Source organism: Xanthomonas arboricola pv. populi (assembly GCF_002939945.1).
Lineage (GTDB): Bacteria > Pseudomonadota > Gammaproteobacteria > Xanthomonadales > Xanthomonadaceae > Xanthomonas > Xanthomonas arboricola_A.
In genome coordinates this window covers 57,672-170,848 of sequence record NZ_MDEB01000002.1, presented here as the reverse complement: position 1 = coordinate 170,848, position 113,177 = coordinate 57,672, and the positions used below count along the sequence as shown (strand labels likewise).

Annotated in this window: 104 protein-coding genes, 3 other RNA genes and 1 riboswitch (2 of these 108 cut by a window edge); of the genes, 70 read left to right on the top strand and 37 right to left on the bottom strand. The window is 64.7% G+C overall.

Annotated features, from left to right (window positions below; translation table 11 throughout):
* Positions 1–2,178, top strand: the 3' portion of a protein-coding gene (locus tag XaplCFBP3123_RS07135; RefSeq protein ID WP_104533434.1) for a methyl-accepting chemotaxis protein. It extends 84 nt beyond the left edge of the window; 2,178 of the gene's 2,262 nt are visible here — the last part of the coding sequence; its start codon lies beyond the left edge, outside the window; its stop codon occupies positions 2,176–2,178.
* A 480-nt stretch (positions 2,179–2,658) separates the two neighbouring features.
* On the opposite strand, the gene XaplCFBP3123_RS07125 is transcribed toward XaplCFBP3123_RS07135, so the two are convergent.
* Complete coding sequence (locus XaplCFBP3123_RS07125) at positions 2,659–3,687, bottom strand: Gfo/Idh/MocA family protein (protein ID WP_104533796.1); 1,029 nt, start codon at positions 3,685–3,687, stop codon at positions 2,659–2,661.
* Between the two features lie 264 nt (positions 3,688–3,951).
* Between XaplCFBP3123_RS07125 and XaplCFBP3123_RS07120 the strand changes: the two genes are divergently transcribed.
* The 6 genes from XaplCFBP3123_RS07120 (at position 3,952) to XaplCFBP3123_RS21585 (ending at position 7,389) form a co-directional block, all read left to right on the top strand.
* Entirely contained in the window at positions 3,952–4,947 is a 996-nt protein-coding gene (locus XaplCFBP3123_RS07120; protein WP_172453138.1) for an acyl-CoA dehydrogenase family protein, read from the top strand.
* Positions 4,935–5,696: a PIG-L deacetylase family protein gene (locus XaplCFBP3123_RS07115; protein WP_104533432.1), complete on the top strand. Its 762-nt coding sequence runs from the start codon at positions 4,935–4,937 to the stop codon at positions 5,694–5,696. Before XaplCFBP3123_RS07120 ends, XaplCFBP3123_RS07115 begins: the two co-directional genes overlap by 13 nt.
* Positions 5,693–6,289: a class I SAM-dependent DNA methyltransferase gene (locus XaplCFBP3123_RS07110; RefSeq protein WP_104533431.1), complete on the top strand. Its 597-nt coding sequence runs from the start codon at positions 5,693–5,695 to the stop codon at positions 6,287–6,289. Before XaplCFBP3123_RS07115 ends, XaplCFBP3123_RS07110 begins: the two co-directional genes overlap by 4 nt.
* Entirely contained in the window at positions 6,286–6,966 is a 681-nt protein-coding gene (locus tag XaplCFBP3123_RS07105) for a glycosyltransferase (protein WP_104533430.1), read from the top strand. The genes XaplCFBP3123_RS07110 and XaplCFBP3123_RS07105 overlap by 4 nt, the downstream gene beginning before the upstream one ends.
* Positions 6,967–7,032: 66 nt before the next feature.
* Positions 7,033–7,108: non-coding RNA, sX9 sRNA (locus XaplCFBP3123_RS07100), on the top strand.
* Between the two features lie 62 nt (positions 7,109–7,170).
* Positions 7,171–7,389 (top strand): hypothetical protein, encoded by a 219-nt coding sequence (locus XaplCFBP3123_RS21585; protein ID WP_253254155.1) that lies wholly within the window; start codon positions 7,171–7,173, stop codon positions 7,387–7,389.
* Between the two features lie 21 nt (positions 7,390–7,410).
* Here the strand turns inward: XaplCFBP3123_RS21585 and XaplCFBP3123_RS07090 are convergent, their stop codons facing one another.
* The gene (locus XaplCFBP3123_RS07090; protein WP_253254154.1) at positions 7,411–7,743 is read right to left on the bottom strand and encodes an ATP-binding protein; all 333 of its coding nucleotides are present in this window, start codon (positions 7,741–7,743) and stop codon (positions 7,411–7,413) included.
* Positions 7,744–8,054: 311 nt separating this feature from the next.
* On the opposite strand from XaplCFBP3123_RS07090, the gene XaplCFBP3123_RS07085 reads away from it, so the two are divergent.
* Positions 8,055–8,423: a response regulator gene (locus tag XaplCFBP3123_RS07085; RefSeq protein WP_104533428.1), complete on the top strand. Its 369-nt coding sequence runs from the start codon at positions 8,055–8,057 to the stop codon at positions 8,421–8,423.
* 158 nt (positions 8,424–8,581) lie between these two features.
* Here the strand turns inward: XaplCFBP3123_RS07085 and XaplCFBP3123_RS07080 are convergent, their stop codons facing one another.
* From XaplCFBP3123_RS07080 to XaplCFBP3123_RS07070, 3 genes are all read right to left on the bottom strand, one after another.
* The gene (locus XaplCFBP3123_RS07080; protein ID WP_104533793.1) at positions 8,582–9,268 is read right to left on the bottom strand and encodes a thermonuclease family protein; all 687 of its coding nucleotides are present in this window, start codon (positions 9,266–9,268) and stop codon (positions 8,582–8,584) included.
* A 414-nt stretch (positions 9,269–9,682) separates the two neighbouring features.
* Positions 9,683–11,008 (bottom strand): PQQ-dependent sugar dehydrogenase, encoded by a 1,326-nt coding sequence (locus tag XaplCFBP3123_RS07075; RefSeq protein WP_104533427.1) that lies wholly within the window; start codon positions 11,006–11,008, stop codon positions 9,683–9,685.
* On the bottom strand, positions 11,005–11,421 hold the full coding sequence (locus tag XaplCFBP3123_RS07070) for a hypothetical protein (RefSeq protein WP_104533426.1): 417 nt from the start codon (positions 11,419–11,421) through the stop codon (positions 11,005–11,007). Before XaplCFBP3123_RS07070 ends, XaplCFBP3123_RS07075 begins: the two co-directional genes overlap by 4 nt.
* Before the next feature lie 352 nt (positions 11,422–11,773).
* On the opposite strand from XaplCFBP3123_RS07070, the gene XaplCFBP3123_RS07065 reads away from it, so the two are divergent.
* On the top strand, positions 11,774–13,585 hold the full coding sequence (locus tag XaplCFBP3123_RS07065) for an EAL domain-containing protein (protein ID WP_104533792.1): 1,812 nt from the start codon (positions 11,774–11,776) through the stop codon (positions 13,583–13,585).
* 124 nt (positions 13,586–13,709) lie between these two features.
* Here the strand turns inward: XaplCFBP3123_RS07065 and XaplCFBP3123_RS07060 are convergent, their stop codons facing one another.
* The 4 genes from XaplCFBP3123_RS07060 to XaplCFBP3123_RS07045 all read right to left on the bottom strand — a co-directional run bounded on the left by XaplCFBP3123_RS07060 (position 13,710) and on the right by XaplCFBP3123_RS07045 (position 17,857).
* Positions 13,710–14,408 (bottom strand): DUF1349 domain-containing protein, encoded by a 699-nt coding sequence (locus XaplCFBP3123_RS07060; RefSeq protein WP_104533425.1) that lies wholly within the window; start codon positions 14,406–14,408, stop codon positions 13,710–13,712.
* Positions 14,409–14,542: 134 nt separating this feature from the next.
* Entirely contained in the window at positions 14,543–15,463 is a 921-nt protein-coding gene (locus XaplCFBP3123_RS07055; RefSeq protein ID WP_104533424.1) for a M14 family metallopeptidase, read from the bottom strand.
* A gap of 677 nt (positions 15,464–16,140) precedes the next feature.
* Positions 16,141–16,398 (bottom strand): KGG domain-containing protein, encoded by a 258-nt coding sequence (locus XaplCFBP3123_RS07050; RefSeq protein WP_024940389.1) that lies wholly within the window; start codon positions 16,396–16,398, stop codon positions 16,141–16,143.
* 328 nt (positions 16,399–16,726) lie between these two features.
* Positions 16,727–17,857: an NAD(P)/FAD-dependent oxidoreductase gene (locus XaplCFBP3123_RS07045; protein ID WP_104533423.1), complete on the bottom strand. Its 1,131-nt coding sequence runs from the start codon at positions 17,855–17,857 to the stop codon at positions 16,727–16,729.
* 236 nt (positions 17,858–18,093) lie between these two features.
* Between XaplCFBP3123_RS07045 and XaplCFBP3123_RS07040 the strand changes: the two genes are divergently transcribed.
* The 7 genes from XaplCFBP3123_RS07040 (at position 18,094) to XaplCFBP3123_RS07005 (ending at position 25,458) form a co-directional block, all read left to right on the top strand.
* Positions 18,094–19,278, top strand: coding sequence for a glycosyltransferase (locus XaplCFBP3123_RS07040; protein WP_104533422.1), 1,185 nt, complete (start codon positions 18,094–18,096; stop codon positions 19,276–19,278).
* Between the two features lie 52 nt (positions 19,279–19,330).
* Positions 19,331–20,104: a glucose-1-phosphate cytidylyltransferase gene (rfbF, locus tag XaplCFBP3123_RS07035; RefSeq protein ID WP_104533421.1), complete on the top strand. Its 774-nt coding sequence runs from the start codon at positions 19,331–19,333 to the stop codon at positions 20,102–20,104.
* A 4-nt stretch (positions 20,105–20,108) separates the two neighbouring features.
* A complete protein-coding gene (locus XaplCFBP3123_RS07030; RefSeq protein WP_104533420.1) occupies positions 20,109–21,158 on the top strand; it encodes an NAD-dependent epimerase/dehydratase family protein in 1,050 nt (349 codons plus the stop codon).
* Positions 21,155–21,736: a dTDP-4-dehydrorhamnose 3,5-epimerase gene (rfbC, locus tag XaplCFBP3123_RS07025; protein ID WP_104533419.1), complete on the top strand. Its 582-nt coding sequence runs from the start codon at positions 21,155–21,157 to the stop codon at positions 21,734–21,736. Before XaplCFBP3123_RS07030 ends, rfbC begins: the two co-directional genes overlap by 4 nt.
* Positions 21,733–23,034: an NAD(P)H-dependent oxidoreductase gene (locus XaplCFBP3123_RS07020; RefSeq protein ID WP_104533418.1), complete on the top strand. Its 1,302-nt coding sequence runs from the start codon at positions 21,733–21,735 to the stop codon at positions 23,032–23,034. Before rfbC ends, XaplCFBP3123_RS07020 begins: the two co-directional genes overlap by 4 nt.
* A 42-nt stretch (positions 23,035–23,076) precedes the next feature.
* A complete protein-coding gene (locus tag XaplCFBP3123_RS07015; protein WP_104533791.1) occupies positions 23,077–24,120 on the top strand; it encodes an acyltransferase family protein in 1,044 nt (347 codons plus the stop codon).
* A gap of 339 nt (positions 24,121–24,459) precedes the next feature.
* Positions 24,460–25,458: an NAD(P)-dependent oxidoreductase gene (locus XaplCFBP3123_RS07005; protein WP_104533417.1), complete on the top strand. Its 999-nt coding sequence runs from the start codon at positions 24,460–24,462 to the stop codon at positions 25,456–25,458.
* A gap of 28 nt (positions 25,459–25,486) precedes the next feature.
* On the opposite strand, the gene XaplCFBP3123_RS07000 is transcribed toward XaplCFBP3123_RS07005, so the two are convergent.
* The 5 genes from XaplCFBP3123_RS07000 to XaplCFBP3123_RS06980 all read right to left on the bottom strand — a co-directional run bounded on the left by XaplCFBP3123_RS07000 (position 25,487) and on the right by XaplCFBP3123_RS06980 (position 29,322).
* Positions 25,487–25,849, bottom strand: a complete 363-nt coding sequence (locus XaplCFBP3123_RS07000; protein WP_104533416.1) for a hypothetical protein — start codon at positions 25,847–25,849, stop codon at positions 25,487–25,489.
* Positions 25,833–26,402 carry a molybdenum cofactor guanylyltransferase gene (locus XaplCFBP3123_RS06995; protein ID WP_104533415.1) on the bottom strand — a complete coding sequence of 190 codons (570 nt, stop codon included), beginning with the start codon at positions 26,400–26,402 and terminating at the stop codon, positions 25,833–25,835. The genes XaplCFBP3123_RS07000 and XaplCFBP3123_RS06995 overlap by 17 nt, the downstream gene beginning before the upstream one ends.
* A gap of 46 nt (positions 26,403–26,448) precedes the next feature.
* Entirely contained in the window at positions 26,449–27,702 is a 1,254-nt protein-coding gene (locus tag XaplCFBP3123_RS06990) for a molybdopterin molybdotransferase MoeA (protein ID WP_104533414.1), read from the bottom strand.
* A gap of 119 nt (positions 27,703–27,821) precedes the next feature.
* Positions 27,822–28,814 carry an exodeoxyribonuclease III gene (xth, locus tag XaplCFBP3123_RS06985; RefSeq protein WP_104533413.1) on the bottom strand — a complete coding sequence of 331 codons (993 nt, stop codon included), beginning with the start codon at positions 28,812–28,814 and terminating at the stop codon, positions 27,822–27,824.
* A 292-nt stretch (positions 28,815–29,106) separates the two neighbouring features.
* Positions 29,107–29,322, bottom strand: a complete 216-nt coding sequence (locus tag XaplCFBP3123_RS06980) for a hypothetical protein (RefSeq protein WP_104533412.1) — start codon at positions 29,320–29,322, stop codon at positions 29,107–29,109.
* 104 nt (positions 29,323–29,426) lie between these two features.
* On the opposite strand from XaplCFBP3123_RS06980, the gene moeB reads away from it, so the two are divergent.
* Positions 29,427–30,569 (top strand): molybdopterin-synthase adenylyltransferase MoeB, encoded by a 1,143-nt coding sequence (gene moeB / locus XaplCFBP3123_RS06975; protein WP_104533790.1) that lies wholly within the window; start codon positions 29,427–29,429, stop codon positions 30,567–30,569.
* A gap of 95 nt (positions 30,570–30,664) precedes the next feature.
* On the opposite strand, the gene XaplCFBP3123_RS06970 is transcribed toward moeB, so the two are convergent.
* The 10 genes from XaplCFBP3123_RS06970 to ndk form a co-directional block, all read right to left on the bottom strand.
* Positions 30,665–30,741, bottom strand: a non-coding RNA gene (locus XaplCFBP3123_RS06970) — sX9 sRNA.
* A gap of 79 nt (positions 30,742–30,820) precedes the next feature.
* A non-coding RNA gene (locus XaplCFBP3123_RS06965) (sX9 sRNA) lies at positions 30,821–30,902 on the bottom strand.
* A gap of 75 nt (positions 30,903–30,977) precedes the next feature.
* On the bottom strand, positions 30,978–32,198 hold the full coding sequence (locus tag XaplCFBP3123_RS06960; RefSeq protein ID WP_104533411.1) for a molybdopterin molybdotransferase MoeA: 1,221 nt from the start codon (positions 32,196–32,198) through the stop codon (positions 30,978–30,980).
* A gap of 177 nt (positions 32,199–32,375) precedes the next feature.
* On the bottom strand, positions 32,376–33,773 hold the full coding sequence (der, locus tag XaplCFBP3123_RS06955) for a ribosome biogenesis GTPase Der (RefSeq protein WP_104533410.1): 1,398 nt from the start codon (positions 33,771–33,773) through the stop codon (positions 32,376–32,378).
* A gap of 10 nt (positions 33,774–33,783) precedes the next feature.
* Positions 33,784–35,001: an outer membrane protein assembly factor BamB gene (bamB, locus tag XaplCFBP3123_RS06950; RefSeq protein ID WP_104533409.1), complete on the bottom strand. Its 1,218-nt coding sequence runs from the start codon at positions 34,999–35,001 to the stop codon at positions 33,784–33,786.
* Positions 35,001–35,639: a YfgM family protein gene (locus tag XaplCFBP3123_RS06945; protein ID WP_104533408.1), complete on the bottom strand. Its 639-nt coding sequence runs from the start codon at positions 35,637–35,639 to the stop codon at positions 35,001–35,003. Before XaplCFBP3123_RS06945 ends, bamB begins: the two co-directional genes overlap by 1 nt.
* A 70-nt stretch (positions 35,640–35,709) precedes the next feature.
* Positions 35,710–36,570, bottom strand: a complete 861-nt coding sequence (locus XaplCFBP3123_RS06940; RefSeq protein WP_104533407.1) for a helix-turn-helix domain-containing protein — start codon at positions 36,568–36,570, stop codon at positions 35,710–35,712.
* The gene (gene pilW / locus XaplCFBP3123_RS06935; RefSeq protein WP_104533789.1) at positions 36,567–37,355 is read right to left on the bottom strand and encodes a type IV pilus biogenesis/stability protein PilW; all 789 of its coding nucleotides are present in this window, start codon (positions 37,353–37,355) and stop codon (positions 36,567–36,569) included. The genes XaplCFBP3123_RS06940 and pilW overlap by 4 nt, the downstream gene beginning before the upstream one ends.
* A gap of 10 nt (positions 37,356–37,365) precedes the next feature.
* Complete coding sequence (gene rlmN / locus XaplCFBP3123_RS06930; RefSeq protein WP_104533406.1) at positions 37,366–38,571, bottom strand: 23S rRNA (adenine(2503)-C(2))-methyltransferase RlmN; 1,206 nt, start codon at positions 38,569–38,571, stop codon at positions 37,366–37,368.
* 18 nt (positions 38,572–38,589) lie between these two features.
* Complete coding sequence (gene ndk / locus XaplCFBP3123_RS06925) at positions 38,590–39,015, bottom strand: nucleoside-diphosphate kinase (protein ID WP_024940120.1); 426 nt, start codon at positions 39,013–39,015, stop codon at positions 38,590–38,592.
* A 217-nt stretch (positions 39,016–39,232) separates the two neighbouring features.
* Here ndk and XaplCFBP3123_RS06920 point away from each other — a divergent pair, with 217 nt between their 5' ends.
* The 3 genes from XaplCFBP3123_RS06920 to XaplCFBP3123_RS06910 all read left to right on the top strand — a co-directional run bounded on the left by XaplCFBP3123_RS06920 (position 39,233) and on the right by XaplCFBP3123_RS06910 (position 43,626).
* Positions 39,233–39,865 (top strand): TetR/AcrR family transcriptional regulator, encoded by a 633-nt coding sequence (locus XaplCFBP3123_RS06920; protein ID WP_102252105.1) that lies wholly within the window; start codon positions 39,233–39,235, stop codon positions 39,863–39,865.
* A gap of 25 nt (positions 39,866–39,890) precedes the next feature.
* Positions 39,891–42,263: a 3-hydroxyacyl-CoA dehydrogenase/enoyl-CoA hydratase family protein gene (locus XaplCFBP3123_RS06915; RefSeq protein WP_104533405.1), complete on the top strand. Its 2,373-nt coding sequence runs from the start codon at positions 39,891–39,893 to the stop codon at positions 42,261–42,263.
* Positions 42,264–42,420: 157 nt separating this feature from the next.
* Positions 42,421–43,626 (top strand): acetyl-CoA C-acyltransferase, encoded by a 1,206-nt coding sequence (locus XaplCFBP3123_RS06910; RefSeq protein WP_104533404.1) that lies wholly within the window; start codon positions 42,421–42,423, stop codon positions 43,624–43,626.
* A gap of 339 nt (positions 43,627–43,965) precedes the next feature.
* On the opposite strand, the gene crcB is transcribed toward XaplCFBP3123_RS06910, so the two are convergent.
* The 5 genes from crcB to XaplCFBP3123_RS06885 all read right to left on the bottom strand — a co-directional run bounded on the left by crcB (position 43,966) and on the right by XaplCFBP3123_RS06885 (position 51,163).
* On the bottom strand, positions 43,966–44,367 hold the full coding sequence (gene crcB, locus XaplCFBP3123_RS06905; RefSeq protein WP_104533403.1) for a fluoride efflux transporter CrcB: 402 nt from the start codon (positions 44,365–44,367) through the stop codon (positions 43,966–43,968).
* 114 nt (positions 44,368–44,481) lie between these two features.
* A riboswitch (Fluoride riboswitch) is annotated at positions 44,482–44,550 on the bottom strand.
* Between the two features lie 2 nt (positions 44,551–44,552).
* Complete coding sequence (locus XaplCFBP3123_RS06900) at positions 44,553–45,842, bottom strand: replication-associated recombination protein A (protein ID WP_253254174.1); 1,290 nt, start codon at positions 45,840–45,842, stop codon at positions 44,553–44,555.
* A gap of 159 nt (positions 45,843–46,001) precedes the next feature.
* Positions 46,002–46,631: an outer membrane lipoprotein chaperone LolA gene (lolA, locus tag XaplCFBP3123_RS06895; protein ID WP_104533401.1), complete on the bottom strand. Its 630-nt coding sequence runs from the start codon at positions 46,629–46,631 to the stop codon at positions 46,002–46,004.
* Between the two features lie 108 nt (positions 46,632–46,739).
* On the bottom strand, positions 46,740–48,671 hold the full coding sequence (locus XaplCFBP3123_RS06890; RefSeq protein WP_104533400.1) for a DUF3857 domain-containing transglutaminase family protein: 1,932 nt from the start codon (positions 48,669–48,671) through the stop codon (positions 46,740–46,742).
* Between the two features lie 134 nt (positions 48,672–48,805).
* Positions 48,806–51,163 (bottom strand): DNA translocase FtsK, encoded by a 2,358-nt coding sequence (locus XaplCFBP3123_RS06885; protein ID WP_104533399.1) that lies wholly within the window; start codon positions 51,161–51,163, stop codon positions 48,806–48,808.
* A gap of 283 nt (positions 51,164–51,446) precedes the next feature.
* Between XaplCFBP3123_RS06885 and trxB the strand changes: the two genes are divergently transcribed.
* The 4 genes from trxB to infA all read left to right on the top strand — a co-directional run bounded on the left by trxB (position 51,447) and on the right by infA (position 54,892).
* The gene (gene trxB, locus XaplCFBP3123_RS06880) at positions 51,447–52,415 is read left to right on the top strand and encodes a thioredoxin-disulfide reductase (RefSeq protein ID WP_104533398.1); all 969 of its coding nucleotides are present in this window, start codon (positions 51,447–51,449) and stop codon (positions 52,413–52,415) included.
* Positions 52,416–52,475: 60 nt separating this feature from the next.
* Positions 52,476–53,594, top strand: coding sequence for a GNAT family N-acetyltransferase (locus XaplCFBP3123_RS06875; RefSeq protein ID WP_104533397.1), 1,119 nt, complete (start codon positions 52,476–52,478; stop codon positions 53,592–53,594).
* 249 nt (positions 53,595–53,843) lie between these two features.
* Positions 53,844–54,593 (top strand): leucyl/phenylalanyl-tRNA--protein transferase, encoded by a 750-nt coding sequence (gene aat / locus XaplCFBP3123_RS06870; protein ID WP_104533788.1) that lies wholly within the window; start codon positions 53,844–53,846, stop codon positions 54,591–54,593.
* 80 nt (positions 54,594–54,673) lie between these two features.
* Positions 54,674–54,892, top strand: coding sequence for a translation initiation factor IF-1 (gene infA, locus XaplCFBP3123_RS06865; protein WP_002813418.1), 219 nt, complete (start codon positions 54,674–54,676; stop codon positions 54,890–54,892).
* 311 nt (positions 54,893–55,203) lie between these two features.
* On the opposite strand, the gene clpA is transcribed toward infA, so the two are convergent.
* Together clpA and clpS are read right to left on the bottom strand one after the other, a co-directional pair.
* A complete protein-coding gene (gene clpA, locus XaplCFBP3123_RS06860) occupies positions 55,204–57,486 on the bottom strand; it encodes an ATP-dependent Clp protease ATP-binding subunit ClpA (RefSeq protein ID WP_104533396.1) in 2,283 nt (760 codons plus the stop codon).
* Between the two features lie 143 nt (positions 57,487–57,629).
* The gene (gene clpS, locus XaplCFBP3123_RS06855) at positions 57,630–57,950 is read right to left on the bottom strand and encodes an ATP-dependent Clp protease adapter ClpS (protein WP_016901748.1); all 321 of its coding nucleotides are present in this window, start codon (positions 57,948–57,950) and stop codon (positions 57,630–57,632) included.
* A gap of 89 nt (positions 57,951–58,039) precedes the next feature.
* Here clpS and XaplCFBP3123_RS21490 point away from each other — a divergent pair, with 89 nt between their 5' ends.
* From XaplCFBP3123_RS21490 to XaplCFBP3123_RS06830, 6 genes are all read left to right on the top strand, one after another.
* Positions 58,040–58,204, top strand: a complete 165-nt coding sequence (locus XaplCFBP3123_RS21490) for a hypothetical protein (protein ID WP_172453137.1) — start codon at positions 58,040–58,042, stop codon at positions 58,202–58,204.
* Positions 58,201–58,659 carry an NUDIX hydrolase gene (locus XaplCFBP3123_RS06850; protein WP_104533395.1) on the top strand — a complete coding sequence of 153 codons (459 nt, stop codon included), beginning with the start codon at positions 58,201–58,203 and terminating at the stop codon, positions 58,657–58,659. Before XaplCFBP3123_RS21490 ends, XaplCFBP3123_RS06850 begins: the two co-directional genes overlap by 4 nt.
* Entirely contained in the window at positions 58,656–59,792 is a 1,137-nt protein-coding gene (gene mnmA / locus XaplCFBP3123_RS06845; RefSeq protein WP_104533394.1) for a tRNA 2-thiouridine(34) synthase MnmA, read from the top strand. The genes XaplCFBP3123_RS06850 and mnmA overlap by 4 nt, the downstream gene beginning before the upstream one ends.
* A complete protein-coding gene (gene hflD / locus XaplCFBP3123_RS06840; RefSeq protein WP_104533393.1) occupies positions 59,792–60,406 on the top strand; it encodes a high frequency lysogenization protein HflD in 615 nt (204 codons plus the stop codon). Before mnmA ends, hflD begins: the two co-directional genes overlap by 1 nt.
* A gap of 60 nt (positions 60,407–60,466) precedes the next feature.
* Complete coding sequence (locus XaplCFBP3123_RS06835; RefSeq protein WP_026064154.1) at positions 60,467–61,744, top strand: methyl-accepting chemotaxis protein; 1,278 nt, start codon at positions 60,467–60,469, stop codon at positions 61,742–61,744.
* Positions 61,745–61,828: 84 nt separating this feature from the next.
* Positions 61,829–62,113 (top strand): hypothetical protein, encoded by a 285-nt coding sequence (locus tag XaplCFBP3123_RS06830; protein ID WP_104533392.1) that lies wholly within the window; start codon positions 61,829–61,831, stop codon positions 62,111–62,113.
* A 694-nt stretch (positions 62,114–62,807) separates the two neighbouring features.
* Here XaplCFBP3123_RS06830 and XaplCFBP3123_RS06820 read toward each other — a convergent pair.
* Positions 62,808–65,594 (bottom strand): bifunctional diguanylate cyclase/phosphodiesterase, encoded by a 2,787-nt coding sequence (locus XaplCFBP3123_RS06820; protein WP_172453136.1) that lies wholly within the window; start codon positions 65,592–65,594, stop codon positions 62,808–62,810.
* 120 nt (positions 65,595–65,714) lie between these two features.
* On the opposite strand from XaplCFBP3123_RS06820, the gene XaplCFBP3123_RS06815 reads away from it, so the two are divergent.
* Positions 65,715–67,847 (top strand): PAS domain S-box protein, encoded by a 2,133-nt coding sequence (locus tag XaplCFBP3123_RS06815; RefSeq protein WP_172453135.1) that lies wholly within the window; start codon positions 65,715–65,717, stop codon positions 67,845–67,847.
* Positions 67,848–67,850: 3 nt separating this feature from the next.
* The gene (locus XaplCFBP3123_RS06810; protein WP_104533390.1) at positions 67,851–69,572 is read left to right on the top strand and encodes an EAL domain-containing protein; all 1,722 of its coding nucleotides are present in this window, start codon (positions 67,851–67,853) and stop codon (positions 69,570–69,572) included.
* A 129-nt stretch (positions 69,573–69,701) separates the two neighbouring features.
* On the opposite strand, the gene XaplCFBP3123_RS06805 is transcribed toward XaplCFBP3123_RS06810, so the two are convergent.
* The 4 genes from XaplCFBP3123_RS06805 to flgA all read right to left on the bottom strand — a co-directional run bounded on the left by XaplCFBP3123_RS06805 (position 69,702) and on the right by flgA (position 72,451).
* A complete protein-coding gene (locus tag XaplCFBP3123_RS06805; protein ID WP_104533389.1) occupies positions 69,702–70,928 on the bottom strand; it encodes an ATP-binding protein in 1,227 nt (408 codons plus the stop codon).
* Positions 70,929–71,080: 152 nt separating this feature from the next.
* Complete coding sequence (locus XaplCFBP3123_RS06800; protein WP_104533388.1) at positions 71,081–71,407, bottom strand: flagellar protein FlgN; 327 nt, start codon at positions 71,405–71,407, stop codon at positions 71,081–71,083.
* A 21-nt stretch (positions 71,408–71,428) separates the two neighbouring features.
* Positions 71,429–71,740, bottom strand: coding sequence for a flagellar biosynthesis anti-sigma factor FlgM (gene flgM, locus XaplCFBP3123_RS06795; protein WP_104533387.1), 312 nt, complete (start codon positions 71,738–71,740; stop codon positions 71,429–71,431).
* Positions 71,741–71,806: 66 nt separating this feature from the next.
* Positions 71,807–72,451, bottom strand: coding sequence for a flagellar basal body P-ring formation chaperone FlgA (flgA, locus tag XaplCFBP3123_RS06790; RefSeq protein WP_104533386.1), 645 nt, complete (start codon positions 72,449–72,451; stop codon positions 71,807–71,809).
* Between the two features lie 297 nt (positions 72,452–72,748).
* On the opposite strand from flgA, the gene XaplCFBP3123_RS06785 reads away from it, so the two are divergent.
* The 30 genes from XaplCFBP3123_RS06785 to XaplCFBP3123_RS06635 all read left to right on the top strand — a co-directional run bounded on the left by XaplCFBP3123_RS06785 (position 72,749) and on the right by XaplCFBP3123_RS06635 (position 102,348).
* Positions 72,749–73,693, top strand: coding sequence for a chemotaxis protein (locus tag XaplCFBP3123_RS06785; RefSeq protein ID WP_104533385.1), 945 nt, complete (start codon positions 72,749–72,751; stop codon positions 73,691–73,693).
* 362 nt (positions 73,694–74,055) lie between these two features.
* The gene (gene flgB / locus XaplCFBP3123_RS06780; RefSeq protein WP_104533384.1) at positions 74,056–74,457 is read left to right on the top strand and encodes a flagellar basal body rod protein FlgB; all 402 of its coding nucleotides are present in this window, start codon (positions 74,056–74,058) and stop codon (positions 74,455–74,457) included.
* A 3-nt stretch (positions 74,458–74,460) separates the two neighbouring features.
* Entirely contained in the window at positions 74,461–74,868 is a 408-nt protein-coding gene (gene flgC / locus XaplCFBP3123_RS06775; protein WP_005914451.1) for a flagellar basal body rod protein FlgC, read from the top strand.
* A 37-nt stretch (positions 74,869–74,905) separates the two neighbouring features.
* Complete coding sequence (locus XaplCFBP3123_RS06770; RefSeq protein WP_104533383.1) at positions 74,906–75,577, top strand: flagellar hook capping FlgD N-terminal domain-containing protein; 672 nt, start codon at positions 74,906–74,908, stop codon at positions 75,575–75,577.
* Between the two features lie 31 nt (positions 75,578–75,608).
* Entirely contained in the window at positions 75,609–76,832 is a 1,224-nt protein-coding gene (flgE, locus tag XaplCFBP3123_RS06765; protein WP_104533382.1) for a flagellar hook protein FlgE, read from the top strand.
* Between the two features lie 144 nt (positions 76,833–76,976).
* On the top strand, positions 76,977–77,732 hold the full coding sequence (gene flgF / locus XaplCFBP3123_RS06760) for a flagellar basal-body rod protein FlgF (protein ID WP_005921307.1): 756 nt from the start codon (positions 76,977–76,979) through the stop codon (positions 77,730–77,732).
* Positions 77,733–78,674: 942 nt separating this feature from the next.
* Positions 78,675–79,460, top strand: a complete 786-nt coding sequence (flgG, locus tag XaplCFBP3123_RS06750; protein WP_016901723.1) for a flagellar basal-body rod protein FlgG — start codon at positions 78,675–78,677, stop codon at positions 79,458–79,460.
* A gap of 38 nt (positions 79,461–79,498) precedes the next feature.
* The gene (flgH, locus tag XaplCFBP3123_RS06745) at positions 79,499–80,191 is read left to right on the top strand and encodes a flagellar basal body L-ring protein FlgH (RefSeq protein ID WP_104533381.1); all 693 of its coding nucleotides are present in this window, start codon (positions 79,499–79,501) and stop codon (positions 80,189–80,191) included.
* 10 nt (positions 80,192–80,201) lie between these two features.
* Entirely contained in the window at positions 80,202–81,320 is a 1,119-nt protein-coding gene (locus XaplCFBP3123_RS06740; protein ID WP_104533380.1) for a flagellar basal body P-ring protein FlgI, read from the top strand.
* A gap of 1 nt (position 81,321) precedes the next feature.
* A complete protein-coding gene (gene flgJ, locus XaplCFBP3123_RS06735; RefSeq protein WP_104533379.1) occupies positions 81,322–82,506 on the top strand; it encodes a flagellar assembly peptidoglycan hydrolase FlgJ in 1,185 nt (394 codons plus the stop codon).
* An 11-nt stretch (positions 82,507–82,517) separates the two neighbouring features.
* Entirely contained in the window at positions 82,518–84,392 is a 1,875-nt protein-coding gene (flgK, locus tag XaplCFBP3123_RS06730; protein ID WP_104533378.1) for a flagellar hook-associated protein FlgK, read from the top strand.
* Positions 84,392–85,597 (top strand): flagellar hook-associated protein FlgL, encoded by a 1,206-nt coding sequence (gene flgL / locus XaplCFBP3123_RS06725; protein ID WP_104533377.1) that lies wholly within the window; start codon positions 84,392–84,394, stop codon positions 85,595–85,597. The genes flgK and flgL overlap by 1 nt, the downstream gene beginning before the upstream one ends.
* Positions 85,598–85,915: 318 nt before the next feature.
* Positions 85,916–87,115: a flagellin gene (locus tag XaplCFBP3123_RS06720; RefSeq protein WP_104533376.1), complete on the top strand. Its 1,200-nt coding sequence runs from the start codon at positions 85,916–85,918 to the stop codon at positions 87,113–87,115.
* Positions 87,116–87,385: 270 nt separating this feature from the next.
* Positions 87,386–88,711, top strand: coding sequence for a flagellar filament capping protein FliD (gene fliD / locus XaplCFBP3123_RS06715; RefSeq protein WP_104533375.1), 1,326 nt, complete (start codon positions 87,386–87,388; stop codon positions 88,709–88,711).
* 150 nt (positions 88,712–88,861) lie between these two features.
* A complete protein-coding gene (fliS, locus tag XaplCFBP3123_RS06710) occupies positions 88,862–89,275 on the top strand; it encodes a flagellar export chaperone FliS (protein WP_104533374.1) in 414 nt (137 codons plus the stop codon).
* An 8-nt stretch (positions 89,276–89,283) separates the two neighbouring features.
* Positions 89,284–89,577 carry a hypothetical protein gene (locus tag XaplCFBP3123_RS06705; protein ID WP_104533373.1) on the top strand — a complete coding sequence of 98 codons (294 nt, stop codon included), beginning with the start codon at positions 89,284–89,286 and terminating at the stop codon, positions 89,575–89,577.
* Positions 89,577–90,143 carry a PilZ domain-containing protein gene (locus tag XaplCFBP3123_RS06700; RefSeq protein ID WP_104533372.1) on the top strand — a complete coding sequence of 189 codons (567 nt, stop codon included), beginning with the start codon at positions 89,577–89,579 and terminating at the stop codon, positions 90,141–90,143. The genes XaplCFBP3123_RS06705 and XaplCFBP3123_RS06700 overlap by 1 nt, the downstream gene beginning before the upstream one ends.
* A gap of 70 nt (positions 90,144–90,213) precedes the next feature.
* Positions 90,214–90,846 carry a response regulator transcription factor gene (locus XaplCFBP3123_RS06695; protein ID WP_003482986.1) on the top strand — a complete coding sequence of 211 codons (633 nt, stop codon included), beginning with the start codon at positions 90,214–90,216 and terminating at the stop codon, positions 90,844–90,846.
* Between the two features lie 222 nt (positions 90,847–91,068).
* Complete coding sequence (gene rpoN / locus XaplCFBP3123_RS06690) at positions 91,069–92,469, top strand: RNA polymerase factor sigma-54 (RefSeq protein ID WP_104533371.1); 1,401 nt, start codon at positions 91,069–91,071, stop codon at positions 92,467–92,469.
* Positions 92,470–92,477: 8 nt separating this feature from the next.
* Positions 92,478–92,861 carry a response regulator gene (locus tag XaplCFBP3123_RS06685; protein WP_016904817.1) on the top strand — a complete coding sequence of 128 codons (384 nt, stop codon included), beginning with the start codon at positions 92,478–92,480 and terminating at the stop codon, positions 92,859–92,861.
* Positions 92,854–94,338, top strand: coding sequence for a sigma-54 dependent transcriptional regulator (locus XaplCFBP3123_RS06680; RefSeq protein ID WP_104533370.1), 1,485 nt, complete (start codon positions 92,854–92,856; stop codon positions 94,336–94,338). The genes XaplCFBP3123_RS06685 and XaplCFBP3123_RS06680 overlap by 8 nt, the downstream gene beginning before the upstream one ends.
* Before the next feature lie 118 nt (positions 94,339–94,456).
* Positions 94,457–95,566 (top strand): DegT/DnrJ/EryC1/StrS family aminotransferase, encoded by a 1,110-nt coding sequence (locus tag XaplCFBP3123_RS06675; RefSeq protein WP_104533369.1) that lies wholly within the window; start codon positions 94,457–94,459, stop codon positions 95,564–95,566.
* A 64-nt stretch (positions 95,567–95,630) separates the two neighbouring features.
* Positions 95,631–95,855 carry an acyl carrier protein gene (locus tag XaplCFBP3123_RS06670; protein ID WP_104533368.1) on the top strand — a complete coding sequence of 75 codons (225 nt, stop codon included), beginning with the start codon at positions 95,631–95,633 and terminating at the stop codon, positions 95,853–95,855.
* Position 95,856: 1 nt separating this feature from the next.
* Complete coding sequence (locus tag XaplCFBP3123_RS06665) at positions 95,857–96,897, top strand: ketoacyl-ACP synthase III (RefSeq protein WP_104533367.1); 1,041 nt, start codon at positions 95,857–95,859, stop codon at positions 96,895–96,897.
* Entirely contained in the window at positions 96,894–97,667 is a 774-nt protein-coding gene (locus tag XaplCFBP3123_RS06660; protein WP_104533366.1) for an SDR family NAD(P)-dependent oxidoreductase, read from the top strand. Before XaplCFBP3123_RS06665 ends, XaplCFBP3123_RS06660 begins: the two co-directional genes overlap by 4 nt.
* A complete protein-coding gene (locus XaplCFBP3123_RS06655) occupies positions 97,664–98,416 on the top strand; it encodes an SDR family NAD(P)-dependent oxidoreductase (protein ID WP_104533365.1) in 753 nt (250 codons plus the stop codon). The genes XaplCFBP3123_RS06660 and XaplCFBP3123_RS06655 overlap by 4 nt, the downstream gene beginning before the upstream one ends.
* The gene (locus XaplCFBP3123_RS06650) at positions 98,416–99,066 is read left to right on the top strand and encodes an acetyltransferase (protein ID WP_104533364.1); all 651 of its coding nucleotides are present in this window, start codon (positions 98,416–98,418) and stop codon (positions 99,064–99,066) included. Before XaplCFBP3123_RS06655 ends, XaplCFBP3123_RS06650 begins: the two co-directional genes overlap by 1 nt.
* Positions 99,067–99,069: 3 nt before the next feature.
* Entirely contained in the window at positions 99,070–100,215 is a 1,146-nt protein-coding gene (locus XaplCFBP3123_RS06645; RefSeq protein ID WP_104533363.1) for an aromatic ring-hydroxylating oxygenase subunit alpha, read from the top strand.
* Complete coding sequence (locus tag XaplCFBP3123_RS06640; RefSeq protein ID WP_104533362.1) at positions 100,205–100,828, top strand: UDP-3-O-(3-hydroxymyristoyl)glucosamine N-acyltransferase; 624 nt, start codon at positions 100,205–100,207, stop codon at positions 100,826–100,828. The genes XaplCFBP3123_RS06645 and XaplCFBP3123_RS06640 overlap by 11 nt, the downstream gene beginning before the upstream one ends.
* The gene (locus tag XaplCFBP3123_RS06635) at positions 100,825–102,348 is read left to right on the top strand and encodes an FkbM family methyltransferase (RefSeq protein ID WP_104533361.1); all 1,524 of its coding nucleotides are present in this window, start codon (positions 100,825–100,827) and stop codon (positions 102,346–102,348) included. The genes XaplCFBP3123_RS06640 and XaplCFBP3123_RS06635 overlap by 4 nt, the downstream gene beginning before the upstream one ends.
* Before the next feature lie 121 nt (positions 102,349–102,469).
* On the opposite strand, the gene XaplCFBP3123_RS21880 is transcribed toward XaplCFBP3123_RS06635, so the two are convergent.
* A complete protein-coding gene (locus tag XaplCFBP3123_RS21880; RefSeq protein ID WP_172453134.1) occupies positions 102,470–102,622 on the bottom strand; it encodes a hypothetical protein in 153 nt (50 codons plus the stop codon).
* A 60-nt stretch (positions 102,623–102,682) separates the two neighbouring features.
* Between XaplCFBP3123_RS21880 and XaplCFBP3123_RS06630 the strand changes: the two genes are divergently transcribed.
* The 8 genes from XaplCFBP3123_RS06630 to XaplCFBP3123_RS06595 all read left to right on the top strand — a co-directional run.
* Positions 102,683–106,192, top strand: a complete 3,510-nt coding sequence (locus XaplCFBP3123_RS06630; protein ID WP_104533786.1) for a glycosyltransferase — start codon at positions 102,683–102,685, stop codon at positions 106,190–106,192.
* 356 nt (positions 106,193–106,548) lie between these two features.
* Positions 106,549–106,920, top strand: coding sequence for a flagellar hook-basal body complex protein FliE (gene fliE / locus XaplCFBP3123_RS06625; protein WP_172453133.1), 372 nt, complete (start codon positions 106,549–106,551; stop codon positions 106,918–106,920).
* A gap of 13 nt (positions 106,921–106,933) precedes the next feature.
* Complete coding sequence (gene fliF, locus XaplCFBP3123_RS06620) at positions 106,934–108,664, top strand: flagellar basal-body MS-ring/collar protein FliF (protein ID WP_104533360.1); 1,731 nt, start codon at positions 106,934–106,936, stop codon at positions 108,662–108,664.
* A gap of 10 nt (positions 108,665–108,674) precedes the next feature.
* Complete coding sequence (gene fliG, locus XaplCFBP3123_RS06615; protein ID WP_104533359.1) at positions 108,675–109,664, top strand: flagellar motor switch protein FliG; 990 nt, start codon at positions 108,675–108,677, stop codon at positions 109,662–109,664.
* Complete coding sequence (locus XaplCFBP3123_RS06610; RefSeq protein ID WP_104533358.1) at positions 109,661–110,281, top strand: FliH/SctL family protein; 621 nt, start codon at positions 109,661–109,663, stop codon at positions 110,279–110,281. Before fliG ends, XaplCFBP3123_RS06610 begins: the two co-directional genes overlap by 4 nt.
* The gene (gene fliI, locus XaplCFBP3123_RS06605; protein ID WP_104533357.1) at positions 110,278–111,660 is read left to right on the top strand and encodes a flagellar protein export ATPase FliI; all 1,383 of its coding nucleotides are present in this window, start codon (positions 110,278–110,280) and stop codon (positions 111,658–111,660) included. Before XaplCFBP3123_RS06610 ends, fliI begins: the two co-directional genes overlap by 4 nt.
* A gap of 3 nt (positions 111,661–111,663) precedes the next feature.
* Positions 111,664–112,119: a flagellar export protein FliJ gene (fliJ, locus tag XaplCFBP3123_RS06600; RefSeq protein ID WP_016904675.1), complete on the top strand. Its 456-nt coding sequence runs from the start codon at positions 111,664–111,666 to the stop codon at positions 112,117–112,119.
* Positions 112,116–113,177, top strand: the 5' portion of a protein-coding gene (locus tag XaplCFBP3123_RS06595; protein WP_104533356.1) for a flagellar hook-length control protein FliK. The gene runs 231 nt beyond the window's last position; only the first 1,062 of its 1,293 coding nucleotides appear in the window; its start codon is at positions 112,116–112,118; its stop codon lies beyond the right edge, outside the window. Before fliJ ends, XaplCFBP3123_RS06595 begins: the two co-directional genes overlap by 4 nt.

Sequence of the window (113,177 nt, the reverse complement as noted above, 5' to 3'; positions counted from 1 at the left end):
GTGGCGACCGGCCTGGTCACCATGGCCAATGCAAGAAAGCAATTCGATTTCATCGTGCTCGATCGTATGGCCAAGATCCAGATCGGCAATGGCATGCTGGATGCCAACTCATCGATCCTGATCGCGCTGGGCACCTATACCATGGCCACCAGCGCTGAACTCAACAACGAAGCGCTCACCACCATCAATACGCAGCGCCAGCGCTATAACCAGTTGCGGGCCAAGCTCGATACGCTGCCCGGCTCCGAGGAAAGCCGCAAGATTCGCGCCGAGATGGACGAGCGACGCGCAATCTCAGGCAAGATCAACGATCAGGTCATGGCGCTCGCCGCGCAAAACGACAATGCACCGGCGCAGGTCTTGCTCAGCGAACAGGCGCGCCCGGCGACGATGGCATGGCAGGACAAGATTCGCGCGCTGGTGACGCGTCAGGAAGGTCAAAGCCAGCAAGCCTATGCTGACGCAGTGGCCTCGATGAATCGCGGCAAGCTGCTGATCATCTCCGGCGGCATTGCCGTGGTTGTGATCAGCAGCCTGCTTGCCTGGCTCATCACCCGCAGCCTGACCCAGCCGCTCGCACGCGCAACCCTAGCCGCAGAGGCGATTGCCGACGGCCAGCTGGACAACGACGTGGAAAGCGACGCCAAGGATGAAACCGGCCGTCTGCTGCGCGCCATGCGTCGCATGCAGACGCAGCTGCAATCCTTGCTAGACGCGCAGAGCGACATGGCCAGGCGCCACGATGACGGCCAGACCAGCTTCCGCATCGACGCCGCGGCGTTTCCTGGCGACTATGGCCGCATGGCGAAGGACACAAATACCCTGGTGGCGTCGCATTTGGCGGTGCAGACGAACCTGGCACGCATCATGGGGCGCTATGCCATCGGCGATCTCAGCGAAAGCATGGAGCGCCTGCCCGGCGAAAAGGCCGTGCTCTCGCAGACCATGGACGAGGTAAGGGCCAACCTGTCTGCAATGAACCGCCAGATCAAGCAGCTGGCGCAATCCGCGGCTAACGGCGACTTCAGCGCACGCGGCGATGCCGAGCGTTTCCAGTACGATTTCCATGTGATGGTCGATAGCCTCAACCAACTCATGGCCACTGCCGACGGCAACCTGCAATCGCTGTCGTCGCTGCTGCAATCCATCGCTGCAGGCGATCTCACCGCACGGATGACCGGCGAGTTCAAGGGCGTGTTCGCGCAGATGCGTGACGATGCCAATGCCACCGCCGCGCAACTGGCAGAGATTGTCGGCCGCATCCAGCATTCGGCGATATCGATCAATTCTGCCGCCAGCGAAATCGCTGCAGGCAATCAGGACCTGTCGCAGCGCACCGAGCAGCAGGCCGCCAACCTGGAAGAAACCGCCGCCTCGATGGAAGAGCTGACCTCCACCGTGCGCCAGAATGCCGAACACGCCCGTCAGGCCAATCAGTTGGCGATCGGTGCGGCGGGCGTGGCATCGCAGGGCGGCGAGATCGTGAGCAAGGTCGTGGGCACCATGGCTGGTATCGAGGTCTCATCCAAGAAGATTGCCGACATCATTTCCGTCATCGACGGTATCTCGTTCCAGACCAATATCCTGGCCTTGAACGCGGCGGTGGAAGCGGCACGTGCGGGCGAACAGGGCCGCGGCTTTGCGGTGGTGGCATCGGAAGTCCGCACCCTCGCCCAGCGCTCCACCGCTGCCGCGAAGGAGATCAAGACCCTGATTGACGATTCGGTCGAGCGGGTCGCCGAAGGTTCGACGCTGGTGCATGCGGCAGGCTCCACAATGGCCGAGATCGTTGCCAGCGTGCAGCGCGTGACCGACATCATGGGCGAAATTTCTGCGGCGTCGCAGGAACAATCGGCCGGCATCGAACAGGTCAACACCACCGTGACGCAGATGGACGAAACCACGCAGCAAAACGCAGCGCTGGTGGAAGAAGCCACCGCCGCCGCGCGCTCGATGGAAGAACAGGCCGTGCAGCTGACGCAGGCAGTATCGGTATTCAAGATCAGCGAGGGCAGCACGCGCACCACGCGGCCGGCAACACCGGTTGCGACAAAGCGCAGCGAGGTTGCCGGCCGACCCGTTGCCGCTGTCAAAAACCCGCTACGCCAGGCACCTGCAGCGAAACGGGCGGTGGCCGCAGGCTCTTCGCACGATGCAAGCGACTGGCAGGAGTTCTGATCCCTCGCGTCGAAAACGCGCCAGGGTAGTGTGGGCCGTTTGCTTTTGAGAGCTGATCGAATCTGCATACGAGTGGTACCTGCCGATTCCGAGCACCAGCCGCGCTGCCCTGGCGGTGGCGCAGTCGTTTTGTTAGCCGCTCTAAGCCTGGCAGTGCCAAAGCGCATCCATCGCGCACCGAGCACACAGATCACGGCAAGGCCCCGCACACGCGGGGTTTTGCTTTGCTGCGGCACGCCCTGCGGGCCGGCCCGCAGTTAAGGATCGTCGACCTCATCCTGTTCGTGAAGAACCTCGTTCCGGCGCGCTACGCACTGATTATCGCCCGCCTGCACTTGTCGGCAGGCGGGGGGGCCTTGCGTCAGCCGCGATACGTGCTGCGCTGGCGCTGCGTTTTGAACGGGCCGCCTGCATCTGACTGACCATCGTGCGCTGCGCTGTCTGCCAACGCCTTCCGGTTGATAGCAGACACCCTGCCCGCTATCCCAGCTGCATCCGCGCCCTATCCAGGGTGCTCATGATCTGGATCACTTCGTCCAGCCGATGGAGCGGAGATTCCTTGCGTCCCTCCCCGATGTAACGCGCGGCGGCTGTCGCTTGCCACGACAGGCCGGCGTAGCCACCGATTCCGGTCGGATCCATCCACACTGCGGGCGTGCCGGCCTGGTCGTTGCCGACCAGACTCAGCGCGGTCGGGTTGTGGAAATCGCCAGCAAGATCGATGCGGCCCCGGGTACCGGTGACATAGGCGGTGGAGCTGCTGCGCGCCACGATGGAACTGATCAGCGTGGATTGCGCGGTGCCGCCATGCGACAGCACCATGGTTGAAAAGGCATCCACACCGGTATCGGTCAGCACGCCGGTCGTCGCGATCGCAGTCGGTGCGCCCAGGATCATCGAAGAGAACTGCACCGCATACACGCCCAGGTCCAGCAGCGCGCCGCCGCCGAGCGCAGGATTGCGCTGGCGATGCGCGGCATCGTCAGGGCCGCGTTGGCTCAGATCGGCAAACACATGGCGAAGCTCGCCCAACGCGCCATCGGCCAGCAGTTGTCGCAGCACCGAGGTATGCGGCAGGTAGCGACTCCACATGGCCTCCATCAGGAACAGACCGCGCTGCCGCGCCTCCTGAACCAGCGTGCGCGCGTCGTCGGCGCGGGTGGTCATGGGTTTTTCGATCAACACATGTTTGCCCGCGCGCAGCGCCAGCAAGCCCTGCTGCAGATGTTCGCTGTGCGGGGTGGCGATATAGACGATGTCGACATCGCGGTCCTCGACCAGCGCCTCGTAGCTGTCATAGGCACGCTGCATCGCCCAGGTGCTCGCAAAGGCCTCGGCACGCGTACGCGTACGCGAGGCCACTGCGAATGGCTGTTGCCTGGTATGGCTGCGCAGAGCGCTCACGAACGCAGAGGCGATCGATCCAGGCCCCAGTACACCCCATCGCAACGATGGCTCGCCGCGATCCGGTAGAAACAGCTCGGGCTCGGGAAACACTGTTGGCACCATGCGCTTGGCCTCCTGGGTAGCATGTGCGCGCATCCTAGCAAAGCGGGAGCAGCGCTCCTGGTGGCGCCGGCTCGCACATCGGCATCGAAGATTTCGCCCTGAACGCGTAGGCTCAGCGTGCGGCGCCTTCTATCGCCGGGGCGAAGACGCATCGATTCGCGCAGCAAGTTGCGAAGATATTCCTGCACTTCTGTCCGCTTTGCGCGTCGAGAACCCTCATCACGCGTCACGCGCCTTGCACTGTGCGCTGCTTAGCTTGTTCCGATGAGCGCACGTATTTCATCGAACACCCTCGCCTTTGCAGCGAACACGGATTCAGCCCTCACCGACGGCCTCAAGCATTCGATTGCGGACAAGTGGCTCAGCACACATCCGACGCTGCCGCTCCCCGGGCGAGGTCACACCGTAGAGCGCTGGCAGACGCTTGCCGATATCGCCGCAGACGACCTGTGCGTGGCCAAGTTGCTGGAAGCGCATTACGACGCGCAAGCCATCTGCGCCGATCTGGGCGCAGACATCATGCTGCCGACTCAGCGTTGGGCGGTGTGGGCGGCTGAGCCGACCGGCTCGGACATGCGTTTTTCCGGACAGGCGCTCAACGGCACCAAGGCGTGGTGTTCCGGTGCCGCGCAAGTGACGCATGCGCTGGTGACAACGCGCCATGCAGGCGCCAGCTGCCTGTTTGCCGTGGCCCTGGATCAGCCCGGCATACGGATCGACAGCAGTGCATGGCAGGCAGTCGGGATGCAGCGCATCGAGACGGCCAATGTCCGCTTCTGCGATACGCCAGCGAGGCAGATTGGCGAAAGCGATGCGTACCTGACCCGGCCTGGATTCTGGCATGGAGGCGCCGGCATCGCCGCGTGCTGGTTCGGCGCCACCGTGGCGGTTGCCGATGTGCTGCGCGCCTCTACGCGTTTGAGCAGCGATCCGCATGCTGCCGCGCATCTGGGCGCTATCGATGCAAGCCTGGCATCTGCCGCTGCGTTGTTGCGTCAGCTGGCCTCGCGCATCGATGCGCAGCCGGAGCAGGCACATCTACGTGGCGTACTGCAGGTGCGCAGCGTGGTCGAAGCGGTCGCACGCGACACGCTGGATCGTGTCGCCCGGGCGTTGGGGCCAGGGCCGCTGTGCGGCAACCGCGCACATGCGCAGCGCTGTGCCGACTTGTCGGTGTTCATTCGGCAGCATCATGCAGAACGCGATCTGCAAGCCTTGGGCGAGTTGTGCCAACAGGAGGCATCGCCTTGGAAGATCTAGCCGGGCAGCCTATCGAGGGCGCAGGGACACCGGAAGCCGCATGGCGCGCTGCGCCATGTCTGATCGAACTGCCACGCGTCACGCTGTCGCAACTGCTGCAAGGCAGTCAGCGCCTGGTGGTGGTGGCGCCGCACCCGGACGATGAAGTGCTTGGATGTGGCGGAACGATTGCTGCCGCGCGTGACGCAGGCGTACCGGTGTTGATCATTGCGCTGACCGATGGGGAGCAGGCCTACCCGGACGAACCCGGCTGGCGTCCACAGGTGCTGGGCCCGGCGCGGCGCCTGGAACTGGAAGCAGCAGCGCAGCAGTTGGGCGTGTTGCCTGGTGCATTGACCCATCTGGCGTTGGGCGATGGCGCGTTGGGGGCGTGCGAAGCGCGCATGGCAGAGGCCATCGGCGATCTGATCACTGCGCAGGACACGGTGCTGGTGACCTGGGAACGCGATGGCCATCCGGATCATGAGGCGGCTTCGCGTGCGACCCAAGCCGCGTGCAAGGCGCAGTCTGCGCGGCGTCTGCAATACCCGGTATGGGCGTGGCATTGGTCGCGTCCGGAAGATGGGGTGTTTGCCGATGGCGCTACCGTGCGCCTGGATCTATCGCCTGCGGTGCTGCGTGCCAAGCAGCGCGCCGTTGCGTGCTTTGCCACCCAGTTGGGCCATTGCACGCCGGCTGTTGCAGAACCGATTCTGCCGCCGTCGGTGCTGGAGCGCTTCGCCCGGCCGTTTGAGGTATTCATCCGATGACGGCGCTGAGCGTTGAGCATTTCGAGCAGATGTATGCCGATGAAGACCCGTTCGGGTATCGCTCGCGCTGGTACGAGCAGCGCAAGCGCGACATCCTGCTCGGCGTCCTGCCCTATCCGAGGTTCGCGCGCGGCTGGGAATTTGGATGTTCCAACGGCGAGCTGACCGCGCACTTGGCACCGCGCTGCGACACGTTGCTGGCCACGGATCTGTCGCAGCAGGCGGTCGCGCTGGCGAGCGTGCGCGTGCAGGCGCTGCCTGCGGTAACGCTGCAACAGGCTGAGCATCCGTCGGACTGGCCGGAAGGTCTGTTCGATCTGATCGTCTTCAGTGAAGTGGGCTATTACCTCGACGATCCGGATTTCGAAAGAACCCTAGCGCTGTTCGCCCGCTCGCTCGCCGCCCGGGGCTGTCTGGTGGCGTGTCACTGGCGGCATGCCTTCGACGGCGCGTTGCGCAGTGCCGAGCAGGTCCACAGCGCGCTGAACCAGGCATTGGCAATGGACACGCTGTGCTCCTATCAGGATGCGGACTTCGTGCTGCAGGCCTGGATGTCAGGGCCGTCGATTGCGCAACAGGAGCAGCTGCGATGATCGCGGTCACCATCCCGGCGCATAACGAAGCGGACCTGATCGGCAAGTGCCTGCAATCCATTCTGGTGGCAGCCGCGCACCCGCACTTGTTTGGAGAGCGTGTGGAAATCCATGTCGCACTTGATCGCTGTACCGACGGCACCGGCCCCATCGCACGCGCGCACGGCGCAAGAACCGTCAACACCTCCGGCGGTGTCGGCATTGCGCGTGCAGCCGCGGCATCGGCCGCAATCGCGCGTGGGGCGCGCTGGCTTGCGTTTACCGATGCGGACACCTGCGTGCCGCCGGATTGGCTCTCGGCGCAGCTCGATTGCGCCGCGGATGTGTTCTGTGGCGTGGTGGAGGTGACCGATTGGCACGATTTCCGTCCCGAAACACGGCAGGCCTTCCTGGCCAAGGAAATTCGTCGCGATGGTCACCCACACGTGCATGGCGCCAATCTCGGCATGAGTGTGGCGGCGTACGTGGCAGCCGGTGGTTTCTCTGCGCTGAAGTGCTGCGAAGACGTGGCGCTGGTTTCGGCACTGGAGCGCGCGGGCATGCGGATTGCCCGCCTGGTCAAGCCGGTCGTCAATACCAGCGCCCGCCGCATCGCCCGTGCGACCGGCGGATTCAGCGATCACCTCGCCCGCCTGGAGATGGCCGTGCTGGCAGGCGAGCCGGTACTGGGTAATTAGGTTTAGAGGGCCTATCAAACCTAGCGCGCAGCCACCGGCCGTGCATGGCCGGTGCTTGGAGTCGGCATGTACCACTCGTACACCACGGTTCCTCTGCGCCGTCCGCTCTCACCTGACAACCGTTCGCTACATTTTTTCAGCCCTCTTAATGCAACCTGTTCAAGCCGGCCACTGCCGCTACCGAGGTTTATGATGGATCCCACGATGTTTCGGCAGATTGGTCGTTACCGATTGACTGCACACACGGTTCCGGTGGACGGCGTCTTCTCCCCGGAGATTCTTGTGTCGTTCGATGATGGAATTACCTTGTACGGGCACAGGCGCGAGATGCGATTCGACACACAACTTGCCGCGCACCATTACGCCAGACAATGGATGGGAAGATGCACCGTGACGCCGCTGGGTATTCTCGAAAGCGTATGAGCGCCGCCGGCACGTCTGATTTCAGGCGCCAGGCGGCTCCGCTGCCGGTAAGCCCAAAGTGCCGCAGGCGCCCTGCCCAGGCACCGATTGCACCCCGATGTATCCGTCGGCCTGCCTGACCGCTCCATCACACTTGCGCCAACCCCAGCCCGTGCCCTCGCCTGCCGGTTTGGTGATGAAGTAGGCGTCGAACAACTGGTCGTGGATCTCCGGTGCCATATCGCTGCCATTGTCCTTGACGGAGAGGGTGACATCGTCGCCGCCACGACGATCGGCAACACCCACATTGGCAAGCGTACGCGTTTCCAACGTGATGCAGGCCTTGCCACGCTCACCGCAGATATCGCGCGCCACGCGCCGCGCTCGGCGGCAGTGAGCGCTTGCTGCACGCGTGGCCTGCACCGCTTCGGCCATAACGAAACCCAGGGCAGCCTTACCGCAGACTTGGTATCAACAAACGCCACCCGCACCGGACCAGACGCATTGACGAACACGACGCGTCCGTCCAAGGCAATTTCCTTTGACGGAATCCACCGATAGCTCGACGGCTTTTCGATAGCGATGACTTGGGAAATCCTGCGTGTTGTTCATGGTTCTTAAATCGATCACGTGTTTTTCGCGCGGGAGCCGTAGTGTGATGCGGGCATCCTCAGAAAACCTGCTTTATGGGCTCTACAAACGAAAAACTGATTCTTGTCGTCGAGGACGATGCTGACACTCTCGAGATCGCCAGGCTGCTACTGACCGAAACGGGTTATGCGGTCGTGACCGCAACCGACGCGCAGGGCGCGCTGGAACATATCGACAATTTTCCTGCGATCGCGCTCGTTTTCACCGACCTGCAGATGCCGGGTTTACTGGATGGATACGGCCTGATTTCGTATCTGCGTGCGGATGGTAATAATCTGCCGGCGATCCTGACATCGGGTCTGGGGCATTCACCCAATGGATTACCCACCCGGACCACGTTCTTAAGCAAGCCCTACACCCGCCGCAGCCTGGTTCAGAATATCGAGGCGTTTGTCGGTCATTAGCGTGGCGACTGGAGTGCAACTGTCACCTGTCGGTGCATGTGCATGTTTCAGGTCGTGGCATTGCGCTGCGCGCGGTTGAGTGATCAGCACAACCCGGAAGGACTCGACCGGTGTCACAGTAGCGTCGCGCTACGGCAGATCCCGATTGCTACCAGGCATCAGCGTGCCGCACGCCGCCAGCCTGCATTGATCGCTTCCTGGCTGGTGCAGAAAAATCGCTCGCCCTTGGCAGGTGAGATGCTGGTCCGCGTGTAGTCGCGCTGCCCGGGCATATGGAAGATCTTGCTGCCCTTGCTCGAAATATTGCCCTTGATGGCGCAGTGCGCAGGCACGTGCGTCTGCGCTGTCACCTGCGCACGTCGTGCCGATTGCTTGCGCTTGCCGCGTCGGTAATCGGCAGGCATCTGAAAGGTACCGGCCCAGAGGTTGCGCCGTTGTTGCTGCGCACTGCGTTCGTCGGCGACGAACGCAGTGGCGTACTCGCGGTAGGCCACCGCCCACCCGGATTGCACCATCCAGCGGTTGACCGACTGCCCCTGCACATAGCACTCGGCAACGGTCCGTCCGTAGCGATCGGTGTCCTTGGGTTGGCAGCGAACTGTCTTGTCGAGCAGATAGCCATCCAGTGCTGCGGCGGAACGTCGGCCGCAAGGCCACGCGCCGCCAGCGTTGCTGGTGCATTGCTGCGCGCTTTCGGGCGCATCGATGCCCCACAGGCGGATGCATTGCTGCGAGACAGTGAGGGTATCGCCATCGGTGACGGTTGCCCGGCCAACCAACTCCGCTGCGATAAGGGGTGAGGCGAACAACGCAATGACAACAACCACCAAACATCTGAACAACATCAACAACAAGCCTCGGGTGATCGGCAGAGCGTGGTCCGTCTGTTCTTGCCTTGGGATAGCGTCTAGCCGATTGGCTCACCAGAGGTCCATCGCACTGGTGCCTGCATCGGCCAGGCCGACGCGGGGCCGGCACTGTATGCCAATGGGACGGCGATGCCTATCCCTTACGCTGGCCCGCGAAGAGTCTGTTGCGTGCGGTGTTCATCGACGCACATTCATCACGACAGCATTGGAGACCGATCAATCGCGGTGTCGATACACGGTCAACAGAGTCCCGTGCGTCGGAATCTGCGCCGCTGAAGAGCTGAATTGATCTTGATGACGAAAAACCAGGCCGCCCTGCCCTATTGCGCCCTTGGCGCAATCAATGCGCCGCATGCCCGGTTCTTTCCAGAACCGGGCATGCAGGCGAAGTCATTGCGCAGCGGGTTGCGGCGAGACGGCCGCCGCATCCGGCGTCACTCGCCAGATCGTATTGGCCAGATCGTCCGCGACGATCAATGCACCACGTGGATCGAGCGTGACGCCGACCGGACGGCCGCGGGTCAGCCCATCGTCGCCATGGAAGCCGGAGACGAAGTCGATCGGGTCGCCCGCCGGGCGGCCATTGCGGAACGGTACGAACACGACCCTGTAGCCCACCGGCGGGTCGCGATTCCAGCTGCCGTGCTCGCCGACGAACAAGCCATCGGCGAACTGCGTCCCCATGGTGGTCGACGAAAACGCGACACCGAGCGCGGCGACATGCGAGCCTAACGCGTAATCGGGCACGATGGCCGAAGCGACCTTCTGCGGATCCTGCGGCATGACCCGCGTGTCCACATTCTTGCCCCAATAACTGTAGGGCCAGCCGTAGAAGCCGCCTTCGCGTACCGAGGTGAGGTAATCGGGCACCAGATTCGGGCCAATCTCGTCGCGCTCGTTGACCACCGCCCACAAGGCGCCACTACCGGGCTGGATCGCCAATGCAGTGGGATTGCGCAAGCCGGTGGCGTAGCTCTTGTGAGCACCGGTTGCCGGATCCACCTGCCAGACCTGCGCGCGATCGACCTCGGCAATCATGCCGCGCTCGGTGATATTGCTGTTGGAGCCGATCGCAACATATAGATAGCGTCCATCGGCACTGGCGGTGAGGGCCTTGGTCCAGTGATGGTTGATGGCCGACGGCAAGTCGGTGACCTTGCTGGGCGCGGCACTGGCCTTGGTCTGCCCTTGCTGATAGTCGAAGCGCACCAGCGCGTCCTGATTTGCCACGTAGAGCGCATTGCCGATCAGCGCCAGGCCATACGGTGCATTGAGCTTGTCGGCAAAGACGGTCTTCAGCTCGTACGTGCCGTCGCCATCGGCATCGCGCAGCAGCGTGAGACGGTTGCCGCTCTTGACCGAGGTGTTGCCCTTGGCCTTGATCGCACCGGCAATCACGTCCTTGGGCTTGAGGTTGGGTGCGCTGCCGCCGCGACCTTCGGCAACCAGGATGTCACCGTTTGGCAACACCAGCGTCTGGCGTGGAATACCCAGATCGGTGGCGATCGCAGCGATGCGGTACCCCGCAGGCACGGTGGGCTTGCGCTCGCCCCAGGCTGCCGGCTCGGCGATGGTCATGTCGGGCAGCAGGCCACGATCCGGCGCTGGCAACTCGGGACTGGCGCCGTGCTGTTTGAGCTCGGGTGCCTTGCCGCAGGATGCGAGCGCCGCAGCGAGAATGGAAACCGACACGACAGTAAGGGTATGACGCTTCATCGGGCACCTCCCACACGCAGGCTGGACAATCCAGACCAGGTCGCAACGAGCGCGAATGCGGTCGCAATCGCCGAAAATACCAATGCTGCCGGCATGATGGCCCAGGCATCGCGTGCATGGTGCAAGGCGTCGAAGAAGCCGACGATCCACGCGGCACCGAGCGCGATCACATAGATCACGTTGCGGCTTCCGCGAACGAAGCCGACGATCGCACACAGCAACGCGATGGTCGTCAACACCATCGCGCCGATTAGCAGCCACGCAGCAAAATTCGCCCATTGAATCTGATGACTGCTCCAGTAAGCGTAGTCGCTCAGCAAGGCGCCGAGAAACAGCGGCCACACACCGCCGAGCACGGCTGCGTGGAACGGGTGGATGGCCCAGGATCGGGCGGGCATGGCATTTGAATTCATGGCGGACTCATTAGGCGCGTTGGTGAAACGTGCGCTGATGCTGCCAGCTGCCACGTGATGAGCGCGGTGATGCTGGGTCTTTTCCGCGCGATGGTTGCCCCGACCCGCCCTCATGGATATAGCACGGCCGGCTTAATGAGTCCGCTTTGACCGTCAAGACCACCGCCAACTGTCGACGCTGTTCACTGATTACGGTATTTGTGTGCGGCCGCTCCGCCGGTCCAGTTTATTGTCGCGCTCGATGGCGTGCGGTGGAGTTTATTGGAATGGGCTGACTTATTCGGAAAAGTTTTACCGCCCATGATCGTCACCTTTTGGTGACCTCGGTTTGTTTCTAGTAGCCATGCAGTGTGTGATCTTCAACACGGAACCTGACGACATGATGTTCGCTTCGGATACCAAACGCCAGGAACAACACTTTGACTGGTCGGGCGTGCCGATCGACCTGGGTGGCATGGAGCCGCTCGATCAGATCGCGCGTTTGCTGTGTCATGCACTGGTTGCGCCTGCGGCCGCACTGACCATCATCGAAGGTGGACGCATGCGCGTGCTGGCGGCGCGCGGCATCAGTGCCGCCCACGTCGAGCAAGCCATCGAATTGTGCGGGCATGCGTTCGCTGCGGCCAATGGCGTGACGGAGCTGATCGAACCTGCCGCCCTTGCCCCGATCCAGCTGGGCGACGCCGCCTTCCCGGGCTTGCCGGCGCGCTTTATCGCATGCGTTCCGGTGGGTGCACCGCAGACCGGTGTGTCCGGCACCCTGTGCGTGATCGATACGCGCGAGCGTCGCCTGGCCAGCCAGGAACACCAACAGTTGTTGATGTTCGCCAATGTGGCAGCCGCGCAGCTGGAACTGCAATTCGGCGCCGGGCGGCGCGAACCGCATAGCGGCTTGCTCAATGCACGCCAGCTGCAGTCGGATCTGGATGCCCTCGCTTTCGGGAGCCACTGCGTACCGACCATTGCCGCCTTCATCGAGGTCTACGACACCCAGGCGGCCAATGAAGCACGCCAGGCGCTGGGCATTCAGCCGCTGGAAGAACTGGTGCGCCACGCAAGCTACGTGCTGACGCGCGCACTGCGCGGCAAGGCAACCGTCTATCACGTGGCACCGATGCGTTTTGCGTATTTTCTGTTGAATTCCGCGCCCGACGAGATGGAAGACCTGTTGCTCGATCTGCGCGACATGTTGCATGCGCCGGTGGATGCGGCCGGCATCCCCATGTCGTTGACCTTTCATGCCGGTGTCGTGCGCTTTGCGCCGCAGCAACCGGACACCAACGACGTCATGCGCAAGGGGCTGGTGGCACTGGGCGATGCGATCAACAACCATGCCATCGTGTGCTGGTACAGCGCATCCCACGACGATGCGATCCAACGTTCGTACCGGTTGGCGCTGGATGCCGAAAAGGCCCTGGAAGCGGGCGATTTCCGCCTGGTCTTCCAGCCCCGGATCAACCTTGAGGACTTGTCGGTGACCGGCTTCGAGGCGCTGCTGCGCTGGCGGCATGCCAGCCTCGGCCCGATCGGTCCGGACGAATTCATCCCGTTGTTCGAAAAGACCGCCTTGATGTGCACCGTCACCAACTGGGTGATCGAGAACGCGTTGGTGCAATTGGCGAGCTGGCGTGCGCAGGGGCTGGATTTCTCCATGTCGATCAATCTGTCTTCGCGCGATTTCGGCAACCTCAATCTGGCCGCAGACGTCATCCATCGCTGCAGGGAACTGGCCATTCCCACCCACCGCATCGAGCTGGAGATCACCGAGGGCCGCTGGCTGCGCAGCAACGTGGAGGCCGTGCCGCGGCTGCGCGCCCTGCGCGACGCCGGGGTCAGTGTGGCCATCGACGACTTCGGCACCGGCTACAGCAACTTCGGCTACCTCACCGAACTGCCGGTCAACGTGCTCAAGCTCGATCGCTCGCTTGTGACCGGCATCGCCACCAAGGCCGGCGTGCAGATGCGCGCCGAGGCCGTGGTACGCCTGGCCAGTGCGCTGGGATACCGCACCGTGGCAGAGGGCATCGAACACGCCGACGAAATTGCGCTGCTGCGCAGTTGGGGATGCGATGAAGCGCAAGGCTATCTGCTGGCCCGGCCGATGGAGGCAGAGCTGGTCGCGGCTTATGTGGCAAACGCCGTGGCCGAACAGCGCTTGCCGTAATGCGATCTGCTCGAGGCGCGATACGCGCGTGCATCGTCCTTGATCGATTCGCGTAGCACCGCACTCGCCTCCTGCAGTGATACGCGTGGCAACGCAGCGCGCACACTGCGTTGCCACACGGCGATCAACTCAGATCGTGCAAGTCCTTGCCAAGCGGCGGACCTAGCATCCAGTCGGAAAAACGCACTTTCAGTCCGGCACGCTCTGGCGTGCAGCACATCGGTCCCACCTGATACGCATTGGCGACAGGAAACGGACAAAGCCTCACCAGCGGCCAGGTATGGCCATCGGCCGACACCTGTAGACGCAGGACGCCATCGGCAACGGTGGCGCGTATCCAGAAATCCTTGGGGTCCGCCTCGTAAGGCCCGGTCGCCCAATCCGAGACCGGGTTGGTCAACACGCTGCTGAGCATGGCGCGGCCATCGCTGAGCTCGATGCCCGCCTTGACCCAGTGCTGCTCGTCCACGCGCACCATGATGCCGGCCTGGTCGTAGAGCGACTCGTATTGCGCGCGCACCCGCAACTGCGCGGTGAACCGGGCTGCGGTGGTGATCCCGAGAAAATGCCCGCTATCGCGCGTAAATCCGTAATGCGTCTTGCGCCAGAAATCGGTGGCCTTGTCGGTGACCACGTCCAGCATGCCGTCGCTGATGGCGACGGTCCGTGGTCGATTGAGCCAGCTGCCATCCTGCCAATGCGTATCCTGCGCCATCGTGTTCTCCGTGTTGGGTTGCCTGGCAAGTACACCGCCGCTGATGGCCATTCCCATCGCGCCGCCCAGCAGGCGTCTGCGTGCACCGTCTATCGCATCGTGGGTCATCCAGGGTCGTCCATGCATGGGAAGAACTGCATAGTCTAGCCGCGCGGTGGGTCTAAAGGCGTGCGCTTGGGCAGTGTTGCAGATGACTGGCGTCGCCGCAGCGACAGCATCGATGCCCGCGCCAGCCCATGCTGTCAGCGGTGTGCGAGCGCGTAGTCCAGCGCCGCGCAGATGGCAGCCACCTGCGCGGCGTTGCACTGCGCGGGCGTTGCGCGCGGGCTGTCCGGATACACCTCGGTGGTGGTGCGATAACGTGCATCGGTGACGCCCGCGCACAGGCCCAGACGCCGTACCGGGTAGTTGATCACGCCAGGAGCGACCACCGCTGCGCCGATGATCTGGCCGTTCGCGTCGGCAGGTGCGATATGGGTGACCTCGGCGACGGCGGCAATGATTGCCTGCTGGAACTGCGGTTGCGGATCTTCGCTATCGCCCACCAGGTAAAAGCCATCGGGAATGCGGCCGGGCACGAAATCGACGCCATCACGCGCGGCCAGGGCCGGACGAAATTCGCTCTCGTCGCTGTCGGTGGTTTCGTGCAGATCGATATGCACCAGCATCTGTCCGGCCACTGTCGCGACCAACTGCATCAAGGCCGCCGACTCGGCGGCCGGGCTGTCTTGGCGAAACGCACGATTGGGGTCGATGGCATCGGCATTCCAGCGCTGGACCCGCTCGTAGCCCCACGGATTGACGCAAGGCACCACCAGCAGATTGAGCTTGCCTGCGTAGGCCGCCGCGCGTTGCTGCAGGAACTGCAGTGCGCCCTGCACGCCGCTGGTTTCATAGCCATGCACGCCACCGGTCACCAGCGCACAGGGCAGCGCCGCATCCCACGCGGCGCTGCGCAGCGCGATCAACGGATACTGCTCAGCAGTCGCCTGGATCGTTCCGTAATGCACGCGCTCATAGCTGGCATCCAGTGCATCGATCACCTGCACCACATCGTCGGCATGACTGCGCTGACGCAGCTGGCGTGCCCGCCATGCGGCGCGCTCCGCCTCGCCCCAGGGCTGCTGTGGAATGCCAATCGGATACGCCATGCGTTCTGTCATTACCGGTGCCGTCCATTGAAAGACGGCCAGGGTAAGCCCTGCGCGCTGGACGGTCCATTCGGCGGCAGACGCGATGACGGTGACTGCGCATAAGGCCGAGCCCGGTTGCGGCGGGCCATCAAATTTGGTTGTCGAAAAGCCTCTGTCGACAACGGGCGCGCTACTGCCTTGCATGCCGGTTACCGCGACCGCCGCCGCAGTTGGGCCTGCGATGGTCGCTGATCCGGGTTCAGTGCTGGACAGTCGGAAGGGTTTACGCAGGCCAACTGCCATGCAATGGCATTCTAGGTCTTCCACTGAACGCCCTTGAATCCAATCCAGCTGCCGATTTTGAACATCCTGCAGTGGATGCAAATCCTGCAGTCGCTTGGGTGCGCGCAGCAAGCAATCGCAAAATTATTTCCCTGCAATCGATAGCGGGGGCGCGGGACCGCGTGAAAAACCTTTCGTGGTCGTATTGATGCATTGCACATCAACATCTTCGTCAGGTCTCAATCGATCCATGCGAGGCACAAACACATCGAAAACCACATGTCGCTGCAATCGATTGTTCTAAACGTGCCGTGAACCCAGCGGGCAGTTCCGCAAAAAAACTAGGCATGCCCTGCGCGTAGCGTGCACGGCATGCAGCCCGCTGCAGCAAGAACGGCGCGCCAGATGCGCGCCGCACGTCTTGTTCAGACGGCCTCTTCCTGAGGTTTGGCCTGCTTGGAACGCCCACCCTTGCTTCCGATCCGCGACATATGATCGCGATCGCGGCTGACGGCCTGGCCGCCTTTGCGGCCAGCTTCGCGCGCCTCGTCGCTGGTAAATTCGTGCGCATTGCCGCTGGCATGCGCGGCCTTGCCGCCGCTGCTCGCCAACACACGGCGCTTTTCCGGATCCAATGCGGCAAAACCGCGCCGGCTACGAGTACTGCTTTGTCCGTCTTCCACTGTGCCTCCTCTCGATGCGTCGATCACGCCACTGGTAGGAAGAGGTAACGCAACTATCGTGCCAACCCGTAAAGCCATACGAGACGGTGCCCATCCGCACAATGCAGGAAAAAACAGCTGCGCTCGCTGTGCAAATCTTGCACTCCTGCCACGCGCTGGCCGACGCTACGCTCGCAACACATGGATAGCGCTACCAACGCGGCGCGCGAACGACCCGCTCATACGGCCGCCACAGGCACCATTCAGGCATGCAGCATCGTCAGATCGGTCGATGTCCCGGCTCGCCGATGCGCCAGCGAACCGGAACCGGGAGCACGGCTTGGCGACGTCAGACCGGCGCCGTGGTAGCGCTGCGCCCAGCAGCTAGCAATGCGGTCACGTGCCGCGCGATGCTCAGGCAGCAGGTCAAGCCTGGCGACTCGATCCCGAACAGGTTCACCAGACCGGCGATGCCGTGCATGGACGGACCGTCGATACGGAAATCGGCCGCCGCCTCACCAGGCCCGCTGATCTTCGGACGTACACCGCAATAGCCGGGCTGCAAAGCGCCGTCCGGCAGGCCAGGCCAGTAACGCCGGATCGCTGCGGCAAAACGCGCCGCATGCGCTGGCTCGCAGCGATAGTCGGGCTGCGCCACCCACTCCACGTCGGGGCCAAAACGCGCACGCCCATGCAGATCCAGCGTGAGATGCACACCCAGGCCACCGGGTTCGGGCATGGGGTAGATCAACTGCTGGAATGGCGAGCGCCCCGCCAGGGTGAAGTAGCTGCCTTTGGCGAAATAACTGCGAACCTGTGCATGCGCTGGCAGGTCAGCGATCCGCGCGGCCAGCGGCGGAGCACCATGACCGGCCGCGTTCACCAGCCAGGCGCAGGTCAGCCTCGCCGGTGGCTGACCCACGACGGTCACGCGCAAACCCTGCGCAAGCGGCTCGACCTGTGCGACCGTTGCACGCAGCGCCACGGTGGCGCCATGCGCTTCGGCATCGCCCTGCAACGCCAGCATCAGCGCATGGCTGTCGATGATGCCGGTAGTGGTGGACTCCAGCGCCGCGACGCAGCGCAAGGCCGGTTCGCGGACCTGTACGTATGCCGCGTCGAGCGGGAGCAAGCCGTGCGCGCCGCTGGCGATGGCACTGCGGTGCAAGTGCTCGAGCTGGTCGCGCTGCGCCTGATCGCAGGCGATGATCAATTTGCCACAGCGCTGATGCGGCACGTGGCGCTGCTGGCAGTACGCATACAACAGCGCATTGCCGCTGATGCACAGCCGCGCTTTCAACGAACCGGCCGGATAGTAGAGCCCGGCATGAATCACCTCGCTATTGCGTGCGCTGGTGCCGGTACCGATGGCGCCTTCCGATTCCAGTACCAGCACCTCGTGCCCTTGCATCGCCAGCTCGCGCGCAATTGCCAGCCCCACCACTCCGGCACCTATCACGATGCACTCGACGTCTTGCATGGTCGCTCTCGCACGATGGTCGATCAGTCTATCCGGTCACTAGAACGCGCAGGATTGTCGCGACCGGTATCACTGTTTTCTCACTATCCAGCTCTATATTCAGCTCAACACATGACGTGAATCACGTTATTCAACGCCGACAGACGTTTTCCGAATTTTGCGGTGTGCATTCTTCCCCCCACCCGAGCGTGACCTGTCGCGTCCGGTTCGAAGTTGCAATTACCGAAGGAGTTTGAATGGACGCAACGCGTTCGGTCCTGCTCGCCTCCAATTACGAGGCATGGCCAGAGGCCTTCAATGGGCAGGCATATGCATTGCTCAACGTGGTCAGCAGCCTGGAACACGCGCAGCTGCTGTGCCCGCCCGCGCCCGAGTACACCCGCGGACGCGGCGTCAATCCCGGCGTGTCGTATCTGCTCAACGAGCTCAAACATCGCGGCGTCTCTGCGCTGCAGCGGCTGAGCGGGCAACCTGCGCGCTCCAACGCACAGCCCCTGGTCGTAGAACAGGACTACGACCTGTTCTTCTACGTGTGCCAGTTCCCCAGGGAATTGAGCACGCTTGGGCGCATCGAGGGATGGCGCGAGCGCTGCCGCACCCGCGTGGTGTATCTGCTGGAAACCTGGCCGGAATTGCTGGAGTCGCAGAAGGCCGAGTTGAAATTGCTGGATCAGTTCGACCATGTCTTCGTGCTCAACGCCAGTTGCGTCGATGCGCTGCGCGGCTATACCAGCACACCGGTGTCGTTTCTGGCCAGCGCCTGCGACACCCTGCTGGCGACGCCATTGCCACGGCCGCCACAGCGCTGCATCGACGTGGTCAGCATCGGCCGGCGCATGCCGCAGGTGCACGCGCAATTGCTTGCACATGCACAGGCCAACCCCGATTTTTTCTATCTGCACGATGTGCTGCGCGGTGGCGCGGTGCAGGACTGGGCTGCACATCGGCTGCAATCTGCAGCCATGATCAAGCGCGCCAAGTTCTTCATGGCGCACGATTTCGTGGTCGATACGCAAGGATTCTTCAAGGGCGTGAAAAAACAGGCGCTGGCAACGCGCTATTTCGAAGGTGCCGCCGGGGGCGCAGTGATTCTTGGCTCCGCACAGGCATGCCCCGAATTTGCCCAGTACTTCGATTGGGAAGACGCGGTGATCGAGCTGCCGGCCGATGACGAGGAGATTGGCATTTTCCTGCGCGATCTGGAGCAGCAGACCGACCGACTGGAGCGTGCCCGTCTGCACAACACCGTGCAGTGCCTGCGACGGCACGACTGGGCACACCGATGGGCGCAGATCCTGCAGACGCTGCAGCTGCCGCGCCCGCCACTGATGGCCGAGCGCCTTGCCATGCTCGATAACCTGGCCACGATGGCCGAACAGGCCGCCTGCCCGCCGGCGATTGCGCTGAGCATGACCGCCTAGCGCTCCATCGCACTGCGCCGAAATCACCGGCGCGTCAGTTCAAGGATCAGCAATGAAAGCAGTCATTCTTGCGGGCGGCCTGGGAACGCGCATTTCCGAAGAAACCGCCATCCGCCCCAAACCCATGGTGGAGATCGGCGGCAAGCCGATCCTCTGGCACATCATGAAGATCTACGCGCACCACGGCATCCAGGATTTCATCGTCTGTCTGGGTTACCGCGGTGAGGTGATCAAGGATTTTTTCATGAACTACCACATGCGCGAATCCGACGTCACCTGCGACCTCGGCAGCAACACCACCACCTTGCACAACACCCGCGCCGAACCCTGGCGCGTGACGCTGGTCGATACCGGCGCACAGACCATGACCGGTGGCCGGTTGCGCCGGGTGCGAGAGCATCTGCGCGACGAGGCGGCGTTCTGCATGACGTATGGCGATGGTGTGGCCGATGTGGATATCACTGCCGCCATCGCACTGCACCAGCGCGAAGGCCGCATGGCCACGGTCACCGCAGTGCAACCCCCCGGCCGCTTTGGCGCCCTGCGTGTGGAAGGCGAACAGGTCACCGGATTCCGCGAGAAGCCGCTGGATGGCGACGGCCTGATCAACGGCGGCTTCTTCGTGCTCGACCCGCGCGTGATCGATGTGATCGACGGCGATGCCACCGTGTGGGAGAACAGCCCGCTGGAGACGCTGGTCGGTCGCGACGAGCTGAGCGTGTATCGCCACGACGGCTTCTGGCAGCCGATGGACACGCTGCGCGACCGCAATCATCTCGAAACCCTCTGGTCGTCCAATCGCGCGCCGTGGCGCGTGTGGGAGTAACACCATGCGTATTCTGATCACCGGCAACATGGGCTACATCGGCCCGGTCGTGGCCGCGCACTTGCGACAGCGCTATCCGCAGGCCTGGTTGGTCGGGCTGGATCGCGGCTGGTTCGCGCATTGCCTGTCCGACCCGCGCCGCCTGCCGGAAGTGGTGCTGGACCAGCAATGGTTCGGCGACGTGCGCGATCTCACCGCGCAGCAATTGCAGGGCTTCGACGCAGTGGTGCATCTGGCTGCGATCTCCAACGATGCGATGGGCAAGCGTTTCGAGCTGGTTACCGATGCGATCAACTGCCGCGCAAGCGTGGCGGTGGCGCAAGCGGCCGCGCAGGCCGGCGTGGGTCACTTCGTGTTTGCCTCCAGCTGCAGCGTGTACGGTGCCGCCGCCGATGGTACGCCACGGTCGGAAACCAGCGCCATCGCACCGCTGACGGCGTATGCGCATTCCAAGATCGACACCGAACGTGCGCTTGCGCAGCTGGACACCGACATGGTGATCACCTGCCTGCGGTTCGCTACCGCCTGCGGCGCCTCGCCGCGTCTGCGGCTGGATCTGGTGCTCAACGATTTCGTCGCCAGCGCGGTGGCCAACGGCACCGTGGAGGTGTTGTCCGATGGCTCGCCCTGGCGGCCGTTGATCCACGTGCGCGACATGGCGCGCGCCATCGACTGGGCATTGAGCCGCACGCCGGCAGCAGGCGGGCAGTACCTGTTCGTCAATGCCGGCTCGGAGCGCTGGAATGTGCAGATCCGCGATCTTGCCCACGCGGTCGGTGTGGCGATTCCCAGTGCGCATGTGGCGATCTCCACCAGCGCACCGAGCGACAACCGCTCCTATCGCGTGGACTTCTCCTTGTTCGAACGCCTGGCACCGGAACATCAACCGCAGGAAACCCTGCGCTCCACCATCACCGAGCTGCGCGACGATCTGCAGCGTGCCGGGTTCAGCGATGGCGACTTCCGCCAGCGGTCGGACTTCATTCGTCTGCGTATCCTGCAGCAGCTGGTCGACACAGGAACCCTGGCACCGGATCTGAGGGTGGCGGCATGATCTTCCACCCCACCCCGCTGGCGGGCGCGTTCGTGATCGAGCCGCAGCAGCGTGGCGATGAACGTGGCTGGTTCGCACGCGTGTTCTGCACCCAGGAGATGGCGCAGGCCGGCCTGGTCGATCAGTTCGTGCAGGTCAATAACTCGTTCAATGCGCAGGCCGGCACCTTGCGTGGCATGCATTACCAACTGCCGCCCGCTGCCGAGGTCAAGATCGTGCGCTGCATCCGCGGTGCGCTGTGGGACGCGATCGTGGATCTGCGCCCGGATTCGCCTACCTATCTGCAGTGGTACGGCACCGAATTGACTGCGGACAATCGCCTGGCGCTGTACGTGCCGCGCGGCTTTGCGCATGGCTTCATCACCTTGCAGCCGCAGACCGAGGCGTTCTATTTCGCCAGTGCGATGTACACGCCGCAGGCCGAGCGTGGCTTGCGCTGGAACGATCCGCGCCTGGGCGTGCAGTGGCCGTTCGAACCACAGCTGGTGTCCGACAAGGATGCCGCGTGGCCGGACTTCAACGAACAACAACACGGCATCCCCACCCTTGCCGGACTCACCCAGCGGGAGCACGCATGAATATCGATCGTCTATTGCAGGCCCGTGCCGCCGAAGGCCGCCCATTGCGTGTCGGCCTGTACGGCGCCGGCTTCATGGCACGCGGCATCGTCAACCAGATCGCGCATTCGGTGCCGGGCATGCGGGTGTCGGTGATCTGCAACCGCAGCGTGGACAAGGCGCTGGAGGCCTACCGCCAGGCTGGCCAGCACGCACGCGTGGTGGATGGCGCCAGCGAGTTGAAGCGCCAGATCGCTGCCGGCATTCCGGCCGTGACCGACGACCCCGCACTCCTGTACGAATGCGATACGCTGGATTGCCTGATCGATGCCACCGGCGCCATCGACTATGGTGCGCGCATCAGTCTGGGCGCCATCGCCCACGGCCACCACATGGTCACGATGAATGCCGAACTCGACGGCACCGTCGGCCCGCTGCTCAAGCGCAAGGCCGATGCGGCCGGCGTGATCTTCAGCGCCTGCGATGGCGACCAGCCCGGCGTGCAGATGAACCTGTACCGGTTCGTGCGCTCGATCGGTCTGACGCCGCTGCTGTGCGGCAACATCAAGGGCCTGCAGGACCCGTATCGCACACCGGCGACACAGGCGGGGTTCGCAGCGAAGTGGGGCCAGGATCCGCATATGGTCACCAGTTTTGCCGACGGCACCAAGATCAGCTTCGAGCAGGCGATCGTGGCCAATGGCACCGGCATGTCGATCCTGCAGCGTGGCATGACCGGCTATGAGCATCGCGCGCACGTCGATGAACTGACCCGGCGCTACGACATCGAGGCCTTGCGTGCGGTCGGCGGCGCGGTGGATTACGTGGTCGGTGCCCTGCCCTCGCCCGGCGTGTTCGTGCTGGCCAGTCACGACGATACCAGGCAGCAGCATTACCTCAATCTCTACAAGCTCGGCGAAGGCCCGCTATACAGCTTTTACACGCCGTACCACCTCTGCCACTTCGAAGTGCCGTTGTCGGTGGCGCGGGTGGTGCTGCTGGGCGATGCGGTGCTGCAACCATTGGGGGCGCCACTGGTGGAAGTGATCGCCACCGCCAAGCGCGACCTGGCCATCGGCGAAACCGTCGACGGGCTCGGCGGCTACATGAGCTACGGCCAGTGCGAGCGCGCCGATGTCACCGCAAACGCAAAGCTGCTGCCGATGGGCGTGGCCGAAGGCTGTGTACTTCGCCATGCGGTGCCCAAGGACCAGGTGCTGACCTACGACGACGTGCAATTGCCAGCCAACCGCCTGATCGATCGTCTGCGTGCCGAGCAGGCCAGTGTCTTCACCGACGCTGCGGAACTGGCCGCCTGAGCGTAGACGGCGGCCTGCGTCCCTGTGCCGATGTCGCAGCCGATGGTCGCGCTGCCTGCCCGTCCCACCATCCGCGTCCTGCAGGCCGGGCGTGCGCTGGCCGCCACGATGGTGGTGTTCAGCCACAGCGTGCTGCCCACCACGCACCTGGTGCAGCCGTTACCGGCATGGCTGGCCGCGGCGCTGGCGCACGGCTATCTGGGCGTGGATTTCTTCTTTGTGCTGTCGGGCTTCATCATCTACTACGTCAATCATGCCAGTGCGGACACGCCGGGCTGGAGCCGCGATTACGCCAGCAGCCGTATCAGCCGCATCTATCTGCCGTACTGGCCGGTGGGTGTTTCGTTGGCACTGGCCTATACGCTGCGGCCTAGCCTGGATGATGGCGACATGGGTTGGTCATGGTTTGCCACGCTGACCTTGCTGCCGGTCGATGGACAATCCGCGTTGGGCGTGGCGTGGACGCTGAGTTACGAGCTGATGTTCTACGCACTGGCGTGGCTATTCTTCCGTAGCGGGCATCCGCTGCGTTGCGCGTTGCTCTGGGCAAGCGTGACGCTGTTCTACGCGGCCCTTGGCGCGCCGTTCGCACAACCGGTGGAGCTGTCCTGGCGGGCGTTGCTGCTGCATCCCATCACGCTGGAATTCGTATTCGGCATGCTGGCGGCACGTGCGGTGCTGAGCGCTGCACCATGGACGGTGTGGGTCAGCTATGCAGTCGCGGTTGTCGCATCCGCGTACTTCATGCTCGATGGCATGCAACGCGTGCATTCGCCGCTGTTCGGCCTGGCGATCGCCGGGGCATTGGTCGGCCTGGTGCGCGCGGAATGGCGCGGCTGGCTGCGTATCGGCCCGATACTGCTGTTGCTGGGCAACGCATCGTATGCGATCTACCTGGTGCATATGCCGCTGATGTCGCTGGTGGCGCGTACCACGCGGCGGATGGGGCCGCTGGCCACCTGGCCGGTGAACCTGCTGCTCAGCGTGATCGCAGCGCTGCTGCTCGGCGTGATCTATCACCTGTGCTACGAGCGCATCGCGTTGCGGCATGCGCGCGGCCTGTTGGCACGCCGCGTTATCCGGTGAGGCTTCTTACAACGAAGCCGTGCAGGGATCGACTCGCGCGGTGGACCAAGCTGGCCAGGGCATGCGCCGCGCCGACCGCGGTAGCCGATAGACGGTCGCGCACATCGGCCAGCCTGGCACCCTGCTTCATCGCTGGCCGGCGCAGCGCCGCGTAGTTGTTGGCCTCAGCGGGCACCGTATGACCCGCACGCGTCACGCCTGACGCGGTTCGCCGATCGGCTTTTCGGTATCGTTGACCAGCAAGACACGCATTGGCGGCAGCGAGCGTGGACGTGGACGTGGCCTGATGGTGCCATGCAACATGTCGTCGGTGCGAGCCATCCTTTCGGAGTACGTCTGATGCCGTTGTTCCCGTTGTTCGCAAACCTGCAAGCGCGCGTCGTGCTGGTCATCGGCGGTGGCGAGGTCGCCACGCGCAAGGTGCTGGCGCTGCTCAAGGCCGGCGCGCATATCCGCCTGTATGCGCATACGCTCTCGCCCGACCTGGCGGAACTGATGCAGGCCGGCCGTTTCGAGCAATTGGGCGGCCAGTTCGATCCCGCCTGGATCGACGACGTATGGCTGGTGGTCGCCGCTACCGACGATGGCGCGTTGAATCAACGTGTCGCCGCTGCCGCCGGTGCGCGTCGGCGCCTGGTCAATGTGGTGGACGATGCGGAGCTGTCGACCTATCAGGTGCCGGCCATCGTGGATCGCGACCCGCTGGTCATCGCCATTTCCTCCGCGGGCGCCGCACCGATGCTGGCACGCCGCCTGCGCGAACGGCTGGAACGCGAACTGGATGTCTCGGTCGGCCGGTTCGCCGGCATGTTTGCGCGTCACCGCGAGCGCATCCGCAGCCAGTTCCCCGACATGAATCGGCGCCGGCGCTGGTTCGATCGCATCATCGACGGCGACGTGCCGCTGCTGCTGCAGGCCGGCAACGACGACGCGGCCGAAATCGCATTCACTGCTGCACTGGACGATGCCGGCGCGGTGCCGGCGCGTGGCAGCGTGCAACTGGTCGGCACCGGCCCGGGCGATCCCGGCCTGCTCACCATCAAGGCGCTGCGTGCGATGAATCTGGCCGACGTGCTGCTGATCGGCGACGACATCCCCGATGCAGTGCTGGAACTGGCAAGGCGCGATGCCTCACGCCGCGACTTGCCGCACGATGCCGCTGTACAACACGATCTATTGCTTGAACTGGCGATAGAAGGCCTGCACGTGGTCGCGTTGCGCAGCGGCGCCGGCTACAGCGATGTCGATGCTGCTGCAATCGAAGCGGCGATGCGGGCACGCGGCCTCGCGTGCGAGCATGTACCCGGCATTTCTGCGCGCCTTGAAGCCGAGGCATGAGCGGTACGCATGTGCAGCCACAGCCAACTCAGGTTTTCGGAAAGCGCTTGCGCGCACTGTCGCGCACATCGATATCGAAGGTCACCTGCAACGGCGTCTGTTCGGCATGGCCGGCACCGGCGTCGAAGCGGAACATCAATCCATCGCGGCTGGGCAATTGCCGTGCATGTTCTTCCAACGCATCGCGCGGCACCGACAACTGCCAATGGTCGGTAGCGCAGTTGCAGGCCGCGTGACCGCCGGTCAGGCTCACGCTGTGGCGCACCAGTCGCGCGCCCTGCCCGCTCGGCAAGCGGCTCAGATTCTCGACCGTGCGCCCGGCAAGCAATTCGGCCAGTTCGGCTTCGTCGATGCGAAAGCGCAGCTGCTGACCCTCAATCTGGATTTTCATGGATGAGCTGACTCCACTGCTCGGGCGTATTGCAATTGACGAACGCGGCGCGTTCGCTGGCGGTGACAGCCACGCGATGGCACTGCAATGCGGCCTGCAGGGCGCGTAGCGAGCGTGACGGCCCGAGGCCGGCCATCAGCGCAGAGAGCGCCTCACGCATAGCACCATCCACGTACAGACGCATCGGCAACATCTGCTCTTCGAAGGCAACGCAGCGCTGATGCGGCGGAGCCAGCAGTCGCTCCAGCAATGCCCTGGACAGCAGCGGCATGTCGACCGGCACCACCACCAGCGTCATTGCATCGGCCAGCCGATCAATGACGCTGGTCAGGCCGCCAAGCGGCCCCAGGTCCGGCTGCGCGTCGGCAATCCCGGCATAGCCCGGGCGATCGCCGCTGATCACCACATCGCGCGCGCCGGCATCGCGCAGCAACGCCTGCATGTGCTCCAGCAATGGACGTCCGTGCCACTGCAGCAGCGCCTTGTCCCGCCCCATCCGCGAGGAACGGCCACCGGCCAGCACCACCCCCGTCCAGGCAGGCATGGCCGTCATGCCGCCTGCTCGTCGGCACTGCATCGGGCCACGTGCCGGCGCACGCTCATGGCACAAGCGCCGGTGCGGCCGGCTGCAGATGGCCCAGCCCGAACACCTGCGCCGTCGTACCGGGCGCGGCGCCAGCGTCCTGCGGCTCCAATACCGCCCACACATTGGCCTGCAACAACGGCGCCACGCGGAACGACTCCTGCTGCGGCAGGATCTGTACGCAGAGCACTCCGGCAGCGTTGCAGGTCAGACGTGCGCGCAGGTGTTGCCGCCAGAGCGGTCGTGCCTGCATCGGCGTTTCCAGCGCAACCTGCAAGCCGCGCTCGGCCGGCATGCCAAGCAAACCGCGCAGCGCCGGCTCCACGAAAAAGCGTAGTCCGGCAGCGCTGGCCATCGGATTTCCCGGCAAACCGACATACAGCGCACGATCTTCGAAGCGCGCAAGCAACACCGGCTTGCCCGGCCGCACCGCAACCTTGTGAAACAGCACCGCCGCGCCATGCCGTGCCAAGGCATCCGGTATGAAATCGTAGCGACCACGCGATACCGCACCGGTGCTCAGAATCACATCGGCGCCCGCGTCGCGCGCCTGCGCAAGCGCCAGATCGAAGCCGGCAGCGTCATCGCCCACCTGTCCACGCCACACCAGATCGGCACCGGCTGCATGCAGCTGGCTGAGCAGATAACTGCTGGTACCATCGCGAATCTGTCCCGGCTGCAACGGCTGCGCCGGATCGCCGATCAACTCGCGGCCGGTCGCAATCAGGGCCACACGCGGACGCCGCACCACCTGCACGCGCGCGCAGCCCAGCCCGGCCAACAGCATCAGGTGCGCGGCGCGCAGCACGGTGCCGGCCTCGATGACGCGATCGTGCAAGGCCACATCTTCTCCGCGTCGACGAATATGCTGACCGGAGCGAAGATCGGCGCGCAGACGGATGCGGCTGGGCCGTGGGCCATCATGCGCCAGCACGTCCACCTGTTCGATCGGCACCACTGCGTCGGCGCCGGCAGGTAAACCGGCACCGGTCATGATTTCCCACGCGCTGCCCGCCGTGATGCTACCGGCGTCTTCGCCTGCGGCAACGCTGCCACAGATCACATGTTCGCTGCCGGCAATCGCACCACGGCCGGCAGTGACCAGCGCAAATCCATCCATCGCACTGTTGTCGAAAGCCGGCAGCTCGGCCGGACTCGACAACGCCTGCGCCAGCACACGTCGTTCGGCATCGGCACTGTCCACCCACTCGCCGGCCAATACGGCGATCTGCTGATGGACAATCGCAAGTGCGTCGGCGTAGCTGATCATGAGCAAGGCACGGTCGACCGATCGATGACCTGGCTAGGATACCGCCCCCCCGCTGCATCGGATCAAGCAGCGTCGGATGGAGCGTCAACGCGCAGGCAGGACCGGCTAGCCCTGCCGCGTTACCCAGCTCTTTTCTTCGCCAGCTTGCGCGCCTTGGTGGGTGCGACTGACTTGCTGGCGGCCGGCCGCGTTGGCGTCTTCTTCGTCCCGGTCTTGGACGCCGTCTTCGCTGTCGGCTTGCGTACCGGGGGTGCCTTTGCAACGGCCCGCTTACGGGGCCTGGGCACAGCCTTGGCCTCGGTTGCTGGCGTGGCTACCGCTTCCGGCACACGCACGCTGATCCAGGTCGGCGCATGATCGCTGGCCTTCTCCAGTGCACGCACCCACTTGTCCACGCCGGCATGCTGCAGCCCGGGCGCCAGGGTGCGATTGAGCAGCAGGTGGTCGATGCGCAGGCCGCGATCACGTGCAAAATGCTGCCGAAAATAGTCCCAGAAGGTGTAGATCGGCGTCTCGCCGTGGACGGCAAGCAGGCTGTCGGTCCAGCCCTGGTCGAGCAGGGTTCGATACGCCTGGCGACTCTCCGGCTGCAGCAACGCATCCTTGCGCCAGCCCTTGGGGTCGTAGATGTCGGCATCGATCGGCACCACATTGAAGTCGCCGATCAACGCTGCCGGGTACGGAAGGTCCACCAGCGTCTTGGCGTGCCGGATCAAGCGTTGAAACCACGCCAGCTTGTAATCGAACTTCGGCCCGGGCTGCGGGTTTCCGTTGGGCAGATACAGGCAGGCCACCACCACCCCGTGAATTGCCGCTTCCAGATAGCGGCTCTGCGTATCGCCAGGGTCCCACGGCAGCCCCCGACGGATTTCCACCGGATCGGTACCGCGCGCCAGCAATGCCACGCCATTCCACGACTTCTCGCCTTGCCAGATCACGCCGTACCCGGCATCGCGGATCGCCTGTTCCGGGAAGACGTCCTGCGTGGCTTTCAGTTCCTGCAAGCCGACGATATCCGGTTGCTCGCGCTGCAACCACTCCAGCAGATGCGGCAGCCGGCTATTGATGCCATTGACGTTGAACGTCGCGATCTTGCGGATTGTGGCGGACATGGATAAGCGACCAGGCGTGCGTAATGGGACAGCATCGCCGGCACCACATTAAGCAGATGCCCAAGCGGGGTGAAGCTCCGCTGCGTTCCTGCGCATGAACTCACCCCCCCGCAGACCATCAGCCCGCGCAACCCGATCCACCCACTCGCGTCCGCAGCGGACGATACATCTTTCCCCTGGGCGGGCCGATGCTGGCCTGGACATTCAACCGCGATGGCGTCATCCGATGGCCGCTGATCGGGCGCAGGCCAGCTCCGCTTGCCTCAGCGCGACAGGATCAAGGACTGCTGGATCAGGCGCCCGGATCCGCAGGTCCCAACTGATTGGCAGACAGGATTTCGTCGATCCGTTTGACGATTTGCGCGGCCTGCTCCTGCGAGTCGGCGGCAGCGGTGATCTTCTCGGCACGTGCGTGGAATACATCCCAGAAATCGTCCGGATGCTGGCGACGAATATCAGGCAATGCATCGGCAAGTTGTTTCAATTGCGCGTCGATATCAGGTGTCATTGAGGGTCTCCTTGTATGCTCACGCTAGCGCGGTGCTGGTGAGCCTGACGCCAACATGGCAATCCAGTGCATTGCACGGCCTGCCTTTGCGCGACAATGGCACCATGAGCAGCCACGACATCTCCCCTGCAAACGCCCGCCTGCGCGCCCTGCAAGGCGCCTTGCTGATCGATATCCGGCAGCTGCACGAGCGTGCCGGCGGCCAGGCCGAAGGCGCATTGGCAATTGCGCAACGCGATCTGGAAAGCGCACCCGCCCAGCATCTAGCGGAGCAGGCGCGCGAGATCGTGCTGATCTGCCAGAGCGGCAAGCGCTCGGCACACACAGCGGAGATCTTGCGTGCGCAAGGCTATGCGCAGGTGTCTTCGGTGCTTGGTGGCACCGCCGCGTGGACCAGCGCCGGCCTTCCATTGGTGCGCCCTACCCTGCCGCCCGACGAGCAGGATTTTCTCGAGCGCTATTCGCGCCATCTGCGCCTGCCGCAGGTCGGTCTGGAAGGCCAGCAGCGTCTGGCGCATTCGCGCGTGTTGCTGGTCGGTGCGGGCGGGCTCGGCTCGCCGGCGGCGTTCTATCTCGCTGCCGCCGGCGTCGGCCACCTGCGGATCGCCGATGACGATGTCGTGGACCGCAGCAATCTGCAGCGCCAGATCCTGCACGTCGAAGAAAGCGTCGGCATTGCAAAGGTCAGCTCGGCCGCGCAGCGCATTGCCGCGCTCAATCCACGCGTGCAGGTCGACGCGCGGCAGGCACGCGTGGCTGCCGGCAATGTCGAAGCCTTGCTGGAGGACGTGGATGTGGTGGTCGACGGAGCCGACAATTTTCCTGCGCGCTATCTGCTCAACGACGCCTGCGTCAAACTCGGCAAACCGCTGGTCTACGGCGCGGTGCAGCAGTTCGAAGGGCAGCTGAGCGTGTTCGATGCCGGCCGCAAGCGCGGCCATGCGCCGTGCTATCGCTGCCTGTTTCCCGAGCCACCGCCAGCCGAATTCGCGCCCAGCTGCGCCGAAGCCGGCGTGCTGGGCGTGCTGCCCGGCGTGATCGGATTGCTGCAGGCCACCGAGGCGATCAAGTTGCTGCTCGGCATCGGCGATCCCCTCACCGGGCGCCTGCTCAGCTTCGATGCGCTGGCGATGCGATTTCGCGAGATCCGTCTGCCGCCCGATCCGCATTGCCCGGTGTGCGCGCCTGGCGTCGCATTCGCCGGTTATCCCGATTACGCCGCGTTCTGCGGCAGCGCAATCGGCTGAGAGCGGCGACCAAACGGACATCAGTCGCGTTCGTTGCCGCCTATCACCCGTGCGCCGGCTTGCTGCATGGACAAGCGATCTCTTCCACTAAGAGCGGCCAACAAAACGTAGCGAGCGGTCGTCAGGCGAGTGCGTGCGGCGCGCTCAGAACAGGAGTGCACGCGTGGTCCATGCCGATTCCGAGCGCCGACCGCCTGGCGGTCGTGCAGTCGTCTTGTGAGCCGCGCTAAATGCTGTCATCCCCTCAGCCTCGCTGACACCACATAGCGAGCAGTTGGCAGGTGGATGCCAACGGCGCAGAAGCAACGGAATGGACCAGGGGCTGGGGCACATGCCGCATCGTGCAGCGGTCGCGCCCGTTTGACGGTGAGCGCAGTTCTTGATAGCCGCGCTTGGTTCACCAAACGATCAAAGCGCGTAGGGAATCACCCGCACGATCTCGCCTGTCTCGAAGCACCGCGCCTGCTCGGGCAACACGATCAAGGCATTGCTGTCGGCCGCGCCACGCAACAGATGCGATGCATCGCCGCGGTGCGGCAACGCGGTCAGACGCCCGTCTTCACCGCACTCCAGCCGCCCGCGCAGGAACTCCAAGCGCTCGTGGCGTTTTTCCCACGGACTCGCCAAGGCCGCGTGCCACAGCGGGCGCGGCTCGCTACGTCCCTGCAAACCATCCAGCAACGGCACGCCGTAGGCGACCAATGTCGCCAGCACCGAGACCGGATTGCCCGGCAGGCCCAGCACCAGGCAGCGGCCGATCTGGCCCAGTACCGCCGGCATGCCCGGGCGCATGCGCACGCGCCAGAAATGGATGCGGCCCAGTTCGCCGATCAGTTGCGGCAGATAATCCTTCTCCCCCGCCGAGACACCGCCGCAGGTGATCACCACATCGAATGCAGCGGCTGCGTCTTCCAGCATGGTGCGGATACGTTGTGGATCGTCCGGCAGGGTCGGCCATGCGGTCGGCGCGTAGCCCAGTGCCCGCAGCTGCGCCATCAGCATGTCGCGGTTGCTGTTGTAGATCTGTCCCGGCCCCAATGGCATGCCCGGTTCCACCAGCTCATCGCCGGTGGCCAGCACCGCAATGGTCGGCCGCGGCGCCACCGCAAGCCGCGACAGGCCGAGCGCAGCCGCCAGTCCGATCCGGGCAGGCGTCAACACCTGCCCGCTCTGTATCACCAGATCGCCAGCACGCACGTCGCTGCCGGCCAGGCGCACCGCCGCACCCAACGCAGGCATCGTGCGAAAGCGCACCACGCCATCGCGCTCCTGCGCATCTTCTTTCGGGATCACGGTATCGGCGCCATCGGGCAGCGGCGCACCGGTGGTGATGCGCAGGCATTGGCCCGCGCTCAGCGTGCCGGTCCAGCGCTCGCCAGCGAATTGTTCGCCGACCAGTTGCAACGACACATCGCCGCCAGCGACATCGGCATGCCGCAGCGCAAAGCCATCCATCGCGCTATTGGCGAAGGGCGGCAATGCGAGCGGCGCGATCAGATCGGCAGCGCAGATCCGCCCATCGGCACGCGAGGTGGCGATGTTCTCGTCGGGCGGGCGGCTCTTGGCAGCGACGGCCTGCAGGATCTGCAACGCCTGCGCATAGGGAATGCGGGAAGGATAGTCTGTCATGGCACGCAGGATACCAGTGCGACACTCCGGCCCGGAGCGCCCGGCACCGCGCGTGCAGGTGCCGCAAGCAGGTCAATGCCGCTACCCCCGGTGTGGTACGCGCCGCATCACCATGGCAAGAAACGGCCCGGCACTCACTCCACCTGACGATCGCGCGCCAGGCGTGGCTGGCCCTGCTTACTTGCCCTTGACGTGCCGCATCAAGCGGCGCTTGCGTGCCACCTGCCGCTCGGAGAGCGTGTTCTTCTTGCCCTCGTACGGATTGGCGCCTTCGCGGAAGATGAAACGTACGGGCGTGCCGACCAGCTTGAAGCGCTTGCGGAAAAAGTTTTCCAGATAACGCTTGTACGACTCCGGCAGCACCTTCAGGCGCGTGCCGTGCACGATGAAGGTCGGCGGATTTGCGCCGCCCGGATGCACGTAGCGCAGTTTGGAGACATGGCCACGGATGCTGGGCGGCGGATTGGTCTCGTAGGCGATTTCCAGCGCCTGGTTGACTTCGCTGGTGCTGAACTCATGCGTGGCCGATGCATGTGCGCGGTGAATCGCCTGGAACAACTCGCGCATGCCCGAGCCATGCAACGCGGAAATCCGCACCGCCTCGGCCCAGCTGACGAAGCCCAGCTTGCGCGACAGCAGGTCTTCGGCCTGCGCACGCTGGTAGTCGCTCTGCCCGTCCCACTTGTTGATTGCTACAACCAACGCGCGGCCAGCGTCCAGGATGGCGCCCAGAATGGTCGCGTCCTGGTCGGTGACACCTTCGCCGGCATCGAGCATCAGCACCGCGACCTGGCACTGCTCGATCGCCTGCAGCGTCTTGAACGCGCTGAATTTCTCCACCGCCTCCTCGACCTTGCCGCGGCGACGCAGACCAGCCGTATCGATCAAGCGGTATTGGCGGCCGTCGCGGTCCATGTCCACGGCGATCGAATCGCGCGTAGTGCCCGGCACTTCCGAGGCGATCATGCGTTCTTCGCCGAGCAGGCGATTGACCAGCGTCGACTTGCCCACGTTCGGGCGGCCGACAAAGGCAATGCGCACGCGTGCCGGGTCGGTATCCAGTAGCTCGCCGGCACCTTCCTCGGGCAGGCGTGCGCCGACTTCCTCGAGCAGTTCGTCGATGCCCTGCCGATGCGCGGCAGACAGCGCCACCACATCGGAGAAACCATAGCGCGCGAATTCCGAGCGCACGGTCTCCTCGTCGGTGCCGTCGATCTTGTTGATGACCAGCACGGTCGGCCGCGCCAGCTTGCGCAGCCAGGCCAGGATCTCGTCGTCGAGCGAAGAGGCGCCTTCGCGGCCATCGACCACGAACAGCACCAGATCGGCTTCGCCGGCAGCGGCACGTGCCTGACGCGCGGTGGCGCCGGCAAGACCCTCCTCGTCGCCGGCGATACCGCCGGTATCGACGACGATGAACGGGCGCTCCTCGTCAAGACGACAAACCCCGTAGTTACGGTCGCGGGTGACGCCGGGCTGGTCGTGGACCAGCGCGTCACGAGTGCGCGTCAGCGCATTGAAGATGGTGGACTTGCCGACATTGGGCCGTCCGACCAGGGCGACCAGGGGCAGCATCGCGAAGTCCTTATTGTGCCAACCGGAAGGCGGTGATATCGCCATCGGTGTTTTGTACCAACAGAATGCCATCCACGACGATCGGCTGCGCCAGCAGCGTGTCGCGTCCAGCGCGAGCGCGCGCGGCCAGTGCACCGTCGCTGAGTTTCAGCCAGTGCAGGTAGCCCTTGTAATCGCCGACCACGGCGTAATCGCCCTGGATGGCCACACCGGTCAGGGAGCGACGTGCCAGCGCGGCCTGCGACCACATCGCAGCACCGCTGCTCTTGTCCAGGCCCCATACCGAGCCGGCGTTGTCGGAGACCACCACCACGGCCGACGACACGCCAACGCCACCGGGGCCGCCGTGATCGCGCGTCCACAGCGGACGGCCGCTCGGGCCTTCCAGTGCGAGGGTTTCGTTCTTGAAGCTGGTCGCATACAGCGTGGTGCCGTCCAGCACCGGTGCCCCGTCCACATCGGACATGCGCTCCAGCTCGGTGCGGCCTTCCGGCACGCCGATCGCCTGTTCCCACAACGGGCGACCGTCCTGCAGCGCCAGGGCGCTCAAGGTGCCGCTGTCGTTACCGACGAACACCACGCCGGGCCCGGTCACGATCGGCGCATTGCCGCGCACCGACAGGGTCGGGCCTTCTTCGGCATGGAACCAGCGACGCTCGCCGGTGGCCGCGTCGAAGGCGCTGACGCGACCATCGTTGCTGCGCACCAACACCAGGTTCTGCGCAATGGCCGGTGCGGCGATGACTTCGTTCGGCACCTTGGCACGCCACTTTTCGGTGCCATCGGCCTGGTTCAATGCAATGACGTCGCCAGACAGCGTACCGATCACCACCAGGCCTTCGCCGACGCCGGGGCCACCGGACAGGCGCTGCTTGAACTTGCGATCGTTACGCTCTTCCTTCTTGGGCTTGTATTCCCACACACGCTTGCCGGTCTGCAGATCCAGTGCCTGCACGCCACCGGTGATCGCCGAGGCGTACACCTTGCCGTCGGCCACCGCCGGACGCTGACGCACGCCAATATGGCCTTCGCCCTTGCCCACGCCGGTGGACCAGATCTTGTCGACCTTGACCGACGGCTCGAACTTGACCAGTTCGGCAGGTTCCTGCGCCTTCTTGGCAGCAGCATCCTTCCCGGCAAACCAGCCCTTGACGGTGCTGCAACCCACCAGCGACACGCCCATCAGGGCGATCAATGCAATGCGCTTGTACATATCAACCTGCTTCATTAAATCGGCTCCGCCGAATCGGGCACTTTGCCGCCCACATCCATCAGCTTGGTTTCCAGCAAACGGCGCTGCGGCGAGGCCACGTCCACCGTGGTCAGGGCCTTGGCGTAGAGCGCACGCGCTTCATCCGGCTTGCCCTGGACGACCAGTGCGTCGGCGCGGATCTCCAGGCTGGTGTGGTCCTGCGCATCGGCCAGAAGCTTGATCGCTTCGTCCGGCTTGCCGCTTTCGGTCAGCACGCGCGCCAGGCGCTGCTGCACGATCTGCTTGAGTTCGCCTTCGGCAGGCACGTCGCGCAACGTCTTGATCGCTTCGGCATGCTTGCCGGCATCCGCCTGGGCCTTGGCCAGACGCAGTGCAGCCAGCTCGGCGTAGACACCGCCCTTGCCGTCATCGAGCGCCACGATGTCCTTGGCCGCCTTGTCCAGATTCTTGCCCTGGATGGACTTGACCACCGCCTCGTAACGGGTATTGGCTTCCACCGATTGGGTGGCGGTGTGCTTCTGCCACCACTGCCAGCCCAGAATCAGGGCCAGGCCCAGCACGACGCCGCCTACCAGCCCTGCGCCATTCTTTCTCAACCAGGAACGAACGCGTTCGCCTTGTTCGTGTTCGTCCAGCAGATCGTCGATCGCCATGCGTACTCTCGCTCCGTCATCCCGGAGGCGCGGAACATCAATAGGGAAAAATGAAAAACCGCAGTCCGCTTCACTCGGAAGCAGGTACCACGGAGCCGTCGGAGGATACCGCAAAACGGGCAACGTTAGCGCGCTGGAACGGTTTCACATCGACGATACTGCCGCCTTGCTGAACCTCTACCGCCGACGCATTACCCAGCACGACCCGGCCCACCTGCCCCGGCGAATAGCTGCGACGCTCGCCGGCACGCACCAGTGCTTTTTCGACCGCACTGCCATCCGGTGCCAGAATCTGCACCCAGCTGTCCCCGCCGAAACTCAACGACAGACTGCCGCCACCGGCAGCCGGCGCTGCAGGCGTCTCGACCTCACGCGTGGCCCGCGGCACCGGCGTCATCGACGCGATGTACGGGGCCGGTTGCTCGCGCGGCGCGCTGCTCGGCTGCGTTGCAATGTTGGCCGGGGTGCCGGTCTTGGGCGCTTCCGGCGTGCTGTCCAGCGACACCGTACTGGGCGCCCTGCCATCCAGATGCGAGCGGGTCGCGTACCACACCGGCACCGCGAACACGCCGGTGATCACCACATACATCGCCTTGCGCGCCGTACTTTCCAGGATCCGCCGCGCCCGCGGCGTATGCGTGTGACTGACCAGCTTGACCGGTTCGATCGGCGCAATGGCCGCCTGCTGCAGCAGCGGCTCCAGGTCTACATGCAGCAAGCGCGCATAGCTGCGCAATTGACCGCGCACGAAAACCGGGGCCCCCAGGCGTTGCCACTCTTCCTGTTCCAGCGAGCGCACCACATGCGCCGGCATGCGCAGCTTGCCGGCGACCTCGTCCACGCTCAGGCCTGCCGCTTCGCGCGCGTCGCGCAAATGCTGTCCGCAGCCCTTTTCCTGCTCGAAAGGGTTCGGATTGGAATCACTGATCACAATGCATTGGCCCCGGGGTTAGCGGTCGCTGCGTCAGGAAATTCCTTGACCAACCGCTGTTGGTAACGGCTGGCAGCTACCTTGTCGCCTAGCCCTTGCTCAATCTGAATGGCGAGTTGTAACACGGAAGCGGTTGCCGGTGCAGCCGCAAGCCGCCGTTCGATAAACGCGCGCGCTTCGAAATAGCTGCGACCGGTCGCCTGGGAACGCGCCATCGACTCGAGCGCATACGGATTCCGCGGATCCAGTTCCAGGGCTTTACGCAAGTCACCGGCAGCACGCTGGGGCTGCCCCGCCTTGAGCGCGCAGCCACCCGCGTTACCCAACGCAGAGGCTGGCGATGCGTAGTTCCTGTCGGTCAGGGCACGATCGAACCAGATCAGCGATTCGGCCGGCGAGCCGTTCGCGCACAACCATGCGCCGTAATTGTTCAAGACATCGCCGCGCTGCGGGGCAAGTTCCGCAGCACGGCGGTATGACGCACCGGAGCCGGCAACATCGCCCTTGGCGCCCTGAATCAGCGCCAGTAGACCAATGGCATCCACCGATTGGGGATCTTTCTTCAAGGCTGCACGGACCTGCTCTTCGGCGGCGGCGTAGTCGCCTGTCTGCAGCCGGTTATTGGCCAGGCCGAGCTTCTCCTGCACTGCCAGACGATTCTTTGTCGCCGTGCTGTCGCGGAACGAATGCACCTGCGCGACCTCCTCCACCGTCTGGACCGAGCCCGCCTTGGCATTGCGACCACCGCAGCCGACCGCACTCAGTGCGATCGCCACGGCCGCCATGACTGCAAGATCACGCTGCCGCATCTCGACCGGCCTGTCCTTCCAGGGTGCGCAGGAAATCCGCCTGACGACGGGTGCGGTCCATGACCTGCCCCTTGAGCTGTCCGCAGGCGGCGTCGATATCGTCGCCGCGGGTACGGCGGACCATCGTCAGCACTTGCGCGTCGAGCAGAATCTTCTGGAAGGCGCGGATCTCCGTCTCTCCGGAGCGCTCGTAACGCGTGCCCGGGAACGGATTGAACGGGATCAGGTTGACCTTGCCGGCGTCCTTGGACTGCACCGCGTTGTCGAACTGACGCATCAACCTGGCCAGCTGACGCGCATGCTCGGGCTGGTCGTTGATGCCCTTCATCAAGGTGTATTCGAAGGTGACAGAATCGCGCTTCTTGCTGCCGCGCAGATAGCGCGCGCAGGATTCCATCAGCTCTGCGATCGGGTATTTCTTGTTCAACGGCACCAGGCTTTCGCGCAGCGCGTCGTTGGCCGCATGCAGCGAGACCGCCAGCGAGACATCGCTTTCGATGGAGAGCCGGTCGATCATCGGCACCAGGCCCGAGGTCGACAGCGTCACCCGCTTGCTGGCCAGGCCGTAGCCCAGATCGTCGCGCATCACGCTCATCGCGCGCACGACGTTGTCGAAATTCATCAGCGGCTCGCCCATGCCCATCATCACCACATTGGTGAGGCGGCGCTGCTGGTGCGGCACGTTGCCCAGATGGCGCGCCGCGACCCATACCTGGCCGACGATCTCGGCGGTGGTGAGGTTGCGGTTGAAGCCCTGGGTGGCGGTCGAACAGAAGGTGCAGTTCAGACCGCAGCCGACCTGCGACGAGACGCACAGCGTGCCGCGCCCCTTGTCGGGGATGTAGACGGTTTCGATCGCGTTCTTGCCGTCGGTACCCATGGCCAGCAGCCATTTGTGGGTCCCGTCGGTGGACGGCTTGTCGAACACCACATTGGGGACGAGGACCTCGGCGTGCTGGTGCAACTTCGCACGCAGGGCCTTGCCGAGGTCGGTCATCTGGTCGAAATCGGTGACGTAGCGATGGTGAATCCACTTCATCACCTGATGGGCACGGTAGCGCGCTTCGCCGAGCGTGTCGGCGAAGAAGCGCTCCAGCCCCTCGCGGTCGAGGTCGAGCAGGTTCTGCTTGCGCAGTTCCGGGGTACGGACGGGAACGTCCTGCAGCACGGAGGGGATCACGACCTCATTCACGATTCGACTCTCTCGGCCTCAGCGCGAGACCACTTCGGTGGCGGCAAAGAAATACGCGACTTCGTTGGCAGCGTTCTCGACCGAATCCGAGCCGTGGGCGGCGTTGGCATCGATCGAGTCGGCGAAGTCGGCGCGGATGGTGCCCGGCGCAGCGTCCTTGGGATTGGTCGCGCCCAGCAGGTCACGGTGTGCGGCAACGGCGTTTTCGCCTTCCAGCGCCTGGATCATCACCGGGCCGGAGATCATGAACTCGACCAGCGCGTTGAAGAACGGACGCTCGCGGTGCACGGCATAGAAGCCTTCGGCTTCGCGACGCGACAGCTGCTTGTACTTGGATGCCACGATCTTCAGGCCGGCCTTTTCGAAACGGCTGTAGATTTCGCCGATGACGTTCTTGGCAACGGCGTCGGGCTTGATGATGGACAGGGTGCGCTCCAGCGCCATGGAAAGATCTCCGTTGGGCGGGCCACTGAAGGCCCGAGATTATCATGAAAAAAACCCGCGTCAAAACGCGGGCTTAGGCTTCTTTGCGATGGTCAATTCTATCTCTTCATCGTTGCATTTGCACACCGCCCCCTGAATCGTGCTGCGTTGCCGCATGACCGGCGCAGTGTCCAGACCGTAGACTCAAACAATCGTTTGATTGAGTCCCGACCCGCGCATGCCCAAGCCTGCCCACTTCTCCACCAAAGACCGCATCCTCGGCGCGGCCGAGGAGCTGTTCGCCCAGCATGGCTTCGCCGGGACCTCGCTGCGCCAGCTGACCACCCAGGCCGACGTCAATATCGCGGCGGTCAACTACCACTTCGGTTCCAAGGAAAATCTGGTCAACGAGGTGTTCCGTCGTCGCATGGACGAAATGACTGCTGCGCGGCTGCAGCAACTGGAGGCGGCCAAAAAGTCACAGCCAGGCGAACTCACCGCGGTGCTCGCGGCTTTCGTCGAGCCAGCCCTGGCGATGGCGCAGGACCGCCAGAGCGGCGGTGCGTTCGTACGGGTGATTGCGCGCGCGTATGCAGAAAAGAACGACAACCTGCGCAAGTTCCTGTCCGACCACTACGGGCATGTGCTGCGCGAATTCGGCAAGGCCATCGCCGCCTGCGTGCCGGGCCTGAGCAAGGAGGAGCTGTACTGGCGCCTGGATTTCCTCGCTGGCGCGCTCACCTATGCCATGGCCGATTTCGGCCTCATCAAGCGGCCGGCCGGGGTCAGCGAGGCCGACCATCGCGCGCGCGCCGCACGCGAACTGATTCGTTTTGCAGAACCCGGTTTCCGTACCCATTCCACACCGTAGTCGCTCACACCAAAGGCTCATCGCTATGTCCAATCCGTTGCTAGTCCGTCGTGCTGCCGTGCTCGGTGCCGGCGTCATGGGCGCGCAGATCGCCGCGCACCTCACCAACGCCGGTGTCGATACCGTGCTGTTCGACCTGCCCCCCAAGGACGGTCCTGCCGACGGCATCGTGCTCAAGGCCATCGCAAACCTCGGCAAGCTCAGCCCCGCCCCGCTCGCCAGCAAGGCCCTGGCCGAGGCGATCACGCCGGCCAATTACGAAAGCGGTCTGGAGCAGCTGCGCGATTGCGACCTGATCATCGAAGCGATCGCCGAGCGGATGGACTGGAAGCAGGACCTGTACAAGAAGATCGCCCCGTTCGTGGCCGAGCATGCGGTGCTGGCGTCCAACACCTCCGGCCTGGGCATCAACAAGCTTTCCGACGTGCTGCCCGAGCAATTGCGCCATCGCTTCTGCGGCGTGCACTTCTTCAATCCGCCGCGTTACATGCACCTGGCCGAGCTGATTCCGGCCAAGGGCACCGACAAGGCCGTGCTGGAAGGACTGGAAAGCTTTTTGGTCACCACGCTGGGCAAGGGCGTGGTGTATGCGAAGGACACCCCGAACTTCATCGGCAACCGCATCGGCGTGTTCTCGATCCTGGCCACCATCCACCACACCGCCGAGTTCGGTCTGGGCTTCGATGAAGTCGATGCGCTGACCGGCCCGTTGGCCGGGCGACCGAAGTCGGCGACCTACCGCACCTCGGACGTGGTCGGCCTGGACACCATGGCGCACGTGATCAAGACCATGGGCGACACCCTGCCCGACGATCCGTGGCACTCGTATTTCAAATCGCCCAAGTGGCTGGATGCGCTGATCGGCAAGGGCGCGCTCGGCCAGAAGGTCGGCGCCGGCATCTTCCGCAAGGTCGGCAAGGACATCGTGGTGCTGGACCTGGAGAAGCAGGATTACAGAACCGCCGACCGCAGCGCTGCGCCGGAAGTGGTCGAGATCCTCAAGATCAAGAACCCGGCCGAGAAGTTCGCCAAGCTGCGCGAAAGCCAGCATCCGCAGGCACAGTTCCTGTGGGCTACGTTCCGCGATCTGTTCCACTACAGCGCCTTCCATCTGGCCGATATCGCAGAGACCGCGCGCGACGTGGATCTGGCGATCCGCTGGGGCTACGGCTGGTCGCTCGGCCCGTTCGAGACCTGGCAGGCCGCCGGCTGGAAGCAGGTCGCGCAGTGGATTGCCGAAGATATCTCCCACGGCAAGAGCATGAGCAGCGCGCCGCTGCCGAACTGGGTGTTCGACGGCCGCGATGGCGTGCATGCGGCCGAAGGCTCGTACAGCCCGGCGCACGATGCCAAGCTGCCACGTTCGGCACTGCCGGTGTACAAGCGCCAGCGCTTCCCCGATCCGCTGCTGGGCGAGCAGTTCTCGCCGGGCGAGACGGTGTTCGAAAACGACGGCGTGCGTATGTGGCATGACGGCGACGACATCGCGGTGGTCAGCTTCAAGACCAAGATGAACACCGTCTCCGATCACGTGCTCAATGGTCTGCAGGAGGTCGTCGGCCGCGCCGAGAAGGACTTCGCCGGGCTGGTGATCTGGCAGCAGAAGGAGCCCTTCTCCGCCGGCGCCGATCTTGCCGGCGCGCTGGGTCTGCTGCAGGCCGGCAAGGTCGATGCGTTCGAAGCGCTGGTCGCCAACTTCCAGGCCACCAGCCAGCGCATCAAGTACGCGCAGGTGCCGGTGATTTCGGCCGTGCGCGGGCTGGCGCTGGGCGGAGGTTGCGAGTTCCAGATGCACAGCGCCAAGACCGTGGCCTCGCTGGAAAGCTACATCGGCCTGGTCGAAGCCGGCGTCGGCCTGCTGCCTGCCGGCGGCGGTCTGAAGGAAATCGCCGTGCGCGCCTCGCAGGCCGCAGGTCCGGGCGGCGATGTGTTCGCCGAACTGAAGAAGACCTTCGAAACCATCGCGATGGCCAAGGTCTCCAACTCGGCGGTCAATGCCAAGGAGCTGGGCCTGCTGCGCGCCACCGACAAGGTGGTATTCAACAGCTTCGAGGCGCTGCACATCGCCAAGGCCGAAGCGCGCGCACTGGCCGAAGGTGGCTACCGCGCCCCGCTGCCGGCACGCCGCATCCAGGTCGCCGGCGATGTCGGCATCGCCACCTTCAAAATGCTGCTGGTCAACATGCTGGAAGGCCGCTTCATCAGCGAATACGACTATGAAATCGCCACCCGCATCGCCACGGTGATGTGCGGCGGCGAAATCGATCGCGGCGCGCTGGTCGACGAAGAATGGCTGCTCAAGCTGGAGCGCAAGCACTTTGTCGAACTGGCCCAGCAGGAAAAGACCCAGGCGCGGATTGGGCACATGCTCAAGACGGGTAAGCCGTTGAGGAACTGAGAATCGGGAGTGGGGAATCGGGAATGGGTAAAAGCCCAACCGACTCCCCGCTTCTCCCCATTATTCTGCCGGGCGATGAAGATGGCGAACTCAGGCGAATCCGCACTTGCGATTCCCGATTCCCCATTCTCCATTCCCGGCTATCGGAGATAGCCAAATGAGCAAGCAGATTCAAGAAGCCTACATCGTCGCCGCCACGCGTACGCCGGTCGGCAAGGCGCCCAAAGGCGTGTTCCGCAATACCCGTCCCGACGACATGCTGGCGCATGTATTGCGCGCGGTGGTGGCGCAGGCGCCAGGCATCGATCTGTCGCGGATCGACGATGCCATCATCGGCTGCGCGATGCCCGAGGGCGAGCAAGGCATGAACGTGGCGCGCATCGGCGTGCTGCTCGCCGGCCTGCCCAATACCGTGGCCGGCCAGACCATCAATCGTTTCTGTTCGTCGGGCATCCAGGCCGTGGCGATGGCGGCCGACCAGATCCGTCTGGGCAATGCCGACCTGATGCTGGCCGGCGGTACCGAGTCGATGTCCATGGTGCCGATGATGGGCAACAAGGTCGCCATGTCGCCGAACGTCTTTGCCGACGACCATGTCGCGATCGCCTACGGCATGGGCATCACCGCCGAGAAGGTCGCCGAGGAATGGAAGGTCTCGCGCGAGGATCAGGATGCATTTGCACTGGCCTCGCATCAGAAGGCCATCGCCGCGATCGCCGCAGGTGAATTCCGCGACGAGATCACCCCGTACGAAATCCTGTCGCATCAGCCCGACCTGGCCGGCAATGTCATCGCGCTACGCAAGCGGCTGGTCGATACCGACGAAGGTCCGCGCCCGGATAGCTCGCTCGAAGGCCTGGCCAAACTGCGCCCGGTGTTCCGCAACGGCCAGTTCGGCGGCAGCGTCACCGCCGGCAACTCCTCGCAGATGAGCGACGGCGCCGGTGCGGTGTTGCTGGCCTCCGAGCAGGCGATCAAGGATTACGGCCTGACCCCGCTGGCGCGCTTTGTCAGCTTCTCGGTGGCCGGCGTGCGTCCGGAAGTGATGGGTATCGGCCCGATCGCGGCGATTCCCAAGGCGCTCAAGCAGGCCGGCCTGAGCAAGGACCAGATCGACTGGATCGAGCTCAATGAAGCCTTCGCCGCGCAGGCACTGGCGGTGATCCGCGACAGCGAACTGGATCCGTCCAAGGTCAACCCGCTCGGCGGTGCCATCGCCCTGGGCCACCCGCTGGGCGCCACCGGTGCGATCCGTGCCGCCACCCTGGTGCACGGCCTGCGCCGTCGCCAGCAGAAGTACGGCATGGTCACCATGTGCATCGGCACCGGCATGGGTGCGGCCGGCATCATCGAAGCGCTGTAAGTCACGGATCGTGAGATCGGCTGCCAAGCCGATCTCGCAACGCTGACGCGGCTGTCAGTCAACCAAGGCGTGCGCAAGCACGCCTTCTTTATGCGCCAGTGCGGGCGGTCGTCAGCGGATGCAAGCGACACCATGCATCGGTTGCGCGCCCGATAGGCACGCCGGCCGAGCGTCGCATTTGAGCAGGGCTCCTGATCGGCGCATTGACCGCCGCCCGGCGGCATCTGCGGCAAGAACGCCCAAAACGTGCCAGCCGTTCGATAGCCAGCGTGTCGCGCACGCAATGCCAACGCATCCCGGTCTTCGCTTCACTCTCGCGAGCGCACTGCAGACCCAGGCCTAGCGCGCCACCAGCCATTGACCGGTACGCGCACCCAAGAACACCAGCGCCAGCCCCGCCACCAGCGTGATGGCCAGATACACCCCGATCATCGCGGAACGATCGCTGCGTGCGAACACCAGGCATTCCATCATCAGCGACGAGAAGGTGGTCAGCCCGCCGATCACGCCGACGATCAACAAGGCCCGCAGCGGCCAGCTCGACGGCCCGCGCGCATCCAGCCAGACCAGCAGCACGCCGGCGACGAACGAGCCGAGCAGATTCACCGCCAGCGTGCCCCACGGAAACCCATTACCGAAGCGCTGCAGCAACGAGGCGCCGATGGCAAAGCGCAGGCCGGAACCCAATGCACCGCCGGTCATCGCCAGCAGCAATTGCTGCCACCACACCGGTGCGTTCATGCGCGCACTCCGCAGGCGGCCGAAGGGGTTTTCAACGGGGTGTCGCGCATGGTCGGCATCATCCAGTTCCCGGGCAAGAAACGATGCCGGGGCACAGACCTGCCGCCCCGGCGTGGGTGGGCAGGCATCATCAGCGCGCAGACTGCGTGCGGTTCAAGGAGGAATGCCATCTCCTGCGCGGCCGATTATGCCGTGGGCTTGGCGCCCTTGTCAGCCCGCGCCTGTTCGCGCGCGGCGCGCAGACGGTCGAGTTTTTCCTTGAGCTTGATCTCCAGCCCGCGCGGCACCGGCTTGTAATAGACCCGCTCGCCCATCGCATCCGGAAAGCCGGTCTGGTCCAGCGCGATCCCGCCTTCGGCATCGTGGTCGTATTGATAGTCCTGCCCGTAGCCCAGCGTCTTCATCAGCTTGGTCGGCGCGTTGCGCAGATGCAGCGGCACCTCCTGCGTACCGGTGGCGCGCACCTCGGCCTTGGCCTGGTTGAAGGCGGCATAGCCGGCGTTGGACTTGGCGGTGCTGGCCAGATACAGCACCAGTTGCGCGAACGCCAACTCGCCTTCCGGGCTGCCCAGACGTTCGTAGATATCCCAGGCTTCCAGCGCCATGCTCTGCGCGCGCGGATCGGCCAGACCGATGTCCTCGATCGCCATGCGGGTCAGCCGCCGCGCCAGATACGCCGGGTCGCAGCCGCCGTCGAGCATGCGCGTGAGCCAGTACAGCGCGGCATCGGGATTGGAACTGCGCACCGATTTGTGCAGCGCCGAGATCTGGTCGTAGAACTGCTCGCCGTTCTTGTCGAACCGCCGCGTACGGTCGGCCAGCACCTGCAGCAGCGTCTGCGGGGTGATCTCGCCACCCTCGCCGCTCGCCAGTTCTGCGGCGATCTCCAGCAGCGTCAATGCGCGGCGCACATCGCCATCGGCAGCGCTGGCAATTTCCAGTAGCGATGTATCGCTGACCTGGATGGTCTCCTGCCCCAGCCCGCGCTCTGGATCGTGCAGCGCACGTTGCAAGGCCTCGACGATGTCCTGCGGCGAAACGCCCTCCAGCACGTGCACGCGACAGCGCGACAACAATGCGGAATTCAATTCGAACGAGGGATTTTCGGTCGTCGCACCGACGAACAGGATCGTGCCGCGCTCGATATGCGGCAGGAACGCATCCTGCTGGGCCTTGTTGAAGCGGTGCACCTCATCGACGAACAACACCGTGCGGCGCCCGCTGGCAAAGCGCTGTGCGGCCTCGGCCAGGACCTGGCGCACTTCAGGCAAGCCCGACAACACTGCCGAGATCGCCTTGAATTCGGCGTCGGCGTAATGCGCCAGCAGGAGCGCCAGGGTGGTCTTGCCGCAGCCGGGCGGCCCCCACAGGATCATCGAATGCACGCGTCCGGATTCCACCGCGCGCCGCAATGCGCTGTCGGGTGCCAGCAGACGCTTCTGCCCCACCATCTCGTCGAGGGTGCGCGGACGCATGCGCTCGGCCAGCGGGCGCAGATGCTCGCCGTCTACGCTGAGCAGATCGGCTTCGGGAGCGATGGGGAGCTTGGTTCGTGCCACGCGGCATTGTATCGCGTCAGCCAACAAGCTTCTGCGAACAAGGCCGTTGGCTGCGCGGATGCTGCAAGCAACGGCTTATTGCGCGTCGCCGACCACGTCCACCTCCTTGCCCGGCGTGTAGCGGAAGGTGTCGGCCGCGAATGCCGGATTGCGCTTCCAGCCACTGAAGCTGATCGCGGTGCGCTGGCCGACCGCATCCACCACTTCCATCTTGGCCAGGCCATCCTTGCCGAACCCCAGCGAGGCCATCTGAAAACTGGCCTCGGTGTCGACCTTGGGCGTCAGCGAGAGCCACTGCAGTCCGTCACGTGGCGCCGCTTCTTCGCTGACGTCGTATTGCTTGTCCAGGCGCGCCGGGTCGATCAACGCCACCAAGGGGCTGTTCTGTTCTTCGCTGCCCTGCGCGCGCACGGTGACCTGCTCCAGGTCCGGGTCGAACACCCACACCTTCTTGCCGTCGGCCACAATCAGTTGCTTGTAGGGCTTGGCGTACTCCCAACGGAACTGGCGCGGTGCCGACAACGCCACCCGCCCGCTCGCGCGTTCCTTGACCCGGCCATTGGCATCGGAAACCTGCTGGCTGAACTGCCCGTCCAGGCCTTTCAGGCCGCGCGTGAACGTGTCCAGCTCCTGACGCGCGCCGGCAAACGCGGTGCCGGCAAACAGGGCGGTGGCGAGAACGGCATAACGGAGCTGGCGATGCATCGCGGTGTTCCAGAAAGGGAATGCGGGGAATTCTGATACTTCATAGATGAATGGGCGAGCGCTATTGCGCGACGCGTTCAGATCGCAGCCGCGGCCAGTCAGTCCATCTCACTGCGCCGTCTGCACTTTGGACAGATCGCCATACACGATCTGCCCGCGAAAGCCGCGCCGCACCTGCTGATAAAGCTCGCGAAACGCGCGGTAATCCTGCGACTGACACAGCGCCTGCGGCCCACGCACTGCCGCACGTTGCAACCGATGCACCGCCGTCACCGTCTGGCCCTGCCGCGTCCACTCGACCGCGTACTCGCCAGCGGCATTGCGAAAGCGGCTGCTGCGCGGGATCGCGATGATCGGCACCGTCGCGGGGAAGCTCACCACATAGGTCTCTTCGCGCACGCTGTCGTTGCAGTAGAACGGGGTCAGATTGTCTTCGGCCGAGGTGGTCGTGTAGATGCCACGGGTGGATTCGGCACCGGGCATGTCGGGCAAGGTCATGCCACCGACCACCGAAAAATCCACCGCATCGGCGGCCTGGAACGTGTAGCGATAATTGAACGGCGCATCCAGGTCCAGCGGGTCGCCCTGGATCAACAGATCACCGCTGCCATCGAAACCGGACTGCGCAATGATCGACTCCTCGATGCGATTGCGGTTCTGCGCATTGAGCTGCACGAACATCGCCCGTAAGCCCACTTCGCCGGTCTGCCCGCTATCGAGCGTGGTCAGACCGTGCAGCCCACCCTGGGGGGTAAAGCGATACTCGGTACGCGCGACGTAGCGGTTGACCTTGCGGTCGTTGGGCGGGGTATGCGTGACCTTGCCGTCCAGCGTATGCACCACCGGCGCCCCGAGGTCGCTGGCCGGTAACTGGCCGAAGCGCGCGTAGGGGTTGGTCGAATCCACATACAGATCGAACGCCGGGATGTAGGTGATGGCGTGATTGAAGCGGCCGAGCACCGGAATCGGCGGCAGCGTCGGCCCGCCCTCGGCACCGATCAGCACTGGTGTGCTGGCGATGCCCTTGGCCGCCAGCAGCGCTTCCAGGATCACGGTGTGGTCCTTGCAGTCGCCGTAGTGGTTGGCCAGGATGCTGCCGGCACTGTTGGGCTCCAGCCCGCCATTGCCTAGGTACACCGCCACGTAGCGGATATTGCGCGCCACCCATGCGTACAACGCAGCGGCCTGCGCACGTGGCTCGTCGATGCCGCGGGTGATGTCGTCGGCTAGCGACTGGATCGTCGGCGTCACCGCCGCGGCGCGGCCGCCCTTGACGTGATAGGCCAGGCCCATCTGCGACCAACTGTCGAAGGTGCTGGCCATCAGGGTGGGGCTGAATTCCCAGGTCGCTGCGCTCCAGTTCTGGTTCTTCATCGGCGTGGTGCGCTGATAGCGCCACTCCCAGCGCGCCTGATCGCCACGCACCACCGGCTTGGTTCCACCCTGCAGCCCGCGCACCGACAAATGCATCGGCAATGCTTTTGGCGCTACCAGCGTGACCACCGCATCGTCGTATTGCGCGAACACGCTGAAGGTCTCCCAAAGACTGAAATAACCTGGGAAGTACGGGGTGTTCTGCGCACGCCTTACGCGATAGACGATGCGCGCGCCCGGCGCCAGATTCGGAAACACCACCACCTTGACCTTGCGGTCGGCATACATCGCCGCCGCCGCACTGGAATAGCTTTCCTGGGTATAGATCTTGTCGGGCGCCACGTCCTGGCGCAGCCCTTCGGCGGTGACGGTGTAGGCCTGTAGCACCTCCAGGGTTTCCATCTTCTCGCTGTAGCTCAACCGCACCTGGCTGAACTGCTCCACTGCCGATTTGGTCTTGAGCAGGATCTCGTACGCGTCGGTTTCCACGCTGCTGGCGTCGGCACGCACTTCATAGTCGGCGCGATAGCGCACGAAGCTGTAGTTGGTGTCGGCCTGCGCGCGCGCCGCAGCGGCAGCAGGCGCGGCCTGTTGCTGGGTCTGGGCCAGCAACGGCGATGAAATCAGCAACAGGAGCAGGAGCAGCAACACGGAACGACGCAACATGGCCTTGAATCGCGGCGGGCCGGAGCGGCCCTTGTGCAACAGGGTAGCCGGTGTGCGCGGCAGCGTCAGGCACCGGCCTCCAACATCGCCGCATCCCTGCGCATGCGGGCACGCGCAGCGGTGCCGGCCGCCGATTACTTGGGCGGCGGCGGCGCCAGCACGGTGCGGTCGCCATTGTGCTCGGGCTGGCTGACCACGCCCGCCGCTTCCATCGCTTCGATCAGCCGTGCGGCACGGTTGTAGCCGATCTTCAAGCGCCGCTGCACGCCGGAGATCGAGGCGCGCCGGGTTTCGGTGACGATGCGCAAGGCCTCGTCGTACAGGGGGTCGGACTCGTCGCCGCCACCGCCGCTGCTCTCGGGCAAGCCGGTCGCGCCGATCACGGTGCCATCGCCCATGGTCTGCACTTCATCCAGCACGCCTTCGACGTAGGACACCGGCCCGCTGGCCTTCAGATGCTCGACCACGCGATGCACTTCCTCGTCGCTGACGAAGGCGCCATGCACGCGGTCCGGCAACGCCGTGCCCGGCGGCAGATACAGCATGTCGCCGTTGCCCAGCAGCGCTTCGGCGCCGGACTGATCCAGGATGGTGCGCGAGTCGATCTTGGAGCTGACCTGGAACGCCACGCGGGTCGGAATATTGGCCTTGATCAAGCCGGTGATCACGTCCACCGACGGCCGCTGCGTGGCCAGGATCAGGTGGATGCCGGCCGCGCGCGCCTTCTGCGCCAGGCGCGCGATCAGCTCCTCGACCTTCTTGCCGACGATCATCATCATGTCGGCGAATTCGTCGATGAAGATCACGATGAACGGCAGCGTCTCCAGCGGCCGCGGTGCCTCGCCCAGTTCGGGATTGGGCTTGAACAGCGGGTCCATCATCGGCTGGCCGGCGTCGATGGCATCCTTGATCTTCTTGTTGAAGCCGGCCAGGTTGCGCACGCCCACCGCGCTCATCAGCTTGTAGCGGCGTTCCATTTCGGCCACGCACCAACGCAGGCCGTTGGCGGCCTCTTTCATGTCGGTGACCACCGGCGCCAGCAGATGCGGGATGCCCTGATAGACGCTCAGTTCGAGCATCTTCGGGTCGATCATCAGCATCCGCAGTTCCTTGTGCGAAGCCTTGAACAACAGGCTCAGCACCATCGCGTTGACCGCCACCGACTTGCCCGAGCCGGTGGTACCGGCCACCAGCAAATGCGGCATGCGCGCCAGATCGGCCACGGTCGGGCGCCCGGCGATGTCCTTGCCCAGGGCCAGCGTCAACGGGCTGGCCGACTTGTCGTATTCCTTGGAGCGCAGCAGTTCGGACAGGAAGATCATCTCGCGGGTGACGTTGGGGATCTCCAGACCCACTACCGACTTGCCCGGAATCACGTCGACCACGCGCACCGACTTGACCGACAGCCCACGCGCGATGTCCTTGTCCAGCGAGCTGATCTGGCTGACCTTGATGCCCGGCGCCGGCTCGATCTCGAAACGGGTGATCACCGGGCCCGGATAGGCGCCGACCACCTGCGCCTCGATGCGAAAGTCCTTGAGCTTGAACTCGATCTGCCGCGACAGCGTCTCCAGCGTTTCCTCCGAGTACCCCTTGGCTTGCGGCTTGGGGTCGTCCAGCAGGGCCAGCGGCGGCAGGTCGGAGCCGTCGGTGCTCACGCCCTGGAACATCGGGATCTGGGTATCGCGCTTGGCGCGCTCGCTCTTCTCCACCACCGGTGCCGGCGGCGGCTCGATCTTGACCGGCTCGCGCTTGGCCTGCTTGACCGCATCGACCTTGCGCACTTCTTCGCGCTCTTCGCGCATCACGCGGGTCTGCTGCCACTCGGTGGCCTGATGGGTCTTGCGCTGCATCAGCGGCCCCAACGCCAGCACCCCGGTACCGATGCGCTCCATCACCGCAAACCAGGAAAGGCCGGTGGCCAAAGTGATCGATACCAGCAGCAGCACCAGCACGAACAGGTTGGCACCCAGCGCCCCGAAACCGGCGCTCAGCGAATTGCTCACCAACCGCCCCAGGATCCCGCCGGCGCCGGCTACATCGCCGGTGAACAGGCGCAGATGCAGGAAGCCGGTGGAGGCGATCAGGAAGCCGACCATGCCGACCAGGCGCAATGCCGGCCCCAGATCGGCCTCGGCCTGCCCTTCCTTGTCCATGCCGAACAAGGCGATCCAGGCCACCGCACCCAGCACCACCGGCAGCAGGAAGGCCACATAACCGAACAACTGCAGCAGCACGTCGGCCGTCCAGGCGCCGACGCGGCCGCCCATGTTGTGCACCGGCGCGACCACGCTGCCGGTCTGCGACCAGCCCGGATCGACGCTCGAATAAGTGAACAGACTGGCCAGCAGATACAACAGCAGCGGCGCCACCGCGATCAATGCCAGATCGCGCCAGAGCTTTTGCCGACGCGGATTGTCCGCCACCGCCGTCTTGCGCGAGGGCGTCTTGCCCTCAGCGGGCTTGCTGCGTTCGGGAACCTGCTTTGCCACCTGTAGCCAGACCTTAGAAAAATGCTGTTAGTGGTTGATAATAAACGACTGAGGCCACGGTTTCAGCTGTTGCATGCGCATTGCCTGCCTGGGCCTGCGGTGGTCAACAAAAAACGCCGCACGGGGCGGCGTCGATTACGCGTACTGGGTGGACCATGCCATCTGCGGTTCAAGCAGTTCCATCGCGCCGCCTTGATTCACCGGGTGTGGACCGCCACTCTATGCCGCCACAGGGGCGCGAATTCACTCGCCTGCCCTGCCAATTCCTAGATCGCGAGTATACATGAGCGCCTCTTCTGCCAGTCCCGCCAAGCATTCCCGCCTGCTGATCCTGGGCTCCGGCCCGGCCGGCTGGACCGCCGCGGTCTACGCCGCCCGCGCCAATCTCAAGCCGGTGGTGATCACAGGCCTGCAGCAAGGCGGCCAGCTGATGACCACCACCGAAGTCGACAACTGGCCGGGCGACCCCCACGGCCTGATGGGCCCGGACCTGATGAGCCGCATGCAGGCGCATGCCGAGCGCTTCGAGACCGAGGTGATCTTCGATCACATCCACACTGCCGACCTGTCGCAGCACCCGTTCCGGCTGACCGGCGACGGTGCCGAATACACCTGCGACGCACTGATCATCTCCACCGGCGCCACCGCCAAGTACCTGGGCATCCCCAGCGAGGAAGCCTTCAAGGGCCGTGGCGTGTCCGCCTGCGCCACCTGCGACGGCTTCTTCTACAAGGACCAGGACGTGGTCGTGGTCGGTGGCGGCAATACCGCGGTCGAAGAAGCACTGTACCTGTCCAACATCGCCCGCAAGGTCTACCTGGTGCATCGCCGCGATACGCTGCGCGCCGAAAAGATCATGCAGGACAAGCTGTTCGCCAAGGTCGCCGCCGGCAAGATCGAAACCGTCTGGCACCACGCCATCGATGAAGTGCTGGGCAACGATGCCGGCGTCACCGGCGTGCGGGTCAAGTCCACCCTCGACGGCAGCACCCGCGAGATCGTCGCGCACGGCTTCTTCGTTGCCATCGGCCATCACCCGAACACGCAATTGTTCGACGGCCAGCTGGCGATGAACAACGGCTACCTGGAAATCCGCTCCGGCCTCAATGGGGCGGCGACCGAAACCTCGGTGGCCGGCGTGTTCGCTGCCGGCGACGTCGCCGACCAGCACTACCGCCAGGCGATCACCTCGGCCGGCTTCGGCTGCATGGCTGCGCTGGATGCCGAGCGCTATCTCGACAAGAACGCCTGAGGTGGCTGCTGACCGCCGCCCGCGCCGCGCGGGCAGCGCCGATATCGGTAGGCCGTACGCATGAGCGTCACTGCCCGCTGGTGCCGCCGGCTGGACGAGCTTCCGGCCGGCGCCTGGGACGCGCTGCACGACGGCGCGCACCCGTTCATCTCTTACGCATTCCTGGAAGGCCTCGAGCAGGAGGGCTGCCTGCGCCCGGACTGGGGCTGGAACCCGCTGCACCTGACGTTGTGGGACGGCGACACGCTGGTCGCCGCCGCGCCGGGGTATCTGAAGAACAACTCGCATGGCGAGTTCGTATTCGACCACGCCTGGGCGCATGCCTACGCGCGCTATGGGCAGGAGTACTTCCCCAAGTGGCTGTGCGGGGTGCCCTACTCGCCGGTGACCGGACCGCGCCTGCTGGGCGCACCGCGCTGGCGCCCGCAGTTGCTCGCGGCGATGCGCGATCTGGTGGAGCGCAGCGGGCTGTCGTCGGCACACGTCAACTTTTATCTGACCGAGGAAGAGACGGCCTTCGATGCCGACTGGCTGGAGCGCAACGATCTGCAGTACCACTGGCATAACGCCAGCGGATGGAGCGATTTCGAAAGCTTCCTGGCGGCGATGGATCACAAACGGCGCAAAAACATCCGCCAGGAACGCGCCAAGGTGCAGCGGGCCGGCGTGCGGTTGCGCGTGGTGCATGGCGATGAAGCCAGCGACGCCGATCTGGACGCGATGTACGGCTTCTATCTCAAGACCTTCAACGAATACGGCAACTCGCCTGCGCTGACGCCGGAATTCCTGCACCACCTGGCCCGGCACCTGCCGCGTCAGCTGGTGATGTTTCTGGCCGAACTCGATGGGCAACCGATCGCGGGTGCGCTTTGCCTACGCGGTCGCGACACGCTGTACGGGCGTTACTGGGGCGGTGAAGCCCTTCCGGGCCTGCATTTCGAAACCTGCTACTACCAGGGCATCGAATACTGTCTGCGCGAGGGCCTAGCCCGCTTCGAGCCCGGCGCACAAGGCGAACACAAGATCGCGCGCGGGTTTCTGCCGACACTGGTCCGCAGCCGTCACTGGATCGCCGACCCCGGCTTTCGCGAGCCGTTGGCGCAATGGTGCGCCGACGAGCGCCAGGCGGTCGCCCGGCATGCACGCGAGCTGTCCGAGCACAGCCCGTTTCGCGACTGAGCCTGCGCGGCCGCAACGCAGGCTACATTCGCAGCTGATCGCAGGCCTGTGGCGTATCGGAGATGCCGCAGCGACGCGACCCAACCCACCCAAGAACCAACCGTCAGCCGTGTGCGAATTGCACACACAGCACCGGGCTGCTCGTGGACGCATGCGGCAAAGCGTGTCGACCACAGCCGCGGACCGTTGCGTGCCGGCGCTGGTCGTCGCCCCGGGTGCGACCTGTACGACACGCTCTACACTGCGCGCATGTCCCGCGCCCTTCCCTACCTGCTTGCGGCAGACCCAGCCGCGCCCTTCCCGCCGGCCGAACAGGCGTTGCGCGAGCCGGACGGCCTGCTCGCCATCGGCGGCGATCTGTCGCCGCAGCGCCTGCTCAATGCCTATGCCGGTGGCGTGTTCCCCTGGTTCTCGGACGGCCAGCCGATCCTGTGGTGGAGCCCGGACCCGCGCACGGTGTTTCGTACCGATGGCGTACGCCTGTCCTCACGTTTCCGGCGCCAGTTGCGCAGCAGCCGCTGGATGCTGCGCGCCGATACCGCCTTCGCACAGGTGATCGAGGCATGCGCGTCGATTCCGCGCGCCGGTCAGGACGGCACCTGGATCACCGCCGCGATGCAGCAGGCCTATCTCGAGCTGCATCGTTTGGGTCACGCGCATTCGCTGGAAGTGTTCGATGGCACGCGCTTGGTCGGCGGCATCTACGGGGTGGCGGTCGGCCAGATGTTTTTCGGCGAGAGCATGTTCAGCGCCGACAGCGGCGGCTCCAAGGTGGCGCTGGCGGCGCTGGCCGCGCATCTGCACGCCTGCGGTTGGCCGTTGCTCGACGCCCAGGTGGAAAATCCGCACCTGATGCGTCTCGGTGCGCAACGCCTGCCACGTGCAGAGTTTTTGCGGCAGGTGCGGCTGCAGGTCGGCCAGGCTGCGCCGCCGGGCAGCTGGTCCGAGCGCTACGGCGAGCGGCCTGCCAGCGCGCTCGCTGAAGTCCGCTTAACATAAAATTTGCACCGCTGGGAGATGGAGCGTAAAATGCTGTCCCTTACGGCCCTCCCGGGCCAGCCGTGATTGCACAGGATTACATGTCGAAAGACGACTCCATTGAATTCGAAGGCAGCGTCAGCGAGACGCTCCCCAACACCACGTTCCGGGTCAAGCTGGAAAACGGGCATGAGATCATCGCCCACATCTCCGGCCGCATGCGCAAGAACTACATCCGCATCCTGACCGGCGATCGGGTCAAAGTTGAGATGACTCCCTACGACCTGACCAAGGGTCGTATTACCTACCGCATGAAGTAAGCGGTTCTGGTGTGAGACGCGAGGCGGCCAATGGCCGCTTTTTGTCGTGGCTGAGGTTCGTGTATTTGGATGCCAGCAGTGGCTGGGGGTGTCAGCTTGCTACTGCCTCGCTTGTGCCGTTGCCTCTAGCGTTTGCGCCTTTAGCGTTTGCGCCTCAGTCGACACACCGCCCAAAGTTCGGAAAGCGCGCCGTCGTGCTCGTCGCGAGCTGCACCCTCCGCTCGGCCTCTACGATCACTCGGGCAACCTGTTCTGAGGACATAAAAAAACCGCTCTTTCGAGCGGTTTTTCGTTTCAGGACCGCAAGGCGGTCAATCGACCGTCGCAGGCAGCAGACGCTCCGGCTCCGGATGCGCTTCCACCACCAGCTCGCCATCCTTGACGTCGATGTTGACCCGGCCGCCTTCCACCAGCTTGCCGAACAACAGTTCGTCGGCCAGCGGACGCTTGATCTTCTCCTGGATCACCCGCGACATCGGACGCGCGCCCATCAACGGATCGAAGCCGTGCTGGGCCAGCCAGTCGCGCGCCGTCGGGGTAGCCGACAGCGAGACGTGCTTTTCCTGCAACAACATTTCCAGCTCGATGATGAACTTGTCCACCACCCGCAGGATGTGGTCGAAGCCCAGCGGCTGGAACTGCACAATCGCATCCAGGCGGTTACGGAACTCGGGCGTGAACCCGCGACGGATCGACTCCATCGCATCGGTGGAGTGATCCTGCTTGGTGAAGCCGATCGACCGCCGCGACGCCTGGGTGGCGCCGGCGTTGGTCGTCATCACCAGGATCACGTTCTTGAAGTTCGCCTCGCGCCCGTTGGTGTCGGTGAGGATGCCGCGATCCATGACCTGCAACAGGATGTTGAAAATGTCCGGATGCGCCTTCTCCACCTCGTCCAGCAGCAGCACGCAGTGCGGCGTCTTGACGATCTTTTCGGTCAGCAGACCGCCCTGATCGAAACCGACATAGCCCGGAGGCGCACCGATCAGACGGCTGATCGAATGCGCTTCCATATACTCTGACATATCGAAGCGCACCAGCTCGATCCCCAGCTGCAGCGCAAGCTGCTTGGTGACCTCGGTCTTGCCGACACCGGTGGGACCGGCGAACAGGAAATTGCCGATCGGCTTTTCCGGATTGGCCAGGCCCGAACGCGCGAGCTTGATCGAGCCAGCCAGCGTTTCAATCGCCGGGTTCTGCCCGAAGATCACCATCTTCAGATTGCGCTCCAGATGCTGCAGCACATCCTTGTCGGTCGCGCTGACCTGCTTGGCCGGAATCCGCGCCATCTTGGCGACGATGGTCTCGATCTCCTCGATATCGATCAGCTCCTTGCGCTTGCCCTCCGGTAGCAGACGCTGACGCGCACCGGCCTCATCGATCACATCGATCGCCTTGTCCGGCAGCAGGCGGTCGCCGATGTGCTTGACCGACAGGTCCACCGCCGCCTGCAGCGCGTCGTCGGCGTAGGTCACGCCATGATGCGCCTCGTACTTGGGCTTGAGGCCCTGCAGGATTTCGAAGGTCTCGCCCACGGTCGGCTCGACGATGTCGATCTTCTGGAAGCGACGTGCCAGCGCACGGTCCTTTTCGAAGATGCCGCGGTATTCCTGGAACGTGGTCGAGCCGATGCAGCGCAGCTCGCCAGACGACAGCGCCGGCTTGATCAGATTCGACGCATCCATGGTGCCGCCCGACGCCGACCCGGCACCGATGATGGTGTGGATCTCGTCGATGAACAGCACCGCATTGGGCACCTTCTTCAACGCCGCCAGCACGCCCTTGAGACGCTTTTCGAAGTCGCCGCGATATTTCGTGCCGGCCACCAACGCGCCAAGATCCAGCGAGAAGATCACCGCGTCGGCCAGCACTTCCGGCACGTCGTTGTCGACGATGCGCTTGGCCAGACCTTCGGCGATCGCGGTCTTGCCCACGCCGGCCTCGCCCACGTACAGCGGGTTGTTCTTGCGGCGGCGGCACAGCACCTGAATGGTGCGCTCGATTTCGTCGCCACGACCGACCAGTGGGTCGATCTTGCCGTTGCGGGCCTGCTCGTTGAGATTGGTGGCGAACTCGGCCAGCGCATCACCCTTGGTCTCGCCTTCCCCGCCCTCGCTCTTGGGCTCGCCATCGGAGGCGGACGGCTGCTCGCCGTCTTCACCCAACTTGGCGATGCCATGCGAGAGGTAATTGACGATATCCAGACGGGTGATGTCCTGCTGATTCAGGAAGTACACCGCATGCGAATCCTTCTCGCCGAAGATCGCAACCAGCACATTGGCGCCGGTGACTTCCTTCTTGCCCGAGGATTGCACGTGATAGACCGCACGCTGCAGCACACGCTGAAAGCCCAGCGTGGGCTGGGTGTCGCGGCCGTCGTCTTCGGCCAGGCGCGAGACAGAGGCCTCGATCGCCTGCTCCAGATCGTTGTGCAAACGCACCTGGTCAGCGCCGCAGGCCTTGAGGACGGCCTGGGCGGACGGGTTGTCCAGCAGCGAGAGCAGCAGGTGCTCGACGGTCATGAACTCATGCCGCGCCTCGCGTGCTCGCTTGTAGCACTGGCCGATGGTTTGCTCTAAGTCTTTGCTGAACATTGGTAACTCCGAACGGCTGTTGCCAACAATATGCGGCTTTTGTTGGGATTTACCACAACCCTATCGGATAGGCATGTTCAGACGGCGTTAGCATGTGATTGCGGCCACAGTGTTGCGTTGCTGGAATGATCAGCTTAGCGCCTTCAGGTCTGTTCCATCGTGCACAGCAGCGGGTGCTGGTTCATGCGCGAGAATTCGTTGACCTGAGCCACCTTGGACTCGGCGACCTCGCGGCTGTAGACCCCGCAGACGCCGCGCCCACGGGTATGGACATGCAGCATGACTTGCGTGGCCCGCTCCAGATCGAGGTTGAAAAACTGCTGCAACACCGTCACCACGAAGTCCATCGGGGTGTAGTCGTCGTTCAGCAGAAGCACCTGATAGCGCGGCGGTGGCGCCACTTCAGGCTTGCTGGCTTCGACCGTGAGGCCGTGATCGTGTTCGTGTGAGGTCTTGCGAGGCATCCGGTCATTATACGGTTCATCGCCGCACGCATTGGACGATTTACGCCGCGCCCCGCACAATTTGTCTCCGATTCCATGGCTGGCCCTTGATGACCGATTCCCTGACCGCGCCGTTGCTGGCGCCGTCGCTCACCGCCGACCTGCCCAGCTCCGTGCGCCCTGCAGGGTTGCATTACCGTCTGACCCGGCTTCAAGCCGGGCCGCTGGCCGGTACCGCGAGCGCAGCCCCGATCAGGCAGGACCCGCAGCGATGAGCGCTTCCGAACAACGCTGGCATCCGGAGGTCACCGTGGCCACCGTGGTGGTGCGCGACGGGCGCTTTCTGCAGGTGGAAGAGCGCATCGGCGGCCGGCTGGTGTTGAACCAGCCTGCCGGACATCTGGAACCGGACGAAAGCCTGCTCGACGCGGCGGTGCGCGAGACCCTCGAAGAGACCGGCTGGGACGTTCGCCCGACCCACTTCATCGGCACCTACCAATGGGTCGCCCCGAACGGCCAGTGCTTCCTGCGGTTTGCGTTTGTCGCCGAGGCCATGACCCACCATCCCGAGCGCAGTCTGGACACCGGCGTGGTGCGCGCGTTGTGGATGACGCCGGAACAATTGCGCAGCGCGACCGAGCGCCTGCGCAGCCCGTTGGTGTGGGAAGTGGTGGCCGACTATCTGGCCGGCCAGCGCCATCCATTGGCATTGGTGCGGCACGTCGCATGAGTACGCCACGTATCGTTGTCGGCGTCTCCGGTGGTGTGGATTCGTCGGTGGCGGCCTGGCGGCTGGCCCAGCAGGGCGAGTCGATCGCCGGGCTGTTCATGCAGAACTGGGCCGACGACGGCAGCGGCGATTGCCGCGCCGAGGACGACCGCCGTGATGCGGTGGCGGTGTGCGGGGTGCTGGGCATCCCGTTCCACTTCCGCGATTTTTCCGGCGAATACTGGAGCGGCGTGTTCGAGCACTTCCTGGCCGAATACGCGGCCGGGCGCACGCCGAACCCGGACGTGCTGTGCAACCGCGAGGTCAAGTTCAAGCATTTTCTGGATGCGGCCCAGGCGCTGGGCGCCGAGCGCATCGCCACCGGCCACTACGCGCGGGTGGCGCACAGTGGCGGGTGCTGGCGCCTGCTGCGTGGCGCCGACCGCGGCAAGGACCAGAGCTATTTTCTGCATCAGCTTGGGCAGACGCAGCTGGCCGCGACGCTGTTTCCGATCGGCGACCTGGAAAAAAGCACGCTGCGCCGGATCGCCCAGGATGCCGGTCTGCCGACCCATGCCAAGAAGGATTCCACCGGCATCTGCTTCATCGGCGAGCGCGATTTCCGCGAGTTTCTGGGCCGTTACCTGCCCGCGCGCACCGGCGAGATCCGCGACCCGCAGGGGCAGCGCATCGCCGAGCATCCGGGGGTGTTCTATTTCACCCTGGGTCAGCGCGAAGGCCTGAACATCGGTGGCGTACGTGGACGTGCCGCCGCGCCGTGGTACGTGGTCGGCAAGGATGTGGCGAGCAACGTGCTGTATGTGGACCAGGACCGCGACAGCCCGCTGCTGCAATCACGCTGGCTGCAGTCCGAGCAGGCCCACTGGGTGACCGGAGCGCCACCGGCGCGCAGCTTCGGCTGCACCGCACAGACGCGCTACCGGCAGCCTGACGAACCATGCACGGTGAACGTGCAGGACGATGGCAGCGTGCAGGTGCATTTCGAGCGGCCGCAGCGGGCGGTGACACCCGGACAGTCGCTGGTGTTGTACGACGGCGAGGAATGCCTGGGTGGCGCGGTCATTGCCGCCACCGATGCGCCGCTGGAACGCCAACTGGCGGGATCTTCTTTTTCACCTGAGGTAGTGGCTTGATGAGTTCTTCCATGGATCACCGCGTGCTGGCGCTTGCCGGCGTCGCCCAGGCCCTGCAACAGGTGCGGCGGATCGCCGAGACCGGGCATTCGGAGGCTGCGACGGTGCGTACCGCCATGGACAGCGTGTTCCGGGTGGATGCGGCCTCGCCAGAAGCCGTGTACGGCTCGGCAGCGGATGTGGCGCCGGGCCTGCGGCTGCTGCACAACTATTTCCACAATCAGGGCCAGGACGAGGTCCTGCCGCGGCTGGCGCTGGCGGTGCTGCAGCTGGAGCGCCGCTTCGTGCGCGACACTGCCACCGTCGCCACGGTCTCCAATGGCATCGAGGCGGCGGCGCGTCAGGCACACAGCCTGGGCGACAGCGGCCATCCGGACGTGTTGAGTTCGCTGGGCGGGCTGTATGCGCAGACCATCAGCCACCTGCGCCCCAAGGTCATGGTGCAGGGCAATCCGCATTACCTGGGTCAGGCCGGCGTAGTGGCGGAAATCCGCGCGCTATTGCTGGCCGCCGTCCGCTCTGCCGTGTTGTGGCGGCAGATGGGTGGCAGCCTGTGGGATTTCCTGTTCGCCAAGCGCGCAATGATGGAGGCGGTAGACCGCGCGCTGCGCTAAACCACTGCAAAAACCGGTGTGCCACGCGCGCGGTCGGTCGCTGGCGCGTGTCAACATCGGTTGAACGGGCGAGACGATGTGGCGATCGTCGCTAAAGACAAAGGGGGTACGGCCGATACAGCAACCGTGACTCTGCCGAGAACGCCCATGTATTCACGTCCACTTATCCGTCTAGCCGCCCCTTTGGCTCTGACCTTGCTGTTTCCCTTCGCTGTCGGATTCGACTGGCCCGCTTCGGTGCGCTGGGCGATCCTGGCGACCATGACGCTCAGCTGGCTCGGTTTCGCTGCCTGGGTGACCTACTCCCAGTTCCGGCGTAATCCGGACCAGACCCGCATCCTGCGCGAGCAGGACCAACTGCTCAACGAACTGCGTACGTTCGTCAGCAACGAAGTCGACGGTTCGCGCTCGGAAGTCGAGCGTGCCCGCGAACTGATCCGCCAGGCCGTGTCCGGTCTTGGTGGCAGCTTCGAAGCGATGAACCGCAAGTCGCGCCAGCAAAGCCAGGCATTGGCCCGCATCGTCGACCGTGCCGGTGACGACGGCAGCGCAGGTGTCGACGTCGCCCGCTTCGCCCAGCACGCCAGCTCCCGCATGGAGCAGTTGGTGGAAGCGCTGGAACAGGTGAGCGGCCAGAGTACCAACACGGTGCACCACATCGACGAGATGGCCCAGCACCTGGATGGCATCTTCGCGCTGCTGGAAGACGTCAAGTCGATTGCCGACCAGACCAACCTGCTGGCCTTGAACGCCGCCATCGAAGCAGCCCGTGCCGGTGAAGCCGGTCGCGGCTTCGCAGTGGTCGCCGACGAGGTGCGCAATCTGTCCGAGCGTTCCACCACCTTCAACGAACAGATCCGCAAGCTGGCGCACAGCTCCAAGGAATCGATCGCCAAGGTCCGTGAAACGGTCTCGCAGCTGGCCTCGCGGCATATGGATCGCTCCCGCGAAGCCCGCCACGAATCGGCGGCGATGCTGGAGAACGTCGCGCAGATCAACGCCTCGTTGGGCGACGGCATGCGCGAAATCTCCGAATGCGCGCGTTCCATCGACGGTAGCGTGGCCGAAGCAGTGCGTGCCCTGCAGTTCGAGGACATCGCCACGCAGACGCTGAGCGGCATCCACACCCACCTCGATCGCCTTACCGCGATCAACCGTGAAGCGGTGGCGCTGCAGGAACTGCTGCATCGCAATGGCGGCGTGTACGACAGCGATCTGGTCGCCGCGCTGCAGAAGGTGTCAACCCGCCTGCGCGACATGCGTGTGGAATGGGAGCGTCCGCCGCACAAGCCGGTGGCGCAGCAAGGCATGGGCGCCGGTACGGTCGAACTGTTCTAAGACCGATGCCACGCACTGTCTGATTTCCGACATTCCCCGGCCTCCCGGGGATTTGTCGTTCCGCAACGAACTGGTATTGCGCTGATGACGCTTCTTGCCCCGCCCACCGATGCATCCACCGCCGTGCTGGAATCAGGCGCGCTGGCGGCTGCACAAGCCCAGCGCATTGCGCAAAGCGACGCTGCCCGGCCCGCGCTGCGCAGCGTGCGCATGCCGGCCGCGCTGGAACGGCTCGAGCGTGCCGCGCGTGCGGAAGTGCAGGCAATGCAGAACCCGCGCCGCAGCTGCAGCGAAGAAGAGCTGCTGTTCGCGACCGTGGCCTGGGATATGGGTCTGGACGGCGACGCTGTCGACGTGTCTGGACGCTGACGTTTTGTACGACGGCGGGGCGTGCCTCGGCAGGCGCCCCGCTGGCTGTATCCACTGCCCGACCTTTGGCGTTTTTGCGTCAGGCCATGCCAGGCTTGGCTCTGAACACGCAGTACCGTGCGATTGCAGCACCAGGGTGAGGTCTCCCCTGCCCGTCTGCTCGACGACTTCCACGACATCACGTAACGCTTCGATCGGCTGATCTGCGGCCTGGCTGCAGGGTCCTTGCCCGCCCGCATCGCAAGACATGCCGCAAGTACGTCCTTGTGGGCTATTACGCGGCATCCATGTCGCGTAAGGTCCCGCGACGGTGGGCGAGCAAGGACCAGTCGAGATAGTTGGTGTGTGTGGTTGCAAGCAGAGCATGACGTGCACTGTTCGGATCGCCTCGCGTCCGAAAATCTCCCTAACGCAAGCTGAGTAACAGGCAGGCTTTCACCAAGCAGGCTATGGACTTCTCAAAGTCTCAAGGCCTCGCAGTAAGTATGTTTTTATCTGGCCACCGACCAACTCTCTGGTGCAGTGCCCTTGCCGGTTGCGGGACCCTTGGCGGCATGGATGCCGCCAAGCAGCCTCCACGGACAGATTCACGGCGTGTCCCGCAAGTGGTGAGGGCATCGCGCTCTCGACTCCCTGAGCTTTTGACCTGCGCTTTAGAACGGCCAGGCGACGCCTGGCGCTGCTACAGATTGCGTCAGCTGGCGATGACCAGGCGCGCACCGAGGCGCATGCCGGCTTCGGCTTCGCGCAGCCACTGCGCCATGTCGCGCGGCGAGAGCGGCCGCGAATAGAAGTAGCCCTGGATTTCGTCGCAACCCTGCTGGCGCAGCAGTGCATCTTCCTGCACCGTCTCCACCCCTTCGGCAACCACCTGCATGCCCAGCGCATGGCCCAGATGCACGATGGCCTGGGTGACTTCGGCGGTGTTGGCGTCGTCGAGCATCCCTTGTACGAAGCTGCGGTCGATTTTCAGACGCTGCACGGGGAAGCGGTTGAGGTAATGCAGGTTGGAGAAGCCGGTACCGAAGTCGTCCACCGCCAACAGCACACCATTCTGCTCGAACAGCTCGAAGCAGCGGCGTAGCGAGTCGGAATCGCGGATCAATGCCGATTCGGTCAATTCCAGTTCCAGACGCGATGGCGACCAGCCGTTGTCGCGGCAGATTTCCAGCACGCGCTCGGCAAAACCGCGCTCGCGCAGCTGCACCGCAGACACATTGACCGCGATGCGGCTGAAATTGAGACCGGCGCGATCCCAGACCACCGCCTGGCGGCAGGCCTCGCCGATCACCCATTCGCCCAGGCGCACGATCTCGCCGCACTCCTCGGCAATCGGAATGAACTCGACCGGGCTGCACTGGCCATGGCCGGGGCGATTCCAGCGCATCAGCGCTTCGATCGCAGGCGACGATTCTCCCATCGTATTGACCAACGGCTGATAGACCAGGGTGAACTCTTCGCGTTCCAGCGCACCTTGCAGCGCGTGTTCCAGCTCCAGGCGACGCTGCGCACGCATCAGCACGTCCTGGCTGTAGTAATGGAAGGTGTTGCGGCCCGATTCCTTGGCTGCGTACATCGCCGCATCGGCGGCGCGCAACAGGCTGTCGAAATCCGACAGGCCCTCGCCCTGCAGCGCGATGCCGATGCTGGCACCGAGCTTGAGGGTGACATGGTCCTTGCGCAGCGGCTCGCCAAGCGCGCTGATCAGCTTGCGCGCAACATGGCCGGCGTCTTCCGGCTCGGAGAGATCGCGCAGCAGCACGATGAACTCGTCATCGCTGAAGCGGCCGAACAGGTCGCTGTTGCGCAGATGCTGATGCAGGCGTGCCGAGGCAAGTTTGAGCAGATTGTCGCCGGTGGCGTGGCCGAACGAATCGTTGATGCTCTTGAAGCCATCCAGATCGATCAGCAGCATCGCCAGCACCTGGCCGCGCTCGTGCGCTTCGCGAATCGCGTTCTCTGCCTGCTCGCGCAGCAGGAAGCGGTTGGGTAGACCGGTCAGGCGATCGTAGTGGGCCAGCAGCTCGATGCGCTCGTTGGCTTCGCGTTCGCCGGTGACATCGCGGAACAAGGCGACGAAACGCGGCGGCAGACCTTCGCGACGGTCCAGTTCGATCAGCACCTGTACCCAGATCCGCTGGCCGGAGTTGCGGTAGAAACACAGGTCCAGCTGTTCGGGCAGGCCGCCGTCGGCGATACGCAGTAGCGCCGCCTCGAAGGCGTCGCGCGAATCCTGCGTGTACAGCGACAGCGCCTGCTCCAGGGTGATGTTTTCCTTGCGCAGGCCGTGGATGCGGTAGCACTCCTCGGTCCATTGCATGCGCCGGGTGTCGACCTCGATCTCGCAGCCGCCGATCTTGCCCAGCGCAGACACGCGGTTGAGCAGCTCGGTACGCCAGCGGATCAATGCATCGGTCTGGCGCTGCTCGGTGACGTTCTGCAGCTGGCCGAGCAGACGCACCATGCTGCCGTTGCCGTCGAAGACCGGCTGCGCCCAGACCCGCACGTGATGCGGATTGACGCCGGCAAGCACGTTGATTTCCAGCTCGAAATGCACCGGCAGGCCTTCGTGCTTGATCTTGCGCCAGGCACTGCGCAGATGCGCAACCGACGGCCGGCCCAGCAGGCGCAGGATGTCGCGAATGCTCTGCAGGCGCAACTGGGTCATGCCGAGCTGTTGCAGGAAATCCGGCGACACCCACAGCGCGTCCTTGAGCGTGTCCCAGCTCCAGCTGCCCATGCTGGCGATGCGCTGAGCCTCTTCGAGCTGGGCCTGCTGCTCGCGCAGCTGCTGCTCGAGCAATTTGTGGTGGTGCACATCGGTATGCGTACCGACCATGCGCAGCGGACGGCCGTCGGCGGTCCGCGACACCACGCGGCCGCGATCCAGGATCCAGCGCCACTGGCCGTCATGCTGACGCAGACGGAATTCGGCCGTATAGGTATCGGTACGCCCGTCCAGGTGCGCCTGCACGGCAGCAGTGACCAGCGCGTGGTCGTCGGGATGAATCAGCCCGGACAAGGCGGTGAGATTGTTCGGCAGCGGCTGCTCGGAATAACCAAGCATGCGGGTCCAGCGCTCGGAGCGATAGACCACATCGGCCGGGATATCCCAGTCCCACAGTCCGTGATCGGCGCTGTCCAGCCCCATTTCCCAGCGGCTGGTACCGTCGGCGCCCACTGGCTCGGGAATGCTCAGGGTGAAGGCCATGACCTGGCCGTGTTCGTCGCAGACCGCGCGCAGCCAGCCTTCCAGACGCCCGCCACCGGTGCCCGGCAGCACGCAGGCGGTCATGCCGCCGCTATTGGCCACCTGGGCGCGACTGCTTTCCAGGACTTCGGCATAGGCGCCAAGGGTGGCCGGCAATCCCAGCGATTGCGCAACACGGTTGGCCGCCAGAGGCTGGCCATGCGCATCCAACAACACCACCGCCGAGGTCAGCGGGTGCTGCAGCATGCTTGCGATGACGCCTGAGTCCACTCTGGAACACTCCGAAGAATCGACCCCGGCCTTCGGAGTCGCCATGGATAACGGCCGTTTTCGCGATTAGTTGAGGCGCGTGTTTCGGGCTCGACCGAACCGGGCCGAGTTGCGGCTAAGATGGTTGCATCGCCAGCACCAAAGGTCGTCCGCGGACCCATGCCTCATCCTGTCGCCGCGCCCGCGTTTTCGTCCGCTCCCGTTTCCCGTCTTCGCCTCGCCGAGCGCCTGCAACAAGGTCTTTGGACCCTGACCGGGCTATATTTGCTGGTCGGGGTGATCTGGCTGCTGCTGGGCAACCGACTGCTGCACCTGGCCGGCGCCGCCATGCCGGAGCGCTGGTCGGACGCGAGCTTTCTGCTGGTGTCGAGCATCGTGATCCATCTGGTGCTGCGGCGTTTCGTGGCGCTGATCGTCGAAGAACACGCGCAACTGGCGCAATCGGAGGCGGTGCTGCAGGCCAAGTTCCTGGCCCTGCCCAGCCCTGCCCTGATCTACGACCTGGCCACCCTGCGCATCCTGGATGCCAACCCGGCAGCGCTGGAATTCTTCGGCTGGGAGCGCGACGAATTTCTGCAGCAGACGCTGCAGGCGATCTGGCCCGACGCCGACGGCGCGCGCCTTCTGCAGATCATCACCCAGATCCGCGCCAAGGGCGCCGACACCTGCACCCGGCACGAGGATCTGCTGACCCGCAGCGGCCTGCGCCATGTTGAGATCCGCAGCAACCAGCTGCATCTAGTCAGCGGCCCCGCGCGCCTGGTGGTCACCGTGGACCGCAGCGAAGAACGCCAAGCCCAGCATCTGCGCGACGAGGCGCTCCAACGCCTGGAAGAGGCGCAAGGCATCGCGCGGCTGGGCTCATGGCAACTGGATCGCGCGACCGGATTGGGGCGCTATTCGCCGGCGGTGTACCGCCTGCTCGGCCGCAGCGTGCCGATGCATCGGCGCGAGCATCGGCTGGAAGAACTGTTGACCGCCTCTGACACTGCCACCCAGACTCGGATCGAACGCATGATCGAGGACATGTGTACCGGCGGCGAAGTACAGATCGATGTGCTGCTGCCGCTGGCTGGCGGCGATTCGCAGCCGCGCACCGTCCATCTGCGCGCCGAAAGCGTGACCAGCCCGAACGGTGCCCGGCATATCCATGGCACGCTACAGGACGTGAGCGAGCGCGAGCAATCGCGCCGGTTGCTGCGCGAGCGCGAAGAGCAGTTCCGCGAGCTGGTCAGGGTGCTGCCGGATGGCGTACTGATCCTGGCCGACGAGCACGTGATGTATGCCAATGCCGCCGGGTCGGTGCAGTTCGGTTTCCAGGGCGAAACCATCCTTGGCGAACCGCTGCAGACCCTGGTGAGCGACAGCGATCTGCCGGTGGTGCGCGAGTATCTGCGCGCGGGCAGCGATCGCAACGAGCCGGTGTCCAGCGCACGGGCGATGCGCCGTCGCGACGGCAGCACCTTTTATGCCGGTCTGTCGGCCGGCGATATCCGCTATGGCGGGCGCAGCTGCAAGTTGCTGGTGGTGCGCGACCTGAGCGAACCTGAGCGCATGCGCGATGCGTTGGCCGAGAGCAATGCCGAGCTGCAGGCGATGGCCAAGCGCCTGTTCTCGCTGCAGGAGGACGAACGCCGCGCGATCTCGCGCGATCTGCACGACGACATCGGCCAGGCCATCACGGCGATGAAGCTGTCCGCGCATGCGGCGCTGGACGAACCCGATCCGGACGCGCGCCGCGAAGACCTGCTGGAAGTGGTATCGCTGGCCGACAGCACCGTGACCAAGCTGCGTAACCTGTCGATGCTGTTGCGTCCGCCGCAGCTGGATGCGCTGGGCCTGGAAGCGGCCTTGCGCTGGCAGGCCTCGATGCTGTTTCGCGCATCGCCGGTGCGATTGGAGCTGGATATCCAGGCACTGGACGTGCGACCGGGCAACGAGATCGAGCAAGCGTGTTTCCGGATTGCGCAGGAAAGCCTGACCAACGCGCTGCGCCACGCCTGCGCGGGCGAAGTGCACATGCGCCTATACTCGATCGACAGCGAGAGCTTTCGCCTGGAAGTCAGCGATGACGGCGATGGCTTCGAACCGGAAGGCCCGCGTGGGCTCGGGCTGATCGTGATGCGTGAGCGTGCGCAAACCGTCGGCGGTGCGCTCGCGATAGAATCAGCACCTGGAGCAGGCACGCGCGTGACGTTGCGCCTGCCCTATCACCCGGTCGGCGAGCCCGTCCACGACGATGGTGGACGTTAAGTCATGTGGAGCCCCGTAATCCCGCCCGGACTGGAAGTCGTCAAACCCACCCGCCTGGGCGCGGGCAATCCCGAACTGCTGCATCTGGTGGACGCTGCCGCATCCGGCGGCCCGCCGCTGATGGTGTTCCACATCGATATCGACCACTTCGCCTCGATCAACGAGAACATGAGCGCCGAAGTCGGCGATCAGGCGCTGACGCTGGTCGCGCGCCGGCTGCAGGACTTTCTCGGCGCGCGCGGCAAGTTGTGGCGTCACGGCAGCGATGAAATGGTGGTGGTGGCGGTGCGTCGCGAGGATACCCCGCTGCCGGAAGACTTTGCCGAAGAGATCCGTCAGCAGCTGGAACTGCCGTTGTCGGTGCTACCGTACACCTTGTTCATGACCGGCAAGGTCGGCGTCAGCCTGTGCCCGGAACACTCGACCTCGCTGTCGATGCTGCTCGACTACGCCGAAGAAGCCAGCTACCAGGCCGCACGCGAAGGCGGCAATACGGTGCGGCTGTACACGCGCAACTCGACCACCAATGCGCATAGCGAAAGCATCATTGCGCGACAGATCGTCGATGCGATCCCGCATGGCGAACTGCGCCTGCGCTACCAGCCGCTGGTGAGCGCGCGCGACGGCCGTATCGTCGGCATGGAAGCGCTGCTGCGCTGGCAATCGCCCACATTGGGCATGCTGGTGCCGGAGCGCTTCATGCGCACCGCCGAGCGCCTGGGTGTGATCGTGCAGATCGGCGAATGGGTGCTGCAGAATGCGGTGCGTCAGGCGCGGCTGTGGCGCGACCAGGGCTTCGACGATTTCAGCATCGCGGTCAACGTCTCCACGCTGCAGCTGTTGCGCCCGGGCTTCTTCAACGAAGTGATGGCGATGCTGCAGACCGCCGGCGTACCGGCGCAGTTCGTGACGCTGGAGATCAACGAAAGCGCGTTGACCAACAACGTCAACTTCGTCCACGAGACGATGGCCAACTTGCGCAACGAAGGCATCAGCCTGAGCCTGGACAACTTCGGTACCGGCGATTCCAGCCTGAGCGCACTGGTGCGCTATCCGGTGGACCGGCTGAAGATCGATCGCAGCTTCATCAAGAGCGCGCCGGCCGGCAGCCGCGAGGCGGCGATTGCGCGCGCGATCATCGCAATGGGTCACCAGCTCGGCATGACGGTGATCGCCAACGGCGTGGAATCGCAGGCGCAACTGGGGTTTTTGCGGCGCAACGATTGCGACATCTTCCAGGGCTATCTGTTCGGCGAACCGATGTCGGCCGAGTCGGCCGGCATGGCGCTACGCCGCCGCTACCTGCGCCCGGAATCGTTCGCCGAAAGCCGCCCCGACCGCACGCTGCTGCTGCTGGACGACGAAGAAAACGTGCTGCGCTCGCTGGTGCGGCTGTTCCGCCGCGACGGCTACCGCATCCTGGCCGCCGGCAACGTACGCGACGCCTTCGACCTGCTCGCCACCAACGACGTGCAGGTGATCCTGTCGGACCAGCGCATGAGCGACATGAGCGGCACCGAGTTCCTGGGCCGGGTCAAGATGCTCTACCCCGACACCGTGCGCCTGGTGCTGTCCGGCTACACTGACCTGGCCACGGTCACCGAGGCGATCAACCGCGGCGCGATCTACCGCTTTCTGACCAAACCCTGGAACGACGACGAGCTGCGCGAGCACATCCGTCAGGCCTTCCGCACGCACGATGAGCTACGTAACGGCAGGGAATAGGGAATCGGGAAAGCAGTGCACTGTCCCTGCATGTTTCCGAGATTTTCAATTTACGCGTCAAGCGTAAATCACAAGCAAACCCGCTCTACCGATTCCCCACTCCCGATTCCCGAATCCCAGCGCGCAGCGCTACCGCGGCTGCCGCACCGGCAATACGATCCTGAAACTGGCGCCCTGCCCCGGGGTGCTTTCGACGTCGATGCGGCCGTGGTGCTTGTTGATGATGCCGTAGGAAATCGACAGGCCCAGGCCGGTGCCGCTGCCGACCGGTTTGGTGGTGAAGAACGGGTCGAAGATGCGCTGCAGCAGGTCCGGAGCGATGCCGGCGCCGCTGTCCTGGAACTGGATCCAGACGTTTTCGGCCTCGTCGCGGCCGGTGGTGACGGTGATCGTGCCGCGCTCGACGATCGCCTGGCCGGCATTGAGCAGCATGTTCATGTAGACCTGGTTGAGCTCGGACGGCAGGCACTCCACCAACGGCAACTCGGCGTAATTGCGCTCCAGCGTGACCTTGTACTTGAGTTCGTTCCAGATGATGTTGATCGTGGATTCGAGACCGGCGTGCAGGTCGACCATCTTCCACGACTCGGAACGGTCCGAATACGAGAAGTCCTTGAGGTCGCGCACGATGCGGGTGACCCGCTCGATGCCTTCGCGCGACTCGGCCATCAACTGCGGCAGGTCGCGGCTGATGAAGTCGATGTCGGCACGGTTGCGGATCTCGTCGATCTCCGGAATCAGCGCTTTCGGATCCGGCGCCTGCAGCGCGCGCTCGTAGGCTTCGATCAGCGTGAACAGGCTGCGCAGGTATTCCTGCAGGCTGCCGAGATTGGAGTGCACGTAACCGATCGGATTGTTGATTTCGTGCGCCACGCCGGCGGCCAACTGGCCGATGGAAGCCATCTTCTCCGACTGCAGCAGTTTGTCCTGGGCGCCGTTCAAACGCAGATAGGCCTGGCGCAGTTCGGCGTGGCGCTGCTGCAGCTCGCGCTCGTAATCCTGCTGGCCTTCGATGTTGTGGAACAGCACCAGAAAGTGCCCGACGCCCTGCTCTTCGTTGTAGTACAGATGCGCGATGACCACGCGATCGGCAACCGGCAGGCTACCGGTCCAACTGCCTTTGCTGCGCGCCTGATTCAGCGCATCCGACGGCAGCACCTGCGAGATCCGCTCGCCGAGATTGCGATCGTCGTCAGGATCTTCCTTGCACAGGCTCTGGCGTGCGACCGCGTTGGCCAGGATCATCTGCCCGTCTGCGCGGAACAGCAGCACGCCCTCGAGCATCTGGTCGCCAAAAGCGCGCAGCATGGTCGAGGACGGTAATAAGGTTTGATTGAGAAAGAACTTGGCAGTCACGGGACAAGGCGGCGTAGAGGAGACTTCAATATACGCCGAACCACCCGGGGCTCGTATTGCGCGGGGCCACGCTCTTGCACGCCGGGCAGCTCAGCGCTGCACCACACGCACCTGGTCCAGCCTGCACCTGCGCTCGGACACGCTGCGCTGCTTCAGGCCACTGCCAGCGAACGACCGCCGCGCAGCACGCTCGACTGACCCTTGGCATCGTAGGACGGCGCACTCTCGGTGCGGCCCAGATGACGCAGTGCCCAGTTCACTTCGCGACGCCGGCGCGCCAGCAGCGCGCCGTTGGCGCGATTGGCTTCGGCCAGTTCGCGCAGCCGCTCTTCTTCGCCTTGGGGCATTGCCGCTTCCAGCGCGCGCAGTGCCGACAGCTTGTCCTGCGTGTGGCGCATCAACCCATCGATGTCGTTCTCGAGTAATGCCTGGCGTTCGCCGGCCAGCGCATCGCTGAGACGTTGCAGGAACTCGTTCACGTTCGTCCTTTGGGCCGGGGATCAACCCGCCAGTTGCTGATTCAGATCCATCATGCGGCTGGCGATGGCATCCGGGTTGATGGAATAGCTGCCGTTCTGCAACGCATCCTTCACTGCCTGGACGCGACCGGTGTCGATCGCCGAGGACTGCGACAGCGTGCGCTGCAAGTTCTGCAGGTTGGTCGCATCACCGGTCAGCTTGACGCTGTCGGTGGGCGGTAGTGCGGCGATCGGGGACGCGCGGTCTTCACCGGCCGAGGCGATCTTGCTGCTCGTGGCCGAGGTGCGAAGGGTTGCAGCGGTCGGTAGATTGCCTTCGATTTTCTGGGTCATGTCAGGAACTCCTCTACAGGTCGTAGGGGATAACGGCATGCCCAAAAAAAACTTTATAGCGATTTTCTATCTGGACACCACAACGGTCCCGCTCGCTTCGACGATCCCCTGCACCACCCGGCGCGAAGAGGAATTTTCTACCGAAACCCGCTCGTTCTCGCCGGCATCGGACAGCGCGCGACCGCTCATGCGCACCTCCAGACCGCCATTGCGCGACACCAGCGGCACGGTGTCGCCGCGCCGGACCAGCCGCTGCGTCACCAGATCGTTGGACGACAGCAGCGAGCCGGCAGGCAGGATGCGCCGGGCGGTCTTGCCCACCGCAGCCACCGGATCGGCCAGCACCGCACCGACGATGCGTGCGGCGTCACGCTTCTCGATACTGATATCGGCCAGCGAAATGACTTCTCCAGCGCCGATGCCGCGGCGCAACACCAACACGTCCTGGTTGCGACGCACCTTCAGCGGCACGAACAGGCGCCAGCCAGCCGGCTGCGGGCAGGCCACTTCCACCGTATTGGTGCCGGTCGGCTGCGCCTGCAGCGCGATCGGGCAGGCAGGCATGCGCAAGCCCGGATCGAGCGTGGCCTCGGCCTCGGCATCCGGGCCAACAGTGGCCAGTGCCGCAGCACGGATGGAATCGACAGACTGATAGCTCTGGGCCCAGGCCGGAGCGGCAGCCAACAAGATGACAAGCAGGAGCAGGCGCATGGGACCAGATCCGGAGGAAGACCTGAAAGACATTGCAAGAGGTGTGCCTGTTTTTGAATTGGGAATCGGGAATGGGGAATCGGTCGGGGGCTGAGCCTTGATCGGTCTTCGTTGCTGATGTGCGATTTCCTTAGTGAACACCGTAGGTACGTCACAGCACGGTCCTTCGCCTCGGGCTTGCTGCAAAACGCCCTCCGCTTTTGCGATTCCCCATTCCCGACTCCCGATTCCCGACAGCGCCCCACACCAAACTTAAAACCGCTCAAGTTTTCCGAGGGCGCTGTCGATATCTGCCCCATGACCCACGATCTGCTCAACCGCATCGACCAGCGCACGCGTCTGGCTGGCCACAATCGACTGGCCCTGCTGCTGTTCCGGCTGGGCGGGCGCCAGCTTTTTGGCGTCAACGTCTTCAAGGTGCAGGAAGTGCTGCGCCGCCCGGAGCTGTTCCAGGTGCCCGGCCTGCCGAGCGAGTTCGCCGGCGTGGCCGACGTGCGCGGGCGCTCGGTGCCGGTGCTGGACTTAGGGCTGGCGATCGGCCACCCGGAGCGCGATGCGCACTCGGAAAACGGCCCCGGCTATCTGGTGGTGGCCGAATTCAACCGGTCGGTCCAGGGCTTTCTGGTCAGCGGCGTGGAGCGCATCGTCAATATTGCGGTGGAAGATATCCATCCGCCGCCGGAACTGGGCGCCGAAGCCACTTATTTGACGGCGGTGACGCGGTTCCAGGGCGAGTTGATCCAGGTCATCGACGTGGAGAGCGTGCTCGCCGACATCGCCAAGGTCAGCAAGGACGTGCAGCTGGATCCCTCGCTGCAGCTGGTCGCCTACGACCGGCAGTTCCAGGTGCTGGTGGTCGACGACTCGCGCGTGGCGCGTCAGCAGATCCGCAGCGTGCTCGACCAGCTCGGCGTCTCGGCGACCTTGTTGTCCGACGGCCGCCAGGCGCTGGACCATCTCTTGCAGGTCGCTGCATCAGGCGAGAATCCGGCAGACCGCTATGCGATGGTCATCTCAGACATCGAAATGCCGGCCATGGACGGCTACACGCTGACGACGGAAATCCGGCGCACGCCTGGGCTGCAAGGCCTGTACGTACTCCTGCATACCTCCTTGTCGGGCGTGTTCAACAACGCCATGGTCGAACAGGTCGGCGCCAACGCCTTCGTGGCCAAGTACAGCGCCCACGAGCTGGCAGACTACGTGCTGGCCCGCCTGAAAGTGGTCGCCGAAGCGGCCTGAGCAGGCCAGGCGGCTGCCGGGTCGGAGCCGATCGCAAGCACCAAGCGCCGCGCCGGGCTGCAAAGGGTGCCGCGTCATAGAAGATCGAGCGGTTGGGGTCGGTGCGTCGACGCCCTGTTGAAGTCACACCCGGTAAACGCCAGCCCGCGCCTCGGGTAACGCCTACGCTTCCGGCTTGGCGCGCCTGATTGAACCAACTACGCGACGGACATAGGTCCGTGGACACGGGTCCGTCGTGTTCCCCGGACCGCCAGCTACCGTTCGTCGGCAACGCCGATCATTTGCCGCGTTCTGCGGCCCGCGCTACCTCGATGTGGCACAAACATTGCTTTCTCCCTGGTAACACTTCGCGGGAGAGCACCGTGTCCAATTCCATCTCGTCCTTTCTAGGCATCCACGGCGATGCTCTGCCGCTGCGCGAGCAGCGCATGAAGCTCATTGCCAGCAATCTGAGCAATGTGGACACCCCTGGCTACAAGGCCAAGGACATGGACTTCGAGGCGGCGCTGAAATCGGCCGAGGGCGTGCGCGACGGTACCCTGCTGCAGACCACCGACGCCAAGCATTTCGAGATCGGCAGCAGCGGCGGGCTCAATCCGTTCCAGATCACCCGCGAATCCGATCAGCCCAGCCTGGACGGCAATACCGTCGATCCCGATGCCGAACGTGCTGCCTACGGCCGCGCCGCGCTGGAATACCGCGCCTCGCTGAGCTTCCTCGAATCCAAGGTGCGCTCGATGCTCACCGCGATCACGGGCCAATAAGTCATGAGCAATCTTCCCATCTTCGATGTGGCCGGCTCGGCGCTGCATGCGCAGTCGGTCCGCCTGAGCACCATCGCCTCCAACCTGGCCAATGCCGACTCCGTCGCTGGCTCGGCCGAGGCGACCTACAAGCCGATCGAGCCGATCTTCCAGGCCCAGCAAAGTCGCCAGGACCCCAGCCTGACCTCGGTGAACGTCAAGGAGATCACCACCACCAACGCGCCGCCGATCCGTCGCTACGAGCCCGGCCATCCGCTGGCCGATGCCGATGGCTACGTGTTCTCGCCCGACGTCGATCCGGTCTCGCAGATGGTCAACATGATCTCGGCCTCGCGCAATTACCAGGCCGGCGTGGAAATGCTCAACACCGCCAAGGAACTGGCGCTCGCCACCCTGACCATGGGTCGCTGACCCTCCTAGCTGCCCCCTCCCTTACGGACCCTTTCAAATGAGCACGATCGGTAGTGACCTCTACACCAGCCTCGGGCTGACCGCCAGCAGCGCCACATCGACCAAGAAGAAGGAGGAATCGCTCGGCCAGGCCGACTTCCTCAAGTTGATGACCGAGCAGCTGCAGCACCAGGACCCGCTCAAACCGATGGAAAACAGCGCCTTTCTGGGCCAGTTGGCGCAGTTCTCCACCGTGCAGGGCATCGGCGACCTCAATACCAAGGTCAGCAGCTTCTCCGCGGCACAGAGCAGCGACCAGGTGCTCAAAGGCGCATCGCTGGTCGGGCACAACGTGCTGGTGCCATCGGCGCAGGTCGCCATCGACGCCACCGGCTCGGCCAAGGGCGTGGTCGCCGCGACCTCGGCGGGCACCGTCAATTTCGAAATCACCGACGCCAACGGCGCCTTCGTCAAGCAGCTCAGCGTGCCGGCCAGCGCCGCCGGCGAGGTGTCGTTCGCCTGGGATGGCACAGACGCCAACGGCAACCGCATGGCCGCCGGCAAGTACGGCGTGACCGCCACCCAGACCGACACCGCCGGTTCCAAGAGCAAATTGTCCACCTATGTCGACGCACCGGTGGACAGCGTCACGATCGGCTCCGACGGCCTGTATCTCAACCTGACCGGGCTAGGCACCTCCCCGCTCGCCAACGTGCTCCGCGTCAGCTGAGCCGGCAATCGACACTTAAAGGAACTCATCCATGGCTTTCAATACCTCGTTGTCCGGCATCAACGCAGCCAATGCCGATCTGAACGTCACCTCCAACAACATCGCCAACGTCAACACGACCGGGTTCAAGGAATCGCGCGCCGAGTTTGCCGACATGTTCCAGAGCACCAGCTACGGCCTGTCGCGCAATGCGGTGGGTTCGGGCGTGCGCGTCAGCAATGTGGCGCAGCAGTTCTCACAGGGCAATATCGACCCGACCGGGCGCAGCCTGGACCTGGCGGTTTCCGGTGAGGGGTTCTTCACCGTGTCCTCCAACGGCGCCAAGATGTACACCCGCGCCGGCAACTTCCAGACCGATGCCAATGGCTATGTGGTCAATCCGCAGGGTGCGCGCCTGCAGGTCTTCGCCCCCAACCCGAGCGGCAATGGCTTCGACGTCGGCCGTTTGTCGGACCTGCAGCTGCTGACCACCGACAGCCCGCCCAAGTCGACCTCCACGGTCAACCTGGCCTTCACCCTGCCCGGCAATGCCACCGCACCGACGGTGACCCCGTTCAGCCCGGCCGACGACAAGACCTACAGCCACTCCACCGGCGGTATCAATGTCTACGATTCGCTGGGCGTCAGCCATGTGCAGACCTCCTACTTCGTCAAGACCGCCAACCCGAACGAATGGCAGGTGCACAACTACGTGGACGGCGCCGCGGTCGGTGCGCCGACCACGCTGCAGTTCTCCGACACCGGCGCGCTGACCACCCCGGCCAACGGCATCATCACGATGGACCCGTTCACCCCGAGCACCGGTGCCGGCGTGCTGAGCATGCAGCTCAACGTCAGCGGCTCGACCCAGTACGGCGAAGCCTTCGCGCTGCGCGACACCCGCCAGGACGGCTATGCCAGCGGCAAGCTCAACGAGATCAGCATCGACACCAGCGGTGTGGTGTTCGCCCGCTATTCCAATGGCGCCGACAAGCCGCTGGGCCAGGTCGCGCTGAGCAGCTTCGTCAATCCGCAGGGCCTGCAGTCGCAGGGCAACAACATGTGGGCCGAAAGCTACACCTCAGGCGCTGCCCGCACCGGCGCACCGGACACCTCGGACTTGGGCCAGATCGAATCCGGCTCGCTGGAATCCTCCACGGTGGACCTGACCGAGCAGCTGGTGAACATGATCGTGGCCCAGCGCAACTTCCAGGCCAACTCGCAGATGATCTCGACCCAGGATCAGGTCACCCAGACGATCATCAATATTCGTTAACGGCTGGGAATGGGGAATCGGGATTAGGGAATCGTAAGAGCCGGCTTCGCGCGTAGCGGATGCCGGCCTTGCCCCCTACTCCCCAGCCCCCCGCAATCCCGCTTTTGCGATTCCCGATTCCCGATTCCCCCATCCCGGTGCCTCATGGACAAAGCTCTCTACGTTGCGATGACCGGCGCCCGCGCCTCCCTGCAGGCGCAGGGCACCGTGTCGCACAATCTCGCCAACGTCGATACGGTGGGGTTCAAGGCTGCGCTGGCCAATACCGAGGCGTTCAAGATCCAGGGCAAGGGCTATCCGTCGCGGATCGATGCGCTGCATGTGGACCAGGGCTTCGACCGCAGCCAGGGCCACCAGAAGGTCACCGGCAACCCGCTGGACGTGTCGCTGCAGCAGGACCGCTGGCTGGCGGTGCAGTCGCCCGACGGCAGCGAGGCCTACACCCGCAACGGCGAGTTGGCGCTCACTGCCAATGGCCAGCTGGTCACCGCCAATGGCCATGCGGTGCTGGATGAGGGCGGCAACCCGATGACGATCCCGCCGCACCAGGCGATGGAGATCGGCAGCGACGGCAGCATCTCGATCATTCCGCAGGGCGAAGGTCCGCAGACCATGGCCATCGTCGGCAAAATGAAGGTGGTCGACGCCCCCGCCGACCGCTTGACGCGGCGCCCGGACGGGCTGATGCGTAACACCAGCACCGACCCGGCGCAGGCGTTCGCGGTGGCCACCGGCAAGACCATCAACAGCGGCATGCTGGAGGGCAGCAACGTGGACGCCGCCGGCGCGCTGGTGGAGATGATCCAGCTGCAGCGTCAGTTCGAAATGCAGGTCAAGATCATCAAGAACGGCGACGACAACGCGCAGTCGGCCAATTCGCTGCTGCGGGTCAGCGGTTAAGCGCCACTGGCGCCCACTACACCACCGCCGGTTGGCTTGCCGCGCTGCCGAGCACCTGGATGGCGGCCGCCCGGGGGACGTGGCTCGCGAGCGAAGTGACATGTCGTTCGACTCTGACTCCTGCGGTCTCGCAGGTGGTTCGTACGCGTTGACGCTGACTAGCGATGGTGTGACGGCAAGGTGTGTGCGGCTGGCAACGCTGTTGAGCCAAGCCTTCGCTGCAGAGCGGCTGGTTTGTGACTTGAATGCAGGGCCCTTGCCCGCCCACCATCGCAGGACACGCCGCAAGTACGTCCTTGTAGGCTCGGGCGCGGCATCCATGCCGCTCAAGGTCCCGCGACGGTGAGCAGGCAAGGGCCAGTCGGGATGGTCGGTGCGTATGGTGCAAACTAATGCCTGACGTGGGTTGCCTGGATAACGGCACGCCCGATTCATCTTCTCAATGCAAGCCGAGCAATGGACAAGCTTTAAGAGAGCAACCGACAAACTCTCTGGTGCGGTGGCCTCGCCGATTGCGGGACCGTGTGGCGGCATGGATGCCGCCACCGAGCCTACAAGGATGTACTTGCGGCGTGTCCCGCGAGCGGTGAGGCCGCCGCGCGTTCGACCAACCAGGCTGTTGACGTCGCAATGCCAGGACGTCGCAATGCCAGCCGGCAGATCCCCAGAACCCTTCCGCACTCAGCGCCAAGGGTTCACACGTCGTCGCACACATCGCTGACCGGCAACCGATCTACCGCGCCTGATCTGCCGCGCAGGTTTCCACCGCTTCCGGTTAGCCGCTGCCCATCCGCCGCCAGCCCTGCCCTGCGCAGGACGCCGCACGCCACTGCGCGTGATCCTGCGCACAGCCGGCAAAAATCCGGCGCGGGTTTGGCACGGCACGTGCATATACCCAGCCGTACCCGGAACACATCCCCGGGTCTAACGAGGAATCGGGTCATGAATCAGGCTTTGTGGGTCGCCAAAACCGGACTGGATGCGCAGCAGACGCGCATGTCGGTCATTTCCAACAACCTGGCCAATACCAATACCACCGGCTTCAAGCGCGATCGTGCGGCGTTCGAAGACCTGTTGTATCAACAGGTGCGTGCGCCGGGCGGCTCCACCTCCGCGCAGACGCAGCTGCCGACCGGCCTGCAGCTGGGTACCGGCGTGCGGGTGGTCTCCACCTTCAAGGGTTTCGACCAGGGCAGCCAGCAACAGACCGGCCGCGCGCTCGATGTGATGGTCAACGGCCGCGGCTTCTTCGAAGTGCAGATGCCTGACGGCACCTCGGCCTATACCCGCGACGGCACCTTCCAGATCAATGCGCAGGGCGAGCTGGTCACCAACAGCGGCTACCCGCTGCAGCCGGGTATCCAGATCCCCGAAGGCGCGCAGTCGCTGACCATCGGCAACGACGGCACCATCAGCGTGACGCTGGCCGGCCAGGCCGCCGCACAGGAAATCGGTGCGTTGACGCTGACCGACTTCATCAATCCTTCGGGCCTGCAGTCCAAGGGCGAGAACCTGTTCGTCGAAACCACCGCCTCCGGCCCCGCGCAGAACGGCACCCCCGGCCTCAACGGCCTGGGCAACACCGTGCAGGGCGCGCTGGAAGGCAGCAACGTCAATACGGTGGAAGAACTGGTGAGCATGATCGAAACCCAGCGCGCCTACGAAATGAATGCCAAGGCGATCTCCACCACCGACTCGATGCTCGGTTACTTGAACAACAACGTCTGATCGGCTCGCCGGTCGCTGCCCTCTCAGGAATCCACACCATGTCACGCCTGCCTTCTCTCTCCTCCCTGTGCCTCGCCATTGCCTGCAGCGCGCTGCTGGGCGGCTGCGTGGCAGCCGGCGATGTGCGGCCGTTCGCCGAACTGGCGCCGATCGTGCCGGTGGTCGCGCCGGTGGCGCAGCCCACCGCCGGTGCGATCTATGCGGCCGGCCCGGGCCTGAATCTGTACGGCGATCGCCGTGCGCGCGATGTCGGCGATCTGCTGACGGTGAACCTGGTCGAAAGCACCACCGCCTCGTCCACCGCCAACACCAGCATCAGCAAGAAGGACGCGACCACCATGGCCGCCCCGACGCTGCTGGGCGCTCCGCTCACCGTCGGCGGCCTGAACGTGCTGGAGAACAGCACCAGCGGCGACCGCAGCTTTGCCGGCAAGGGCAACACGGCGCAGAGCAATCGCATGCAGGGCAGCGTGACCGTCACCGTGATGCAGCGCCTGCCCAACGGCAATCTGGTGATCCAGGGGCAGAAGAACCTGCGCCTGACCCAGGGCGACGAGCTGGTGCAGGTGCAAGGCATCGTGCGCGCCGCCGACATCGCCCCGGACAACACCGTGCCCTCGAGCAAGGTGGCCGACGCCCGCATCGCCTACGGCGGCCGCGGCGCGGTCGCGCAGTCCAACGCGATGGGCTGGTTGAGCCGCTTCTTCAATTCCCGTCTGTCGCCCTACTGAGCCTGCGACCATGAATCTGTCTTCCCTGCCCTTCCGTCTGCTGGCCGCCGCTGTGGCGGTCTGCGCGATCGCCGCGCCGGCCTCGGCCGAGCGCATCAAGGATCTTGCCCAGGTCGGCGGCGTGCGCGGCAACGCGCTGGTCGGTTACGGCCTGGTGGTCGGCCTGGATGGCAGCGGCGACCGTACCAGCCAGGCGCCCTTCACCGTGCAGAGTTTGAAGAACCTGCTCGGCGAGCTGGGCGTCAATGTTCCGGCGAACGTCAATCCGCAGCTGAAAAACGTCGCGGCCGTGGCCATCCATGCCGAACTGCCGCCGTTCGCCAAGCCCGGCCAGCCGATCGACATCACCGTGTCCTCGATCGCCAACGCGGTGTCGCTGCGTGGCGGCTCGCTGCTGATGGCACCGCTGAAAGGCGCCGACGGCCAGGTCTATGCGATGGCGCAGGGCAACCTGGTGGTCGGTGGCTTCGGCGCGCAGGGCAAGGACGGCTCACGGGTGTCGGTCAATATTCCCAGCGTCGGTCGCATTCCCAACGGCGCCACCGTCGAACGCGCCTTGCCGGACGTGTTCGCCGGCAGCGGCGAGATCACCCTCAACCTGCACCAGAACGACTTCACCACCGTCTCGCGCATGGTCGCGGCGATCGACAGCAGCTTCGGCGCCGGTACCGCGCGTGCGGTGGATGGCGTGACCGTGGCAGTGCGCTCGCCGACCGATCCTGGCGCGCGTATCGGTCTGCTGTCGCGGCTGGAAAATGTCGAACTCTCTCCGGGCGATGCGCCGGCCAAGGTGGTGGTCAACGCGCGCACCGGCACGGTGGTGATCGGCCAGCTGGTGCGGGTGATGCCGGCGGCGATCGCACATGGCTCGCTCACCGTGACCATCAGCGAGAACACCAATGTCAGCCAACCGGGCGCCTTCAGTAGCGGCCGCACCGCGGTGACCCCGCAGTCGACGATCACGGCCACCTCCGAAGGCAGCCGCATGTTCAAGTTCGAAGGCGGCACCACGCTCGATCAGATCGTGCGCGCAGTCAACGAGGTGGGCGCCGCTCCCGGCGACCTGGTGGCCATCCTGGAAGCGCTCAAGCAGGCCGGTGCGCTCACGGCGGAGTTGGAGGTGATCTGACATGCGTATCGCAGCCTCGCCCATTGATCTCAACCCGAGCACCAAGGCCGATCCCGCAAAGATCGACAAGGTCTCACGTCAGCTCGAAGGACAGTTCGCGCAGATGCTGGTCAAGAGCATGCGCGATGCGAGCTCCGGCGACCCGATGTTTCCGGGCGAAAACCAGATGTTCCGCGAGATGTACGACCAGCAGATGGCCAAGGCGCTGACCGACGGTAAGGGGCTGGGCCTGTCGGCGATGATCTCCAAGCAGTTGAGCGGCGACACCGGCGGCCCGGCGTTGAATACCTCGCTCAGCACCGCCGATGCCGCCAAGGCCTATGCGCTGGTGGCCGGCAAGCGCGACGCCTCGTTGCCGCTGCCGACCCGCGATGGCACGGCGACCGACGTCGGTGCTGGCACGGCTCTCGGCACCGCTGCAGGAATCGGCGCAGGCGGCCTGAGCGGTATCGGCATGAGTCAGGTGCTGGATCTGATCGCCGGGCGCACCGGCAGCAGCGATGCCGGCAGCGACGATGCGGCCGCACTGAGCTGGCCCTCGGCCAACGATCGTTGGGCCGATGTGGCGGCCAGCGATGCCGCCGACGCCAACGCCGCGGTCAATGCGAGCGCGGCAAGCAGCGCAGCCGCCAGCCTGGGCGAGCGCACCCCGGAAGGCTTCGTCGCCAAGATCTGGACGCATGCGCAGAAGGCCGCGCGCGAACTGGGTGTGGATCCGCGTGCGCTGGTCGCGCAGGCCGCGCTGGAAACCGGCTGGGGCCGGCGCGGGATCGGCAATGGCGGCGACTCCAACAACCTGTTCGGCATCAAGGCCACCGGCTGGAGCGGCGACAAGGTCACCACCGGCACCCACGAATACGTCAATGGCGTCAAAACCACCGAAACCGCCGATTTCCGTGCCTACAGCTCGGCCGAGGAGAGCTTTGCCGATTACGTGCGGCTGCTGAAGAACAACAGTCGTTACCAGCCCGCCCTGCAGGCCGGCACCGATATCAAGGGTTTTGCACGCGGCTTGCAACAGGCTGGATACGCCACCGATCCGGGCTACGCAGCCAAGATCGCGGCGATCGCCAACGGTCCGACCATCGACCGTGCGGTAGCCGCAATCGGCAACGCGGCGGCCGACCTGTCCAACCGCTATGCCAGCACCGCCGAGCCTGCTGCGCTCGGCACCATTCGTCGTTGAGGTAAACGCCCATGTCCATCATGTCCACCGGGACCAGTGCGCTGATCGCCTTCCAACGGGCGTTGTCGACCGTTAGCCATAACGTCGCCAACATCAATACCGAAGGCTACAGCCGCCAACGTGTGGAATTTGCAACGCGCACGCCCACCGACATGGGCTACGCGTTCGTGGGCAATGGCGCCAAGATCACCGACGTGAGCCGGGTGGCGGACCAGCTGGCCACCTCGCGCCTGCTCGACAGCGGCGGCGAGCTCTCGCGGCTGCAGCAGCTGTCCTCGCTGTCCAACCGCGTCGACAGCCTGTACTCCAACACCGCCACCAATGTGGCCGGGCTGTGGTCGAACTTCTTCGACTCTACCAGCGCGGTCTCGTCCAATGCCTCGTCCACCGCCGAGCGGCAGAGCATGCTCGACAGCGGCAACTCGCTGGCGACGCGTTTCAAGCAGCTCAACGGGCAGATGGACAGCCTGAGCAACGAGGTCAACAGCGGCCTGACCTCCTCGGTGGACGAGGTCAATCGCCTGACCCAGCAGATCGCCAAGATCAACGGCGTCATCGGCAACAGCATCGACAGCGCCTCGCCCGACATGCTCGATCAGCGCGATGCGCTGGTGTCCAAGCTGGTCGGCTACACCGGCGGCACCGCGGTGATGCAGGACGGCGGCTTCATGAATGTTTTCACCGCCGGCGGTCAGGCCCTGGTGGTGGGGACCACCTCATCCAAGCTGACCACCGTCGCCGACCCGTATCAGCCGGCCAAGCTGCAGGTGGCGATGCAGACCCAGGGCCAGAACGTCAGCCTCAGCGCCAGCTCGCTGGGCGGGCAGATCGGCGGCCTGCTGGAATTCCGCACCAGCGTGCTGGAACCGACCCAGGCCGAACTCGGTCGCCTGGCCGTGGGCATGGCCAGCACCTTCAATGCCGGTCACGCGCAAGGCATGGATCTGTACGGTGCGATGGGCGGCAACTTCTTCAACATCGGCTCGCCCACCACCGCCGCCAACCCCGGCAACACCGGCAGCGCGTCGCTGAGTGCCAGCTTCAGCAACATGTCGGCGGTGGATGGGCAGAACGTCACGCTCAGCTTCGACGGCACTGCATGGAAGGCCACCAACGCCAGCACCGGGTCGGCGGTGCCGATCAGCGGCAGCGGCACCCAGGCCAATCCGCTGGTGCTCAACGGCGTCAGCCTGGTGGTCGGCGGCACGCCGGCCAACGGCGACAAGTTCCTGCTGCAGCCCACCGCCGGGCTGGCCGGCACCCTGTCGGTGGCCATCACCGACCCCTCGCGGATTGCCGCGGCCACCCCCGTCAAGGCCACCGCCACGGTGGCCAACCTGGGCACCGGCAAGATCAGCGACGTCAAGGTCACCAATGCGCAGAACCCGGCGCTGCTGACCCCGGCGTCGGTGGAGTTCATCGACGCCAACCAGTACACCATCGATGGCACCGGCCCGTTCGCCTATACCGCCGGCCAGACCATCAGCGCCAACGGCTGGAGCTTTGCGCTGGACGGCGCGCCCAAGGCCGGCGACAGCTTCGGCGTCGGCCCCACCGGCGCCGGCTCCAGCGACAACGGCAACGCCAAGTTGCTGGCCAACATCGACGACGCCAAAGCGCTCAGCGCTGGCACGGTCACGCTCAACGGCGCGCTGTCGGGCCTGACCACCTCGGTCGGCTCGGCCGCGCGTGCGGCCAGTTACGCCTCGGACGCGCAGGAGGTCATCAACGACCAGGCGCAGGCCAGCCGCGACTCGATTTCCGGCGTCAACCTCGATGAGGAAGCCGCCAACATGCTGAAGCTGCAGCAGGCCTACCAGGCCGCCGCACAGATGATTTCCACCGCCGACACCATCTTCCAAGCCATCCTGGGCGCCGTACGCTGATGACCGACCGTATCTCCACCAGCATGATGTACAGCCAGTCGGTGTCGTCGATGACGGCCAAGCAGTCCCGGCTGAACCAGATCCAGGCCCAGCTCGCCAGCGGACAGCGTCTGGTCACCGCCAAGGACGACCCGGTCGCCGCCGGCACTGCGGTCGGCCTGGATCGCGCGCTGGCCGCGATCACACGCTTTGGCGAGAACGCCAACAACGTGCAGAACCGCCTCGGCCTGCAGGAGAACGCCCTGTCGCAGGCCGGCGACAAAATGGCGCGCGTCACCGAATTGGCGGTGCAGGCCAACAACTCCTCGCTCAGCCCCGACGACCGCAAGGCGATCGCCTCGGAACTGACCGCGCTGCGCGACAGCATGGTCAGCCTGGCCAACAGCACCGACGGCACCGGGCGCTATCTGTTCGGCGGCAGCGCCGATGGCAGCGCGCCGTTCATCAAGAGCAATGGCGGCGTCACCTACAACGGCGACCAGACCCAGAAACAGGTCGAAGTGGCGCCGGACACCTTCGTCAGCGACACCCTGCCCGGCAGCGAAATCTTCATGCGTATCCGCACCGGCGACGGCACCGTGGATGCGCACCCCAGCAACGCCAATACCGGCACCGGCCTGCTGCTGGATTTCAGCCGCGATGCCAGCACCGGCAGCTGGAACGGCGGCAGTTACAGCGTGCAGTTCACCGCCGCCGACACCTACGAGGTACGCGACAGCACCAATACGGTGGTCGGCACCGGCACCTACAAGGATGGCGAAGACATCAACGCGGCCGGCGTGCGCATGCGCATCAGCGGCGCACCGGCGGTGGGCGACAGTTTCCAGATCGGCGCTTCCACCACCAAGGACGTGTTTTCCACCATCGACGACCTGGTCGGCGCGCTCAACTCCGACACGCAGACTCCGCCGCAGAAGGCGGCGATGATCAACACGCTGCAGTCGTCGATGCGCGACATCGCACAGGCCTCGTCGAAGATGATCGATGCGCGCGCCTCCGGCGGCGCGCAGCTGTCGGCGATCGATAACGCCAACTCGTTGCTCGAATCCAACGAGGTCACCCTCAAAACCACCCTGTCGTCGATCCGCGATCTGGACTACGCATCGGCGCTTGGGCAATACGAACTGGAGAAGGCCTCGTTGCAGGCCGCTCAAACGATTTTTCAGCAGATGCAGTCGTCGTCGTTGTTCAACCTGATCCGCTGATTTGCAGCAGAAAACCCGCGTTTTCTGCACTCCTGCGCGCGAGCACTTGCGCAGGCCGACGGAGTTTATTCGTCGAAAGTTATACCAACGCTAAAGATTCACGGGGTGCTGCCGAATAAACCAAACCCCTTGATACACAACGCTTCCGTATTTCGTCCTGCAGCAGAAAAACAGTAAAAAAAACACTGGATTTCGCTAAAGGTTCCCGACGCAACGCCGTTATTCATCTCAGCAGCGGCAACGGCCAACTTGATGGCCCCCCTGCGGAGGCTCCGGGCAAGTCCCCCTTGCCGGAAAAATCGCTTAGGAGAAATCAAAATGGCACAGGTAATCAACACCAACGTAATGTCGCTGAACGCTCAGCGTAACCTCAACACCAGCAGCGCGAGCATGTCGACGAGCATCCAGCGTCTGTCCTCGGGTCTGCGCATCAACAGCGCCAAGGACGACGCCGCAGGTCTGGCGATCTCCGAGCGTTTCACCACGCAGATCCGCGGCCTGGACGTTGCCTCGCGCAACGCCAACGACGGCATCTCGCTGGCCCAGACCGCCGAAGGCGCGATGGTCGAAATCGGCAGCAACCTGCAGCGTATCCGCGAGCTGTCGGTGCAGTCGTCCAACGCCACCAACTCGCCGACCGACCGTGACGCGCTGAACTCCGAAGTCAAGCAGCTCACCGCTGAAATCGACCGCGTCGCCAACCAGACCAACTTCAACGGCACCAAGCTGTTGAACGGCGACTTCTCCGGCGCGCTGTTCCAGGTCGGCGCCGACGCTGGCCAGACCATCGGCATCAACAGCATCGTCGACGCCAATGTCGATTCGCTGGGCAAGGCCAACTTCGCTGCCGCCGTCTCCGGCGCTGGCGTGACCGGCACCGCCACTGCGTCCGGCTCGATCAGCGGCATGAGCCTGTCGTTCAACGACGCCAGCGGCGCAGCCAAGAGCATCACCATCGCCGACATCAAGGTCGCTTCAGGCGACACTGCGGCCGACGTCAACAAGAAGGTGGCTGCGGCGATCAACGACAAGCTCGACCAGACCGGCATGTACGCCTCGATCAAGACCGACGGCACCATGCAGATCGAATCGCTGAAGGCTGGCCAGGACTTCACCTCGCTGACGGCGGGTACCTCCAGTGCCACCGGCATCACCGTCGGCGCCGGCATCACCACCGCCTCGGCCGCTTCCGGCTCCGCCGCCTCGACCCTGAGCACCCTGGACATCTCCACGTTCTCCGGCTCGCAGCAGGCCCTGGAAATCGTCGACAAGGCGCTGACCGCGGTCAACTCCTCGCGCGCCGACATGGGTGCGGTGCAGAACCGCTTCACCTCCACCATCGCCAACCTGAGCGCAACCTCGGAAAACCTGTCGGCCTCGCGTAGCCGTATCCGCGACACCGACTACGCCAAGGAAACCGCCGAGCTGACCCGCACGCAGATCCTGCAGCAGGCCGGTACCGCGATGCTGGCCCAGGCCAAGTCGGTTCCGCAGAACGTGCTGAGCCTGCTGCAGTAATCGGCAGCGCGTCGCAGCAAGTCCAGAGCCCCTCTTCGGAGGGGCTTTTTTGTGGCCGCAGATTTTTCGCCCGCAGATTTTGGCGCGATCGCACAGCACTGTTTCCTGGCGCGGGTTTTTTTGACGCACCCTGCCGGCATGGAAATTGCATCACCCAATCTCGTGAGCGCTACGGATCGCCGCCGCTAAAGTCCTCGCGGATGCGGCCGATACCCGTCTCGTAATCCCATGCGTCCATCCTTGCTTGGACGCCCAGACGAGGAACGCAACATGGCATCGGTGATCAGCACTTCCGGCTCCGGTCTGGACATCCCAACTGTGGTGTCCACCCTAGTCTCCCGGCAGAAAGACCCGGAGCAGGCGCGTATCAACAAGGCCGGAGCCGCCGCCACGACGCAACTGTCGGCGATCAGCCAGATCAAGAGCAGCATGACCACGCTCAAGTCCGCGCTGGACAAGGTCGTCAGCAGCGCCGACACCAATGCTTACAAGGCGACGGTGCCGACCGATGCCGGCTTCACCGCCACCACAACCAGTTCGGCCGCGCCGGGTAACTACTCGGTGGAAGTGGTCTCGCTGGCCAGTGCGCAAAAGCTCGCCTCAGGCGCGTTCGTCGCAGATGCCACCGTCGGCAGCGGCACGTTGACGATCGGATATGGCGAAAAAAGCATCACCGTGGACATCAGCGGCACCGACAAGCTCACCGACATCGCCGCCGCCATCAACAAGGCGGCCGGTGGCAAGGGCGTCACCGCCAGCGTGGTGACGGCCAACGACGGCCAGCACCTGGTGTTCAACGCGGTCGACTCCGGTACCAAGGGGGCATTGACCGTCAGCGCCAGCGACCCGAGCCTGAGCAGCCTCACCTATGGCTCCGGCGTCACCGGCGGCCTGACCCAGTCCGTGGCCGCGACCGATGCGGTGGTGCGCGTGGACGGCTTCGAACGCACCTCCAGCTCCAACACCATCAGCGATATCGTGCCGGGCGTGGTGCTCAACCTCACCAAGGCCGCCGAAGGCACCAAGGTCACGCTTGGCGTGGCTGCCGATACCAGCGGCATCAAGGCCAACCTGACCGCTTACGCCGCCGCCTACAACACCGCCAACACCTTGCTGGCCAAGAGCAGCGCCTACGACGCCACCACCAAGACGGCCGCAGCGTTGACCGGCGACTCGCTGGTGCGCGGCCTGCAGCAGCAGCTGCGCGGCCAGGTCAGCGGCAACCTCATCGAACTCAAGGGGCTCGGCCTGACCATCGACAAGGACGGCGTGATGAGCTTCGATGGCGGCAAGTTCGATACCGCCATCGCCGAGGATGGTGGTGCCGCCGCCGAGGTGTTCGGCAAGGACAGCAAGTTCGGCTCCGGCATGACCAAGCTGCTCGACAGCAACGTCAACGTCAACGACGGCACCCTGACCATGCGCTCGGACAGCCTGAACAAGCAGATCAAGGGCTACGAGTCGGACCTGGACGACCTCGACGCACGCATGACCAAGCTCAGCGATCGCTACACCGCGCAGTTCACCGCGATGGAAACCATGATCAGCAAGCTGCAGAGCAGCACCAGTTCGCTCAGCAGCCTGCTGACGAGCTGATTTCCGTGAAGACGATCCTCAAGTCCCGCAATGGTCTTGCCGATACAAGAAGGGCCTATCGTGATTTCGGCCTTGCCTTCCGGCAGGAGCGTCGTCGCCCGAGCGCAGCGCTCCGGGATCCGCGAAGGTCAGCCCATTGAGGAGTCATCCATGTACGGTTCCAATCGTCAGTATGCCGAGCAATACCGCAAGGTCGGCGTGTCCACCAGCGTGACCGAAGCAGACCCGCACAAGCTGGTATCGCTGCTGTTCGCCGGCGCCTGCCAGCGCATCCGTCTGGCCCAGGCCTGCCTGGCGCAGGGCGACCAGGCGCGCAAGGGCAAGGCCATCGGCGAAGCCTGCGCGATCGTCGGTCACTTGAACGGCTCGCTCGATCATGAAGCCGGTGGCGAGATCGCTGGTAACCTGTCGGCGCTCTACGACTACGTGATGCAGCGGCTGACTGCCGCCAACCTGCACAACGACGAAACTGCGTTGACCGAGGCGCTGGAATTGCTCAGCGAAATCGACTCGGCGTGGAATTCCATCCCCCTCAATCAACGCGGCCTTTCTGCCGTTTCGTGAGTCATACCATGCATAGCGCGCAGAGCCTTCAAGCCGAAATCGCCGACATCCGCCTCGCCATGGCGCAGGAGGAATTCGAGGTGATGCCGTTCATGCTGGACACCCACGATCTGCACCTGCGCGAGTACGCGCAGCAGGTGGACCTGAGTCAGGACCGCGAAGCGTTGCAGACGCTGCAGGCCATGCAGCAGGATCTGATGCGGATGATGCTCGAGCGCCGGCGCAAGCTGCTGGATCTGATTCGCGCGCAGCGCACGTCCTCGTCGGCCAGCCGCGCCTACGCACGGGTCGGACGGATCTGATGCCCGCGCTCGGCACACTCGCGCCATCCGCCGATGCCGCGCTGTTCGCCGACACGCTCAGCTGCGAAGTGCGTCTACCGGCCGGCTTCCGTGCCGGCAGCGACGCCGGCTCGCACAGCGCCGCGGAAACCATGCTGCGCAGCCTGGGCCAGGTGGAAGACCTGCGCAGCGAAGACACCAGCGAAGACCGTGGCGAGCTGCCGCTGCTGGTGCAACGCATGGACGCCAAGCTCGACCTGATCCTGGCCCTGATCGGCCGTCTGGTGCAGCAGGGCGACACCGGACTGATCCAGGCGAACGTGTACTGGTCGGTACGCGGAATCCGTCTGAGCTGCGCAAGCAGCCATCCGCCGGGCACGCTGGGTAGCGTTTGCCTGCAACCCTCCGACTGGCTTCCTGAACTGGTACAGCTTCCTGCCGAGGTCCTGGCAAGCGCAAGCGATGGCCACGATCACTGGCTATGGCTGCGGTTTGCGCCGCTTTCGCCGGGCTTGCAGGACGCGCTGGAACGCCATTTGTTCCGCCTGCATCGCCGTCAGGTCGCCGACGCCCGCCGCCAGCGCTGATACCACCTGTTGGCGCGGGGCGCCGGGTCGGCTAAGGTGCCCTTTACTGAAAAAAGGTCTCTTCTGCGCCGTGCGAGTCATCATCGTCGACGATCACACCCTTGTCCGTGCCGGCCTGTCCAGGCTGCTGCAAACCTTCGCCGGCATCGATGTCGTGGGTGAGGCCAGCAACGCACAGCAAGCCCTGGACATGACATCCCTGCACCGGCCCGACCTGGTGTTGATGGATCTGTCCCTGCCCGGCCGCAGCGGCCTGGATGCCATGACCGATGTGTTGCGTGCTGCACCGCGCACGCATGTGGTGATGATGTCGATGCACGACGACCCGGTGCACGTGCGCGACGCGCTGGATCGCGGCGCCGTCGGCTTCGTGGTCAAGGATGCGGCGCCGCTCGAGCTGGAATTGGCGTTGCGTGCAGCAGCAGCCGGCCAGGTGTTCCTGAGCCCGCAGATTTCGTCAAAGATGATTGCGCCGATGCTGGGCCGCGAAAAACCAGTCGGTATTGCCGCCTTGTCGCCGCGCCAGCGCGAGATCCTGCGCGAGATCGGCCGCGGCCAGAGCAACAAGGAAATCGCCGCCGACCTCGGCATCAGCGTCAAGACGGTGGAGACCCATCGCGCGCGCATGATGGAATCGCTTGGTTGCCGGCGCGCCAACGATCTCGTGTTGCTGGCCGCCAAGCATCACAACGAGCTGGTTTGAGCAAACCGCTGCGCGGTGACCGGAAACGACCGCCAGCGTCGAAAACAGTGACGGGATTCCGGCGGACACGCTTGAGCCTGCATTGAACGTCAGGGAATTCCCCACACCCTGTCAGGAAAATCACGAATCGCCTCGCGCGATTCCCTGATTAGAAACCCGTCGTCTTGTCCTGCAAGATGCGTTCCATCGCTGCCACGTGCAGCGCCTTCCGGAAGCGCTTCGATGAAGACGACCATTTCCGCCCAGCTTGGTCAGCAACTGCACCTGACCCCGCAGTTGCTGCAGTCGATCCGTCTGTTGCAATTGGACGGCATGCAGTTGGAACTGGAAATTCGTCGCGCGCTGGAAACCAATCCGCTGCTGGAACTGGATGAGCTGGCCGACAGCGACGCCGCCGCGACCAGCGACGAGGGCGCTTCCGATGTCGCCGCCTTCGACGAACTGCCGGAAAGCACGATGTGGGACGTGCAGGGCAGCAGCTGGAACGGCGACGACGACGACCGCATGCAGCGCGTGGCAGCCGGCGAATCCACCGACTCGCACGTGCGCATCCTGCGCGATCTGGCGCTGGATCTGGACGAGGCCGCATTGGGGGCCGCCGCATTCTGGTTGGAGCAGACCGACGACGCCGGCTATCTGACCGAAGCCCTGGCGACGCTGCAGCAGCTCGGCGCGACCCGTCTTGGCATGACCGTGCAGGCAGTGGAAGCGGTCCGTCAGCGCCTGCTGCACGGCGACCCGGCCGGCCTGGCCGCCTGCGACCTGCGCGAGTGCCTGCAGGCCCAGCTGAGCGCCCTGCCCGGCCGTGTGCCTGCGCGTCATCTGGCTGCGCGCATCCTTGCCGGCGACCTGGACCTGCTGGCCAGCCACGACTATCCGGTGCTGGCGCGCGCGCACGATGCCGAAGTGGACGACGCACGCGAAGCAGTACGACTGATCCTGTCGCTGCAGCCGCGGCCCGGCGACGACCTGATGCAGGAAAGCAACGCCAGCGTGATTCCGGACGTGCTCGCCTGGCACGCCGACGGCAGCTGGCGGGTGGCGTTGAACCCGGCCACCACGCATCGGGTGAGCATCAACCCGGTGCATGAACGCGCACTGGCCGAGGCCGGCGACGCCGCCCAGCCGCTGCGCGAGATGCTGCAGGAAGCGCGCTGGCTGACCCGCGGCCTGTCGATGCGCTACGAGACCCTGCTGCGTGCCACGCGCGCCATCGTCGAACGCCAGGCCACCTTCCTGGTGCGTGGCGAAGAAGCGATGGCACCGCTGACGCTGAAGGAAATCGCCGATGAGATCGGCATGCACGAATCGACGATTTCGCGCATTACCACCGGCAAATACATCCAGACCCCGCGCGGCACCCTCGAGCTCAAGCACTTCTTTGCCGTGCGCCTGGAAGGCGCCAGCGTCTCCGGCCAGGCGGTCAAGGCGATGGTGCGCCGACTGATCGAAAGCGAGCCGGCCGGTCGGCCGCTGGCCGACGAAGCCATCGCCGGGCTGTTGTCGCGCCAGGGCGTTAACATTGCCCGTCGCACTGTGGCCAAGTACCGCGAACAACTCGACATCGCCCCGGCACGCGAGCGCCGCCGCATCAACAAACCGCTGCTTGCCCGGGCAGGATAAGGACTACTATGAGCAAACTCACCGTGCTGCTGGTCGACGACCACGAGGGCTTCATCAACGCTGCGATGCGTCATTTTCGCAAAGTGGAATGGCTCGATATCGTGGGCAGTGCCGCAAATGGCCTGGAAGCGATCGAGCGCTCTGAGTCGCTGCGCCCCAATGTCGTGCTGATGGACCTGGCCATGCCGGAGATGGGCGGACTGCAGGCGACACGTCTGATCAAGACGCAGGACGATCCGCCGTATATTGTCATCGCGAGCCACTTCGACGATGCAGAGCATCGTGAACATGCTCTTCGCGCGGGTGCTGACAATTTTGTTAGCAAGCTGTCCTATATCCAGGAAGTCATGCCAATCCTGGAGGGCCTGACGGAAGGAGCGAGGAATGAGTGAGTCCCGCATTCTGTTGATCGACAGCGATGCCGTGCGCGCCGAGCGCACCGTCTCGCTGCTCGAATTCATGGACTTCAATCCACGCTGGGTCACAGACGGCGCCGACATCAATCCTGGCCGACATCGCCACGACGAATGGATGGCGGTGATGGTGGGCTCGGCGCAGGACGCTGCACAGGCCGACAAGTTCTTCGACTGGCTGGCGGATGCCAAGCAGCAACCACCGATATTGTTGATGGAAGGCAGCCCGGGCGCGTTTGCGCAGGCCCACGGCCTGCACGAAGCCAATGTCTGGACGCTGGACACGCCGCTGCGGCATACGCAGCTGGAAGCCTTGTTGCGTCGTGCCAGCCTCAAGCGCCTGGATGCCGAACATCAGGCCGGCGTGCAGCAGGACACCGGTCCGACCGGCAACAGCGAGGCCGTGACCCGCCTGCGCCGCTTGATCGACCAGGTGGCCGCATTCGACACCACTGTGCTGGTGCTGGGCGAATCGGGCACCGGCAAGGAAGTCGTCGCGCGCGCCATCCACCAGCATTCGCCGCGGCGCGACGGGCCGTTCGTGGCGATCAACTGTGGCGCGATCCCGCCCGACCTGCTGGAAAGCGAACTGTTCGGCCACGAAAAAGGCGCCTTCACCGGCGCGCTGAGCACCCGCAAGGGCCGCTTCGAAATGGCCGAGGGCGGCACCCTGCTGCTGGACGAGATCGGCGACATGAGCCTGCCGATGCAGGTCAAGCTGCTGCGCGTGCTGCAGGAGCGCAGCTTCGAGCGCGTCGGCGGTGGCCAGACCATCCGTTGCAACGTGCGCGTGATCGCCGCGACCCACCGCAACCTGGAAACCCGCATCAGCGACGGCCAGTTCCGCGAGGACCTGTTCTATCGCCTCAACGTGTTCCCGATCGAGATGCCGGCGCTGCGCGAACGCGTGGACGACCTGGCCATGCTGGTGCAGACCATCGCCGGGCAACTGGCACGCACCGGACGCGGCGAAGTGCGCTTTGCCGACGAAGCCCTGCAGGCGCTGCGCAGCTACGACTGGCCGGGCAACGTACGCGAGCTGACCAATCTGGTGGAGCGCCTGGCGGTACTGCATCCGGGCGGACTGGTGCGCGTGCAGGACCTGCCGGCGCGCTACCGCGGTGATTTTGCCGCGCCCATTGCGGTCGAGCTTGCGCCCGAACCGGCGCTGGCTGCCGCCCCCGTCCAAGACAGTGCGCTGCCGGGCAATGTGGTGACCCTGCAGCCCACGACAGCCGATGCCGAGCCGGCGACCAGCTCCAGCCTGCCCGACGATGGCATCGATCTACGTGGCCACATGGCCAACATCGAGCTGGCGCTGATCAACGAGGCGCTGGAACGCACCCAGGGCGTGGTGGCGCATGCAGCGCAACTGCTCGGCCTGCGCCGCACCACGCTGGTGGAAAAGCTGCGCAAGTACGGCATCGATCGCGAGCAGACAGAGCTGGCGAACTGAGCGGGCCGGTCTCCTAGCCCTGCTTGCTGGCATAGCGCTTGCTTCAGCAGGATCGCCCCGTCCGCCGCCGTCGGCTGCGGCGGAATCCCGACATTCACCAGCACCTGCCGAGGCATTGATGCCCATCCCTGTCACCAGTCCGCTGCTGCCGCCGCTGGAAGAATTTCTGCCCTACCTGGAGCAGATCTGGACCAGCCGCATTCTCAGCAACGGCGGTGACATGCATCGCGCGCTCGAACGCGCGTTGTGCGAGTACCTGGGCGTGCCGCACCTGGCCTTGCTGACCAACGGCACCACCGCGTTGATCACCGCCCTGCAGGCGCTGCGCATCACCGGAGAAGTGATCACCACGCCCTACTCGTTCGTGGCCACTGCGCATTCGCTGCTGTGGAAAAGCATCACGCCGGTGTTCGTGGATATCGACCCGGTGACGCTCAACATGGATCCGTCCAAGATCGAAGCGGCCATCACCCCGCAGACCACCGCCATCATGCCGGTGCATTGCTACGGCACCGCCTGCGATACCGCTGCCATCACGCGCATCGCCGACATCTACAACCTCAAGGTGATCTACGACGCGGCGCATGCCTTCGGCGTGCGCGATGATGGCGGCTCGATCCTGCGCCACGGCGACCTGAGCGTGCTGAGCTTCCACGCCACCAAGGTGTTCAACACCTTCGAAGGCGGCGCCATCGTGTGCCCGGACGAAAGAACCTATCAACGCATCGGGCATCTGAAGAATTTCGGCTTCGTCGACGAAACCACGGTGGTGGCACCGGGCATCAACGGCAAGATGACCGAGATCAGCGCGGCGTTCGGCCTGTTGCAGCTCAAGCATATCGACGAGGCCATTGCGCAACGCAGCGCCATCGACGCGCAGTACCGGCAACGATTGAGCGAGGTGCGCGGCATCCGCTGCGTCGCAGCACCGCAGCATTCCAGCGCCAATCACGCATATTTTCCGATCCTGGTGCAGGACGACTACCCGCTGCCGCGCGACGCGCTGTATCAGTTGATGCGCGAACACGGCATTCTGGTACGACGTTACTTCTATCCGTTGATCAGCGACTTTCCGATGTATCGCGCCCTGCCTTCCTCGGCGCCGGCATGGCTGCCGGTGGCGCGCTCGGTGGCCGCACAGGTGTTGTGTCTGCCGATCTTTCCCGGCTTGACCAGCGAACAGGTCGATACCATTGCCGATCTGATCGCCGGGCAACAGGCAACATGAACGCAACACGCTGCACCTGCATTTCAGACTCCCATCTCTTCAACAGGCAACCAGGCGAGATCGCATGACCGAGGCAACATTTATCGAGAACTTCCTCTCCGCCACCGACTTCCAGGAACCGGTGGACGTCACGCTGGACACCGTGCTGCTGGAATTGCCGGAGTGGGATTCGCTGGCTGCGCTGGGGGTGATCGTCATGTTCGACATGGAGTACGGCAAGACCATCACAGGCGACGACCTGACCGCCGCCGTCACTGTGGGCGATCTCTACAAACTGACCGAGGCGTAACATGCCGACCTCCACGCTGCACAACGTCCGCTTTGCCGGCATGGCGACCTGCGTGCCGAAGCGGGTGGTGTCCAATCTCACCGATTGCCGGCCGCAGATCCGTTCCGAGCGCGAGCGGCTGGTGCGCAACATCGGCATCGAGACACGCCGCATGGCCGCGGAGTGGCAGTGTTTTTCCGACCTGGCCTTCGATGCAACGCAGGTGCTGCTGGAAAAGCTGCAGTGGAAGCGTGAGGAGATCGATGCATTGATCGTGGTGACGCAATCGCCGGATTACCCGATCCCGGCCACCGCCATCATCCTGCAGGACCGGCTGGGCCTGTCGCATGCCACGGTGGCCTTCGACGTCAACCTGGGCTGCTCGGCCTACCCATTCGGCATCAATCTGCTCGGCTCGATGATCGCCGCCGGCGGCGTCAAAAAAGGACTGCTGCTGGTCGGCGACCGCAGTGCCAATCTGGAGGACCCGATCTTCTCCGATTCCGGCACCGCCACCGCCCTAGAGTTCGATCAGAACGCAGCACCGATGCATTTCGACCTCAACAGCGATGGCAGCGGCTACAGGGCGATCATCCTGCCGGTGGGCGGCCACCGCGAACCGGTCGCCATGCAGCACCTACTGCCTTATCGTGAAAACGAGAAGGATCGCTGGCACCAGGCCACCGATCTGCAACTCGATGGCACAGCCGTGCTCAGCTTCTCGACCCAGCGCGTCCCTCCCGCAGTTGAAAAATTGATCGCATATGCCGGTGTAAACAAGGACGACATCGATTATTTCGTGTTTCACCAGGCCAACCGGATGATCAACGAGACCATTCGCAAGAAGCTCGGCCTTGCGGTCGAAAAGGTGCCATCCACCCTGCGCGACTTCGGCAACACGAGCGGCGCATCGTTGCCCCTCACCATGACCGTACGGATCAACAAGGAACTGGAATCTAGCCCCAAGCGTGTACTTCTTTCAGGCTTCGGGATCGGGTTGTCTTGGGGTACCTGCCTGGTTGATATCGAAGGCGCGATCTTTCCTGAGTTGATCGAGTCGTGAATACCGCCCTCGATCCGAACGACCCATTCTCGTTGCACGGCAAACGCATCCTGGTCAGCGGCGCGTCGTCAGGCATTGGACGACAGATCGCGCTGAGCTGCGCGCAGATCGGCGCACAACTGGTCATCAGCGGCCGCGACGAAGGCCGCCTGGCCGAGACCTTCGCCGCACTTGAAGGCACCGGGCATGAGCAGGTAATCGCCAACCTGGACAAGCAGGAGGACATCGACCATCTCGTGGCTTCGGTCGGTGCCCTGGATGGCGTCGCACACGCGGCAGGCATCGCCCGGCTAGCACCATTCCGGATGATCAACCGCGCGCAACTGGACGAAACCTTCGCCAGTAATGTCTATGCACCGCTGCTACTGACGCGTGGCCTGCTGGCGAAAAAGCGCATCAATGCCAAAGGCTCGATCCTATTCATCTCGGCGGTGGGCTCGCACATCGGTCCTGTGGCCACTGCCGCCTACTCTGCCAGCAAGGCAGCCCTGCTCGGCGCAATGCGCACTCTGGCACTGGAAGTGGCCAAGCACGGTATCCGCGCCAACTGCATCGTGCCCGGCTACGTGCGCACGCCAATGCTCGAGGGCCTCAATCAGAGCGGCGGCAACATCGACGAGCACGCCAAACTGACCCCGCTGGGACTGGGCGAACCGGAAGACGTGGCTTACGCGGCGGTGTTTTATCTGTCCGACGCAAGTCGCTGGGTCACCCGCAACTACTTCGTCGTAGATGGTGGCCTGACCGTGCCGATGGACATCTACGCATGAGCAATCCGACTCGCAAAGCCTTTTCCTTAACTGGCAAGACCATACTGGTCACCGGCGCATCGTCCGGCCTTGGCCAGGAAATCGCACTGACCTGCGCACGGCGCGGCGCGCGCTTGGTCATCAGCGCTCGCGATCCCGGCCGTCTCCAGCAAACCCATGCGCAACTGGCCGGCGACGCGCATGTGCAGGTGCAGGCCGACCTGACTGTTTCGCAGGACCGGGAGCGCCTGGTGCAAGCCAGCCAGCGCATCGACGGCGTCGTGCACTGCTTCGGCGGGCAGATGCTGTCGCCGATCCGCCAGCTGAAGGAAGAACTGATGACGCGCATGTACCAAGTTCATTTCCTGGCACCGGTCATGCTGACGCAGCGTCTGCTGCAAGCCAATGCCATTAACGCGCAAGGCTCCATCGTGTTCATGCTGTCCACCTCCGCGCATATTGGTACACGCGGCGTGGGGCCGTACTCGGCAATGAAGTCCGGCCTGCTGGGCATTATCCGGTGCTTAGCTTTGGAACAGGCGAAGCACCGCGTGAGAGTCAATGGGATTTCGCCATCGGCCGTTCCCACTCCGCGCCTTTGGGGTGAGGACAACGGTCTCAACGAACTACTGAACCAACAACGCGCGCGCCATCCACTGGGTCTGGGCACACCGCAAGATGTCGCCAACGCTGCGGTCTACCTGCTGTCCGACGCCAGCCGCTGGGTGACCGGCACCAGCCTGGTCATGGACGGCGGGGCGGTGCTCTGATGGACCGCGCACTCATTATCGGCGCCAGCGGCTGGGGCCGCGAAGTCCTGGAGCAAATGCGTAACGATGTCGGGCATGGCAAGGACTGGCTGATCGGCGGGTTCCTGGACAGCCGCGCCGATATCCTAGACAGCTACGGTGTCGACACACCGATCATCGGCGATCCGATGAGCTACCTGCCACAGCCTGACGATGTATTCGTTTGTGCGATGGGCAATCCCTACGACCGCCACCGCTACGCTCTGCCGATCCTCGAAAAAGGCGGGCGGTTCATTCCAATCTGTACCGACGTCCGCCTGGGCAGGCGGGTGCATTTCGGCCAGGGCTGCTTCTTTGGCCTACTGGTCCATTCCAGACCGGACGTGCGCATCGGCGACTTTGTCACCATCCATGCCCAGAGCATGCTCGGGCACGACGTACGCATCGGTGACTACGTGCACGTTGGCGCTATGGCATTCATGGGCGGCGGCGTGCAGATTGGCGACTTCGTCACCGTGCACCCGCGCGCCACCCTGATGCCAGGCGTCAAGGTCGGTGAAGGCGCGGTCATCGGAGCCGGCGCGGTGGTCATGAAGGACGTACCGGCCGGCGCCACGGTGTTCGGCAATCCGGCCAAAATTGTTTTCCACAAAAACATTCCAACAGACTGATCCATGCGCTCCCGGATGCACCCCAAGTATTACCTGTCGCAGGAAATCTTTGAGCGCGAACAGCGCAAGATCTTCCGTCGGGTTTGGTTGTTTGCAGGGCTCAAGACACTGCTGCGGGAAAACAACTGCTTCATCACTCGCAAGATCGCGGGCATTCCCCTGGTGATCCAGAACTTCCATGGCCAAATCCGTGCGTTCGAGAACGTCTGCCTCCACCGCAGTGCACTGATTCAAACCGGTTCTATCGGTTGCCGGCCTTTGGTGTGCCCGTACCACGCCTGGAGTTACGACGAACAAGGCCGGGTAAAGAACATCCCGGACTGCGATGCGATCTATCGCCTGGATAATGGTGAGAAGGACAACTTGAAGCTGCGCGAATTCTCACTGCGCGCCATCGGCAACCTGCTGTTCGTCAACCTCGATCCCGACCCGATGCCGATCGAGGAGCAGTTTTCGGCAGACTTCATCGCCTTGCTGGAAAGTAGTTCCAACGCCTATGACACTGAGGTCATGGTGACCACATGGCATGGCCGGTACAACTGGAAGCTGGCCTACGAGAATCTGCGGGACGCCAACCACCCGCGCTTCGTCCACCCCAAGACCCTGGCCAAGAGCGTCAGCTTCTTTGCCGAGGTAAACGAAGAACATGCCAAGGAGTCCATGGAAGCTTTGCAAGACAGCTCGCCCGCTGCCTTGAGGCGCGAGGTGCGCCGCTTCAGTTTCGGCGGCCCGGAAGCTCCCATACCCAACCTCAAGCACTTCGGCTGGCACGATAAAGTGGAACGCTGGGGCAAGCAGGATGCCTACTTCAACTGGTTGGCCTTTCCGAACATGCATATCGCAAGTTCCAACGGCGGCTATTCATTCACCCTGGAACACCATATCCCCGTTGCGCCGGACAGGACCGATTTGGAAATCTATTGGTTTAGCGCGCGCAGGAAACAGCCTTACGGTTCTTCCAGCCAGGTGCTACTGGCACAGATGCACGGCAGCAAGGTGGTGGTGGGCGAAGACGTGGACATCATGGAGCGGGTGCAGTCCGCCTTGCACACAGACGCTCCGCTACCCACCCAGGGTGCCTATGAATCCATGAATCGCCTGGTCGAACGCTGGTACACGATGCTGATGGAGACCGAACATGACATCTAGGTGGATCATCGGCAGCGGCGACTACCTCGACCTGGTCTTTCATGCCTGGAAGCAGGCGCGTCAGGACGAGACGGTCATCAGGATCGACGTGCCACAAGACGCGGAACACGAATTCGATCTTGGCGTGCTGGATGGGCTGAATCCGACCGACGGGGCCATGTTCGTGGCTTTCGACGAACGCTTCGGCAACTTCAAGCGCATGGAACTGATGCAGGCAGCGATGGAACGTGGCTTCAAGCTGGAGCCCTTCATCCACTCCAGCGCAGCCATCGGCTCTGACACGGTCATCGGGCTCAACGCATTCGTGGGTGCCCATGCTGTCGTCGGGCACGGGTGCAGGATCGACTACAACACCGTCATCCATGCCGGCGCGCACCTCGGACCGGCATGCCGCGTCAAATCGTCATGCTGGATAGAGAACGGTGTGCAAATCGGTGCGGGCGTCGAGATCGGCGGCAATAGCATCCTGCGGACCGGCGCCATCGTGAGTGGGGGCGTCAAGGTGGGACGAAGCTGCGAACTTGGCTGGTCGCGCGTCTACTGCGAGGACGTGCCTGCCAAGACCTATTTCGACGCCCGCTACGACACCCCCATTCATACCTACGAGGGATGACGTTCATGAACTCAAGAACTGAGCAGCTTCGCCAACGGATTCTCCGTATTGCGGAGCAGGAGCGCCCTGCACTCGAGGATGTCATTGCGCGCCTGCCCGCGATTGCCAACCGCCCTGTATTCCTCGTCGCTCCAGAGTCCTATGCAGGCGTGGCGCATGGTCCCAGGGTCGTTGCCGACCTGCGCCATGTTGTTGCGGCAATTGATGACCAAAGCATCCACCTGGACCGCATTCACGGCGCGCCGCGCTGGAGCAGCCAGGAGTTTCTTGCCAAGGCGGGGCAGTATGCCGATGCGATCGCCATCGATTTCTCTTGCAGCCCGCGCGGACGGGCGTTTGCAAATGACCTCTGCACCAGCGCGGGCATCGAGCAACTGAGCGTTGCGCCCTCCCTGGATCCGCTGATCCCACGTTTCGAGCAGCGCCCCCTGTTTCTGCTCCAACCGCGCTCGGGCATTGGCGACATTTATGGCCCAAAGATCGTCCAGCACTCCAGCCATGTCATTGCCGCCGTCGATGACCAGCCAAGCGACAGCGACACCGTTCATGGGGTGCCGCGTTGGAGTTCGCGCCAGTTCATCGAACAAGCGGCCCAGCATTCCCAGGCATTGGCCATCGATTTTTCTTACAGCCCGGGAGAATCGGGCCTGGCCCGCAAGCTCTGCGAACAAGCAGGCATTGAAAGGGTAGATGCCTGCCTGGCCGTTGCTCACTGTGGGCTGCCCGCCGTATACGAGTCTGCCCGGGTATACCGTCAGCGGACGCTTGCGCGCCTGGACGAATTTCTGCGTTTTGCAGATCGGCTGGACGACGATTTCAGCGTTTTTACGCTCTACAGCAACCTGTTGTTCCGCCTGACCTACGATTCCAGCCTCCTGTTGGACTGCTGGGCTACGCCGATCAACGAGTACTTTTCAACATACGCCGATAGCAGCACGTTCCAGCTGGGCCAGCGTGAACATTTTTGCGATGGCGGTGCCTTCCAGGGCCCCATCGTCCACAAGTTTCTGGAAGCATCCCGCCATCACTACGAAAGCATCACCGCCTTTGAACCCGATAGCATCAACTTCCAGAAATTGGAGGGCATCGCAAGCGCCCTCCCCCTTCCTCCGCATAACTTCAAGGCCATAAAAAAAGCCATCTCCAACGAACATACGACGCTGCGCTTCGAGCAGACCGGCACCGTTTCCAGCCATGTATCACCGGATGGCGGAATCTCCGTGGCTACGACACGCCTGGACGACGAGTTGGAAAAGCTGACGCTACTGAAGTTGGACATCGAAGGGTTCGAAGCCAGGGCACTAGAAGGCGCATCTCAGCTCATCCGTACCCAGCGCCCCCGCATGGCCATTTGTGTATACCACTACGCCCAGGATCTGTTGGATATCGTGGAACAACTGGACAAATTGGTCGATGGCTATCACTTCCGCCTACGCCAGCACTCTCCCGGCCACTACTACGACCTCGTTTTGTATGCATCGCCCGTCGCCGGTGCCGCACCGCCGCCCTGGGCGACGTAAGCCGGGGGAAATTCACGAGTTGGAGAGATAGAGCGATGACTGACGCCCGCAAAACCTTCTTTTCAACTCGGCCCTTCCTGAATCCCCGGAAATATCGGACTTCCTGAAACACCTAGGGCCGTCACAAGGCAACATCAGAGGCCGGCACATCGGAAATGGAGACATCTCCTATGGTCTTCTGAAAGCGCTGTTCGGGCGCCGCCTGAAGCTCAACTGCATTTCCAACGACCTGGAAGTACGGCTCCCTTATCAACTCGTTTTTCGAACGGCTCATTGGCCCATGATGCACCACCCAGAAGATCGCTCCGCCACCTGTGCGCTTGTCAGCATCGTGATGCCCGCCTACAAGCTGCGCTATCTCGATGAAGCGCTTAGGAGCGTAGTTCTGCAGTCCTACCCCAGGCTCGAGCTGATCGTCTGCGACGACAGTGTCGATGCGCTGATCGAGCAATGCGTCGCGCGGCATGTGCAGGAATGCCCTTTCCCGATCCGCTATTTCCGCAATCCAGCTCGCCTTGGCGAGCTCGGCAGCAAGCTCAAAGGGATCAGCCTTGCGCAGGGCACTTACATTAAGTTCCTGCACGACGACGACGTGCTGCAACCGGACTGCATCGCACAACTGGTCGGCGCAATGGAGCGCAACCCCGGCACCGTGCTGGCGTCCTCGCGCAGGCTGCGTATCGACGACGACGGCGCCCCATTGCCGGACATCCTGGCCACCAGCTTCCCGTTTGCCGACGACGTGCTGATCGACGGGCCGGAGCTGGTGTCGTTCCTGGCCGACCATGCCATCAACTTCATCGGCGAGCCGAGTTGCGTGCTTGCACGGCGCGCCGACCTGGTGGCGCTGGGTGGCGAGCTGATGATGTTGAACGGCAAGGCCATCCATTGGGTCGGCGATCTGGCGATTTACGTCAAGCTGCTGCGGCACGGCAACCTGGCCCTGCTGTCCAGCCCGCTCACGCATTTTCGCGTATCCAGCGCGCAGTTCAGTCAGGCCGGCCGCGATCAGCCGGGCATCGGCGATCAAGGTCACGAAGACCTGCGCCAGGGCATCCGCCAACTCGGCTGGCGACGCGACAGCGGCGACAACCGCCAGGTACGCGTCGCCCCGCTCAGCCCGCACAAGGCGCGGGTGTTCAAGTCGGTGGACCTGGTCAACGCGTTGATGCAGAGCGCAGGAATGGCCGAGCGCGTGTCGCCGTCCACCTGGTTGGGAGTGCGTCATCCCAGCAAGGTCCAGCGCGCCTTGATCGATGCGCGCCTGCAGGCGCATGCGGGCGGCCCGCGGATCGCAGTGATGGTGATCGACAGCGAAGGCGATGCGGCAGCGGTGGCCGCCACCCAGGCCAGCCTGGCGGCGGTGGCGTGTTATCCGAATCAGCAGACCTGGGTGATCAGCAGCTCGCCGCAGCAAGCCGCCGGGCACGGCGAGCGCGGTGCGCTGATCGGCGCGGGCGGGCTGGTGTCCACACTCAATCGGACCATCGCCGCACAACAGTCCATCGACTGGGTGCTGCTGGTCCAAGCCGGTAGCCTATTCACCGCCAGCGGCCTGCTGATGCTGGCGTTGGAGATGCTCGCGCTGCCGGACGCGTGTCAGGCCGTCTACGCCGACGAAGTGGTCGCGCTGGACGGCGATCAGCTGGGTTTGGCGATGCGGCCGGCGCTGTATCTGGACATGTTGCTGGGTGCGCCGTCGACGATGTCGCGGCATTGGTTGTTCCGGCACCGCACGCTGCTGGCCGATGGTGGCTTTCCGACTGGAACGGGCGACGCTTTCGAACTGGATTACCAATTTGGGCTGGTCGAACGCTACGGCCTGGCCTGCATCCAGCACATCGCCGAACCCTTGCTGGTGGCATCGGCCAGCACGCGGCATGGCGACGAAGACGAACGGCGCGCCATCAGCCGCCATCTTGCCGCACGCGGTTATGTGGATGCGGTGGTGAGCAGCATCGGCCCCGGCCGGCATGCGGTGGATTACCGGCATGCACAGCAGCCGCTGGTCAGCATTCTGGTGGTGGTGGATGGACGCCTGGCGCAGCTGCAACGCTGCCTGGAAAGCGTGCTCGCCAACACCGGCTACCCGCATTACGAGCTGCTGTTGCTGGATCGCGGCGACAGCGCCGAGCCGGCGCTGCGCGACTGGCTGGCGGGCATCGACAATCTCGGCCTGCAGCAGATCCGCGTGCTGCGCTTCGACGGTGCGCCCTCGCGCGAGGCGGCCTGCAATGCCGCGGCCGGGCAGGCGCGTGGGGAGCTGCTGTTGTGGCTGGCAGCCGGCGCGGCAGCGATCAAGGCCGATTGGCTGGCGCAGCTGCTCAACCACGCGCTGCGTCCGGAGGTCGGCGCGGTGGCCGGCAAGCTGCTGCGTGGCGACGGTACCGTGCATCACGCCGGCTTGCTGCTGGGCCTGGGGGCACCCGCAGCACGCGCCTTCGACGGCGCGGCGTTCGACGAGTCGGGCTATCTGCAGCGCCTGCAACTGGATCAGAACTACAGCGCGCTCAGTGGCCAATGTCTGATGCTGCAGCGCCAGCTGTTTCTGGACGCTGGCGGTTTTGCGCAGGAACCGGCGTTGGCGCAATGGAGCGATGTCGATCTGTGTCTGCGCCTGCAGCAGGCCGGCTATCTCAATGTCTACGCCGCGCGCGCGCAGCTGCTGATCGACCCGCCCGACGCAATACCCGCCACTGCGCTCGACGAAGAAGCGATGTACGCGCGTTGGCTGCCGGTGATGGCCAACGACCCGGCCTACAACCCGGGATTCTCGCTGGATCCCGGTGCCGGCTTCCAGCTGGCCGACCCGCGCGCCAGTTGGCGGCCATTGCAATCGTGGCGACCGCTGCCGACGATGATCGCCCTGCCCGCCGATATCGAAGGTTGCGGCCACTACCGGGTGATCCAGCCGTTGCGCGCCCTGCGCGAGGCCGGCATGGTCGAAGGCGTGCTGTTCAACGGCTATCTGGAAATCAGCGAGCTGGCGCGCCAGGATCCCGACGTGGTGATCCTGCAACGCCAGGTCGGCGAGCCGCGACTGGAAGCGATGCGGCGGATGAAGGTGCTGTCGCGCGCATTCAAGGTGTACGAGCTGGACGACTATCTGCCCAACCTGCCGCTGAAGAACGCGCATCGCGAGCACATGCCCAAGGACATCCTCAAGACAGTGCGGCGTGGGCTGGGCATGGTGGACCGCTTCGTGGTGTCCACTCCGGCGCTGGCCGAGGCGTTCGCCGGGTTGCATAGCGACATCCGCGTGGCCGAAAATCGCCTGCCGCCGCATTGGTGGGACCACCTGCCCGCACGGAGCGAACGTAAGCAACGCCAGGGCGGCAAGCCACGCATCGGCTGGGCCGGCGGCGCCAGCCACACCGGCGACCTGGAACTGATCGCCGATGTGGTGCGCGAGCTTGCCGACGAGGTCGAATGGGTGTTCATGGGGATGTACCCGTTCGCGTTGCGCCAGCACATCCATCAGTTCCAGCCCGGCGTGCCGATCGAGCATTACCCTGCCGCACTGGCGGCGCTGGATCTGGATCTGGCGCTGGCGCCGGTGGAACAAAACCTGTTCAACGCGTGCAAGAGCAATCTGCGCTTGCTGGAATACGGCGCCTGCGGCTATCCGGTGATCGCCAGCGATGTGCGCTGCTACCAGGGCAACCTGCCGGTGACCCTGGTGAAGAACCGCTACCGCGACTGGATCGGCGCGATCCGCGAGCATCTGGCCGACCCGGCCGCTTCAGCGGCAAAGGGAGCGGCATTGCGTGAGGTGGTACGCCGCGACTGGATGCTGACCGGCAGCAATCTTGATCGGTGGCGCGCGGCATGGTTGCCCGACTAGCGCAGGTACGCCGCTTCAGCGTTTTTCCTTTTGCGGTAGAACGGATGTCTGGCCGCGTGTGAATTGACGGTACTGCCCTCATCCGGCGCTACGCGCCACCTTCTCCCACCAGCGGGAGAAGGAAATGTCTGGCTGGGCGTGATCTGTCGGTTGCACTGCAGCTGACCACCCACCGGTGACCACCCACCGGCTTCCTTTCCCCGCGCGCGGAGGAACGTGCCCGAAGGGCGGATGGGGGCGATATCGCTGCGAGGCGATTACCACAGGCGCCCCAAGAACGCCCCGCGCCGGAATCCCGGCGCGGTTTCGGCACGCCGCTTGCACTGGTGTGGATGCCTCCCTGGCTGACCGCATCCATGAGCGACTCCGTTACCTCCATCCTCTCGCAGATCCGCAGCTACCAGACGCAGATGGGCCAAGGCCCGATGGGCGCGGTAGGCGATGCGGCGCGCGGCAATCAGATCCAGGGGCTGGCCGGTACGCAGGGGACACCGGCCACCCAGGCACCGAGCTTCAGCGAGACCTTGCGCGGCGCCATCGGCGGCGTCAACGAGGCCCAGCAGAAGTCCAGCGCACTGGCCAAGGCCTTCGAAATGGGCGACCCCAGTGCCGATCTGGCACGGGTGATGGTCGCCTCCCAGCAGTCCCAGGTGGCCTTCCGCGCCACCGTGGAAGTCCGCAACCGTCTCGTCCAGGCTTATCAGGACGTCATGAACATGCCGCTGTAAAGGTTGACGACACATGGCTCTCGCAATCACCAAAGAAAACATGAACCAGAACGCCGAAAAGGCGGGGCAATGGTTCGACCGTGTCCGCAGCCTGCAGATCACCCGCAAGCTGACCATGATGGCGATGATCGCCGTGGCGGTGGCTGCCGGTCTGGCGGTGTTCTTCTGGTCGCAGAAGCCCGGTTACCAGTCGCTGTACACCGGCCTGGACGACAAGGGCAATGCCGAAGCGGCCGACCTGCTGCGCACCGCGCAGATCCCGTTCAAGATCGACCAGGGCACCGGCGCCATCTCGGTGCCGCAGGACCGTCTGTACGACGCCCGCCTGAAGCTGGCCGGCTCCGGCCTGACCGGCAAGGAGACCGGCGGTGGCTTCGAGCTGATGGAAAAGGATCCCGGCTTCGGCGTCAGCCAGTTCGTGGAAAACGCCCGCTACCAGCACGCCCTGGAAACCGAGTTGTCGCGCACCATCGGGACCCTGCGCCCGGTGCGCGAGGCCCGTGTGCATCTGGCCATTCCCAAGCCCAGCGCCTTCACCCGCCAGCGTGACGTGGCCAGCGCCTCGGTGGTGCTGGAGCTGCGCGGCGGCCAGGGCCTGGAGCGCAACCAGGTCGATGCCATCGTCAACCTGGTCGCCTCCAGCATTCCGGACATGACCCCCGAGCGCGTCACCGTGGTCGACCAGAGCGGGCGCATGCTCTCCATCTCCGACCCCAACAGCGATGCCGCCCAGCACGCTGCCCAGTTCGAACAGGTGCGTCGCCAGGAAAGCTCCTACAACCAGCGTATCCGCGAGCTGCTCGAGCCGATGACCGGCCCGGGCCGGGTCAACCCGGAAGTCAGCGTGGACATGGACTTCTCGGTGGTCGAGGAAGCCCGCGAGCTCTACAACGGCGAGCCGGCCAAGCTGCGCAGCGAACAAGTCAGCGACACCAGCACCAGCGCCACCGGCCCGCAGGGGCCCCCGGGCGCCACCAGCAACAGCCCCGGCCAGCCGCCGGCGCCGGCCGCAAACGCCACTGCCGGCGCACCGGGCACCCCGGCCGCCGCCAATGGCCAGGCCGCCGCAGCGGCCGCGCCGACCGAAAGTTCCAAGAGCGCAACCCGCAATTACGAATTGGACCGGACCTTGCAACACACCCGTCAGCCGGCCGGCCGCATCAAGCGGGTGTCGGTGGCGGTGCTGCTGGACAACGTGCCGCGCCCCGGTGCCAAGGGCAAGATGGTCGAGCAGCCGCTGACGGCCGCCGAGCTCACCCGCATCGAGGGCCTGGTCAAGCAGGCAGTGGGCTTCGACGCGGCCCGTGGCGACACGGTGTCGGTGATGAACGCCCCGTTCGTGCGCGAAGCGGTGACCGGCGAGGAAGGCCCGAAGTGGTGGGAAGACCCGCGCGTGCAGAACGGTCTGCGCCTGCTGGTCGGTGCGGCGGTGGTGCTGGCGCTGCTGTTCGGTGTGGTGCGCCCCACCCTGCGTCAGCTCACCGGCGTGACCGCAGTCAAGGACAAGCCAGGCCAGAGCGGCAACGATGGCACTCCGCAGAACGCCGACGTGCGGATGGTCGACGATGACGACCTGATGCCCGGCCTGGAAGAGGACACCGCCCAGCTCGGTCAGGACCGCAAGACCCCGATCGCGCTGCCGGACGCCTACGAAGAACGCATGCGCCTCGCACGCGAAGCAGTCAAAGCCGATTCAAAACGTGTCGCACAAGTCGTGAAGGGATGGGTCGCCAGTGAAGCCTGATACACCACCGATGACTGGAGTACAGCGCGCCGCAGTGCTGTTGCTGTCGCTTGGGGAAAGCGACGCTGCCGAAGTGCTCAAGCACATGGACCCCAAAGAGGTGCAGAAGATCGGCATCGCCATGGCCACCATGACCGGCATCTCGCGCGACCAGGTCGAGAAGGTGATGGACGACTTCAACGGCGAACTGGCCGGCAAGACCTCGCTCGGCGTGGGCGCCGACGACTACATCCGCAATGTGCTGATCCAGGCGCTGGGCGCCGACAAGGCCGGTGGCCTGATCGACCGCATCCTGCTCGGCCGCAACACCACCGGCCTGGACACGCTGAAGTGGATGGACCCGCGCGCGGTCGCCGACCTGGTGCGCAACGAGCACCCGCAGATCATCGCCATCGTCATGGCGCATCTGGACAGCGACCAGGCCGCCGAGGCCTTGAAGCTGCTGCCCGAGCGCACCCGCGCCGACGTGCTGCTGCGCATCGCCACCCTGGACGGCATCCCGCCGAATGCGCTGAGCGAGCTCAACGACATCATGGAGCGCCAGTTTTCCGGCAACCAGAACCTGAAGTCGTCCAACGTGGGGGGCATCAAGGTCGCCGCCAACATCCTCAACTTCCTGGACACCGGCGCCGACCAGGGCGTGCTGGGCGAGATCGGCAAGATCGACGCCGACCTGGCCAGCAAGATCCAGGACCTGATGTTCGTGTTCGACAACCTGGTGGACCTGGACGACCGCGGCCTGCAGACGCTGCTGCGCGAAGTCTCCGGCGAGCGCCTCGGCCTGGCCCTGCGTGGCGCCGACGTCAAGGTGCGCGAGAAGATCACCCGCAACATGTCCCAGCGCGCCGCCGAGATCCTGCTCGAGGACATGGAAGCGCGCGGCCCGGTGCGCCTGGCCGACGTGGAAGCGGCGCAGAAGGAAATCCTCACCATCGTCCGCCGCCTGGCTGACGAAGGCGCCATCAGCCTCGGCGGCGCCGGTGCGGAGGCGATGGTATGAACGACATCGTCACCCGCTGGCTGGCCCCGGACCTGCACCTGGAGCCGGCCCCGCCGGAGCCCGAGTACGACGAGCCGACCGTGCTCGAGCCGGTGCTGCGTCCGCCGACCCTGGAAGAGATCCAGGCGATCGAACACGCCGCCCAGCAGGAAGGCTTCGCGCGCGGACATGCCGAAGGTTTTGCCCAGGGCCAGTCCGAAGTGCGCCGCCTGACCGCGCAGATCGACGGCATCCTGGACAACTTCACCCGCCCGCTGGCGCGGCTGGAGAACGAAGTGGTCGGCGCGCTCGGCGAGCTGGCCGTGCGCATCGCCGGCTCGCTGGTCGGGCGTGCCTATCAGGCCGACCCGCAACTGCTGGCCGAGCTGGTGCAGGAGGCCGTCGATGCGGTCGGCGGCGCCGGCCGCGAGGTGGAAGTGCGCCTGCACCCGGACGACATCACCGCGCTGCTGCCGCACCTGGCGCCCAGCAGCACCACCCGCGTGGCCCCGGACCTGAGCCTGAGCCGCGGCGACCTGCGCGTGCACGCCGAAAGCGTGCGCGTGGACGGAACCTTGGACGCGCGCCTGCGGGCCGCGCTGGAGATGGTCATGCGCAAATCCGGAGCGGGCCTGTGAGCGACCTGGTGGGAGCCACCCCGGCCCCGGCCGACTGGCTGGACGCGCGCAACCTGCGCCTGGCCACCCGCCTGAGCGGACTCGGGCTGGAACCGACGGCCGGGCGCACCCTGATCCGCGAAGGCATCCTGCGCCGCGCGGTCGGCCTGACCCTGGAAGCCACCGGCTGCGAAGCGCCGATGGGCGCCACCTGCAAGGTCGAAGTCGACGGCGGCTGGGTCGATGCCGAAGTGGTCGGCTTTGCCGGCGAACGCACCTATCTGATGCCCAGCGCCGAGCTGCATGGCCTGCTGCCGAACGCCCGCGTGGTGCCCTCGCGGCGCCGTGGCGGGGTCGAAGTGGGCGAAGGCCTGCTCGGCCGCGTCATCGACAGCGACGGCACCCCGCTCGACGGCAAGGGCCCGATCCGCGGCGAAGGCAGCGTCAGCATGGCCGGCGTGTCGATCAACCCGCTGGCGCGCGAGCCGATCACCACCTCGTTGGATGTCGGCGTGCGCGCGATCAACGCGCTGCTGCCGATCGGCCGCGGCCAGCGCGTCGGCCTGTTCGCCGGCTCCGGCGTCGGCAAATCGACACTGCTCGGCATGATGACCCGCTTCACCTCGGCCGACGTGATCGTGGTCGGGCTGATCGGCGAACGTGGCCGCGAAGTACGCGACTTCGTCGAAACCACCCTGGGCGAAGAGGGCCTGCGCCGCGCCGTGGTGGTGGCCGCCCCGGCCGACCGCCCGCCGTTGGCGCGTTTGCACGGCGCCTACCGCGCCACCGCCATCGCCGAATGGTTCCGCGACCAGGGCCTGAACGTGCTGCTGCTGATGGATTCGCTGACCCGTTTCGCCCAGGCCCAGCGCGAGATCGGCCTGTCGGTCGGCGAGCCGCCGACCACCCGCGGCTATCCGCCGTCGGTGTTCGCCAAATTGCCGGCGCTGGTCGAACGGGCCGGCAACGGCGCCAAGGGGCGCGGCTCGATCACCGCCTTCTATACCGTGCTGACCGAAGGCGACGACCCGCAGGACCCGATCGCCGACGCCGCGCGCGCCATCCTGGACGGCCACATCCTGCTCTCGCGCCGGGTTGCCGACAGCGGCCTGTACCCGGCCATCGACGTCGAATCCTCGGTCAGCCGTGTGGTGCAGGACATCGCCGACGACACCTGGCGCCTGCGCATCCGCAAGCTCAAGCGGCTGCTGTCGGCCTACACCGCCAACCGCGACCTGATCGCCATCGGCGCCTACCAGCGCGGCAGCGATCCGGCCACCGACGAAGCATTGGCGCGTTGGCCGGAGATCGTCGAATTCCTCGGCCAGGACGTCCACCGGGCCGCCGACCTGCCCGACAGCCTGTCCGCGCTGCAGCGGCTGGTCGAACCCGAGAACTAATCCATGATGCAGTCCAAACGGATCGATCCCCTGCTGCGTCGCGCCCAGGAACAGGAAGACAAGGTCGCCCGCGACCTGGCCGAGCGTCAGCGCGCCCTGGACACCCACCAGTCGCGCCTGGAAGAGCTGCGCCGCTACGCCGAGGAATACGCCAACAGCCACATGGCCGGCACCAGCGCCGCCGCACTGACCAACCGCCGCGCCTTCCTGGACCGCCTCGACAGCGCCGTGCTGCAGCAGGCGCAGACCGTGGAAAACAACCGCAACAAGGTGGAAGCCGAGCGCACGCGGTTGCTGCTGGCCAGCCGCGAGAAGCAGGTGCTGGAACAACTGGCCGCCAGCTACCGCGCGCAGGAGAACAAGGTGATCGAACGCCGCGACCAGCGTGAGATGGACGACCTCGGCGCGCGTCGTTCGCGCCTGGCCCGCAGCGAAGATACCCACGGAGAATCCGCATGACCCCCCTGTCCGCTTTTGCCGCCGGCCTCGGCGCACTCGCCAGCACCGGCAAGAAATCCAGCTACAGCGACCCCGCGTCCGAGCCGGACGCCGGCCAGGACCAGTTCGCGCGCATGCTCAATCCGGCCAATACGCCAAACCAGGCCCCGCCGCAGGCGCCCGAGCGCGTACCGGCCAAGCAGGCCGCGCCCAAGCCCAACCAGTCCGACAAGCAGCGCAGCGACGACGACCGCGGCGACGATGCGCCGGGCGACGCCACCGCACGCCCGCGCGCGCAGGACGGCGATGCCAAGGCCGCCAGGTCCGGCTCCGCCAAGGAACCGGCTGCCGCCGACGGCAGCAGCGCCGCCGGCACCGCCAAGACCGCCAAGGGCGGCAAGACCACGAACAACGGCGAAGACGCACCGGCCGACGCAGCGACCGCAACCGACACCGGCTGGCCACCGCCGGGCCTGGGCGGCTTCGGCATGGGCCTGCTGGCGCAGGCGCTGCCCGGTGGCGACGTACTGGCGGCGGCGGCTGCAGCACTGGCTGCCGGCGTAACCGCTGCCGCCGGCGCCACGCCGACCGCAACCGCGCTACCGACCGACGCGGCCGCCCCCACCGCAACCGCGACCGCCGGCACCGCCCTGCCCTCGTTGGGCGCGCTGGCTCCGGCAGCCGCCGCAGGCGCCAAGCCCACCTCGGTCACCGCCTTGAGCGGCGACGCCCAGACCGCCGCGCTGATGAACATGGCTGCCAAGGCGCTGGACCCGGGCACCGACGACAGCGCCAGCCCCGCAGCACCGGACGCCCCGACATTCGTGCTGCCGACCACCACGGCGACCGCACTCGGCCGCCTGCAGGACCCGGCGCCGGTATTCAGCGCCTCGCCCACCCCGACCCCGGACATGGGCAGCGACAGCTTCGACGACGCCATCGGCGCGCGCATGAGCTGGCTGGCCGATCAGAAGATCGGCCATGCCCACATCAAGGTGACCCCGAACGAGATGGGCCCGGTCGAGGTGCGGCTGCATCTGGACGGCGACAAGGTCAATGCCAGCTTCAGCTCCGCCAAT

Bases quoted from the DNA above. Each gene is read 5' to 3' on its own strand.
- XaplCFBP3123_RS07125 (WP_104533796.1), bottom strand. From the start codon at position 3,687: ATGGTGCCAACAGTGTTTCCCGAGCCCGAGCTGTTTCTACCGGATCGC.
- XaplCFBP3123_RS07120 (WP_172453138.1), top strand. From the start codon at position 3,952: ATGAGCGCACGTATTTCATCGAACACCCTCGCCTTTGCAGCGAACACG.
- XaplCFBP3123_RS07110 (WP_104533431.1), top strand. From the start codon at position 5,693: ATGACGGCGCTGAGCGTTGAGCATTTCGAGCAGATGTATGCCGATGAA.
- XaplCFBP3123_RS07105 (WP_104533430.1), top strand. From the start codon at position 6,286: ATGATCGCGGTCACCATCCCGGCGCATAACGAAGCGGACCTGATCGGC.
- XaplCFBP3123_RS21585 (WP_253254155.1), top strand. From the start codon at position 7,171: ATGTTTCGGCAGATTGGTCGTTACCGATTGACTGCACACACGGTTCCG.
- XaplCFBP3123_RS07085 (WP_104533428.1), top strand. From the start codon at position 8,055: ATGGGCTCTACAAACGAAAAACTGATTCTTGTCGTCGAGGACGATGCT.
- XaplCFBP3123_RS07080 (WP_104533793.1), bottom strand. From the start codon at position 9,268: ATGTTGTTCAGATGTTTGGTGGTTGTTGTCATTGCGTTGTTCGCCTCA.
- XaplCFBP3123_RS07075 (WP_104533427.1), bottom strand. From the start codon at position 11,008: ATGAAGCGTCATACCCTTACTGTCGTGTCGGTTTCCATTCTCGCTGCG.
- XaplCFBP3123_RS07070 (WP_104533426.1), bottom strand. From the start codon at position 11,421: ATGAATTCAAATGCCATGCCCGCCCGATCCTGGGCCATCCACCCGTTC.
- XaplCFBP3123_RS07060 (WP_104533425.1), bottom strand. From the start codon at position 14,408: ATGACCCACGATGCGATAGACGGTGCACGCAGACGCCTGCTGGGCGGC.
- XaplCFBP3123_RS07055 (WP_104533424.1), bottom strand. From the start codon at position 15,463: ATGACAGAACGCATGGCGTATCCGATTGGCATTCCACAGCAGCCCTGG.
- XaplCFBP3123_RS07045 (WP_104533423.1), bottom strand. From the start codon at position 17,857: ATGCAAGACGTCGAGTGCATCGTGATAGGTGCCGGAGTGGTGGGGCTG.
- XaplCFBP3123_RS07040 (WP_104533422.1), top strand. From the start codon at position 18,094: ATGGACGCAACGCGTTCGGTCCTGCTCGCCTCCAATTACGAGGCATGG.
- rfbF (WP_104533421.1), top strand. From the start codon at position 19,331: ATGAAAGCAGTCATTCTTGCGGGCGGCCTGGGAACGCGCATTTCCGAA.
- XaplCFBP3123_RS07030 (WP_104533420.1), top strand. From the start codon at position 20,109: ATGCGTATTCTGATCACCGGCAACATGGGCTACATCGGCCCGGTCGTG.
- rfbC (WP_104533419.1), top strand. From the start codon at position 21,155: ATGATCTTCCACCCCACCCCGCTGGCGGGCGCGTTCGTGATCGAGCCG.
- XaplCFBP3123_RS07020 (WP_104533418.1), top strand. From the start codon at position 21,733: ATGAATATCGATCGTCTATTGCAGGCCCGTGCCGCCGAAGGCCGCCCA.
- XaplCFBP3123_RS07015 (WP_104533791.1), top strand. From the start codon at position 23,077: ATGGTCGCGCTGCCTGCCCGTCCCACCATCCGCGTCCTGCAGGCCGGG.
- XaplCFBP3123_RS07005 (WP_104533417.1), top strand. From the start codon at position 24,460: ATGCCGTTGTTCCCGTTGTTCGCAAACCTGCAAGCGCGCGTCGTGCTG.
- XaplCFBP3123_RS07000 (WP_104533416.1), bottom strand. From the start codon at position 25,849: ATGAAAATCCAGATTGAGGGTCAGCAGCTGCGCTTTCGCATCGACGAA.
- XaplCFBP3123_RS06995 (WP_104533415.1), bottom strand. From the start codon at position 26,402: ATGACGGCCATGCCTGCCTGGACGGGGGTGGTGCTGGCCGGTGGCCGT.
- XaplCFBP3123_RS06990 (WP_104533414.1), bottom strand. From the start codon at position 27,702: ATGATCAGCTACGCCGACGCACTTGCGATTGTCCATCAGCAGATCGCC.
- xth (WP_104533413.1), bottom strand. From the start codon at position 28,814: ATGTCCGCCACAATCCGCAAGATCGCGACGTTCAACGTCAATGGCATC.
- XaplCFBP3123_RS06980 (WP_104533412.1), bottom strand. From the start codon at position 29,322: ATGACACCTGATATCGACGCGCAATTGAAACAACTTGCCGATGCATTG.
- moeB (WP_104533790.1), top strand. From the start codon at position 29,427: ATGAGCAGCCACGACATCTCCCCTGCAAACGCCCGCCTGCGCGCCCTG.
- XaplCFBP3123_RS06960 (WP_104533411.1), bottom strand. From the start codon at position 32,198: ATGACAGACTATCCTTCCCGCATTCCCTATGCGCAGGCGTTGCAGATC.
- der (WP_104533410.1), bottom strand. From the start codon at position 33,773: ATGCTGCCCCTGGTCGCCCTGGTCGGACGGCCCAATGTCGGCAAGTCC.
- bamB (WP_104533409.1), bottom strand. From the start codon at position 35,001: ATGAAGCAGGTTGATATGTACAAGCGCATTGCATTGATCGCCCTGATG.
- XaplCFBP3123_RS06945 (WP_104533408.1), bottom strand. From the start codon at position 35,639: ATGGCGATCGACGATCTGCTGGACGAACACGAACAAGGCGAACGCGTT.
- pilW (WP_104533789.1), bottom strand. From the start codon at position 37,355: ATGGCGGCCGTGGCGATCGCACTGAGTGCGGTCGGCTGCGGTGGTCGC.
- ndk (WP_024940120.1), bottom strand. From the start codon at position 39,015: ATGGCGCTGGAGCGCACCCTGTCCATCATCAAGCCCGACGCCGTTGCC.
- XaplCFBP3123_RS06920 (WP_102252105.1), top strand. From the start codon at position 39,233: ATGCCCAAGCCTGCCCACTTCTCCACCAAAGACCGCATCCTCGGCGCG.
- XaplCFBP3123_RS06915 (WP_104533405.1), top strand. From the start codon at position 39,891: ATGTCCAATCCGTTGCTAGTCCGTCGTGCTGCCGTGCTCGGTGCCGGC.
- XaplCFBP3123_RS06910 (WP_104533404.1), top strand. From the start codon at position 42,421: ATGAGCAAGCAGATTCAAGAAGCCTACATCGTCGCCGCCACGCGTACG.
- crcB (WP_104533403.1), bottom strand. From the start codon at position 44,367: ATGAACGCACCGGTGTGGTGGCAGCAATTGCTGCTGGCGATGACCGGC.
- XaplCFBP3123_RS06900 (WP_253254174.1), bottom strand. From the start codon at position 45,842: ATGCGTCCGCGCACCCTCGACGAGATGGTGGGGCAGAAGCGTCTGCTG.
- lolA (WP_104533401.1), bottom strand. From the start codon at position 46,631: ATGCATCGCCAGCTCCGTTATGCCGTTCTCGCCACCGCCCTGTTTGCC.
- XaplCFBP3123_RS06890 (WP_104533400.1), bottom strand. From the start codon at position 48,671: ATGTTGCGTCGTTCCGTGTTGCTGCTCCTGCTCCTGTTGCTGATTTCA.
- trxB (WP_104533398.1), top strand. From the start codon at position 51,447: ATGAGCGCCTCTTCTGCCAGTCCCGCCAAGCATTCCCGCCTGCTGATC.
- XaplCFBP3123_RS06875 (WP_104533397.1), top strand. From the start codon at position 52,476: ATGAGCGTCACTGCCCGCTGGTGCCGCCGGCTGGACGAGCTTCCGGCC.
- aat (WP_104533788.1), top strand. From the start codon at position 53,844: ATGTCCCGCGCCCTTCCCTACCTGCTTGCGGCAGACCCAGCCGCGCCC.
- infA (WP_002813418.1), top strand. From the start codon at position 54,674: ATGTCGAAAGACGACTCCATTGAATTCGAAGGCAGCGTCAGCGAGACG.
- clpA (WP_104533396.1), bottom strand. From the start codon at position 57,486: ATGTTCAGCAAAGACTTAGAGCAAACCATCGGCCAGTGCTACAAGCGA.
- clpS (WP_016901748.1), bottom strand. From the start codon at position 57,950: ATGCCTCGCAAGACCTCACACGAACACGATCACGGCCTCACGGTCGAA.
- XaplCFBP3123_RS21490 (WP_172453137.1), top strand. From the start codon at position 58,040: ATGACCGATTCCCTGACCGCGCCGTTGCTGGCGCCGTCGCTCACCGCC.
- XaplCFBP3123_RS06850 (WP_104533395.1), top strand. From the start codon at position 58,201: ATGAGCGCTTCCGAACAACGCTGGCATCCGGAGGTCACCGTGGCCACC.
- mnmA (WP_104533394.1), top strand. From the start codon at position 58,656: ATGAGTACGCCACGTATCGTTGTCGGCGTCTCCGGTGGTGTGGATTCG.
- hflD (WP_104533393.1), top strand. From the start codon at position 59,792: ATGAGTTCTTCCATGGATCACCGCGTGCTGGCGCTTGCCGGCGTCGCC.
- XaplCFBP3123_RS06830 (WP_104533392.1), top strand. From the start codon at position 61,829: ATGACGCTTCTTGCCCCGCCCACCGATGCATCCACCGCCGTGCTGGAA.
- XaplCFBP3123_RS06815 (WP_172453135.1), top strand. From the start codon at position 65,715: ATGGTTGCATCGCCAGCACCAAAGGTCGTCCGCGGACCCATGCCTCAT.
- XaplCFBP3123_RS06810 (WP_104533390.1), top strand. From the start codon at position 67,851: ATGTGGAGCCCCGTAATCCCGCCCGGACTGGAAGTCGTCAAACCCACC.
- flgM (WP_104533387.1), bottom strand. From the start codon at position 71,740: ATGACCCAGAAAATCGAAGGCAATCTACCGACCGCTGCAACCCTTCGC.
- flgA (WP_104533386.1), bottom strand. From the start codon at position 72,451: ATGCGCCTGCTCCTGCTTGTCATCTTGTTGGCTGCCGCTCCGGCCTGG.
- XaplCFBP3123_RS06785 (WP_104533385.1), top strand. From the start codon at position 72,749: ATGACCCACGATCTGCTCAACCGCATCGACCAGCGCACGCGTCTGGCT.
- flgC (WP_005914451.1), top strand. From the start codon at position 74,461: ATGAGCAATCTTCCCATCTTCGATGTGGCCGGCTCGGCGCTGCATGCG.
- XaplCFBP3123_RS06770 (WP_104533383.1), top strand. From the start codon at position 74,906: ATGAGCACGATCGGTAGTGACCTCTACACCAGCCTCGGGCTGACCGCC.
- flgE (WP_104533382.1), top strand. From the start codon at position 75,609: ATGGCTTTCAATACCTCGTTGTCCGGCATCAACGCAGCCAATGCCGAT.
- flgF (WP_005921307.1), top strand. From the start codon at position 76,977: ATGGACAAAGCTCTCTACGTTGCGATGACCGGCGCCCGCGCCTCCCTG.
- flgG (WP_016901723.1), top strand. From the start codon at position 78,675: ATGAATCAGGCTTTGTGGGTCGCCAAAACCGGACTGGATGCGCAGCAG.
- flgH (WP_104533381.1), top strand. From the start codon at position 79,499: ATGTCACGCCTGCCTTCTCTCTCCTCCCTGTGCCTCGCCATTGCCTGC.
- XaplCFBP3123_RS06740 (WP_104533380.1), top strand. From the start codon at position 80,202: ATGAATCTGTCTTCCCTGCCCTTCCGTCTGCTGGCCGCCGCTGTGGCG.
- flgJ (WP_104533379.1), top strand. From the start codon at position 81,322: ATGCGTATCGCAGCCTCGCCCATTGATCTCAACCCGAGCACCAAGGCC.
- flgK (WP_104533378.1), top strand. From the start codon at position 82,518: ATGTCCATCATGTCCACCGGGACCAGTGCGCTGATCGCCTTCCAACGG.
- flgL (WP_104533377.1), top strand. From the start codon at position 84,392: ATGACCGACCGTATCTCCACCAGCATGATGTACAGCCAGTCGGTGTCG.
- XaplCFBP3123_RS06720 (WP_104533376.1), top strand. From the start codon at position 85,916: ATGGCACAGGTAATCAACACCAACGTAATGTCGCTGAACGCTCAGCGT.
- fliD (WP_104533375.1), top strand. From the start codon at position 87,386: ATGGCATCGGTGATCAGCACTTCCGGCTCCGGTCTGGACATCCCAACT.
- fliS (WP_104533374.1), top strand. From the start codon at position 88,862: ATGTACGGTTCCAATCGTCAGTATGCCGAGCAATACCGCAAGGTCGGC.
- XaplCFBP3123_RS06705 (WP_104533373.1), top strand. From the start codon at position 89,284: ATGCATAGCGCGCAGAGCCTTCAAGCCGAAATCGCCGACATCCGCCTC.
- XaplCFBP3123_RS06700 (WP_104533372.1), top strand. From the start codon at position 89,577: ATGCCCGCGCTCGGCACACTCGCGCCATCCGCCGATGCCGCGCTGTTC.
- rpoN (WP_104533371.1), top strand. From the start codon at position 91,069: ATGAAGACGACCATTTCCGCCCAGCTTGGTCAGCAACTGCACCTGACC.
- XaplCFBP3123_RS06685 (WP_016904817.1), top strand. From the start codon at position 92,478: ATGAGCAAACTCACCGTGCTGCTGGTCGACGACCACGAGGGCTTCATC.
- XaplCFBP3123_RS06680 (WP_104533370.1), top strand. From the start codon at position 92,854: ATGAGTGAGTCCCGCATTCTGTTGATCGACAGCGATGCCGTGCGCGCC.
- XaplCFBP3123_RS06675 (WP_104533369.1), top strand. From the start codon at position 94,457: ATGCCCATCCCTGTCACCAGTCCGCTGCTGCCGCCGCTGGAAGAATTT.
- XaplCFBP3123_RS06670 (WP_104533368.1), top strand. From the start codon at position 95,631: ATGACCGAGGCAACATTTATCGAGAACTTCCTCTCCGCCACCGACTTC.
- XaplCFBP3123_RS06665 (WP_104533367.1), top strand. From the start codon at position 95,857: ATGCCGACCTCCACGCTGCACAACGTCCGCTTTGCCGGCATGGCGACC.
- XaplCFBP3123_RS06655 (WP_104533365.1), top strand. From the start codon at position 97,664: ATGAGCAATCCGACTCGCAAAGCCTTTTCCTTAACTGGCAAGACCATA.
- XaplCFBP3123_RS06650 (WP_104533364.1), top strand. From the start codon at position 98,416: ATGGACCGCGCACTCATTATCGGCGCCAGCGGCTGGGGCCGCGAAGTC.
- XaplCFBP3123_RS06645 (WP_104533363.1), top strand. From the start codon at position 99,070: ATGCGCTCCCGGATGCACCCCAAGTATTACCTGTCGCAGGAAATCTTT.
- XaplCFBP3123_RS06640 (WP_104533362.1), top strand. From the start codon at position 100,205: ATGACATCTAGGTGGATCATCGGCAGCGGCGACTACCTCGACCTGGTC.
- XaplCFBP3123_RS06635 (WP_104533361.1), top strand. From the start codon at position 100,825: ATGACGTTCATGAACTCAAGAACTGAGCAGCTTCGCCAACGGATTCTC.
- XaplCFBP3123_RS21880 (WP_172453134.1), bottom strand. From the start codon at position 102,622: ATGAGCCGTTCGAAAAACGAGTTGATAAGGGAGCCGTACTTCCAGGTC.
- XaplCFBP3123_RS06630 (WP_104533786.1), top strand. From the start codon at position 102,683: ATGCCCGCCTACAAGCTGCGCTATCTCGATGAAGCGCTTAGGAGCGTA.
- fliE (WP_172453133.1), top strand. From the start codon at position 106,549: ATGAGCGACTCCGTTACCTCCATCCTCTCGCAGATCCGCAGCTACCAG.
- fliF (WP_104533360.1), top strand. From the start codon at position 106,934: ATGGCTCTCGCAATCACCAAAGAAAACATGAACCAGAACGCCGAAAAG.
- fliG (WP_104533359.1), top strand. From the start codon at position 108,675: ATGACTGGAGTACAGCGCGCCGCAGTGCTGTTGCTGTCGCTTGGGGAA.
- XaplCFBP3123_RS06610 (WP_104533358.1), top strand. From the start codon at position 109,661: ATGAACGACATCGTCACCCGCTGGCTGGCCCCGGACCTGCACCTGGAG.
- fliJ (WP_016904675.1), top strand. From the start codon at position 111,664: ATGATGCAGTCCAAACGGATCGATCCCCTGCTGCGTCGCGCCCAGGAA.